Consider the following 108,169-nt stretch of genomic DNA (forward strand, 5'->3'; position numbering starts at 1 on the left):
ACTTGTCCGTTTTTATCCACCAGATACCCTTCGTTGATGGGAACGGCAGCATTCATAATCCTGCCATTTTCAGAAGATGACATCACTCCAGCATTAAACAACAAGTTAGACTCGGCATTTAAACTGCTTACCGTAATTTTTAGTAAATCTCCCTTCTGAATTTTTGGTTCAGGAAAGTCAATAATTTCAGTCGAAAAATCTGACTCCGACTCGATGTCACTGAAATAAACAAGATTCCTCTTCGCACAACCAGACAGGGCTGAAAGAAATATAACAAAAATCAGGCTGTTAACTAATGTATTGTTTTTCATAAAATCTAAAGACTGTTACGCCGTTTTTTTACTCACCGAATTAGTTGTTTTCGGTGAAAAAGTGAAACAATAATCTTCTAAAATATACTACTAATAAAGACCTCGCAAATTACTTAATTATCAGAAGAATAAGAACTGTGCAGGAATTTTTTCTAATCTACCGGCTAAATTTAATTCAAAACCTTTGCGGATTGTACTATTTCTTATTCCGTTTCCTTAGAATCAGCACTGCGAGCGCTATCGAATGCGACGAACGCCTGATTCAATACCTCTCGAGGAATCGCCAAATCAAAAATGACACAGACCAAACCAAGAGCGGTCTATCTGCCAGGGAATCGCCTAGGGCAAGTAATAAGTCTTCGACCAGTAAGTATATTTGAAAGACACTGTTATTTATTTTTGCTGTTTTTTTTTAAACTCAATGACTTGTGTTCCCAACTAATATGCCTTTTCATTTTTTGACATAAGTGAAAAAGCCGTATGGATCACGATTCTTATATCAAATAATAAACACCATTTTTTGACATAAAAACTATCTAATCGATAGCGGGAATACAACTCCTGGAAATTTAAAATTTCTCCCCGAAAGCCTTTGCACTGAGCCAGGCCTGTAATACCCGGCTTTACCCGGTGCCGCTGCATGAATCCTCCGATCTCTTTCGCGAATTCCAAATTCATGGGAACAGCATGAGGCCTGGGCCCTACAATGGACATGTCTCCTAGAAGTACATTGATGATTTGAGGCAATTCATCCAAACTTGATTTACGCAAAAACTTACCCACCCGGGTAATTCTCGAATCATTCTGCGTTGCCTGTCGGGTATCGGCCTCCTTGTTTTTAACCATTGTTCTGAACTTATAACAATTAAAAACCTTATTTCCCCTTCCATGGCGGAGCTGTTTGAAGAAAACAGGACCTTTGGAATCCAATTTGATCAAAACACCAATAATGGGAAATAACCAGGAAAGCACAAAAACAGTGGTGAACAATGCCAGCAATAAATCAAAGCTTCTCTTCATAAGTCGTTTATGGAAGCTGTCGTTTTGCCCATAAAGTACCCTGATTTTAGCTTGCTGTTGCTGTTTTACAAAATTTCCCTTTCTCAGGGATTGGCGAAATTTTCGCTCTACTAAAACATTTTCCATCTCTAACAATATTTACTTTCAACGCTAAACCTTACCTTTTGTTTAAAAAACATTTTTGTATATCTGAAATACATTTTTACAAATATATACTTCCTTTCTCAACCGTGCAAGCTTTTGAGAAGAAATTTAGAATTAAAATTCGTTTTTCTGTATTTCAAATTCGTTTTTGTAGTTTTAAAAATGACCAAAAGAAGGGTATTCCTGGTATATCGAATGATATTTGATTAGAGGCTGGGCAGAATCAGAAGGATACAAACCCGCTGAAATAGGCAGCACTGGTCCTAAAGCCAGTAAATAGAACAAATCCCAGAATAAAAAGAAGCGTTAATAGGCCTTCCTATTATTAAAAACGACGGCTGATATTGTCCAAAAAACAATTTTCAAATCCAAAAACAAGCACCAGTTTCTAATGTAAAAATGATCCAACTTGACCCTGCCGTAAATATCAAAGAAAGTCAACACTTCACCCCGATACCCCCTTACCTGTGCCAATCCAGATATACCCGGTTTTACGGAATGGCGAAACATGTAATTACTAATTTCATTCGAGAAAAAATGATTCATCGGCACCGCATGGGGCCTGGGGCCAACTACGGACATGTTTCCAATTAACACATTGATAAACTGGGGTGTCTCATCTAAACTGGTTTTTCTCAAAAACTTTCCCAGTCTGGTTACCCTTTGATCATTTCTGGTCGCCTGCCGGGTATCAGCATCCTGGCTTCGGACCATGGTCCGAAACTTATAACACCAAAACGGCTGGTTGCCTTTCCCATGTCTTAATTGTTTGAATAAAACAGGCCCTCTAGAATCCATTCTAATTAAAAGTGCAATCAATGGAAACAACCAGGATAAGACGAAAAGGAGGGATAATGAAGCAAAAACGACATCCAAAAATCTTTTAACCAAAAGCTTTTTCGGATCAGTGAGGTGTACGGTACCGTCTGGACTGATATAACCTGAAAGCCTTCTCGAGAAAAATTCCGGTTCTTTCTCCTTACGTAAAAACTTTTCCATTTTTGAAATCAGTCTACCTTGCTAAAAACCATACCCATTTTAATGTATTTGAAATACATTTTAACAAATATATTTAGACACGCCCATATAAACAAATAATCGAAAGGATATTGTTAGCACGGGCCGGCCGGAATGATGGTAGAAAAAATTCTGTGAAAAAATGAGATATGCACTTAAAAATGTGGTTTGTCGCTAAAAAACGACCTCGTTTAACAAAATAAACGAAATGAGAGAGACTTACTCCAATTTATTCTTCCGAGCTGAATTCTTTAACGGTTTGAATAAACAACCGAACCTTGTCCGGTGAGGTATCCGGATAGACACCATGCCCCAGGTTAGCAATGTGCCTGCTTCCTTTAAATTGGGTCAACATGTCCTGTGTTTTGGCTACCAACACTTCGTCCGGAGCATACAGGGCGGCTGGGTCCAGGTTGCCTTGCAGCGTTTTTTCTTTCTTAAAAATATCCCTTACCTCCCCTATTTCCATGTTCCAATCCAGTCCCACCGTCTCGCATCGGGTATGCAAAAAGTCTTTTAAGGAAAAGTACGCCCCTTTAGCAAAAACCGTAACAGGCACCTCAGTGACTGCTTCACAAATTTTATCAATGTAGGGTAATGAAAATTCCCTGTATTGGTCGGGAGGCAAAATACCGGCCCAACTATCAAAAACCTGAACCAGGTTTACCCCGGCTTCCACCTGAGCTTTTAAGTATTTAATGGTGGTTTTGGTAATCAAATCCAATAGCTGATGAGCAAGGCCTGGATTTTGGTACAACATGGCCCTGGCCCTGGAAAAGGTTTTAGACCCGGATCCCTCCACCATATAAGCGAATAGGGTCCAGGGGGCTCCCGCAAAACCAATTAAAGGAACCCTGCCATTAAGGCCCTTCTTGCTAATCTTTATGGCTTCCAGTACATAATGGAGATGCGTCTTCGGGTCGGCCACCCTGAGCTTTTTTAAATCAGCTGCACTGCCGATGGTTTGTGGAAACCAGGGACCCCTTTTTTCTACCATTTCATAAGGAAGCCCCATCGCCTCCGGCACCACCAGGATATCTGAAAATATAATGGCCGCATCTACTCCAAGTAGGTCCACGGGTTGAATAGTAACTTCCGCAGCCAGTTCCGGAGTCTGTGCGAGCTCCACGAATCCACTCACACTGGCTCTTACGGCCCTGTATTCTGGCAGGATCCTGCCCGCTTGCCTCATCAACCACACCGGAGTTCGTTCTACTGCTTCTCCTTTTATAACACGTAAAAGTAGGTCATTCTTAATTTGCATGCAGCAAATATAACCCAAGTTAAACCAAAAAAGAAAACCACCTAAAAATGAAAAAGCTTCCCGGATATATCGGGAAGCTTTTTCACTGGATCACTGGCATGCGGCACACCTACTTGAGATCCAATGGTAGGATATCATTTTCGTCTTTTCCTATCAACTCCATGACTGCATCAAAATCATTAAAATCCACCCGGGCATTTTCTTCCACAAAAAACCCGGGGAGCAGTACTACCCTAATCCGTTGGTTATTGGTATATTCCTCCGCTATTTCGGTTAAATCAAAGTTGGCTTGCATGAATACGTTGAAAATGGTATTGGTATATTGATAGTTATATGTCAATATAGCCCCTTCACCAAAGAAAATCGTTTGCGGCAACAATCGCCACAAGGAGTTTTCCTCTACCTGATTCCATTCCAGGTAAACCAACAGGTTGTCACCGGGAGATATTTCCAATTGGGAAACGATGGCAAAGTCATTTTCCTCTAGAAAATTGACTGTTCCCTCGAATACCAGGTTTAACACTTCAATCCCATCTTCTCCATCTTCCCCGTCCACACCGTCAAGACCCGGAGGGCCCTGGGGTCCTTCGGGCCCCTCACATGCGGGCAATGAAACAATCGCCACCATCATTACTACTAAGTATAAAATCTTTTTCATAAAACTTGATTTACCAGATACGTTTATATTGCTTTAAATGAAAGATAAAGGGTAATTTTTGTATATCCAATACCAGCTAAAAAAAAGGCAGCCTACATATCCGGCAGACTACCTTCTATTTAACTTGTTTAAAGGCAGAAAGTTTAATTCAAATCGATTCTTGGAATAGCTTCTTCATCCACTTTCAGCATCTCAAGAACGCCATAATGGTCCGAAAAATCCAGCCTCAGACCAATCCTGTCTGCCGGAACGATCAACACCCTGAATACCTGATCGTCAGTAAAAGCGGCTTCCAATGAATTTAAATCAAAATCACCTGACATATATATAGAGTAATCATAAAAGGTGAAATCATAATCATACGTAAAGATGCCATTTTCATGAAACACCACCTGAGGAATGAGCTTCCATATGTCGTTTCCGTCCTGATCCAAATCCGCCAGCCGATAAATCAAGACCTTGTCAGATTCTAAAATATCAAATCCGTATTCTCCTCTCAATCCAAAATTTCCATCCTGCGTGAAACTACCGGCGATTTCGAATACTTCCCCGACGATAGTAACTCCATCCAATCCGTCCTGGCCAGGAGGTCCCTCCGGGCCGATTGGTCCTTCGCAGCTCCAAAGTAGGACGGCCGTTGTTATCAAAAGTAATTTTCGGGTGATTGTTGAATGATTGCTTTTTTCCATAGTTTCTCCTGGTAAATGATTAAAACAAAAATACCTATCTCTAAAATCGTACCACAATACCCATTTTGCAGCATCCTGGCAATTTTAAAAACAACAGGCTTTAATTTTCAACTATTTATACGGCTGAATAGTAATCAATAGACACTTCATATAAATTTTAGTTACGGAGAGGTGCCCAGACTTCTACCCGATCCCTGTCAATAATGATATCGATAAAAACCCCCTCAAGGTGATGTCCGTTGGCACTGGCAAAATCGATTATTCGTCGCTTGGTTTTCTCTGGAGATGGCATTACCCATTGATGCATATCCAGGCTCGCCTTTACGGCTTCTTTGCATTCCACTCTTTTTTGAATCCATTCATCCGGCATTTCTTGCCTTGCTTCAATTCCCACGAAAACATGCAAGGTATCCCGCTTGCCAGCTGGCTCTACAAAATAGATGGTATGAAGGGGGGACTCTTCCCTAAACTGCTCCACTTCCTGAAATACCCGCCCCAGTTGCTCATCCCCGGGAACACCCCGGAATTCCAGACCTGTAAGAAGGATGGGTTCACAAGAAACGAATGCTAATTTTGTCGTATTCCCTCCGCCCAAATAAAGGTAACCACCCCCTGCCAGGAGCAAAAAAACCAGCATTAAGATAAGTAGTTTGCCTCCCTTACTCATATCCCGAATACATAGCGGACACCAATGGCTCCCTGGACTTTAAGGTGACCAAATCGATCCAGCAGTTCCATAAATAAACCCAGTTCAGCAAAAACCCCCAGGGGAAGGGTTTCAAAATAATAGGAAGATCCAATAAATCCTTCCGGACCAAAATCCACGTTGGACCTGGTTTCCCTGAAATCCGCCGCCCCGTCTCCCGCATTCGGAGTGTGATAAAAATAGGTAACCGAAACGCGCCTAAGCTGTACACCGGCCCCAAAGTACCCTATCAGGTTTCCTTCTGCAATATCAAACTCAGCATTTAACGATTTCTCTTGGGACATCCTCACCTGGGCTGAAAACGCTCCCGAAACTTGTTGACCATCATACAGCGCCGAACTAACCGGCCGGTTGTTTTCAAAGGACCTTCGGTAATACTGCATCGTATTTGAACTTCCCCTTCCGATAATCACTTCCGCCGAATAGTTTTGCCGGATTGGCGTTTTAAAAGTAATCCCATAAGGCTCACCCAACCTTAATCCTACTTCATATTCCTGAGCAAATACTCCGAAACCGAAAAGCATCAACAAAACAACAAACAAGTATTTCATAATTTAATAGCTAATTGTTATTACACTCCATCTGCCGTTCCAACGATCCAACTTTCCCAAAAGGTATACCTAAGTAGCAAACTATTATTTCGGATTTTCGATGCCTGGAATCAATCAGGTAATCACCATGGACTTAAGCTGCATCTGGTGAAGTTGTGAATAATACCCGTCCAACTTCAAAAGGGCTTCGTGGCTGCCTTCTTCCTTAATTTCCCCCTTATGCAAGACAATGATTTTATTTGCTTTCTGAATGGTGGAAAGTCGGTGAGCGATAATGATGGAAGTCCTCCCCTTCATCATTTTCTCGATAGCCTGTTGTATAAGTTCTTCTGTCTCGGTGTCAACGGACGAAGTTGCCTCGTCCAAAATGATGATCTCCGGGTCGTATACCATGGCCCGGACAAAGGATATTAACTGCCTTTGCCCCACCGATAAGGTGCCACCTCTCTCTTTTACGTCGTAATCAAGCCCACCAGGGAGCCGCTCAATAAATTTTCGGGCTCCTACCAATTCAGCGGCATGCATCACCTGTTCCCGTGAAATATCGGGATTACCAAGGGTAATGTTTTGCAAAATGGTATCCGAAAAAAGAAACACATCCTGCAAAACCACCCCCACGTGTCTCCTCAAGGTAGAAAGCTCATAAGATGATACCGGCTTCCCGTCAATTTTAATCTGCCCCCTGTTAATATCATAAAATCGACTAATCAGATTGATAATAGACGATTTTCCAGCACCAGTAGCGCCCACCAGTGCCACGGTTTCGCCATGCTTCACGTCAAAACTAATGTCTTTCAAAACCCAATCCTCACCATCATAGGCAAACCAGACTTTTTCAAACGCTATTTTTCCGTTGATCTTCTCCGGAGCATACCCGCCTTCGTTCGGGATTTGTTGGTCGTTTTCAAGAATGGAAAAAATACGGGAAGAACTGACTACTCCCATTTGAAGGGTATTAAACCGATCGGCAATCATTCTAATCGGGCGAAAAAACAGTTGCAGGTACATGATGAAGGAAATCAATACGCCAACCTGAATCTGCATATCGAAAACACCCGTAGCACCGTACCATACTACCAGCCCAATACCAATGGCCTGGATGATTTCTGCAACCGGGTAATATACGGAATAGTACAAAACGGACTTGAGGTGTGCCCGGCGGTGTTCTTTGTTGATGGTTTTAAATTTCTCATATTCCCTTTCCTCCCTGTTAAAGACCTGAATAATATTCATGCCCGTAATATGCTCCTGCAGGAAGGAATTCAAGTTTGATACTGCGTTTCGAACATCATTAAAGGAAACTTTCACTTTTTCCTTAAAAACGTAGGTAGAGATCGTTAAAAGGGGCAGGGTGCATAGACTGACTAATGTCAACTTCCAATCCACATAGAACATCACCGCCAGAATGGATACCAGCTGTAGCAAATCACCGATGATCTCTGCCAACCCCTGGCTAAAGACATCAGAAAGGGACTCCACGTCGGAAATATTCCGTGTTACCAGGCGACCGATTGGGGTCTGGTCAAAATATTTCAACCGCATTTTCAGTAAATGCCGGTAAAGCTTGGTGCGGATATCACGGATAATTACTTGTCCCAGCCAGCCCGACAAATAGGTGTGTCCAAACTGAACCAACGCATGTAACACCAGCAGGCCTACCAAATAATACATCATGGTCAACAGCCCTTCCGCATCCCCCAATGCCACGTAATCATCCACCGCTATCTGAATAAGCAAGGGCCGGGAAGGAGCCAACACTGCCAATAAGAGCGTCAAGAAGACCAAAAAATAAAACCGTTGCTTGTAAGGGGTGACAAATTGATAGAGCTTTTTCAACACCTTGGTGTCGATAATGTCCCCACTTTTTACATTTTCTTTTTCCAGTCCCAATTGGTCAACGATTTACTTAAAAATTTTTTCCGGATACCTGACTTCATTTAAATACAGGCCGCAGGCGGGTGCCGCAACACCAGCTTGATGCCTGTCCTTGCTTTCAATTATTCCCGAAAGATCTGAAACAGCCAGCTGGTTTCTTCCTATCTTTACCAAGGTTCCTACTATGGCCCTTACCATCCCCCTCAAAAACCGGTTCGCCTGTATATGAAATACCAATCCATGCCCGGTTTGTTCCCAACTGGCATTAATTATTTCACAGTTAAAATTTTTCACATTGGTCTTTATCCTACTAAAACACTGAAAATCTTTATATTCCAGCAATACCTTTGTGGCCTCCTGCATAGAATTCAGCTCCAAATCATAATAACAATGCCAGGCCCTGCCCAATAGGAATGGATCTTTCCGGAAGGCAATATGGTAGGCATAGCTTCTCCATTGGGCATCAAACCGGGCATGGGCCTTTTCCTGCACAGGCAGCAAGTCAAAAATGGCAATGTCCCGGGGCAACACTCCGTTTATTCTTTTCATAAAATCCATTTTCGATAGTTCAATGTCCAAATCAAAATGGGCAAATTGCTGGTAAGCATGTACTCCTGTATCGGTTCTACCGCTACCCATGATTGGTACGGGGATTTGAAACAAAGTAGCTAAAGCCTGCTGAATGCATTCCTGGACAGATGGGGCATTTTTTTGCATTTGCCATCCGTGATAGGCAGAACCATCGTAGGCAATTTCAATAAAATACCGATACCTGTTGCTCATTTCAAATGCAAAGATAAAAATATACCCCTATTTCAAAGCGGAATTGGGGTATTCCTTGCGAAAAATCAAATAACCCATTTTCTTTGTCAAAACATTAAAAAATGATCCAACGAATCCAAACCCTTTTCCTTCTGCTGGTAGCCATTGCCATGATCGGCGCAACCCTTACTCCCATTTGGCTACAAGTGAGTCCCATGCAAAACCAAACCATGGAAATGACCGCCTGGCAAACCTCCATTCTGGAATTGCCCCAGGAAAACATCAGTTCACAGGAAAGCAACATTTATATCGGTATTTTATGCCTTTTAGCGGCCGCATTGGCGATCTACAGCTTGCTCCAGTATAAGAATCGGAAAAAACAACTGATGCTGAACATGATCAATGCGTTGCTGATGGGACTAACACTGGGCCTGACCGTCTTCACCAGCTATAAAGCCAATGAAACCTTTAACCCCACTGTTAGCGGCGCCTTTGTCTTGGGATTTTACTGCATCATTTTCGCTTTAATTATGAATCTGATTGCCAATCGCTTTATCCGAAAAGACGAAATGCTGATCAGATCCGTGGACAGGATTCGCTAAGGGATTCCTCGGCAACGCCTGCCTTCGGCCTCACTAAAACCAAACCGTAACTACGAATGAAAACAGAAACCATTGCCATCCACGGTGGAAACGCAGTCACGGATTCCCTGAAGCCGGTCATCCAGCCCATCACACTTTCCTCCACTTTCGAACATCAAGAGGAATCCATGCTTTATGGAAGGCTGGAAAATCCCAACCGAAAATCTCTGGAACGGGTTATGGCGGCACTCGAAAAAGGCCTGGACGCCGCTGCTTTTGCTTCCGGTAATGCTGCTGCCAACGCTGTTTTTCAAGCCTTACCTGCCGGATTTCACATCATCGCCCCCGATGATATGTATCATGGTTTAAAATCCCTGCTAGAGACCGTTTATAAGGGCAAACTTAAAATTGACTTTATAAACCTTACCGATCCGGCACTGGTAGAAAAAGCCATTACTGCCGACACCCGCCTTCTATGGATCGAAAGCCCTTCAAATCCTTTGCTGAAAATTTCAGACATCAATCGCCTTTCCGGTATTGCTCATGCCAGGGGGCTTACTGTGCTAGTAGACAACACCTTTGCCAGCCCGATTTTCCAACAACCCTTGCTGGAAGGAGCCGATATGGTCATGCATAGCAACACGAAATACATCGGTGGCCATAGCGATATTATAGGAGGGATCTTAATTACGGGAGAAATAAATGACTTCTGGAAAGGGATCAAAACCGTTCAAAAACTTGCCGGAGCAGTACCTTCTCCGTTTGACACCTACTTTCTCACGCGTAGTATCAAAACCTTAGCCTATCGCATGCAGGCCCATGCGGCAAATGCCGGAACAATTGCCCGGTTTCTAGTCCAACATCCATCTGTCGAAACGGTTTATTACCCCGGGTTGGAAACACACAGCGGACATGCAGTAGCGCGGTCTCAGATGAAGGGGTTTGGGGGGATGTTATCGTTTGTAATCAAAGGCAATGCCAGGGCTGCAGATCGATTTATTGAAGAGCTACGCTATTTTACCAATGCTACTAGTCTTGGCGGCGTGGAAAGCCTTATCGAAAGGCGATCCAGGATTCAAGGAGTTAGCAAGGGAATTCCCGAGCAACTCATCCGGATGTCGGTAGGGTTGGAAAATGTGAATGATTTATTGGAAGACCTGGAAAAAGGACTGCAAATTTTACAATAGCGACTATTGATTCATTTTTATCAATTCCTGGGTTGATTTTGCCTCATCCCGGTCCTTTTTTGCCGTTCCATTCTCTTTTTGGGACGTGCTTTTTTTGAATTTTGAAAGCGTTACTTCCATATCCGCACCAGCCTCGATTTCTATTTTTTCGGAGTATACCACCCCTTTCATTTTTGCCTCTGCCGAGAACCGGGCCAGCCCCTGTATATGGAGATCTCCAAAAACCTCTCCCATGACACATATCTCCGAACCATGGATATCTCCCAGCACTCTTCCTGAAACACCTACGATCACTTTCTTTTTGGTAATTACATTTCCGGTAATATCCCCTTCAATCCGGATATCACTGGTTGCCTCAATATTCCCCTTTATATTCAAACCAGGGGCAAATACTGATGTTGAGCTAGCCATTTCCATTTCTTCCTGAATTTTTCGTTCCTTGGTCCACATAAAATCAACAACTATTATTTCCGCTATAATCTATTTTTAAGGAGGAGATCGTTAAGATGCAAAGGTTCAGATTACCAAACAAATATACGGAAATGACCTGCGAAATTCCTAACGGCCAGGTCGAAATCAAACGACAGGTAGCTTATCCAGCCCACCCATCCCGGTCCAGACTTCGGTACTGGATTGCTTCGGCCAGGTGCTCAACCTTGATGTCATCGGTACCCGCCAGGTCGGCTATGGTTCTCGAAACTTTCAGAATACGATCATACGCCCTTGCGGATAAGCCCAGCCGCTCCATAGCAGTCTTCAATAAGGTCTTTCCGGCTTGATTTATTTTACAAACCTCCTTTACCGTATGGGAAGGCATCATGGCATTGCAGAAAACCTCCGGACTGTCGGTAAATCGATTAAGTTGCCGTTCCCTGGCCAGCGAAACCCGCTGCCGGATCGACTTACTCGCCTCTGACTTCCCGTCAGAAGTCATTTCCTCAAAATTTACCGGCGTCACTTCCACGTGAAGGTCTATGCGGTCCAGCAACGGGCCACTCACCCGGTTGAGGTATTTCTGTACCACCCCTGGTCCACACACACACTCTTTGTCTGGATGGTTATAATACCCACAGGGGCAGGGATTCATACTGGCTACCAACATAAAATTAGCAGGGAAATCCACCGAAATTTTAGCCCGTGAAATGGTCACCCTTCGTTCCTCCAATGGCTGCCGCATTACTTCCAGTACCGTACGTTTAAATTCCGGCAATTCATCCAAAAACAAAACGCCGTTATGGGAAAGGGATATTTCTCCCGGTTGGGGGTTTCCCCCTCCTCCCACCAGGGCTACATCGCTTATCGTATGGTGAGGGGAGCGAAAAGGCCGCTGTGCCACCAGGGAAGCTTCCGCTCCCAACCTCCCTGCGACGGAATGGATTTTGGTTGTCTCCAGCGCCTCTTGTAAACTTAAGGGAGGCAAAATGGATGGCAATCGTTTCGCTAACATGGTTTTACCAGCACCAGGCGGTCCGATCATAATGACATTGTGCCCGCCCGCAGCGGCTATTTCCATGGCTCGCTTGATATTTTCCTGACCCTGAACGTCCGCAAAGTCAAAGGCATACTCCTCCAGGGAGTTAAAAAATATATTTCGGGTATCGGTTACCAGCGGTGGGATCTCCTGCTTGCCTTCCAAAAAATGAATCGCCTCCTGCAGGGTTTCCACCCCAATGATATCCAGCTTATTTACAATAGCCGCTTCTTTGGCATTCTCCTTCGGCAATATAAATCCCTTGAAGCCTCGTTTTCTTGCTTCAATGGCAATGGGCAACACCCCTTTTATCGTTCGCAATCTCCCATCCAACGAAAGCTCTCCCATGATCACATAGTCCTCCAATGCCGGAAACACTGCCTGTTCGGAGCCTTGCACGATCCCCATGGCAATGGGAAGGTCGTAAGAAGAACCTTCCTTCCGGATATCAGCAGGGGCCAGGTTGATGACCACTTTTTGTCGCGGCATGCGATACCCAAAATACTTCAGGGAGGATTCCACTCGCTGCTGGCTCTCTTTGACGGCACTATCAGGAAGCCCTACCATATAAAAACTGGTGCCCTGGCCTACGTTTACCTCTATGGTGATTAATTTTGCATCTACTCCCGATACTGCACTTCCAAAAGTTTTAGCTACCATATTTCCTATGTGAAATGAAAAAACACAAACTGCCTCATGGTAAAATAGGCCCCACTATTTAAAATTTTCCCTGGGCTTTATAGAAGAAGAATCCTTATCCTCAGGCTGTTCCTCAATTTTCTTATCCATTTGCCCCATTTTCACGCCTCTTTCCAGGTCAAAAACCATGGCTTTCAACTCTTTTTTCTCCTGATCCGTTTTTTTAATCTTGCTTTCCAGGCTACTTGAAAGTGCCCAACCTGCGCCCCAGGTAATCAAATAAAGAACCAAACCGGCAAGAAACCAGGAAACCACTTCTCCTGCCTCAGGACTTCCTCCCCACATCTTGTCATAGGTCAGAAAATAAACCAGTCCAAGCCCGAAAAACAAGGCGGTTAAAAGCTGAAAGATATTATTTACTTTTTTCATAGGAGTTCTTATAGGGTTTGTTAACACAATATACTAAACTGACTGCATTTGGGAAAGTTTCTTGTATAATCCATTCATTTCCATTAATTCCTCGTGGCTGCCACGCTCCACGATCTGCCCTCCATCTATCACCAAAATTTCATCTGCATGCTGGATGGTGCTCAACCGATGGGCAATGACAAGTGAAGTCCGATTGGCCATTAGTTTTGCCAGCGCTTCCTGGACCAATCGTTCCGATTCGGAATCCAGTGCTGAAGTGGCCTCATCCAGGATTAAAATAGCCGGGTTCTTTAAAACAGCTCTGGCAATGCTCAGGCGCTGTCGCTGTCCACCGGATAATTTAGCTCCCCTTTCCCCGATATTCGTTTGATAGCCCTCCTCCAACTTCATGATAAAATCATGTGCATTGGCAATGGTAGCGGCCTTTTCTACCTTCTCCATAGAAACCCCCTCCATCCCAAAAGCGATGTTTTGGTACACCGAATCATTAAAAAGAATGGATTCCTGGGTAACAATCCCCATGTGATGCCGCAGGTCTGAAATTTTCAGATATTTGATGTCTTGCCCGTCAATTTTTATCAATCCCTCTGTAGGATCATAAAACCGGGGCAGCAAATCCGCAAGCGTTGATTTTCCACCTCCTGAAGGACCGACCAGCGCGATGGTCTTTCCCTTTTTAAGTTCAAAATCTATTCCTTTCAATACTGGTGTTTCCTGATAGGCAAAACCCACATTTTGAAACACCACGCCCTCTCTAAACTGCGACAGGGATATGGCATCCGGAGCTTCCTGGATTTCTGGTTTTGCATCGACCACATCAAATATCCGTCTTGCCGAGGCTAAGCCCCGCTGAATACTGCTGAGTGCCCTCGATATTTCCTTCGCCGGATTCAGCACCTGCGTAAATAAAATGATGTAGGCAATGAACTCACTCGCGCTCAGGCTGGACGTGTTGGTTAAAACCAAATTACCTCCGTATAAGAGAATCCCCGCCACGACCGTTACGCCCAAAAATTGGCTGATCGGAGAGGCCAGTTCGTACTTTCGAGCCATGGATACGTTTACCCTGGCATAATAATCCGTCTCTGCCTCAAACTTCTGGTGAACAAATTTCCGGGCACCAAAGGCCTTTACCACCCGCATACCTCCAATGGTTTCGTCCAGAATATTGACGATTCTTCCCAGGGATTCCTGACTCTGCACGGCCGATTTTTTCAATCGTTTGGTTACATAACCAATGATTGCTCCGGAAACAGGAATCAGCAGGATGGTAAACAAGGTCAGTTGCACGGACATGAAAAATAATACGGCAAAATAGAGAATGACCGTTACGGGTTCCTTGAATACCACTCTCAGCGACTGCACAATGCTGTTTTCTACTTCCTGAATATCATTGGTCATCTTAGAAATGAGGTCTCCTTTCCTTTCCGTAGAAAAATACCCCAGGTGCATTCGGCTAACTGCAGTGAATATCCGAACGCGCATTCCCTGGATGATATCGGCTCTTACTTTGGCTAAAACCACGCCCGACAGGTAAGCAAAAAGGTTGCTCAGAAATACGGATACGACGATTATTACACATACGTATACCAGGGTGCCGAATTTGCCATAAGCGTTGGCTATCTCCAGGAAAAAATGGTTAAACAGGTGCATAAAATAATGAATGGAAAAGGAAAATTCCGGCTTTTCACTGTAGGCCTGCAACTCTTCCGGCCCCACTTGCTCAAAAATGACATCAAAAAGAGGCTTTAGCAGGGTGAAATTCAGCAGCCCAAATACAATCGCCAGAAACGCATATGCCACATATTGAGGGAAATACCGCCTGTAAGGTCGGGCATAGGCAAGTATACGCAGATAAGTTTCCATAAAAGCTTATTTCAATAAAGGGCGCAATTTACAATTTTTTACCGGGTATAGGACCTAGGGTATCTTCTACGCTTCCTAAAAATGTGGATCAAACCGGCTCCTATTCCATCGCAGAGCCAACTGGGAAAATACCGCATCTGAAGCAGGAAACACCCCCCCTGAATCCTGACGCAACGTTTGAGACAAATCCAGAAACAGATTGTGGCGAAGCATGTAGGAAGCCCTAAGGGTATACATGCGAGTATGCGTTTTCTCTCCTTGTCCAATGACATTTCCAAACAGGGAGGTACTATTGTCAAGTCTGCTTTTTAAAATATCTCCTCCGTAATTATCCGCAGGTGCCGGATCCTTTCCTTGCATCTGGAAGAGAAAAGTTCCGTTCACACTGAGTCTGGGCAAGGGCCGGTACCGGCCCAGTAGGATCAACTCCCGGAAATTGGCTCCCTGTGGATGAGTAAGGGGAATCCGGTAGTTGGTATATGACTGGTAATCAAACTTTTCCTGAAACGTATACGGTCGGGCCTGATTGTACTCCAGCTGCACATCCAGATTATCAATGCCCGCTACCGATACGTAGTTTAACCCAAGTTGGAATCCATGCTTGTTCCGGCTGGACCCCTTACCTGAAATACCGAAAAACTCATTAAAAACAAACTCGTCCAAAACAAATTGTCCATAGAGCTGCCATCCGTTAGCCGGATGCCATTTGAAATCCGTACCGACCATGACCTTATCCGGGGTGCCTAACTGATGCTCCACCCAGCGGTAAAAAATCAAGGGATTGAGGTAATTCCAATCCATCTGGTTGGCCATTACCGACTCGAATATACCCAGGTTAAATTTCTGGCTCAGATTAACTCCCAACCGGTGAAAGGAAAACCATTTTTGGGGGTACCGGCCATCTGTCGGGAAACCACCGGCGGTGAGGATATCTGCGGTAAGCTGCCCCCAGAGATTAGTGAAATTCACAGGGCCTATTTGGGTATTCAGTTTTAAAAAAACAAAGGGATTTGAAAAATCTGAAAGCACAAAAGAGCGGAACCCCTGTCCTATAAAATGGCTATCATGCCCAAAATGAACCTGAATATGCCGGGTGGCATTGAAATTAACCTGGCCCCGCGCCGAAAAAAAGCTATAGCCATTATCCCCGTACCGTTTCCAAAATCCCTGTTCGGGTATCGCCCCGTGTTGCTGAACGTATCGCTTGATCCAGGAAGGAAAAACCAAATCAGTGGTCGTAAGCAGGGTCTGAAATCCAATTTTTTTGTCAATGCTTCCTCTGACGGTGACCCCTCGGGTATTGCGGAATCGCAGATCATCCTCCCCTTGCTCTATTCCCCCCTGAAAATAAATCACCGGATTGATATGAACATCCCATGCATCATCTTTGTAGGAGTAAAAATCTGCAGGTCGCTGGTAAATTTTACGCCTTTCATTTTGTGGAGCGTAAGTAAGGGTATCTGAGGTATACTCCCAGCTATCCTGTAGCAGGTAAGAAATGGTAAAGGCATCAACTGAGCTTAGGGATCCGGCTGAATCCTGGTATTTTTGCAAAAAGTCCACTACCTCCTTTCTGTGGAAGGGCTTTACTCCGGTATGGAATTCTTTAGCAAAAAACCCCTGTTTGATTTCCAGGCGTTCGATAAGTTGATAATAATCCCGATCATAAGGCAGCAAGGGACTTTGGGCCTGAATTGCTGGCAATTGGAAAAATGCGAGGAAAAAACTAAAAAAAAGCACTCTCATAAAAGTAATCGTTTGGTTTACTACCTGGTTTCGACGGACAAAATCCTTCAAATCGAGCTCCCTCACAAGCAACTGATTAGCTGAATGGTTCGGTTTTGGCTTAAAATTAAGGAAGTATTTTATATTTGAAAGAGAATGTTTTGGAGAAAATTATAAAAAGGGGTAAATTTGTGCCTCAATTTGAAGAAGAAGAAAATAACAGGCTATACAATGAAAAAAGAAATTCATCCCAATTACAGAGAAGTAGTATTTCTTGATACTTCCAGCGATTATAAATTCATGACCAAATCCACCATCGAGACCGGTGAAACCATCACCTGGGAAGATGGCAACGATTATCCTCTGGTAAAAGTAGAGGTAAGTTCTGCTTCGCATCCTTTTTACACTGGTAAGAAAATGTTGCTGGATACTGCCGGACGGGTGGAGAAATTCAACAGAAGGTACAAGAAAAAATAATTATTTCAGGATATCGCCTGAGAATAAGTCTATCGGAAGCTTTATTCCGGTAGACTTTTTTATTTTTGTGGTATGGATCATATCATGTTGTTTGATGACCCCAGAAGCAGGGGCAATCTTTTGCCTTTTACTTTTACCCGACCGGTAGCGGACCTTCGGATTGGGATTTTAAAAATCAGCGAAAAGTGGCAACACCATTTGCAGGCAAAACAGGTAGGACACTTCACACAGGATTATTTGCAAACTAAATTTCCTGCCTTGACGGTTCCCTCCCTTTACCTAAACGGAGCCGTATGTCCCGATGAGGATTTGTTGGCCGCCGTGGTTGAGCTTAAAAACAACGAATCCCTCTGGCAACAGGACACCCTATTGGCGACCTATCTGGAAAAACCCGAGCAATTTCAGCCGGATCACCTGCCGAATAAGAAAAAAGTGCTTTTTGAGAAGGACGTTCGGGTGATCACCCGGAACTGGCATATTTTTCAATTCAATGGCAGTGAAATTCAGAAGGATTTTGACTTACTGACTAAAAGGCGGGTTTCCTGGGGAACAGACGACCCCCATACGCACCTCTATAACGAGCCCAATATCTTCATTGAAAAAGGAGCAAAGGTCAGGGCATCCGTTCTCAATGCCAGCAATGGCCCCATCTACATTGGAAAAAATGCTCAAATAATGGAAGGTTGTCTGATCCGGGGACCTTTCGCCCTAGGAGAGGGTGCTACGTTAAGCATGGGAGCCAAGATTCGGGAAAATACGACGGTAGGCCCTAAATGTAAAGTGGGTGGAGAGGTATCCAATGTAGTCTTCATGGGGCATAGCAACAAGGCCCACGATGGTTATATGGGCAATAGTGTGGTGGGAGAATGGTGTAATTTCGGTGCCAATACCGTCGTTTCAAACCTTAAAAACAATCACATGCCTGTCAAAGTATGGGATTATACCAAAGGTGGATTCGCCGACACAGGACTCCAGTTTTGTGGGTCCATGATAGCGGACCATGTTAAATTGGGTATTGGCACTACGCTGAACACCGGAACAATCATCGGGGTCGGAGCCAATTTATTTGGGGAGGGATTTCCCAGAAAGTTTGTTTCCTCCTTTGCCTGGGGAGGGTCCGCGGGCTTCAGCACATTCAAACTGATGCGGTTTGAGGAGACCGCGCAAAAAGCCATGGCATTTAAAGGAATGGAGTTTGATGAAAGCGAGCGATCCATCCTACAGCGGGTATTTGAACTTACCCGGCCTTACCGCATCTGGGACAAAGAATTTTAACTCAAAAAACCATGCTTTTTTCTTCGATTCCGGGACTTGGAGACACCAAGGAAAAACTCATCAATGCTATCAGAAATGATCACCTGGCCCATGCCTTATTATTTCACGGAAAAGAGGGCAGTGCCAATCTCTCCCTTGCATTGGCTCTTGCTACCTATATCAACTGCCAAGATCCGGGGGAATCCGATGCCTGCGGGAAGTGCCCCTCTTGCCTGAAAATGGAGAAATTGATTCATCCAGATGTCAATTTTGCGATCCCCCTTCCCGCTCCTCCCCAAAAAAAGGGCAAGGAAAAGGAAGAAAGCGAAGACAAGAAAGTCGACTATCTGGCTTCCTGGCGATCCTTTGTTCGTGAAAAAACCTATGGAAATTTCCAGGATTGGAATGCCCATTTGGGAATAAACAAGCCACTGAGTATTTCTAAGAGCACTGCTAAGGAAATTGTAAAAACCCTCTCTTTAAAATCATTCGAAGGGGGGTATAAAATGATGCTCATTTGGGCTCCGGAAACCATGAATTTATCTTCGGCAAATGCTTTGCTGAAAATTCTAGAGGAACCCCCAGCCAAAACCCTGTTTTTGATGATCAGTCAGCAACATGAAAACCTGCTGACAACCATCCTTTCCCGGACCCAGAAAATTCATGTAAGAAATTTCTCGGACGAGGAAATACAGCATTTCCTGGTAGAATCAGGCTTGTCAAACACCGTAGCTGCTCAACAAATTGCCCCGCTGGCAGATGGCAACATGCGCGAGGCGCTCTTGCTCTCCCAAAATGTGGAAGACAAGAACACCCTCCTATTCAGAGATTGGTTACGGGATTGCTATTCGGTGGATATTTCTTCGTTACTGCGGTTTTCAGAGCAAGTCAGTGCGTCCGGAAAAGAAGCCCAAAAATCGCTTATTTTGACGGGAGTAAATGTAATCAGAGAATCACTCCTAAACCGCGCCCAGTTACCGGACCTGATGCGAACCAATGATACGGACCGGGAGTTTATTGTGAAATTCAGCAGTACGGTTCTCAATGATGAAAAATTAACTAAAATCTACACCCTATTGAATGAGGCCCATTACCATTTGGAAAGAAATGCCAATTCAAAAATCCTGTTTTTAGACCTGGCATTTTCCCTCGCCAAAATAATCAAGTCTGCTTAAGGTAGAATCCACCGGGAAAAGTCTGGATTACCTGTGGAAAGGGTTATCTTTGAAGCAATGGAAAAATCAATAATTGGGAGAAAAGAAACGGTCCGGTTACCAGATTGGGAAATCGATAAAATCACTGCCAAGGTAGACACGGGAGCATACAATTGCACGATTCATGCCTCGGCAGTAAAGGAAATTCAGGAGCAGGGGCAAAACCTACTTGAGTTTATATTACTAGCCCCCGCTGCCCCAGGCTACACAGGAAAAACGATTCATGCCTCCAAATACAAAGTCAAGAAAGTAAAAAACTCCTTCGGTCAAATGGAAAAGCGCTATCTGGTCCTGACCACCCTTTCCTTGGGAGCCCGAACTTTTTCTGCTGCTTTTACCCTATCGGACCGCTCTAAAATGAAACATGCGGTATTACTCGGTAGAAAAATACTGAAGGGCAGGTTTTTGGTCGATGTGGAAAAAACATTTTTGGCCGGAGCACCCATTATTAAAGAAAAACAAACATGAAAATAGCAGTACTATCCCGAAACACCCAGTTGTACTCCACCAAACGGCTGGTCCAGGCCATTCGGGAAGCGGGGCATGAAGCCGCGGTAATCGATCACTCCGCCTGTGACCTGATCATTGAGCAAAACGGCCCATACATTCTGTACAAAGGTGAAAAGCTTACCGGGATCGATGCCATCATCCCCCGAATAGGAGCATCCGTCACTTTCTACGGAACAGCGGTGGTCCGGCAATTTGAATTAATGGGCGTTTTCTCAGCCGTAGAATCCCAGGCCATTGTACGGAGCAGGGATAAGTTAAGATCCCTGCAGATACTTTCCCGTGAAGGTTTGGGAATGCCCAAAACGGCCTTCACCAATTTTTCCAAAGGGGGCGAAAAACAACTGGTGGAAATGGTGGGCGGTGCACCCCTTATCATCAAGCTACTGGAAGGAACCCAGGGATTGGGAGTCGTTCTGGCCGAGACCAAAAAGGCGGGACAATCTGTCATTGAAGCTTTTCATGGACTCAAGGCCCGGATTATTGTGCAGGAATTCATCAAAGAAGCCAAAGGAGCGGATATACGTGCATTTATAGTGAATAACCGGGTCGTAGGTGCCATGAAGCGTCAGGGAGCGGAGGGGGAATTCCGATCCAATCTGCACCGGGGAGGAAAAGCAGAAGTAATTCGCCTCAGCAAAGCAGAAAGAACCGCCGCATTGAACGCCGCCAAAGCCCTGGGGCTATCCGTGGCCGGTGTGGACATGCTTCAATCAGACAGAGGCCCGCTAATATTGGAAGTCAATAGCTCGCCGGGTCTGGAAGGTATTGAAAAAGCAACCGGTATCGATATCGCAGGGAAAATTATTTCCTTCATCGAAACCTCCGTGGAGAAAAATTCCAGTAAACGAAAAACCGATCAATAATGAAACCCATTCGAATAGGAACGAGGGGTAGCAAGCTGGCCCTTTTTCAAGCGCACCATGTGGCTGATTTACTCCGTCAAAAGGGCCTTGCAACGGAAATTGTTATCATTGAAACCAAAGGAGATCAGGTCCTGGACGTGGCCATTTCCAAAATAGGCAGCAAAGGCGTCTTCACCGAAGAACTGGAAAATCAGCTGGCGGAAAACAAGATTGACATTGCAGTCCATAGTGCCAAAGACCTGCCCTCCCGCCTACCGGAAGGGTTTGACGTCATCGCTTTTACAGAAAGGGAAAAGGCAAACGACGTGATTCTCAGCCATAAAGAATTGCCCGATCTGGACAGCAAAGAACCGTTGCTGTTAGGCACCTCCTCTACGCGAAGAATCGCCACGCTCCGGTACTACTACCCTCATGTACGCACTACCGATATACGGGGAAATTTACAAACCCGTATAGCTAAAATGGAAAATGGTGTCTGTGACGGTCTGTTATTGGCCTACGCCGGTGTGCACCGCATGGGGTACGATGCCCTCATCCGGTCTGACCTGTCATTGGATCAATTTATTCCCGCAGTAGGACAAGGATGTATAGGAGTGGAGGCACACCAAAGCCTGACTCCTAAAATAAAAACGGCCATTTATGAAGCGGTGAATCATACTGCTACCGCCTTTTGCCTACAGGCCGAAAGGAGCTTTTTACGGGTATTGGAAGGAGGCTGCAGTATCCCTGCCTTTGCCCTGGCGGTCTGGGAAGGTTCCACCCTGCATATAAAAGGGGGACTATTACAGCTTGAAGGAAAAGAAAGGCTGTACGATTCGTTTCAAGGCAGCGAAAAGGATGCCGTTTCGATGGGGATTCAATTGGCCGAAAGCATTTTGGCAAAAGGTGGCGATAAATTGCTAAAAGAAATCAAACAGCAACTCCATGAATAAATCCCTACTCATTTTGGCTTTTAGCTTGCTTCTGGCTAGTTCCTGTGCGAGTGAAAAGGATTACCTGGTGACCATATCCACCGAATACGGAACCATGTATGCGATCCTCTACGATGAGACTCCTGCACATAAGGAAAATTTTCTTGATCTAGCTCGTTCGGGAAGGTACGATTCCACTCAATTTCATCGGGTAATCAATGATTTTATGATTCAGGGCGGAGACGTATTCACTCAGGAGGGATTGCCTCCGGATGATTGGTATACCTTACCAGCGGAACTCAACCCTTCACTCATCCATGAAAAAGGGAGTATTGCAGCTGCCCGGCAGGGAGACCGCATGAATCCGGAAAAAAGGTCCAGTGGTTGTCAGTTTTACCTGGTGGACGGAAAGGTTTACAGCGAAGAGGAACTGACCACTGACATTCCCAAACTTCAAAAGGCCTTTACTCAGTATTTGCAGCTAGATAGTAACGTGGAGTTGCGTGAGAACTACCGTCGATTATACCAAAATCAGGAAATTGACAGTTTAAATGCCCTAATGCTTTCAAAAAAAGTAGTGCTGGAACAATTTTTTAATGTAAATTTGGAGTTAGACAAACGAAAAAATCAGGTAGAAGCTTACACTACCGTTGGTGGCACTCCTCATCTGGATGACGGCTACACGGTCTTTGGGAAAGTAATCAAAGGGCTGGAAATAATGGAAAAAATTTCCGGGCTAGAAACAGCCCCTAATGACAAACCGATTACTCCTGTATATATGGATGTAAACGTTGAAATGGTTTCGAAGAAAAAAATTACCAGAGAATATGGATATAAATATCCTGAAGAGTGAAAAACCAAAGGTATTAATTACCGGAGCAAACGGATTGTTAGGGCAGAAAATTGTCAAAAAAATCCTGATTGACGGGAAATACGATGCTATCGCCACAGGTAGGGGTCCCTGCCGACTACCGAGTGAATGGGAAGGTTACGATTTTGAACAGATGGACATTACCAATAAAAAAGAGGTAATGGAGGTTTTTAAGATTTATGCTCCTCAGTATGTCATTCATGCCGCTTCCATGACGGACGTAGATCGCTGTGAGGTTAATCGCCACAGTTGTTTTGAACAAAACGTGACAGGTACCCAACATATTATTGAAGGAAGTAAGGCCTGTAAATCCCATTTAATATTCCTTTCTACGGACTTCATTTTTGATGGTAAAAACGGGCCTTATGACGAGGAAGACCAACCGAACCCTCTAAATTACTACGGAAAGACCAAGCTGGAAACCGAAAAACTGGTCCAAAACTATCCTTACAAATGGTCCATAGTCCGGACCAATCTGGTGTATGGTACGGCGCACGACATGAGCCGGTCCAATATTATTTTATGGGTAAAGAAAGGACTTGAACAACATAAAGTATTAGAATTAGTGGACGATCAATTCAGAACGCCTACGCTGGCGGAAGATCTCGCCGAAGGATGCCTACTAATGGCTGATAAAGGTGCCACAGGTATTTTTAACATATCCGGAGAAGAATTGCTCACCCCTTACGACATGGCGCTGATGACGGCGATGTTTTTTGGTTTGGATCTGGAGGGCATACAAAAAACAGACTCCTCCCATTTCGGCCAGGTGGCAGCCAGACCACTTCGTACCGGCCTGATCATTACCAAAGCAAAAGATATTCTGGGATTTCAGCCCAAAAGTTTTGAAGATGGAATTGGTATTCTGGCAAAACAAATTAAATTAGCCGATTACAAAACCTGATATTCTTTTTCTTTGAACACCTAACACACTTCCAATATTATGCAAAATTCTGGCAATAGCTCCTCCAGAGGACAATGGGGATCTACATTTGGTTTTATAATGGCTGCGGGAGGTTCGGCCGTGGGACTAGGAAACATTTGGCGATTCCCCTATATTACCGGGCAAAACGGAGGAGGGGCATTTGTCTTTGTCTACGTACTTTGTGTTTTATTGATCGGACTTCCGCTCTTGTTAAATGAAATAGCACTGGGCCGTAAGTCAGGAAAAAATCCGGTGGGTGCTATCAAGGGAACGGGAGGAAACCGTTTTTGGCAATCAGCTGGTGTGCTCTGCGTATTGGTCTGTTTTGCTGTACTAAGTTATTATTCCGTGATCGCTGGCTGGACCATCGGCTATATTTTTACGGAGCTCATTAATGTTCCAGTGGATTTTGAGGATTTTGTCCAAACCCCGCTGTACGTCATTCCCTTATGCATGGTTTTTATTTTGCTGACCATTTCTGTGGTTTTGGGAGGTATTTCAGGCGGTATCGAAAAAGCGGCTAAATTTTTAATGCCCGTTTTGTTTCTAATCATCGTATTGATAGCAGCTCGCGCCGTCACCCTTCCGGGAGCAGGGGCCGGGATCGAATACTACCTTTCACCAGACTTTACCAAAATCAACGGGAAAGTAATCCTTTCCGCCCTGGGCCAGGCATTTTTCAGCTTATCGGTAGGCTGGGGATTGATGATCACCTTCGGATCTTATTTGCCTAGAGACAGCAATGTCATTCAATCCTCCGGATGGATCGCCGGAATGGACAGCATGGTCGCACTCATGGGAGGGTTAATGATATTTCCGGCCCTATTTGCCCTTTTACCTGGGGTAAGCCCCGATGAAGGACCGGCATTGGTTTTCAATGTACTCCCACGGGTATTTGACCAGATTGAGCCGTTTGGCAATATCATCGGAGGCATGTTTTTCCTCTTATTACTCGTAGCAGCCTTGACCTCCAGCATTTCCATGCTGGAAGTGCCGGTGGCCTACTTTATTGATGAAAGGAACTGGTCACGGAAAAAAGCCACCTGGACCATTGGGATCGCCGCAATGGTATTAAGCATTCCGTCCTCTCTGGCGGCTGTAAAAGGAAATTTTTTCAACAAACTAGGCTTTAATTTTTTCGGGAGACAAATAGCCGGTTTCTTTGATCTGATGGACTTCTTTTTTGGGACGTTGGCTATTGTAGTGATTTGTCTGATGCTCAGCCTGTATACCGGATGGATCAAGAATGTAAAAGAATACGCCTCCGAAATCGCACAGGGATCTACCTTCTTTGTTGGCTTTCCCAGAAAAGCCTGGATTTTCTTTATCAGATGGATATGTCCCATTGTGATCCTTCTGGTCCTTTTGAACATGATTGGGATCTTTGGAGCACCTGGCGAAGGGGGATAAATCGGAACGATCGATATAAAAAATGGTAGCCACAAACATGGCTACCATTTTTTATTCCATAGATTATAAAAGGTATATACGCGTCAGAAACCTTACCAGGTTCTGGGATAATCGATGTTCGAAGAATCATCCGAAGATTCGGTAGAGGAGCTTTCCTTAAAAGATTCTCGCTCTGGTTTGGCTATTGGCTTAACTGGTACATCTTTTTTTCTGGCCGTTCTATCATCCAGCATGGAATATAATTCTTCCCGGCTTACCGAGTTAATTTTACTCGATTTTGAGGATTCTTCAACGGACTTGGCATCTACTACCTGAATACCGCTATTGATCTGAGCTCCTTTGTGGATAAAAATGGAACTGGTCGTAATGTTTCCAGAAACCTTGGCATCGGAATAGATGGTCGTTTCTCCTTTGATGTAAAGGTCCCCCATCACTTCTCCACTGATGCTGATCTCTTCCGCTATGATATCCCCGGTGATGGAAGCCTTTTCTCCGATCACTACTTTTTTATCCGTGCGGATACTTCCTACCAATATGCCATCTGCTCTGATGTCACTTTTGGAAATGATGTCCCCTGTAAGCTCAAACCCAAGTGACAATACCGTCACTTTTCCTGCATGAGGTTCTTCATTTTGTTGCTTATTGGATCCGAATTTCATAGGCTCAATAATCTTCTTTTTCTTGTTTAAATGTCGTGAGTATCGTTGAACTATTCCCCAGATCTAGTCCGACCGCTTTGTCTTTAGCACCTCCACCGATAGCGAGGCTATTATAACAATAGCCTATGGAAGCCATTTGTTCAGGTGCCTCCGGTACGTGTACATTTAACAAGCCATCAAATTCATCTCGGAATAAATTCACCAACTCAGCGTAATTGGCTCCGCCTCCTGCCAGGTAAAGATCGGCCGATTTTGAGAAATCGCTATCCGAAAAAGCCTTTCTTAATGAGGGGGAAATCACGTCATTGTAATATTGCGTAATTACCTGCTTGCGGAGCTCTCTTAAGTCCAAACGCTTCCTGTTCAGGATAATTGTTCCTTCACTAAAATATTGGTCAATTTGGTGTTCCGTTTTCAGATCCAGGTAATTATCTTTCTGCAGCTCCCGGGTGATGAGATTGATAGCGTAGCGAAGACCAAAGGTAGATACACTGGATCGCTGCACCAGCCCCCCTTCGGTGCTGAGTATGGCCTCCATGGTCCCGTAACCAAGACTGATCATAAAGAAGTTTTTCGGGGCATCCTGGAACTGTTGCCTTACGGCCATGCTACAACCTACGACCTCGGGGATCACCGCTACCCGGTCTACTTCTACGGCCATTTTCTTTCTACCTCCCCCTCCAAAAGTCTGCGTATCGTATTCTATAATGTGTTCATTTTCCAACAATCGATAGGCGTTTTCCTTAAAGACCTGAAAAGTCGAGAATGGAAATCCAGTAGTAACCGTAATGGGACTTCCAAGTTTTTGAGAGGCCAGCAAAAGACCTGCTTTTAAAAAGATCCGGTAGTCTATTTCATCCGGAGAACTATTGATATTTCGGTGTGGCGAAGTCCCCTCGGAAAGCGCCAGGTCTCCTACCAGGTATCCAATGTTATCGTGATAAATTTTTAGTCCGGACACCAAGTCCCTGGCCACATTTCTTAGCTCAAGGTTGCTACTTTCTAATACACTGGGGTACTTTAGTACTTCTATCATGGAAATTATTTTTATTCTTTTATCCTTTATAAAACAGTATTCCGTATTTGTTATCGTAAAATATTAAAAACTAGTGCCTAACAGGAATTATAGTTCCTGACTCATTCGCACAATCCAATCGGAAACAGGATGCCTCACAAACTTACTTATTTTTATCAATATTTAAAGAAAGCCAGGGACTAACCTTTTGTTTAAAGACAAATTAAAGGAACCTTGTGGAAATAACAAGCTACTTGTAAAAGTTTATGCCCATTATTTTGCATTTGGTAGAAAATGGCATCCTTTTTTGATTTCTGCTCCTTTTACCCAAAGGTATTTGGCAGAAATTAACCGTATCCTTTTGAATTTGTGTAGTTTTGTAGTCAGACTAATACACCCTTATTCATGAGACACTTCATGCAAACTTGTCTTACATGCTTCTTATTATCCCTTGTTTTGGTCAACGCGCAGGCACAGGAATTTTCCATCGGACCCAAATTGGGAATTTCCCAGGGAAACATTTCCGTTAGTGACAATAACTTCTCAAAGGGCAATGAAAAATTAGGTTACCACCTCGGTCTCTTTGCCAGACTCGGAGGAAACCGGATTTTTATCCAACCCGAAGTTCTCTACAGCAATACAGGAGGTGAATTTGAAGACATCCAAACGGGAAATACCGTAACATACTCTGCTAGTTTTGACCGAATAGACGTGCCATTAATGGGCGGGTTTAAGATCGCCCGATTCTTTCGCGTGCAGGCTGGCCCCGTGGTCACATTTATCCTTGATAGCGAATTGACTAGTGGAAATCCTTCGGTGCCGATTGATTCGGACCCAAACACGGCAACCTTAGGATACCAGGCAGGAATCGGCCTGGATATCGCCAACATGATCCTTGATTTTAAATACGAGGGAGCCCTGGCCAACCATGTGGATGCGATCGCCGGGCTTAATACCGACCAAAGGCAAAACCAACTAATCCTATCCCTGGGCATCCGCTTATTTTAAGTCGGCTCAGGGAAAGCTAGTTTTGCCCCACCTGATCCAGAAAATTACGAGGCTTCTGGTTCAAATTTCGAAATTGGCTCGGTGTCATCCCTGTGTGTTTTTTAAACTGCGCAGAAAAATGTTGCATACTGCTATAGCCCAGCTTCCAAGCCACCTCTGAAATATTATGGGCCTCATAACTGAGTAACTCCCTGGCCTTTTCTATTTTCAATTCAATGAAATAGTGTTCGATGGTAATTCCTTGCAGGCTACTGAAAAGCTGGCTTAACCGGGAATAACCCAGGCCCGTTTCCTGAGAAAGAATTTGGGAAAGTGGGGTATCCAATCCTTCATTTCCCTTTTCCAATAAGCGCAGTAAAGTTAATTTGACGGTTTCTACCCAGACGGTTTCCCTTGACTTTGCCAAAGCAAAACCCAAGGAGTTCAGCCGTTTCTCAAAGGCTTCAGCCAGTGGGTTTCCCAGGGGCGCTTTTAAAAGTACCAAGCCTAATTCCACCTTTTCAAAAACAAGGCCCATATCCCGGAGGATTTCTTCCACGGCCATGATGCAACGGGGACAGACCATGTTTTTAATTCGTATCTCTTGCATGCCTGATTAACAAGCACTGCTAAAAATAAATTTCAAAAAGGCCCTTTCCAAATACCGGGACACAACAAAAAAGGCTGTCTTGGGACAGCCTCTTTTTCTGTTAGTGGGTAATTCAATGCGCCTATCGGACTGAAAGAAAATTTCCAAATCCGCTGTTGTCTGAAATCTTGATAGAAATATCCTCTAATGAAGTGACGTTTTCAAATTTAAACTTCTTTCCAAAAGTCTCTCCGGTTATAGGTGCTTCGAAAACCAATCTTCCCTTATCAAATATCTCCAGCGTTTTTTCAACTCCGTTCAAATTTTTCAAAACCAAGGCCAGCGTCTTGCTATCCAATTCGGTTACCTTTGCGAAATAGGTTTTCTCCAGGCTTTTTGGTCCCAGGTTAACTTCAAAATCAGATAGTTTTCCTGATGAGGCATTGAAAACCTCGATTTGGTAGTTACCTAAATCCAATTTATTTAAGTCGTAATTTTTAAAGAAAACATTTTCAGACTCAATGACATCCCGGTAGATAATTCTGCTGGTTTCGTCTTTGATGGCTACTGTTACCTTCCCTTCCGGTATACCATTGTATTTTAATTGAAATCTTTTTTCCCCGATTTTCTCAAGGGTTACAATTGGATTCTCAACCGGTGCTGTAGCAAATACAGCGGTACTAAATGTGAAAGCGAGTAATGTTGCAATAATTAATCTCATGGTGTTAAATTTTTAAAGGTTTAGAAACTTTTAAAACCTCTTCCCGGGATCCTCCCGAAAAATTTTTGTTTGAGGCTAATTATTTTGGGTAGGCAATTGATTTACTTACGTAAGTATGACACAAATGTAAACAAGGGGATGTTACGTTGCAAATAATTCAATGATAATATTAAATAATTAACTATTACATAATATTATCTGTTAAATATTATGTAATCAAAAATCAGAAACAGGAATCGGTATCGTTTCCAAATTCGTTTTACCTTAAAATTTAAAGGTACAACTGATTAAAAAACAAAATAAAATTTTTTTTAGATTTGTTAACAAACGAATTTTAGAATAAAAAATAGGTAATGTCTGGAAATTGCAACGATTTCAAATTAATTACTTGAATTTCAATCGGTAAAAAATATTGTAATCCCTTTCTATAGCTGGCGCTAAATTATCATTGACATAAACCAACCCATTTTCATCCGCTAAATCCAAGGCTCCATGCACGGGTAGACCATCCAGCACCCCTGCCTGATTCCCTTCCACAACCCATAGATAATAGGGTTTACTAAACGTTTCCATGGCCTCCCTGTAGGCCGGGCTGTTATAATATTGCTCCGAGGAAGCACGGAGCTCGTTTACAATATCTTCGGGAATTCTTGTTTTGAATTCAACCAATAGGTTTTCCCCCACATACCGCAAATCGGTAAAGCCAGGGTAACTACTATACCCATTCACCCCGGATAGCTGCTCGGGTATTTTTTCGGGCCGGTAGCGATGCCTGAGCTGGGTTACATGCCTCAGTTCAGGTACCTCCCCGGAATAATCGTACACAAACAATTGGTTTCCGAAGACGGGAAGCAAGGCCAATTCCTGCTTACCGCGATGAAAGGCAACGATCGGCTGGCTTTGTCCCACCATTTTGTGTGATTTTTTGGGTTCCCATTCATCAGGATAGGTTTCCAGCAACTCCAACACCCCATTATCCACTCCATAAGCAAAAACTGTTTTTACGCGATCATAGTACTCGGCGGTTTGTCTCGCTTCTTCGCCAATAGAATCAGGATTAAACAAATTCTGCTCCTGCCCAATAAGCATCCTGGCTCCATCTTTGGTGAAACCTGTAAATAAGGTACGGTAACTGTACATGGACATGGCATAGATAGCTATGTGAATAGGGTCCAGTATTTTTAATTTGTTTCCGCTCATATCGTATACATGGTACCCATTAAAGAGGCCTTGTGCGACCCATTCCGCTTCATTCAAAAAGCCATAGCCGAAGGCACCATTTGCACCCAGACCATCCGGCCCTTCATTCAATATCTCAAACGTCTTCAAAATTTCCCCGTCCCCAGCTACCAAATACGGTTTTCTACTTTTATTCCCTCGCATGAGAAATTTGTCACCCTCTTCCAGGTAATCATCAATTACCAGAGGTTCCAGCTCATCTACGATAATGCTATCCACCACTTCAAGAAATAGCTTTTGCTGGGGACCACCAGTTTCTGAAGACGTGTTATCATTGCAGGAAAAAAGGCCCGGTATGAACAATAAAAGAATGCTAAGGTATTTCATTTGGCAGCAGGTTAAGAAATGCACCATCAAGTTTAGGATAATTATTTTGTTTTCCACAAGAAAACCGGCAGGGCAAGAAAAACCCCAACCATGCTAAAAACCAGGCCGCCAATGGTACCGATGGCCAGGGAAAACCAAAATATCTCATTCTGCCCTTCCATCACAAAGGGAATCAGCCCGAAACAAGTGGATAAAATCGTCAGCAATATAGGGGTAGCCTTCCCTGCCACGGCTTTCAATACATTACGATTATAGTGATTCCCCTCCCGGTTATTCAGGTCATTGACGATAAAAATGGCCGCATTGACCGCCAGACCACCCAGCATCACAAATGCCGCATATCCGCCTTGGTCAAAATAAAAATCAAATAGCGAAAAAATCAGAAATAACCCAATAAAGGAGACCGGAATAATAAAGATAATATACAGCGGCTGTTTGAAGTTTTCGAAGAGGATCGAACAGATGACAAAGATGCCAGCGATCAAAACCAACAGCAACCCATACTGCCTTTTGGCCTGATCGTAATTCCAGCTATAAGTCTGTCTGCTTGCCGAATACCCAATAGGCATACCGGCTTTCATTTCATCAAGTACTTCATCCAGGTATTCTCCCCCAAACTTCGCCGATCCCATATACTCAAAGGAAACCAGCCGAATGTATTGGCGGTCTTCTTTATGAAGGGCATTGGTAGTAAATTCTTTTTCTAAGGAACCCACGCCAGATACTTTGACGATTCGGTCTTCGCCGGTAATAAGGCTGCTGTTCTCCAGATCAAAACGGGAAAACCGGGAAGATTGCTTTTCCCTTACCACCATACCGTATCGGTCATCGTCAACTTCCAGGAACAGGGATGGTTGCTCGTGAAGCGACATGTCCTGAAGCGCATTGACAATCTCGTATTGGTTGGAACCGGATAGTGCCAGTTGCTGCTGATCAAATTCCAGCACGTACTCTTCGGTTTTCTGCTCACCCCAGCTAAGCCGTTCATTCGTATTCACTTCCTGGATCCGGCGGTGAGAAAGAAGCTTTGAAGCCAAAACTTCTGCCTGCTTTTCCAGTTCAGTGTAATTATAGCCCCTCAATTCCGCCCGGAAAGAGGGGATGCCCTCTCCACCCGGTCCAGTGTAAAACCCTTGTCCCACCCCATAAATATTCCATCGTACCCCACTCCAGTCGGTGGATTTCATGGCCAGTTTTCCTTTCAGCCTGTAGGGAAGGGCTGACGTTTCATACGCTTCCTTAAAGGTGATTTCTATGCGGGCATTTTGTCCGGAATTGACGGTGGTCACAAATTTATCAATCCCCTCCACGCCTTTCAGGTAGGCTTCAAATTCCCGGATGATAAAATCCATTTGTTCCAGGGTATTTCCAAAGGCCAAATGGGCATTTACATAAAGTCTGGTACGCTCCGCCTCCCGGTAAGATGACTTCTCAAAAACCCCGCGAACGAACATCCTCATGGATCCACCCAGTGCCTTGTCTACATAGGGCCGCATCGTCTCTTGATAGTACGTGCTCCCAATGCTGCTATTATACCATTCCTGACCTTCCCATTTTGCCGGCATGTAAAAAACAGGTAGCCCAAATAGAAGGACGAGTCCGACTACAAAGGCTTTTCGGTGCCTTGCCAAAAAAGTGACAGTTCGGGCATATACCAGCATTCCCCTACTCCTTCTTCTCAGTTGATATAGGGTCAGTTTCCGACCCTTCCCCGAACTTCCTTTAAAAAGAAGGCTGTACACTGCCGGTGTAAATAGCAGTGCGATAAGCAATGAAACGCCCAGCATGACGGCGACCACAATGGAGAAGTCACCCAGGTTTTTTCGATCGTCTTCCGGTAGCAGAAATACCATTAGCAAAGCAGCAATGGTGGTAAGTGACGCGGCCAGCAAAGCCAAAAACACCCTCCTGTTTTTGTGTTTGTGCAGATGGTCGATCATAATAATGGCATTGTCCACAATCAACCCAAAAGAAATGGTCAGTCCTGCCAGGGAATACAGGTGTATGTCCGTTCCCAGGGCATAGAGAATGATGGCGGTCAGGCTGACATTTACAATAATACCCAAAAACAGGGTGATTAAATACCGCAGGTTTCGGTTGATCAAAAATATGAATAAGATCAGGATCAGGATGGACAGTCCGGAACGCTTGTAAATTTTCTGAAGTTCTTTTTCTAAAAACGAGGTGTCATCAAACTCCAGCCGCACATCAAACCCTTCCGGCAATTGACTTTTTGTGGTAGCGATGGTTTCCCGAATCTTATCCGCCACCAATACTTTGTTTACCCCATCCCTGCTATTGATGGTCAAACTCACCGAATTGTTACCATTGATTCGATAATAGCGCTGAGGAGCGGCCTCTTCCAATGTCAGGATGGCAACGTCCTTTAAGTACAATTCCTTCCCGCCCAGTCTACCTATAAGTAAATTCTCCAAGTTTGCCAGGGATACCAGGGACCGGTCAATTTCCAAAAACAAGGATTCACCGGAAACATTCATCGCCAGTCCGGGGAAGTTTCTGCCGAAGGAACTGCGTAACTTGTTTTCCAGGGTTGACCTTGAAAGTTTCAGGCTCTGAAGTTTTTGGATGTCATAGATTACGTATAGGTACAGGTCATTCGCCCCCCTTACTTCCATTTCCTCCACTTCCTCAATTTTATTTAATGCCGAGACCAGGATATCCTCCGTAATCTTTCTTATTTCGAAGGATGCAAAGGGGCCATTGATACTATACGTCAAGATCGGCCGCTTTTCCTGTATGTCTCTTTGGGCAGACTGCGTAATAGTCGGATAGCTGACCTTACTATCCAGTGAGGGATATACCTGTCGTATCAATGCCGACACTTCAAATTTCTTGTATTCCATATCCGTGCGCTTGTCAAAACGCAACTGTATGGAGCCTTGATTGTAATTGGATACGGAAGTTGTTTTCTTTAATTCTGACAACTGAGAAAGCACCCCTTCCAATGGAGACGTAGCCAGCTTTTCCACCAATTCCGGAGCGGCACTGCGCACTGAAAACCCAATATTCAACACGGTTTCCTTTTCCCGGGGATTAAGATCCACCGACAACCGGGGAACCAGTGCAAATCCAATGATTGCCATCACGAAAAAAACAATTACTAAGCGGAAAGGTGTCATTGGTTTGGGGTTCTTAGTATCGGGATTTGACTGGCACTTTCCAAACAGGAAAAAACCAACCCTTTAGCCGGGGAACGCAAACACAGTCGATTTGAAAGCGAAATAGACATCTAGGGTTCTAATGGTTAATAAACAAAACCAATCAACACCTATAAAACTAAATAAATAATATAGAAAAACAAAAATGATCCGTTTTTTATGTAGTTCAGCAGATCTTTTTTCATAAGGCACTATTAAAGCGAACTAACTGGGACCGAAATTTAAAAAAAGGCAACTATCTTTTGACGAATAGTTGCCTTCTACTACGATATCGTTTAATCTACTTAGAATTATTTCGCATAATTTACCGATCGCATTTCCCGGATAACGGTAATCTTAATCTGTCCCGGGTACTGCATCTCTTTTTCGATTTTTTGAGAAATTTCGAAGGACAAGCGGCCTGCCGTGGTATCGTCTACATTGTCTGCATCCACGAGCACCCGCAATTCCCTGCCTGCCTGCATGGCAAAACATTTATTAACCCCTTCAAAGCTCAGGGCCAGGTCCTCCAGGTCTTTGAGTCGTTTGATGTAGCTGTCCATGATTTCCCTTCGTGCCCCTGGTCTGGAACCGGAGATCGCATCGCAGGCTTGTACGATGGGTGAAAGCATGGAGGTCATTTCGATCTCGTCATGATGCGCACCGATCGCATTGATCACTTCAGGATGCTCTTTGTGTTTTTTTGCCAACTCCATGCCCAAAATGGCATGGGGAAGCTCCGCTTCCTCCGGGTATACCTTTCCGATATCGTGAAGCAAACCGGCTCTCTTTGCGAGCTTGGCGTTGATTCCCATTTCTGCTGCCATGGTGGCGCAGAGTTTGGCCACTTCCCTCGAATGCTGCAGCAGGTTCTGCCCGTAAGAGGATCTGAAACGCATTCTTCCGACCATTTTGATCAATTCGGGATGCAACCCATGGATCCCCAGATCAATACAGGTGCGCTCGCCGATCTCGATAATTTCTTCATCGATATTTTTCTCCGTCTTAGCGACTACCTCTTCTATCCGGGCTGGGTGAATCCTTCCATCCTGTACCAGTCGGTGCAGGGACAATCGTGCCACTTCCCTTCTTACCGGATCAAAGCCGGAAATGATAATGGCCTCGGGGGTGTCGTCTACGACGATCTCTACTCCGGTAGCTGCTTCCAGGGCCCGGATATTTCTGCCTTCCCTACCAATAATTTTCCCTTTTACGTCGTCGCTCTCAATATTGAATACCGACACGCAATTTTCGATGGCGTGTTCGGTAGCCGTTCGCTGAATGGTATCGAGAACGATCTTCTTGGCCTGTTTGGTGGCGCTGAGTTTGGCCTGATCCAATATGTCCTTAATATGAGAAGACGCTTTCGTGGCGGCTTCATCCTTCAGCATCTCTATCAATTGTTCCCGGGCCTCTTCGCGCGTCAGGAGTGCCACTTTCTCCAGGTCAGTAATCCGCTGCTGGGTCACCTTGTCTAATTCATCTTTTCTAATCTGCACCGCATGTAATTGCGCACTTAGGTTTTCTTTTTTGCTATCCAGTTCGGCTTCCTTGCGCTTAAGCTGCTCCATTTCTTTGGAAAGAATCTGTTCCCGCTGCTTCAGCTTGTTTTCATTGGTAATAAGGATGTTTTTCTTTTTCCCTACTTCTTCTTCAAATTCAGACTTGAGCCGAAGGTATTTTTCTTTCGCCTCCAGAATCTTATCTTTCTTCAGCCCCTCTGCCGTAATTTCTGCCTCTCTTAAAACGCTTTTCGCTTTTTCTTTTGCTTCTGCCTCTATCTTCTTGCTATTATTTTTTATAAAAAATCCAGCAAGAAAGGCTCCCAGCAAAATGCCGACGGCTCCTGATAAAATGATGTATAACGAAAATCCCATAGATATAGTTGAGTTTATCTACCGAAAAAAAATACACTGCTGCTGTATTGGGACTTGACGGACTATAGGTTAGAGTAAAGCATCCAGACGTTGATTGACCTGTGATACCACGTTTTTGACCTGCTCGCTTTCATTACTTTGAGTTTCGTTTAGCTCCATGGATTCCACCATGCAATCAAACGACACCATCGCAAGCAGGTCCTGTCGGTCCTCCAGGCCAAACTCTTCCCTGTACTTTTTAATTTTATCGTTAATCAACTTCCCCACCCGCCTGATTCGGGCTTCTTCATCAGCCTTCACCTTCATTGGATATTCTCTATCTCCAATTTTTATTCTAATTGAAAGTGTATCCATATTATTCAGACAGGTAAGTGATAATCTTATCGATTTCTTTTATATAGCTATCAATTCTCCCCTTCAATTCAGCAGACGCTTTATTTTCTACCGGTATGTTTCTTACAATTTTACTAATTTTAATTTGATTTTTAAAATCTTCGAGTGCTTCTTCCTGATCCGACAGTTTCTTTTGATAGGACAAAAGTTGATTTTTGAGGGCAGAATTTTCCTGTTCGAGCAGCCTGACCTTCTGTTCGACCTGTTCTGTCAGCCTTTCCAGCTTCTGAAGCTCCTCAAAATCCTTCATTTTATTTTCTGATCAATGCCCCTGCATTTTTTTCAAAGGCAGCCATTAATTTATTCATGGTCTTATCAATCATTTTATCCGTCAGGGTCTGTTGATCGTCCTGAAGGTAAAAACTCAACGCATAGGCCTTTTGATTGGATTCCACTTTATCTCCTTTGTACACATCAAAAACGTCGATTCGCTTCAGCAGCTTTCCTCCCACCTTATTCGCTATCTGCCGAAGTTCCTCAAAACTAACCTGCTGATCAATCACCAATGAAAGATCCCTTCTTACTTCGGGATACCTCGATATCTCCTTGAATTTTTCCTGCGCCTTAGCCACTCGAACCAAGCTGTCCCAATCCAGCTCGGCATAAAACACGCCTTGTTTTACAGATGCCTGTCTTGCTACTGCTGGGCTCAAAAGTCCGATTTTCCCAATCTCCTGCTGCTTGTTCTTCAATACCAGCCCATAGGTAAAGGGTTCTTCTTCAACCATTTCCACCTCCGGAAGCGATATGTTTAGCTTGGTCAATAGTGCTTCTACCACCGCATACAGTTCCGGAAAGCCCACCTCGTTTACCGGATGGATCCAGTTTTCCTTGTTGGAATTTCCGGTTAGAAAAAGGGAAAGTCGCTTCCCTTCCGTATATCCGTTTGCCTTTTTGAAATAAACGGTCCCAAACTCAAATAATTTTAAATCCTTTTGACGCCGGTTGATATTGTGTGCCAATACTTCCAATCCTGTGTACAGGAGTGTTTGCCGTAGCACATCCAGATCTTCACTTAGTTTGTTCAGAATCACCACATCTTCTTCAGCGTTTAGGAAGCCGCTTGCCATTGAATAAGCAGCGCTAGTCAGAGAATTGGTAATGATTTCGTTGTATCCCATGCCCGCAAGGGCTTCCGAAACCCGGTACTGCAGCTTGTTCCGGTCTTTTTCCGGATGCTCCGCCAGGTATTCCGACTGGTAATTTTCTTCCAAAGGAATGGAGTCAAACCCGTAGATTCTTAAGATTTCCTCAATGACATCCGCCTCCCGGGTAACATCCACCCGATAAGGGGGCACCAATGCCTGAAACCCCTCCGCTGTCTCCTGCTCCACTCGGATATCCAGTGATTCAAGGATGGTTTTGATTTCGCTCCGGTCGATCACTGCTCCGATTAGCCGGTCTACATGGCGGTATTTTACCGGAATCCGGACATCTGCTACCGGCTCAGGATAGTAGTCCACTATGCCGGAACTGACTTCTCCTCCTGTCAACTCGCATATCAGCATGGCCGCTCTTTGTAATGCAAAAACCGGCATGTTCGGGTCGGTTCCTCGCTCGAATCGAAAGGAAGCGTCTGTCTTTATTCCATGATGCTGCGCACCTTTTCGGATCACATCTGCTCCAAAGCAGGCACTTTCCAAAAACAAAGTGGTGGTGCTATCTGAAACGCCGGAATGCTGCCCTCCGAGAATTCCCGCCATGCAAAGCCCCCCCTCGCTGTCGCAAATCATAAGCTCTTCTCCTGTCAGCATTCTTTCCTTACCGTCCAGGGTGGTGAAAGTCGTCCCTTTTGGCAATTTCCTGACCTGTATTTCGCTTCCATTTATTTTATCAGCATCAAAGCCATGAAGCGGTTGCCCCAGATCGTGCAAGATGAAGTTGGTAATGTCTACGATTACATTTATAGGTTCCAAATCGAGGGCTTTCAAGTAGTCTTGCAACCACTTCGGAGAAGGAGTTGCCTTCACCCCGCTGATCGTAAGTCCTGCATACCGGGGACAATCCTTTTGGTCTTCAACAGTCACCTTAAAAGCGCGGTCTTCACGAGCTACGGAAAATCCGGACAGGTCCGGCATAGTGAGCTCCTTGCGCAACAATGCTTTCAAGTCCCTGGCTACTCCCAAATGAGAGGCTGCATCTGCCCGGTTGGGCGTAAGTCCGATTTCCAGTACTTTCGATTCGCTAATTTCGAAAAGAGGAGCTACCGGACTCCCGTTAGGAAAATCCGTGTCCAACACCAGAATCCCCTCGTGACTGGCCCCTAATCCCAACTCATCCTCTGCACAAATCATCCCTTCGGAAACTTCCCCACGGATTTTAGCTTTCTTAATTTCAAAGGATCCACCCTCTTTGGGATAAAGCGTGGTCCCAACGGTAGCGACAGGAACTTTTTGCCCTTTGGCTACATTCGGTGCACCACATACAATGGGCAGCATTCGATCTCCTACATCCACCAGGGTAAGGCTAAGTTTGTCGGCATTCGGGTGTGGTTCACAACTGATTACTTCCCCGACCACAATTCCTTTCAAGCTTCCCTTAACGGATTCATAGCTTGCGATGCCCTCCACCTCCAGGCCAGAGGCTGTCAGTAGATCAGCAATTTCTTCCGGAGATTGGTCAAAAGGTATGTAATCTTTGAGTCTATTGATCGAAATTTTCATTTTTGTAGTTTTGACTAAATGACAAATTTACGATAATTGGCCTCTACTGAAAGGTTATTTATCGTAATTTTTCTCCCCGGCCCGGATCGGTATTTCGAGAATATTTTCCCGGGGAGGAATGGGACAGGCAAAATCAGGATTATAGGCGCAATAGGGGTTATAAGCCAGATTAAAGTCTATTGTAATAGAGGATTGCCCATCCTGCCGTAGGTTCAGATAGCGTCCGCCCCCATAGGTCTCATCGGCGGAAGTTTCGTCCGCAAAGGCCAGAAAAAAATTCCTTCGATCCATTTCATCTTCTGCCTGCAGCAATAGTAACCTGAGCGGCTCTCCCTTCAGGTCGAAAACGGCAAAGGAATGCCGAATGTACCGTTCCACGCTTCCGTCCGTCATGGGAACCTCCATTATGTTTCTATTGGCAACAGGCTCCATCCTTGCCCGCACCTTATAGTCCGGATCAATGGGATAAAAATCCAGTGAATCCAATTCGTCTTTTTGTTCATCCGTTAGGGGAGACTCCAAATTATACTTGAGATATTTAAATTGGCGTTCTCTTTCTGCCTCAATGGTATTTCGGTAAAGTTCCGGATCCTCCGTGCCGGTAAAGGTATACACCAGGGACGCGGTAATCACCAGGGCTACGATGGCCCAAAATAGGTTTTTCTTATTCATAGGGAATTAAATCATGCCTTCATCTGCAAAGCTAAAATAGCCAACATCTGTGAAAATAATATGATCCAGAACAGGAAGCTCCAGGTTTTTACCGACCAGGCAAAGCTTTTTAGTAAGGCCAATATCTGCCGCAGAGGGCTTAAGATTGCCTGAGGGATGATTATGAACCAAAATCAAGGCATTCGCCAACTGCTCAATTCCAAATTTAAAAATCAATTTTGGATCGGCAATGGTTGCTGAAGTCCCTCCCTGGCTAATTAGCTGTTTTTTAATGACAAAGTTGCTACGATTTAGAAAAAGAACATAAAAATATTCTACCGATTCATCCTGCATCTCCTGGCGCATCAGCCGGTAGACATCTGCGGATGAGGTAATCTTTGCTTTTTTCTGGGGTTCAGCATCTTTTCGGCGTCTCCCCAATTCCAGTGCACTGACGATACTGATAGCCTTAGCTTCCCCGATTCCCTTAAACTTCTTCAGGTCATTGACGGATAGTTTTGCCAATTGGGCAAGATCATGGTCGACACTTTTGAGAATATGCCTGGAAAGGTCTACCGCACTAAGGTGCTGGGTACCCGAACCAATCAAAATGGCAATCAATTCCGCATCCGATAGCTGTGCCTTTCCCCGTAGAAGTAACTTCTCACGAGGACGATCTTCTTCCGCAAGGGCGGAAATACGTATCGACTGGTACTCTTCCATGGTAAAAAATAAGTGGATAAGGGTTGCCCTGTCTGCCTCCTAAATTCATCGCCATTTCAATCTAAGGAATACTTTTAAAAAAATTAACAAAATAGCACAAAAAAACCCTCCCGAATTCTCAGGAGGGCATTACTTTCTTCAAAAAACGCGCTTTTTAAATAGCGTTTACAAGCTTTGTTAACTTCGACTTTTTGTTGGCCGCATTGTTTTTATGGATGACATTTTTCTTCGCCAGCTTATCGAGCATGGAAGTAACCTGCTTCAACAATTCCTGCGCCTCTGATTTGTCTTCGGTGTTTCTCAATTTTTTGATAAACGTCCGGGTGGTTTTGGCCTGATACCTATTCCTCAATCTTTTGGCTTCATTTGCACGAATTCTCTTTAAAGCCGATTTGTGATTTGCCATATGCTATATGATTAACTTTTAGTCCTAGTTCTTTATGGATCGCAAATTTAAGCGTTTAATTTTTAATTGCAAAACTTTTATCTAAATATGGACCTGAAATGGTTGTCTATTTTAGGCGATTTTTTGTAAATTCATTCAGCAATAATTAATCTGATGATGAGAATCGTGTTTCTACTCATGGTTTTGCTATTTTCCTCCACACCGCTTCAGGCATGGGGGTTTTATGCCCACAAACTGATCAACAGTCAAGCCATTTTTTCGCTACCACCTGAACTGATGGTGTTTTTCAAACCGCACCAGGGATACTTACGGGAAAAGGCGGTAAACCCGGACCGCAGACGGTATGCCGTCAAGGGGGAAGCTGAAAAACATTTCATAGACCTGGATGTGTACGGCGACAGCGCCCTTCAGATCTTACCCCAGTACTGGCCGGAGGCGGTAGCCCTTATAGGGGAAGACAGCCTTCGCCAATCCGGCATCGCTCCCTGGAGTACTTACCTGACATTCTTACAATTGGTCCGGGCTTTTGAGCAAAAAGATACGGAAGTCATTCTTCGCCTGGCAGCGGATTTAGGGCATTACCTGGGCGATATTCACGTTCCGCTGCATACCACCAAAAATTACAACGGACAATTCACGGGCCAATATGGAATTCATGGATTTTGGGAGTCAAGGCTACCGGAACTCTATGCCGAAAGCTACAATTTCTTTGTAGGAAAAGCCGAATATATCTCCGACCCTCAGCAAGTGATCTGGCGCACGATTGCCCAATCGCATGCCGCCCTGGACTCTGTACTGGGTTTTGAGGCGATGCTAAACGATCGATTTCCAGCCGATAAAAAATACAGCTTCGAAGAACGAGGCGGCATCAATACCCGAGTATATTCCCGGGCTTTCAGCGAGGCCTATCATCGGATGCTGGCTGGTCAGGTGGAGAGGCAAATGCGGCAAACCATCAAACTCATTGCTGATTTTTGGTATTCCGCCTGGATTCTAGCCGGCCAGCCTGACTTCGGAAAGGATGCTCCTTTTATAGAGCAGGACCCTGAGGAAAGCGATAGCATCTTTATTCCGAAGGGACCATCTCTAAAAGTCTGGCAACATGAAACCAGCCTTACGAGTCCACCAAAACGTTTTTGGAAGAATTCAGGTAGGTATGTATACTGCGGGCCAGCCTTTCGAAAGTATTTCGAAAGACGTCCTCGTTTTCTTCCAGCAGCGTGACTCTGAATCCCCTCAAGTCCGAACAAAAGGAACTGACCGGAACCACGCAAATTCTTTCCGCCGCCAGCAAATTGTACACAAATCGTTTGTCATGAGGCATCTCCTTTTCCTGAAGCCACAGGTCCAGGTACTTTTTAACGCGCTCATCCTGAATGGGTAAATACTGTTGGTGATCCAATACGCCTTCCTCAAAGATGACCGTATTGTAAAAAGCCCCTTTGGTTTTATTAAACTTAATCCCGCTGACTGCTCCCAATACTTCCTCCAAAATACGGCTTCGGGTACCGATGGCGGCGTTGGCCGTTTTCCGGTACTCCTGATAGGCCGGATGGCTCATGATTTTGGGAATGGCAAGCTGAGGAAGGGTAGTAGAACAAACCTCGATCATTTTTGCATTCTCCAAAGTAGTACAAAGCTTGGAAAATTCTTCTGAAGTATGCTGATTATAAAACTCCATCCACCCACAGCGGGACCCGGGCCAGGGAAACTCCTTGGAAATACCTTTCAGGGAAATCCCGGGAAGGTCATCGCCCAGAATCTCGGCCAGGCTGATGGCTTTATATCCGTTATAGGTGATGTTTTGGTAAATTTCATCTGCGATCAGCAACAAATTGAATTCCCGTGCTAATTCCACAAACCGATCCAACACTTCTCTTGGATAGACCATCCCGGTTGGATTGTCGGGGTTTATGATCAGAATACCTACTATCGAAGAGTTGTACTTTACCTTATTATACAAATCCTCCATATCTGGGTACCAATTATTATCCGGGTCCAGGTTATAGGTGAGTGGACGGGTATTGGCATGCGCTGCCTCTGCGGAGCTGTGTGTAGAATAGGCAGGGGATGGACCAATAATTCGGGCCGTTGGAATCAGAAATTGATAGAGCTTTGCGATCCCATCTCCGAGGCCATTAAAAAACAAGATGTCTTCAGGGCCAATCTTAACGCCTCCTTTTTGATTGTTCAGACCCGCCAAAAATGTTCGCGTGGCCATCATTCCTTTGCTATCTGCGTAGCCGTACGAATGATCGTCCTGAACCAAATCCGCGACAATTTCTTTCATCCATTCCGGAATGGTATTGTGTTTCTGAATGGGGTCCCCAATATTCTCCCAAGTGATGGAATACCCCAGATCTTCGATCATCCGTGCTTTTTTAACGATGCCCCTGATCTCGTAATTCAGTTCTCCAGCGCCCGGACGCAATAGCAATTGTCTCATCATAATTTCCCGCAATGGTGCTAAACAGACACAAAGAAACAAAAAAGCAAAACAACCTGTACGGGAAAATAAAAAAAAGAGGGGAAACCGAATGGTTTCTCCCCCTATTTACCTTCCTGAGAATCTTTTCTCGAAGTTTCGTATCAGAATCGAAATTTTGCAAACCTGATAGGCTTTCAAAGCTTGACCTCCCGTTCCCCGGGCAACGGGGAATTTACTTCAGTTTTTTGTATTTGATCCGCTTCGGCATCACATCGCCCAATCGCTTCTTTTTATTTTCTTCATATTCAGAGAAGTTCCCTTCAAACCAATACACGGAACTATCTCCCTCAAATGACAGAATATGGGTACAAATTCTGTCCAAAAACCAACGGTCGTGGGAAATGATGACGGCACAGCCTCCAAAATTTTCCAGGGCTTCTTCCAGGGATCGCAGGGTATTCACGTCCAGGTCATTGGTAGGCTCATCCAAAAGCAGGAGGTTGCCTCCTTTTTTTAGCGTCATGGCGAGGTGCACCCGGTTTCTTTCGCCTCCGGATAGTACCCCTACTTTCTTTTCCTGATCGGCCCCGCCAAAATTAAACCGACTGACGTATGCCCGTCCATTGATTTCCTTATTACCCAGGGGGATAAATTCATTACCATCCGTGATGGTCTCATAAACGGACTTCTTCGGATCCAGATCATCGTGTTCTTGATCCACATAGGCGATCTCTACGGTTTCTCCTATTTCAAAATGACCGGCATCGGGTTTTTCTTTACCGGTAATCATATTGAATAAGGTGGACTTTCCGGCTCCATTGGGGCCAATTACGCCCACGATGCCCCCCTGAGGGAGGGAAAAGGTCAGGTCATCAAACAGGAGTTTCTCGCCAAATGCTTTGGACACCCCTTTTACCTCTATGACCTTGCTGCCTAGCCGCGGACCTGGGGGAATGTAGAGTTCCAGTTTGGATTCTTTCTCCTTGGCATCTTCACCTACCAGTTTATCGTAGGCATTTAGCCTGGCTTTCCCCTTGGACTGTTTGGCCTTGGGTGACATGCGGATCCATTCCAGTTCCCGCTCCAGCGTTTTTTGTCTTTTGGATTCTGTTTTTTCTTCTTTTTTCAGTCTATCCTGCTTTTGTTCCAGCCAACTGGAATAGTTTCCTTTCCAGGGGATCCCTTCTCCCCTGTCCAGTTCCAGTATCCATCCGGCCACATTGTCCAGGAAATACCGGTCGTGGGTTACGGCAATGACGGTACCTTTGTACAGCTTGAGATGCTGCTCCAGCCATAGCACCGATTCCGCATCCAGGTGGTTTGTGGGCTCGTCCAGTAACAGTACATCCGGCTCTTGAAGCAACAAGCGACACAAGGCAACCCTTCGTTTTTCCCCTCCGGAAAGGTTTTCAACTTTTGCATCTGCGGGAGGAAGCCTTAAGGCATCCATGGCTTTATCCAACATGGTCTCCAGTTCCCATGCGTTGGCTGCATCGATCTTTTCCTGTACTTCGCCTTGCTGTTGGATTAATTTATCCATGGCATCGGGGTCGTCCATGACGGCCGGGTCCATGAATTTTTCGTTTATCGTTTCAAAATCCTTGAGCAGCTGAATCGTATCGGCAACGGCTTCTTCTACAATTTCTTTTACTGTTTTGGTAGGATCCAGTTCAGGCTCCTGCTCCAGCATGCCCACCGAATAGCCGGGTGACCAGACGACTTCCCCCTGAAACTCTGTATCCTCCCCGGCAATAATCCGAAGCAGGGAGCTTTTTCCGGAGCCGTTTAGGCCAAGTACGCCAATTTTGGCCCCATAAAAAAACGAGAGGTAGATCTCTTTCAGTACTTTCTTCTGTGGAGGATATATTTTAGACACCCCTGCCATAGAAAAAATTATTTTTTCGTTACTCATGGTTCTTTTGCGTTTAATTCAATCAACAAAGATGGTAAAAAATCCGCTTTCTTAGGATAAATGAAGCATTATTAATTAATTTGCAGAAATTGGAAAAACCACTTCAGAATTACAACCAACCTTGCTGATCATGACGGAGCATCCCTATGGATATATAAAAGAGGACAAAATTTACTTGAAAGGATTTTTGGGACAAGAAGACCGTGTCATCGGAGAGGTGAAGGAGGATGAGGCTTCCACCATTCGCTATTTCGAAGACCGGTACGAAACCATCAAGCAAAAGGTAGAAAACCTAAAAAAGGACATTGAGGAAAACCAAAATAAAGGGTCGTTCCTAATGAAACTGATCCACCTCAAAAACGCTCTTATGAGCTACGATGGTTTGGGAGATTTTCCAGCCCTAATCCGGGAACTTGAGGAACAAGAAGCTTACTTGGAAGAGATTATTCAATCCAACCGGCAAAAAAATCTGGAAATAAAAAAAGCACTGATCGAAGAAGCCGACGCCATTAAAAATAGCACGGATTGGAAAGAAGCTTCCGAAGCTTTTAAAGAGTTAAAATTAAAATGGCTCAAAACCGGTCCGGTAGAGAAAGAAGTACAGGATGAAATAGAGAAAAAATTTCAGGATATACTAGACATTTTTTACGGCAACCGTAAGAACTATTTTGATGGACTCGCGTTACAGGCAGAGCAGAACATTAAGGTTTACGAAAGCTTGCTTGAACAAGCGAGAGAGGCCCATGATCTACCTGACGCGAAAACGGCCTTTGAAATCAGCAAGAAAATTCAGAAACAATGGAAGGCCTCCGGAAGAGTTCCGGCGGCTAAGAGACAGCCCATTTGGGATGAATTTTCCAAGTTAAATAACCGCATCTTTAGCCGCTTTAAGCGTGTGAGTCAGAATACTCCCAGCCTCAGTCCGGGGTTGGTGATAAAGAAAATTGAGAAGTTGGCCACAGAAATGAAAGGACTTTCCAAAGGAAAGATTGATGACACGAAGCTGGCACAAGCAAAACGGCTACAGGCGGAGTGGAAGAAACTCCCACCAAAAAAACCAAGAAACGCACAACAAAGTATTGGCTCCTTCGTATTCTTTTCAGAAATCGTATTCGAGAAGTCTTTTCTGGATAAATTGTGTCATTCCAAGTACCCGGATTTTGATTCGAAAGACCCAGACGAACAAGTCACCATAAAATCCGGGTTACTAAAAGATCTAATTGCAAGGGACCAGCGGGAATTGAACACCGTCAAAGAAAATACGGAAAATTTCAGGACCCAAGAGAGCGATTTTGACCAAATGATGCGCCGGAAAATCGCTGCTCATAAACGAAAAGTGGACGTTAAAAACCACATATTAAAAGAACTTACAAACAATTGAATCGTAATTGTTTGTGTTTTAAAAAGAATTTCTATTTTTGCACCCCGTTCAAGGGGACGTTTAAATTTGTGTAGACTATGTATTGGACTTTAGAACTTGCCTCCTATTTGGAAGACGCTCCGTGGCCTGCCACTAAAGATGAGTTAATTGACTTTGCTATCCGGTCAGGAGCCCCCTTAGAGGTGGTAGAAAACCTTCAGGAGCTGGAAGACGATGGCGAACCTTATGAAAACATAGAAGAAATCTGGCCGGACTATCCGACCAAAGATGATTTCTTCTTTAACGAAGACGAATACTAACCTAAAAGCCTTCCTCGGGAAGGCTTTTTCACTTTTTTTGATTCTATTTCTACTTCCCTGCGCCTTTTTCTGCCCTTAAATCCGTAACGTTTTTCTCAACCTGCCCATACCCGTTTTGCTAACCGGCAGTTGGGTGCCGTCTTTTAGGAAGACCAGGAAATTTTCTTTCTGAAAAGGTTCGATTTTACTGATCATGGAAACATTTACTATATGAGATCGGTGAATGCGCGTAAATTCATTTGGATGAAGTACTTTTTCAAAATAGCCCATTGTCCCCAGTTTAAGATATCCTTTTCCTTCGGAAACAACTTTCACATAATCACCCTCCGCTGAAAAAAAATGGATCGTATCCACCGGTAAAATATGTATTCGATTTCCCGTTTTAACTACAACCCTCCTCAAATAATCCCGAACAGGAAGGCCCTCGCTGGCAGCTCGGACTTTGGACGGAAACTCGGTCGGGTCCTGAACTTCTCTGGTGACTTTTTCCAGAGCCTGCCTCAATCGTTCTTTTGAAAACGGCTTTAATAAATAATCAATCGCCTGCTGGTCAAATGCCTGAATGGCGTAAGTATCGTATGCGGTAGTGAAAATCACCTTCGGCGGCTCCTCCAGTAGTTCGAGCAACTCAAACCCATTGATTTTCGGCATTTCTATGTCCAGAAACAATAGGTCCGGTTTTAGTTCTGCGATCCCCTTAAACCCTTCAAAGCCATCCTGAAAAGCACCCACTACTTCAAAATCCGAAAATGAAGCCAGGTAATCCGCTAAAAGCTCCCGGGCCAGTGGTTCGTCATCAATAATCACACATCGTATCATATCAGTTAGTCTGAGGAATTTTAATGATCGCACTGAAAATCCCAGCTGAATTCCGAAGCGTCAGCAAATCCTTCCTTCCAAAAATAAGAAATAACCTTCTTTCCAAACTATCTAAACCGAACCCGGTTCCGGAAGCCTTACCTGACTGATTATCAGTTGGGTTCTGCACCGTTACTTCCAGGTATTGCTGTTCTTTCCTTGCCTCAATACGAATCAGGATATCACCCGTCACACCATACAATCCATGCTTCACTGCATTTTCTACCAAGGTCTGGATCAGAAGTGAAGGTAGTTTCAATTCGTCTGCTTCGGCTGGAACTACCAATTCGTAGGTTAGCCGATGGCCAAACCTGATCTTCTCAAGCTCCAGGTATTGGCCGATCACTTTCATTTCCCTGGTTAAGGTTTCCCATTTCTTTGGGTCCTTATTCAGATTTTCCCGGTAAAAATCAGCAAGTCCCTGTACCATTTCCCTGGCTTTTTCGGGCTGCCTGGCCAGCAGCGCATTGATCGAATTCAGGCTGTTAAATAAAAAGTGAGGTTGCATTTGTTGCCGAAGGTAGTGCAACTCTGCATCCGTTGAAAGTTTCTGGCGCAACTCTCCCTGCTGCATCATTTGAAACTCTTTGAGGGAGGTTTTGCCGGATAAGATGATCAATCCCGCCAGATGAAACAACAATAACCCGACGATGACCCTAAAAGGAAGCGATTCTTCAAATAGCCGTAAAAATTCCGGATCTCCCAAAAACTCCCCTTTCCAAAGTAAGCGACAGGCGAACACAAGTGCTATGGTGATTACCAAAGAAAACATCAATGCCGGCCAGGTTCTGAATTTACCGATGGGGTAGTAATAGAGGATCATATTCAAGATAAAAACTCCCAATCCAAAAGCCAGCGTGCTCATAATAGCATCCTGGATCGCCCATTCCCACTGCTGATGCCAGAAAAAGGAACAAGCGAGTATGCTGGCAAAAACCATCAAGAGGAAAGCGATATGATCCAGCGGCTCACCTGTCAGTTTACGGATTTTTAGTTGGTTTTCCATTGCCTGTCAGCCGATCAGTAGGAAGAAATCTCAATCCCTCCGAAAATGACCGACCCTGTAATCACCAACTTCTTTTGAGGATCTGGGCTGGCCTGGTGAAAGTGGCGCTTGTCTTCGACACCCGCGGCCAGGTTACTTACGCCCAGTTGTACGTCCCAATGCGGCGGTACAATGAGCTTAACTCCCCCAAATACAACAGAAACCTTTAAGACGGCCTGATTCTGAATATCTGCATGCATCAAATCAATGTCAGAGCCCCCAAAAACCGTCGTGATCTCCCCCCCTTTAAAATCTTTGGACATAACTTTGCGCTTTAGGCCGCAAAATAAGGCCTCCACATTGAGGTAATCCGAGCTTTCCTTATTAAGCCCATCCGGATCATTTCCTGTCCGGAGCTTTTTCTCCCACTTATCGTAATTTCCCTCCCAGTCTTTCCAATTGATTGCCGGGTTTTTGTTCTTTTTGAAAATAATAAAAAGCCCCAGAAAGATTAGTGCCAGCGGAAACAAGTAAGGACCCAGTTCGTAAGGCAAGTAAAGTTTATCTCTTAGTAGGAAAAACCCTCCAATGATCAATAGCACCACCGATCCGGTATTTTGAAAACCATTTTTATATCCGGAATACAATCCTATCGCAATGAGGATCATCGGCCAGGAAAATACCCAACCGGGAATAAACACGCCAACCTGCTTTAAAAGGAGTAATGCGCCTATGACTAAAATCAGCACTCCCAGTGCATGATTTCCATTTCGTATGTTTTTCATGGTTTGACTCGTTTAATTTTGAAAGCAATTTAACGGACAGATCTAGATACTAACATACCTTTTCTGTCAGCGCTGCCTGAAAATCGATAAACGACCTGAATTTTGGGTTAAATACTCCCTTCCCCTTTGCTTAGCAGGTAATTCGCAAAATCAAGATCCTCAGGACTGGTTAGTTTGATGTTTTCCGGATTTCCCGGTATCAGGCAAACCTCCCAGCCCATGTGCTCATAAACCGTTGCGTCATCGGTAAAAATTTCCTTCTCTCCTCCTGCAAATGCCTCTTTTATTTTGGCCAGCTGAAACGTCTGAGGGGTTTGAACCAATCGAAATTGTCTCCGATCCCGAAATACGGATTGATCAGGGCCCTTTACTTCCCGAATCGAATCCTTTAGCGGAACCACAGCTATTGCACTTCCACTAGTCGCCGCAGTTACAAAACTTTCCCGGATCACCCGCCCATTTACAAACGGCCTTACCCCATCGTGTATGGCTACCAAGCCGGAATCGCCGGGAATACAATCCAACCCGTTTCGAACACTGCCGAACCTACTCTTGCCCCCTTTCACTAATTGATGAGGAATGGCAAAGCCATGCTCCCGGCACAGGTTCTTCCAGTAGGGAAAATCTGCTTCTGGCAAAACCAATAAAAGCCGAATAGCCGGATCATATCCAAAAAATTGATTCAAGGTATGCATCAATACGGGCTTACCGCCAATTACCAGGTACTGTTTGGCAATTTCAGTTCCCATTCGGGTGCCGGATCCTCCGGCTACAATGATGGCATACCTGGTTGTAACACTTTCCATAAATAGGTCTAACTTACCAATAATTTGGAACAAACCAAGGAAGATAATACTTCCCGGTGCCCGTCATAAACGACCGTCATATTCCTGTCATACATTTCTAGAGCGATTACTTCTACTTCCACTCCCAATGCCAGATTTTTGCTGTTCAGGTATTTTAAAAAGGCATCTGAGGTATGGCCCAACGCCTTCAGCACTACTTTTTCACCCGGCTGACAATCGGCCAGCATGCGGTATTCCAGCGTAGCTATATGCCCCTTTTTATTGGGTATGGGAGAACCATGAGGATCCCGCTTCGGATATCCCAACAATTCATCCATCCGGTCAAAAAACAGGGGCGATTGCACGTGTTCCAGTTGCTCTGCAATGTCGTGAACTTCCTCCCAGCCAAAACCCATTTTTTCTACCAGGTACATTTCCGTAAGCCGGTGTTTTCGAATAATCATGGCAGCCATCTGCCGGCCTTTTTCTGTGATCTTCAGTGGTCGGTACTTTTCATATTCCAAAAAGCCCATACCAGCCAATTTTTTCACCATGCTATTGACAGAAGGAAGGCTTACTTCCAATGCCTGCGCAATGCCCGTGGTGTTTACTTCATCGGTGCTGATGGCCTGATTGAAAATTACTTTGAGGTAGTTTTCGATGGATTGGCTATTCATTCGCTAAACTTTACGAACAAAGATAAAAAATAATTGAAATATATTTGTTAGTCTATTCTAACTATTTAAATTTGCCTTAACTAATTACCAATAAACATCGAATACCATTTACTGGATCCGTCCCGGACCTGGTATTGGAGCATACTAACTACCTGATTTGGCAAAGCAGGAACTCCTTGCCGGTCTTACCCAATCACAACGCTGTATGTTTGATACAATCATTAGTTATTTAGAAAGTATTTCAGCGGTACAGGCCGCCTTGCTGGCGACGCTATTCACCTGGTTTTTGACAGCCGTAGGTGCCGGGTTCGTCTTTTTTTTCAAACAGATGAACCGTCCGCTACTGGATGCCATGCTTGGCTTCACAGGCGGTGTCATGGTGGCTGCCAGTTTTTGGAGTTTACTGGCTCCAGCTATTAGTATGAGCGAAGGAGAAGGTTTCGCCAGGGTCATGCCCGCTGCGCTGGGATTTGTAGGTGGCTCTCTTTTTATCTTTTTTCTGGACAAGATTTTACCTCACCTCCATGTTAATTTTAAGAAAGCGGAAGGCATCAAAACTCCCTGGCAGAAAACCACCCTACTGGTATTGGCCATCACCTTACACAATATACCTGAGGGCCTGGCGGTAGGGGTGTTGTTTGGCGGAGCTGCATTAGCCGTGCCTGAAGCTACCATCGCAGGCGCCGTGGTATTGGCGCTGGGAATTGGTATTCAAAACCTACCGGAAGGCATTGCAGTGGCCGTACCACTAAGACGTATGGGCATGAGCCGCCGAAAAAGCTTTTTCTACGGCCAGTCTTCCGCGTTGGTAGAACCCATTGCCGGTGTACTGGGAGCGGCGGCAATATCCACGTTCACTCCGATACTTCCCTATGCGCTCGCTTTTGCCGCCGGAGCCATGATATTCGTGGTCATTGAAGAAGTGATCCCTGAAACCCAGCAAGATGGAAACACCGATTTGGCCACCCTTGGATTTATTGGAGGCTTTACGATTATGATGATACTGGATGTTGCATTGGGATAATAAGCCAACGGAAAATCACTTCTTTTGATAGACTTCCGGATTTACCGGATAGGGCAATTTTTTTCCTTTCAATCCTGCCAGGGTATTTTCCACTGCACAGCGTGTCATTGCTTCCCGGGTTTCCTGTGTCGCTGAACCTATGTGAGGAAACACAACCGCATTGTCCATATCCAGCAGTGGATTGTCCGGATCCATGGGTTCGGGATTGGTGACATCCAATCCTGCTCCCCACAAAATTCCCTTTTGAAGAGCGGCAGTCAATTCCTCTTCATTGTGTACCGCTCCCCGGGAGGTATTGACAAAGAGGGCGTTGGGTTTCATTTTCTTAAACTGCTCCATTCCAAACATCCCTCTGGTCTCGTCGGTAAGTGCCGTATGCACGGAGACGACATCGCTCTGGGCTAGCAACTCGTCCAGGCTTACCTTTCGGGCACCAAATGCCTGCTCGGCTTCCGGATTGGTGCTCCGGTTGTGATACAGGATTTTCATATTCCAGGATTGGGTACACATCGCTGCCAGCTCGGCTCCGATCCTTCCCAGCCCGACTATTCCGAGTGTTTTGCCGGCCAGATCCATCCCCAGCCCCTCTGTAGGCTGTGATATACCCCATTGGCCCTTTTTAATTTTTTTATGATGATAGAGCGCCCTGCGTGCCACCGTAAGCATGAGCAAAAGGGCCGTTTCTGCTGTGGCTTTGTTTAATACGTTTGGGGTGTTCCCTATAGGTATCCCCTGCCTGGTGGCCGCTGCGATGTCTACGCCATCAAACCCTACCGAATGCAGCGCGACCACTTTCAGGTGGCGACACTGATGAAAAAAATCAGCATCCAGGCCTGCCTGTCCGGCACTGATAAAAGCATCGTGACCTTTGCAAAACTGGATGGCCTGTGCTCGGTCTAAAATGGGCCTTTCCTTCCACACGGTGTACTCCACCCCAGCGGCTTCCAACATTTGGAATCCGACGGATGGAATAATTTTATTGATAAATACTTTCATATAATAAAGAATACGACACCCGAAGCCCTACCCGTTGGAATCAAATCGCCAGAGCCTTTCGCTACGGGTGTCGGTTGACTACTTATTTTACGTACCGAAAATCAAATTTCTGGTCAAAATCCTGTAGAAAGCCCATCATCAGGGAAATGACATGCTCGATATCCTTTTTACTTGCTGTCTCCACAGTAGTATGCATGTATTTCAACGGAAGAGAAATCAATGCAGATGGAACCCCTCCATTGGAATAGGCAAAGGCATCCGTGTCGGTACCGGTACTCCGGGAGGAGGCAGAACGTTGAAAGGGAATCTCCCTTCGTCTTGCGCTTTCAATAATCAGATCCAGGAGTTTTTTATGGACGGCAGCCCCGCAAGTCAGTACCGGTCCATTGCCAGCGGTATAATCCCCACTGGTAATTTTATTATACATCGGGGCCGTGGTATCGTGGCAAACATCGGTAATGATGGCCACGTTGGGTTGGATGCGATCAGCAATCATCTCAGCCCCTCGCAATCCGATTTCTTCCTGCACCGCATTGACCACATAAAGTCCGAACGGTAATGTCACCTTTTCCTCACGAAGCACCCGTGCTACTTCAGCAATCATGTAGCCTCCGATCCGGTTATCCAGTGCCCTTCCCGAATAAAATTTATTATTCAAGTCCGTCAATTCATCTTTGAAGGTTACCACACATCCTACATGGATTCCCATTTCCAGAACCTCTTCTTTCGTACGAGCTCCCACGTCTATAAATATATTATCCATTTTAGGCGTTTCTTCCTTGGCCTTGTCCCTTACATGGATGGCTGGCCAACCAAAAACCCCTGGCACCACCTTATCGTCCGTGTGAATATTTACCCGCATGGAGGGAGCGATCATGTGGTCGGACCCTCCGTTTCGGATGACGTAAATGTACCCTTCGGGCGTAATGTAATTCACAAACCAACTAATTTCATCTGCATGTGCTTCAATGACCACTTTAAATTCAGCCTTTGGATTGATCACCCCCACAACAGTGCCGTAGGCATCTGTGAAATAATCGTCTACAAAAGGCCGGATATAATCCAACCAAATTTGTTGGCCAGGTGCCTCAAAACCAGTTGGAGATGCATTATTGAGGTATTCATAAAGAAATTTTTCGTTTGTCTTCATAGTATATTTTTTCAACAGCAATTGAATGATTGCACTTGCAAGATCCGGAGTTCCGGATAGCAAAGGGATAAAATTACGTATAAGATGGGGTTGAAAAAAACCAGTACCTGAATAATCTGGTTTTAGGAATGAAATATTATTCAGAACGGGCAATCAAATCGGGGACTCAGGGGTTTTGTCGTCACCTGCCCGGCATTCATCGATCCATTCCTCCTCCGGTATTTTTGCATTTGTTTTCTTGATCGGTTGGCAGGAAGGATCGTCATTTACAAGTGGTATCATTATCCCTTATCCGTGGGGAAAGGCTGCCTTGTCCGTTGCTTATCTATTACAGGGGTTAGGCTCTAAAACAAAAAACAGGCTTTCTTTACCATTTTTTTGAATATAAAACACTGGGAGGGAAGGTTTTTAGATAAACTTTATATATTCGCAGAAACTTTTGAAAATCAGGTTCATGAAAAAGAAGGCCGCCGTCATTGACATGGGTACCAATACCTTCCATTTGCTAATGGTGGCGTTGGATGAAAAGGGATTTGAAACCCTTTACAAGGAAAAGGTTCCTGTAAAAATAGGACAGGGAGGAATCAATCAAAACCTCATTCTTCCCGATGCCCAAAAGCGAGCACTTCATACCCTGGATCATTTTAAGCATTTGATCCATGGGGAGCATATTGACCATGTATTTGCCTTTGCTACCAGCGCCGTTCGGAATGCAGAAAATGGCGAAGACTTTGTACAGCAAATCCAACAGCAAACCGGTTTCCACATTCAGGTAATTGACGGTGCCAGGGAAGCCGAATTGATTTACAAAGGGATAAGAATGAGCGGATGCCTGGACGATGCCAATGCCCTGATGATGGACATTGGAGGCGGATCGGTAGAATTTATCATTGGAAACAGGCATAAAATCCACTGGAAAGGGAGTTTTGAGATTGGTGGGCAGCGCATGCTGGACCGCTTTCACCACCAGGACCCCATGTCTCAGGAGGATCGAACCCACCTGGTCGAATACCTTTCAGAACACCTGAAGCCACTCATTGCCGCCCTTAGGCAATTTCAGCCAAAGCAATTGGTGGGTGCCTCTGGTACCTTTGATACCCTTACCGATATATTTCTTGCCTCCAAAGAGGTCGCTAAAGACAGGGCCACCCATAAGCACCTGCTGCCCTTGGAAGCTTTTTATGAGATCTCAGACCGACTGGTCCATCTCAACAAAGAAGAACGCTTACAGATTCCCGGAATGATTCCCATGCGAGTGGACATGATCGTAGTAGCCTCCTGCCTGATTCGCTATATTATTCGTCAACTCGATAGTGGTGACTTGCTTTGCTCCACCTACTCCTTAAAAGAAGGTGCCCTGGCTGAAATAATGGAACGAGTTGATCGCAACCTGGGAGTAACGGTAAACAGCCTGGAATAAAACGAATCAATATTTCTCAGATCCTATTACTTTTTGCATTTTTGCACCCGAAAAGTAACCCCTATTCCTAGCAGGTATGAATTTTAGTTTTGATCATTTAGAAAATTTCACCCAAAGAATCCTACGAAAAATCGGCTGCCCAGAAAAAGATGCGGCTACAGCTGCCCGCGTGCTTTTGGCCGCAGACCTAAGAGGCGTGGATTCTCACGGGGTAGCCCGACTGTCGGGATACGTGCGACTATGGGAAGCCAACCGGATCAATGCCGTTCCTGAGATACGCATCGTCCACGAAACCCCCAGCACGGCGGTAGTAGATGGGGATGGCGGACTGGGATTGGTAGTCGCCCCCTTTGCGATGCAGGTAGCTATTGATAAGGCTAAAACAGCCGGAACCGGCTGGGTCTCCGTCAAGAATTCCAACCATTATGGCATCGCTGGTATTCATGCCATGGAAGCTTTAAAGCACGATATGATTGGTATTTCCCTTACCAACGCCAGCCCACTGGTGAGCCCTACTTTTTCCAGGGAACGGATGCTTGGTACCAACCCCATATCAGTGGCTATCCCGGCAAATGATCAACCTCCTTTCGTTTTGGATATGGCCACGACCACCGCTGCCAACGGGAAACTTGAAATTTTGCAGCGCAAAAAACAGGATGCTCCGCTGGGCTGGATTCAGGATCGGGATGGGAATCCTACCACAAGCCCACTTGGGGTCAAAGATGGGGGTGCTTTATTGCCATTGGGTGGCGATCGGGAACATGGCTCCCATAAGGGATATGGGCTGGGATCGGTGGTAGATATTTTCTCCGCTGTGCTCTCCGGGGCCAATTATGGCCCCTGGGTTCCTCCCTTTGTCGCTTTTCTGGAACCACATCCCAATCCCGTAGGAGAAGGATTGGGGCATTTCTTCGGTGCCATGTGCGTCGATGCATTCCGACCTGCAGATGAATTTAAAAAACACATGGATCAATGGATCGGACGCTTTAGGGAAGCGGAACCGGTGAAAGGACAGCAAAGGGTATTGATTCCCGGAGATCCGGAGAGGGAGTTAGAGGCAGAACGCAGGCAACATGGAATTCCACTACTAGATCCTGTCATTGAAGATCTCAAAGCCCTGGGTGACAAACTAGGGGTATCCTGGAAACCAAACGACTAGGCATTTGAAAAGAGGCGCCTTTTTCAAAACCCTGGGACCGGGGATTCTATTTGCGAGCACCGCTATTGGGGTATCGCATTTGGTGCAGAGTACCCGGGCCGGGGCCGAATATGGTTTTGGACTGCTGGTGTTCATACTTGCCGCTAACCTATTTAAATGGCCTTTTTTTGAATTTGGCTCCCGCTACGCCTCCGCTACCGGCCGTTCGTTGATCGATGGGTATCAGTTGCTCCATTCAGCGTACCTTAAGTTGTATTTGGGCATTAATTTGCTTTCCATGTTCTTTGTAAACGCTGCCGTCACTTTTGTGGCCGCAGGCTTTTTACAATTTCTCTTTGGGATTGAATTGCCCGCCGCTTACTATTACCTCCCGTCCCTGGCTTTATTTGCGTTTACCTTTTCCTTTCTGGCGCTGGGTAGATATGCCGTGTTGGATGCAGGGATCAAAGTCATCGGGACCTTTATGTTGCTCAGCACCCTGCTGGCATTTTTTATAGCCCTGTTCAGGGGGCCGGAAGCGCCCTTGGTTTGGCAGCCGTTGCAAACACTGGTCCGTCCGGCAACCCTCCCATTTATAATCGGTCTGATGGGTTGGATGCCTTCTGCCATCGACTCCTCCACCTGGAACAGCCTGTGGACCACCGAAAGAATAAAGCAAAGTGGCTACCAGCCAAGCGTAAACGAAACGGTTTTTGAATTTAACCTGGGCTACTGGATCTCTGCTGGGCTCTCCCTGTGCTTCGTTGTTTTGGGAGCTTTCCTACTCTACGGAACCGATCAAACATTGCCCAACAATAACGTTGGCTTTGCATCGGGAGTGGTACGTCTGTACGCCAGCAATTTAGGGGACTGGACTTTTCCTATCATCGCAGCAGCCGGATTTACCATCATGCTTGGAACCTGTATCGGCGTGATGGACGGCTACGCCCGGTCCACGGTAAGAGCGGTAGCGGTATTGCGAAACAAACCCGAAAACAGGCAACAATACCTTTTTTGGATCAGTCTGATCGGCTTGGGTGGATTTGGCACCATCCGCTTTTTTATGACCTCCTTTACCGAGCTGATTAACCTGGCCACCACCATCTCCTTTTTGATAGCACCCCTCATTGCCTTTCTTAATTACCGGCTGGTTTTCAGTGAGCAACTGTTAGCAAGTCAACGGCCAGGCCGGGCCATGCAGGTTTTAGCTGTCGTCGGCATTGGCTTCCTTACCTTGTTTTCATTGGGGATGGGGTTTTATTTTTTGTTCTTCTAAGGCATGGGCTAAATTGGGTACCGTAAATTTATCCTGGTTATCCTCAGTGCTGGCAGATCCTCTCCACATTTACTAATGAGCGACAAATACCATTTTCAAGCTACGGTTTGGCTAAGTGAGTTGTGCTGCCCATAAAAAGCGCTGCCGCCTCCATGATGGTTTCCGACTTTACAGATTTTATAGATTTAATTTACTTCAATTGCCGCTTCAATTTGATCCTCCCGTCATGGGCACAAACTGTACAGGGATACGCTCTTCTTCCCGAAACTGGTCCTGACCGGTTTTTTCCAGTAGGATAAGTCGCTGGGAGATTTTTCCCACCGGTGCAATCAACCTGCCGCCAGGTTTTAATTGCGCTTTTAGTGTTTTTGGAATTTCATCCGCTGCTGCTGTCAGCATGACCGCATCAAACGGTCCTTTATCAGCCCAACCTTCCTTGCCATCCCCGCAACGGATGGAAACATTATTGATTCCCGCCCGGCTTAAATTTTTCTCGGCAAAGGGGACCAGCCCCTCAATGATTTCCAGGCTATAAACATGAGTGACTAGTTGAGATAAAATGGCTGCATTGTACCCACATCCCGTACCAATTTCCAATAGGACATCATCTTCCTGAAGACCCAGGGCCTGGGCCATATAGGCTACCATGTAGGGTTGGCTGATGGTTTGGTTATTGCCAATCGGTAACGGCCGGTCTTCATAGGCCATACGTTGGTATTTTATAGGAACAAAATCTTTCCGATCCACCTCCGACATGGCTTTGATTACCAGCGGATCATTGATACCTCTTTTCTTCAGTTGGTCATCTACCATTTGCCTCCATGTAGTATTCATACCTATCTATTTTACGGTTACCTCCGATTTAAGTAGGAAAAAGGGCTCTTATTGCTCATGCATGGCTTTCTTTCCTTTCGCCCAATCGTTAAGATTTTGAATGGTCGTCTCCATGTTTTCTTTTATTGCCTCATGGGTAAGAAATGCCTGATGAGCGGTAATCAATACATTTTTGAATCCCAAAAGGCGTATAAACAAATCATCCTGAACGACATCATTACTATGGTCCTCAAAAAACAGGCCTTTTTCATGTTCATAGACATCCATTCCCAAATACCCGATCTTCCCTTCCTTGAGCCCATCTATCAAGGCTTCTGTTTCACAAATGGCTCCCCTCGCCGTATTGATCAGCATCACTCCTTTCTTCATCCAGTTAATTTTTTCCTTATCGATAAGGTGTTTCGTTTCCTTGGTGAGCGGTGCATGGATGGAAATGATGTCCGATCTTTTACAAACCTCTTCAATACTTTCATATTTTACCTGGTATTTATCTATCAATTCCTTATTCTCTTCCAGGTCATAAATCAGAATTTTGCAGCCAAATCCAGATAAAATTTTAACGCTTACTTCTCCGATTTCACCTGCCCCCAGCAAGCCGACCGTTTTGCCATGCATGTCAAAGCCTACGAGGCCATCCAGTTCAAAATCATGATTCCTGACTTTTTGGTTGGCCTGGTTCAGCCTGCGATTGAGTGCCAGCATCAGTGCAACGCTATGTTCGGCCACACTATGTGGAGAATAATGTGGCACATTGGCAACCTTAATACCCAGTGCTTTGGCTTTTTCCAAATCAATATGGTCCATACCCATGGACCGGGTAGCTATAAATTTGACGCCTGACTCATGTAGTTTATCCAAAACCCCGGCTGTGACCTGGTCATTGGCAAAAACAACAATGGCATCACTGCCTTCGGCCAGGGAGACGGACCCTTCCGTGAGTGGTTCCTTATGGAGAAAAAATGAAATACCTCCCTTTTCTCCTTTGGTGTCAAAGTAGGGTTTTTCATAAGGAGATATGCTGTATACGGTAGCTTTCATGTTATTCTAATTTTTCCTGAATCTTATATATTTATACAATTCCCCGGCCACAACGATGGCAGCGGAAGCAATGGTAATCAACAATAGGTCTGCCCAAGGTAAATTTTCAAATCCCATCAGCTCCCTTAAGAAGGGAACTTTTATCACCAACAACTGGAGCAATACCGCTCCCAAGAATGCAAAATTCACCCATCGATTGGTAAATAACCCTATTTCAAAAACGGATAACCGGAGAGACCGCAAGTTGAATACATTGAAAATCTGTGTCATTGAAACGGCTACAAAAGCAGCCGTTCTGGCCATTTGCTCTCCCTCAGAAAGGTAAAATTGAAAAGAGAGGAGGGTCAGCGCCACAATTACCGCCGAAACCAAAAAGAGGAAAGGAACAATATCCCCTTTTAGAATTTTTTCGCTCTTCTTCACCGGGGCTTGTTTCATGATATCCCCATGCCCGGGTTCAGTGGCCAAGGCCACATCTACAATCCCTGCTGTGACCAGATTAACGTACAGCACCTGAACAGCCGTTAACAACAAAGGAAAACCCAAGGCCATGCTGATGATAAAAGCCAAACCAAAAGCAAAGTTGGTGGTCAAAAGAAAATAACTTGTGATCCGAACATTGTTAAAGACAATCCTCCCTTCCCGGATGGCGCTGACAATGCTTTTAAAATTGTCATCCTGCAAAACAATCTCCGAAGCATCTCTGGCCACATCGGTACCCCTGATTCCCATGGAGATTCCCACATCTGCACGCTTAAGTGCTGGAGCATCATTGACGCCGTCCCCGGTCATGGCGATCAGCGTATCCTTTGCCTGAAGTCTTTCCGCAATCCTGAGTTTGGTATCGGGATTCATCCTGGCAAAGACATTTACGTTTTGCAGGTATTCATCAAATTGATCATCCTCCACATCCAATTCCTGGGTCTTCAAAGCAGTATCCTCGGTTTCTTCATCTAAAATCCCCACCTCCCTGGCGATGGCAGCAGCTGTTATTTTATGGTCTCCGGTTACCATAATTACCCGTATCCCTGCTGTCCTGCATTCTTGAATAGACTCCCGAACGCCGTCTCTGGGAGGATCAATGATGCCTGTTATCCCTACCCAGGTCAAATTTTCCACATCGTCTGCCACTATTTCGTTTTTACCTTTGGCTTTTTTATATCCCAAGGCAAGTACCCGCATGGCATCCTTGGCGTATTCATCCATTTTATCCTGGATTTCCTTTCTCTTTTCATCATCCAGTTGTTTGCTGCCATCTGAAGTAAGGTACTCCGCGCTCAATTCCAATAACCGTTCGGGAGCACCTATTACAAATATTTCCGGGCCATCCTCCGTATCCACCAGGGATGCCCTGAATTTCTTTTCTGAATTAAATGCCAGGTCATCCCGTTTTTTGTATTGATCAAAAGGGGACATGGATTTGATTTTTGCTTTGGCACCTACTACCAACATGGCCACTTCATTGGGATCTCCTTCTGCCTGCTCAGCTTCATTACATTCCGATCCCTCCTCACTTTCTTTTTCACCTTGACCATCCTGTCGCTGCCTATCCTCCTCTTTTAGTCTGGCATCATTACAATATGCTGCTATGGCAAAGAGTTTTTTTTCAATCGGGCTGTTTTCGAGATCCAAATCTTCGTCATTGACCTTAAAATCTCCCTTTGATTCATAACCCGTACCGGAAACACCTACTTCTTTGCCACTACCGGAAAATAATTGCTTGACGACTAGGATACTTTGGGTCAAGGTTCCGGTCTTGTCGGTAAGGATGGTGGATACGGATCCCATCATTTCTGTAGCTGTAAATTCACGGATGATGACATTTTGTTTGGCCATCCGGTTTGCCCCAATGGCCAGGACAATGGAAATTACGGCTGGCAATCCTTCTGGAATTATGGACACCAGAACCGCTATGGTTACCAGTAAGGTTTCCTGAAATTCATAGTCCCTAAACCAATATCCCAGGGAGAAGACAACAGCGGACGTAATAATGGCAATACCTGCCATTTGTTTGCCCAATAAACTCGTTTTCTTCCGAAAGTTGGAATCCTGCATTTCCATTTGATCCATGGATTGAGCAATTTTACCGATTTCGGTATGGGTTCCGGTGGCGGTGACCACAGCCTTTCCTCTTCCCTTCACTACGTTGGTGCTTTTCCACACCATATTGACCCTATCGCCTATAGGTGCGCCCTCTTCCGCAGGCACTGTTTCTTTATCTATCGGCATGGATTCTCCAGTCAGTGAAGCTTCCGCTGTCCTCAGCTCTTTCACTTCCAGCAACCGGCCATCGGCAGCAACGGTATTCCCCTCCTTTAAAACCATCAGGTCTCCAGGCACCACTTTTTCGGCGGGAATTTTTTCTTCCTGTCCATCCCGGATGACAAAGGCGGATTTTTGTTCGAGGCTTTTTATGGCCTGGACGGCCTTCTCCGCTTTATATTCCTGGGTAAAACCCATGATGGCATTAAACAGGATGACTGCTAAAATAATATACACATCAGCCATTTGATCGGCCCAAAATGCAATCCCCGCTGCTATAAAAAGTATGAGGATAAGGAAATCCTTGAATTGTTTGATAAATAAGAGAAACGGATTTATGCCCCCTTTGTCCGGTAATTTATTTTCACCGAATTGGTCCAGGCGCTGCCTTGCTTCTTCGGAAGAAAGTCCCTTCTCCTCCGACTTCAACTTTTTGATAACTTCTTCTTTTTCTAAGCTGTGGTAAGGATAATGTTGGTCAATATCCATTAGTCTGATCTATAAATTTATCTCTCTTTGCAAATCACTTATTCTCAGCATCTAAAATATTTTTTATTCCTTTGGCCACCGCATCCGGATTGAAGGAAATACTATCAATTCCTTTTTCGACCAGAAATTGAGCGAATTCGGGAAAATCACTGGGAGCCTGACCACAAAGTCCAATTTTCTTTCCTTTCTTTTTGGCCTTGTCAATCGCCATACTGATCATTTGTTTTGAGGCATCGTTTTGTTCATCAAACAAATGGCTCACAAGGGAAGAATCCCTGTCAAGTCCCAGGGTAAGCTGAGTAAGATCATTTGAACCGATTGAAAAGCCGTCAAAAATGGCTGCATATTCTTCGGCCTGCAATACATTTGCGGGTATTTCACACATCACATAGATTTCCAGACCATTCCATCCTTGCTTTAAACCAAAATCCCCCATAAGATTGATGACTTTCTCTCCTTCTTCCAAGGTTCTGCAAAAGGGGACCATTAACTTCACATTCGTCAAGCCCATATCATCCCTAACCACTTTCATGGCTTCGCACTCCATACCGAATGCCTCTCTGTACGCATCACTGTAGTACCTGGAGGCACCCCTAAACCCCAGCATTGGATTTTCTTCATCCGGCTCGAATTCTTCCCCGCCGATCAGGTTGGCATATTCATTGGATTTAAAATCACTCATTCTAACAATTACCTCCCTGGGATAAAATGCCGCGGCTATGGTAGCCACTCCTTCCGCCAGTTTATCCACAAAAAATAAGCGTTTTTCGGAATAGGTGCTCGTCAACGCTTCAATTTTCTTTTTTGCTTGCTTGTTTTTGAGTTCGCTAAAATGTAAAAGTGCCAGGGGATGGATTTGTATGCTATTATTTATTACAAATTCCAATCGCATCAGTCCTACCCCCTTTACCGGGTAATTACTATAACTGAAAGCAAGCCCCGGGTCTGCAAGAATCAACATCACCTCCGTACTTGGTTCCGCATATTCTTGAAAATCAATCTCCTCCTCCTCCCATTCAATAAACCCATCATAGACTTTACCGGTATTCCCTTCTGCACTTGAGACCGTTATTTCCTGGCCGTCTTGAATAGTATCCGTGGCATTTTCAGTTCCCACCACTGCCACGGCACCCAGTTCTCTGGCCACAATGGCGGCATGGCTGGTACGGCCCCCACTGTTGGTAACGATGGCAGAAGCTTTTTTCATCACATTGTCCCAATCCGGATTGGTGATGTTGGTTACCAACACATCTCCTTTCTGAAGTTTATTCGATTCATCGGGGGAATCGAGGATCCGGCTCACCCCTTTGGTGACTTTTTCTCCTATAGCGGTTCCGGTGCTAAGTACCTTACCCTCACCTTTTAGCCTGTATTCTTTGATTTTTGCCTTTTCCTTCCCGGAATGGACGGTTTCGGGTCTGGCCTGAACGATAAACAACTCCCCACTTTCGCCATCTTTCGCCCATTCAATGTCCATGGCTCTTCCGTAGTGATTTTCGATCTCAAGTGACCAGACAGCCAATTTTGTAACTTCTTCATCCGTAAGGACAAATTTATTCCGGTCTTTTAATGGAGTTTTACGGTTAACCGTCGTACCCTTTTTGCCATCTTTGGCGTAAACCATGGTTTGTTCTTTGCTACCTAATTTCTTGGAAATGATAGCGCGCATTCCTTTTTTCAATGCCGGTTTAAACACCAGGAATTCATCCGCGTTAACCGCTCCCTGCACCACATTGTCACCCAGGCCCCAACTACCCGTAAGAAAGATCACTTTTTCATACCCTGTGTCGGGCAAAATGGTGAAACCAACACCGGCAGCAGCCTTATCTGCACGAACCATCTTTTGAACTCCTGCAGATAAAGCGACACTAAGATGGTCAAAACCATTATGTTCCCGGTAACGAATGGCCCTTTCTGTGAATAAAGAAGCATAACATTTCTTGCAGGCATCAAGGGTATTTTCCGCTCCCTGAATATTCAGAAATGAATCATGCTGTCCGGCAAAGGATGCATCCGGAAGATCTTCCGCAGTGGCACTACTTCTCACCGCAACACTGGTCAGGCTTTCTTCCTGTTCTTCGAGTTGATGATATGCTTCCTTGATGCTATTTTTCAAATCTTCTGGAAACTTGGCAGCTAAAATGAAACCCCTAAGTTTTTCTCCTATTGATTTAAGGTTTTTAAAATCTTTTTTATCCAATTTTTCTAATGTGCCAGCTACCTTTTCCCTGAGCCCATTATGGTCCATAAAATGCCAATAGGCATCGGAGGTAGTTGCAAAACCTGATGGAATGCGGATGCCTTTCGGACCCAATTGACTGATCATCTCGCCGAGTGATGCATTTTTACCCCCCACTTCTGCCGTATCCCTGTTCGTCAAATCTTTAAAAAATCGAGTGTAGTTTCCCTTATCATTCATCGTCCTACCTTTAAGATGCCATCATACATTTTATCATAAATAGAAAAGACCCGATGCAGGCTAAATACCTGCATCGGGTCTTTGCCTTATAACTAATCATTCTTTAAACTTTAATTATTTATCAACACATCCGCACTGAGGTTATTATTATTCCCCGCCGGCGGCGTGTTATAACCTCTGGCTACGATGGTATATACCCCACCAGATCGTAAATTTAGATCTGGAATGGATAGGACTTCGGCGCCACCATCCGTTAAATTAACCTGAAAGGACTGTACGCCGCTATCAACCGTAACGAATTCGGTCGCCTCCAGGTACGCATTTCCTTCGACCAGTGTAGTCATTTCATCTTCCATATTCCTGGTCACATTTACTTCAGGAGAATCAGGAGAAAGATGAACAAAACGCACCGAAGCCTCGCCCGAAGAAATGGACACTTCTTCATCTTCTACCAACATTGCCTGCATGTCATCGTACTCATTCACATAAAATAACGAATAAGCCGCTCCCGTTTCAAATGTAAACGTGGTATCCACCACCACATTGGATGCATTTACCGGACTTACACGCATGGTTCGTTCTCCAGCGTAGAAATTGAGATAATTCGTATAATCTGCATATCTCAAAGGATAATAATTGATACGCCCGTTTTCCATTAGTATATCAAGTGAGGGCGCATCTGGAGAAGCGTGGTACAATCCCACGTAGGAAATCTCCGGAAGCGGTACCACATCGTCATCGTCCACCTCACAACCGGAAATCAAACCAACGAATAGTCCTAGAAAAGCAATCGGTATCAATCTGATTTTTTTCAGCTTTATCACTTTTTTTACTTCCTTAAAGAACATACTACTAACTTAATTTACTGTTTAAATTTATTCAATATATGGTATAAATAAAACAATCCCCATGCCAATCCAGCCTATTGGGTTATCAAAGTCGTCAACTTGTAATTTAGATGATTCGGAAACGAACCTGTTGGGTTTTGAGTCTAAAAGCCAGATCAGCCTGTTGAAATCAGAACTATTTTTTTCCTAACTCAGTTATACTTATTGATTAACCAAAATAAAAAACGAAATAATTATGGATATTACGAAGAAGGCAACAGGAGAAATAGAAGATCGTCTTAAAAAAATTGAAGATTTTATTGCTACAAAAGGCATTGGCTCTACTTACCTTAAAAAAGCACAGAAAACGCAGCGAGATGTTAATGTTGCGCTCGTTTTATTTGGAATCATCACGATCTCCGGACTTGCCTTTTGGATGAATGCCAAAAATAAATAACCTATAAGAAATTGAATCGTTGCGCATTTTTCGATAATCAAATCCTGGACTCTACCCGAATTTTTTGATAAAGGATTTGATTATTGATGCGTAGTGGTTAATAAGGCTTACTTTTTGAATTGTTTGATTACCTGTATGATAATCAACGGCATAATGCTGGTCAGGGCAATAAGTCCCCATAGCCTCCCTTCCATTTCCTGAAAGGAAAGAATTTCGCTAACCTGAGGAATGAAAAAGGCCAATGCCAATAAACTTACGCACAATCCAAGTGCCATCCAGATGTACTTATTCCGAGTAACTTGATTGTTAAAGACACTTTCATCTCCTTCTCTCATATTAAAAACGTGTAATAATTGAGCGAAAGCAAGGCTGAAAAAGGCCACGTTATTCGTGATTTCTTCGGGCTGCTCCCATACAAAATGGGCAAAGAAATAAGCTCCCGAGATGCAAAGCGTCAGTATCAAGCCGTACAAGGCAATTTGCAACCAGTTTGCACGGGTCAATAGCGGTTCCTGAGGATCTTTTGGGGGAAGTTTCATCACTCCCGCATTACCTTCACCCACGCCTAATGCCAAAGCCGGAAATACATCCGACAACAGATTGAGAAAAAGCAACTGCAAGGGCAAGAGCGGTAAGGTAAAAAGGCTGAAACTGACCAGGGCGATGATCAGAATTTCACTAAGGTGATAAGACAATTGGTACATGATAAATTTCCGGATATTGCCAAAAATAACGCGCCCCTGCTCTATCGCCTTTACGATGGATCCGAAAGCATCGTCTTTTAGCACCATATCCGAAACCTCCTGGGCCACCTGGGTGCCTCTTTTGCCCATGGCGATGCCAATATTAGCCTTTTTCAATGCAGGAGCGTCATTGATTCCGTCCCCGGTCATGCCTACTATCTCCCCCTGATTCTGAAAGTATTTTATTAAATGTAGTTTTTGAGAAGGATCCACTCGCGAAAAAATACGGATCGCTGCAAGCTCATTACGTTCAGCTTCTTCCAATTTCATATTAAGATCTTTCCCGGACATGGTCACCGATTCCTTCTTGTCTTTATCATCAATTAGATGCACCTGCTCCCCCACGTTCCGGGCCGTTCCGGGATGGTCGCCCGTTACCATTACCACCCGGATACCTGCTTCTTTACAGGTGTCCATGGCCTTTGCTACCTCAATTCGGGGCGGATCGATAAATCCGACCAAGCCAATAAAAATCATTTCCTGTAAAAAATCTTCTGCAGCTTTTCCTTCAGGTAACTGGTCTAACTTCTTGTAGCCAAAGGCCAACACCCTCAATCCCTCATCGGCAAGCTCATCGTTTTTTTGATACCAAAAATCTTTATCTTCCTCGGACAAGGATTTCACTTCTCCCCCCATTAAAATCTTTTGGGATCGTTCTATAAGGGCTTGTGCAGCCCCTTTCCCGGCCACATAGTGCGAATCGTCCTCTTTGTAAACCGCTCCCATCACCATGGATTCGGAATCAAACGGATCGTGTAATTCCCTTTCCAACTTCCGCAGTTCTTCAAACCGAGTTGAATCAAATTTTTTGGAAAAATGGAGTAGCGCTATTTCCAGAGGATCACCCTCACCGGCTCCGCTATCCATCTTATCTGACGCTTCCCCATGCCCGTTGTCAGTAATGGTGCCGTCCCCACTACCTTGGGAGGATTCGTTCGAATCATCACTGGATTCAGTATTCTCCGCCAATAAATTGGCATCGTTGGCCAATACGGCCACTTTAAATGCCTGTTGAAAATTCTCATCTTCGTCGGATTCCTCCGAACCACTTAGGTTAACTTGACCACCTTCTGACCAGTCAAAATCCAATCGCTTCTCTTGTGGAAAAACAAAGGTGTTGACAGTAAGTTGGTTTTTTGTAAGCGTGCCGGTTTTGTCTGTAAAAATAAGCGTCGTTTCACCCAACGTTTCTACTGCCTCCAGTTTTTTTACGATCACGTTCTTTTTTGCCAATTTCAGCATTCCCCGAGCCAGGGCTATACTTGCCACGATGGGAAGCCCCTCCGGAATGGCGGCAATGGTCCAGGCAATGGAGGTCTGAACCAGCTCGTAAATTTCCTTTCCAGTTAACCAGCCGACAATCAGAAAAGCCACTGCCAGGCCAATGGTTACGTAGATCAGATTTTTCGTCAACCGGTTCAATTTTTGGTTAAGCGGGGTGCTGTCCTTTTCTTGCTCCCCGACAAGAGCGGAGATATTTCCCAATTCGGTATGCATTCCGGTACCATAAATAACGACTTTACCGGTTCCGGTGGTGACGGCGGTTCCTTTATACAAAATATTACTTCGGTCTGCTACCGGTTTCTCTTCTTTAGCCTTTTCCGGGGTCTTGCTTACAGGTACGGACTCACCCGTAAGAGGTGATTCATCCAGCCCCAGTTCATTGGCCGAAACTAGCCTCCCATCGGCTGGTACAAGATCTCCTGATTCCACCAAAACGATATCTCCGGGGACAATACTTTCTGCATTGATCGATGTTTTTCGTCCGTTTCTCAGTACCTGGGCGGTGGTCTTGTCCATATCCTTCAAGGCTTCCATGGACTTTTGCGCCTTAAACTCCATCCAAAAACCAATGAATGTATTGACTAGCAGCACTACCAGAATAGCAATTCCCTCTGCCAAATCACCAAAAATAAAGGCAAGTAATGCCGCGGCTGAGAGTAGGTAAATGACAGGATTATTAATTTGAGAAATGAAAATTTGCCAAATGCTTTCTTTTTCCTGTTCTTCCAAGATGTTTGGCCCAAACTTTTTCCTTCTTGCTTCTACTTCTGTATCCGAAAGCCCGTTTTCAGGGTCTACCTCAAACGCATCCAGTACTTCCTCGACCGTTTGAAGATAGAAATCCTTTTCTTTACTGTCAGATGCTGTAGACTTTGCCATATCCTGTAACTCTTGTTATTTGTTGGTAATCGGTAGATTGAAATTATTCATCAAGGTAAAACTCCCTTACTTCGCCAAGTTTAAACGTATAGCTTTTGCCTTGAACACCTATTTTTACTTCGTTTTTCCATCCGGTTTCGAAGGTTATGGTTAATTTTTTATCGTCCAGTGAAAACGCAATCCAATGACGCCTGTATTGAACCCGCAAAGAAATCTTCTTAAGATGATCCAACATCGGAGGGTCAATCCACAAAGCTTCTTCTCCTACTTCCAGCCCAAGAAAAGCCCTTTGGACCAGGTCCAGGGATCCCGCCATGGCTCCCAGATGAATGCCCTCCGGAGTAGTACCGCCTTGGATATCCTCAAAATCACTGATTAGCACCGTCTCAAAATTATCCCAGGACTGTTGCTGATCGTATTTTAATAAAATCCAGGAAAACACCACCCGACTCAAAGTGGACCCATGGGAGGTCCGCTCTCTGTAATAAGCGATGTTTTTCGAAACCATCTCTTCCGAGTATTCGATTCCAAGCTGGTTAAAAATACGCTGAATTTCTGTTTTCGTAAACAAGTAAAAAAGCATCAACACATCGGCCTGCTTGCTGGCCTTATACCGATTCGGGCTATCTCCTTCATTTTCTAACACTCGATCCAACCGGTGAATATCTTCGTATTTGTTTCGATATTCTTCCCAGGGAAATTCGTCCAGCTTTTCGTACCCCTCGAACTGGGCAATGATACCCTCTTCGATGAAGGGAACGTACATTTTTGTGCTGATATCCTTCCACAATTCCAGGTCTGTCTCCTTGATGTGGAGCTCCTTCATCAGCTCTCTACGCCTGCTTTTCTCAATAATTTCTACGATATGAAGTGCCTTTTGCATGACCCATGCCGCCATTACATTGGTATAGGCATTGTTATTTAGCCCAACCTGATCGGAGTCTGGATAGGAAGTGTGGTATTCGTCCGGGCCCACGACCCCGTGAATTTCATACCGGTCTTCTTCCTTGTTGTAGCTGGTCATACTTTCCCAAAACTGGGCGATGCTTAAAAACATTTCCGCTCCGAAATAGGAGAGAAATTGTTGATCTTCCGTCGTTAGGTAATAGTTCCAAATATTGTATGCAATGGCCGAATTGATATGTCGCTGCAGGTGGGTATTATCAGGTATCCAGTTTCCTGACTGGGGGTTCAAATGTACCACCTGTGTTTCCTCCCTGCCGTTGCTACCACTTTGCCAGGGATACATGGTTCCTTTTTTTCCATCTTCCTTAGCGGCAAACCTGGCTTCCTCAATGCGGTAATACCGGTACATGAGCAAACTCCTGGTTAGGTCCGGAAACCGCAGATTTAAAAAGGGGAAGATATACAGCTCATCCCAAAAGATATGTCCCCGGTACCCCTCTCCGTGAAGTCCTCTGGATGGCACGCCCACATCCATTCCGATGATATTGGTGGATACCGTCTGGAGCAAATGGAAAATATGCAGACGGAGCAGCTGTTGGTTTCTATCTCCATTGATGATTCCTATATCTGCTCTATTCCATAGGGTCTTTAGCGCCTCCTCATGACGAAAACTAATTTCTTCAAAACGCCCAGCTCGCTTTATGGCCTTTTTTGCCTCTACCCCGGGTTCACTGATTGCCCTATCCCTGCTGGTATAAATACCCACCACCTTTTCCAAGGTATAGGTTTTTCCCTCTTCCAACTCTACCCGCAATACTTGTTCAATATATCCTTCCCGCTGGTTGGTGGTAATCACAGGGCTCATTTCCCTTTCGTCCTGATAAAGGGAGGTTCTGGCTGCCTGGGCCATGAATATTCTGGATTGCCGGGTGCTCACTAATAGAAAAATGGCATTATCATCAATTTTTTCTGTCTCCTGAGGCTTTAAATGCCTGTTCTCCAATTCGCGATACCGAGCTACATTGTCATTGCTCACATTTCCATCCAACCCGGAACGGAACTCTATTTTGCCGCTCCAGTTTTCTGGGGTTAATGACCAATGAATGCCTGCTATATGTTTGTCCCGCATGCTCACAATCCGCTTGCAGGTAATGGCTGTTATTCTTCCATCTTCATCCTCTATGCGAAATTCACGCATCAAAACCCCGCATTTCATATCGAGCGTCTGCCGATAGTCCAGTATCTTTTGGCTGTGAAGGTTGAGCCATGCGCCTCCTTCCGCTCTGAAATTGAGGCATAGCCAGTTAGAGAAGTTGACAAAATCTTCGTTTACAATCATTTTCCCAGATACCTCGGTCCTGGCCCTGTTGAAACCTCCCGCAAGATAGGTGCCCGGGTAATTAAAATCATCGCTGCGGCTTTCCTCAGCCGCCCCCCGGGTAGCAATGTACCCATTGCCTAAGGTACATAAAGCTTCTCTTAGTTTTTGCTTTTCGGGCTTCCATCCCTCGTAAACGATGCTAAAATTATCCTTCATATGCGCTTTTAAGCTGGTTTTTGATTTGATTTTACATTTCTGGCTCTACCGGCATTTTTACTTTCCAATTAGGAGTTACCTTTATCCCATTTTCCCAACTCCTCTAAAAACCCATATACCTCCCCGGTATCCTTTAACCGGTAATCGGCATAGGTTTTTTGCCCGTGGGAGCCCACCAAAATGCCGGTACCGTTTAAGGCTTTTAGCGCATCTTCGTCCGTAATATCGTCACCAATGAAAATAGGATGGTATTGGGCTCCTGCTAAATCCAATTCATCAAGCAGCCAATTTAATGCGTGTCCTTTATGCCAATCCAGGTCCGGCTTGAGCTCCAGAATCTTTTTACCCTTCCCGATTTTAAGTCGCGGCTGCCCATCCAGAACTTCTTCCACTGCATTTTCAACCTCCGCTACCTTTCCTGCTTCTACCCGCCGGTAATGGACCGCGATGGCATATTTCTTCCTTTCCACCTCGCAGCCATCGATCGCTTCAATCCGCTTTTTCAACTTCTTTTCAACCTTGTCCAAAATGGGAAGGATCTCTTTACCTGGCTCGTATTGCATCTCCAGCCCATTAGGACCAGAAATCTCAAAACCGTGGCTACCTGCATAAATCAATCCCTGAAGCTTGACTTTTGATTTTAAATCGGCCAAGCCCCGCCCACTGATGATCGCAATGGTAAATTGATCTGACAATCGCTGAATAATTTTCTTACTGTCAGGGGCTAATTCAGCCGCATTGGGGTCTTCCACGATGGGAGTCAGTGTGCCGTCGTAATCAAAAAATAACACCGGTCGCTTCCCCTCGATGTCAGTAATAATATCCTGGAAGCTTTCCAGCGCATGGGGAAGTGTCGCCGTTTCCCAGGGTTTCTTTAGTGTTTCCATAATATTTTCCAATTCGGTAAGTTCATGTACCACAATGTCAGCCCCCGCATTACGAAGCGCTTCATCCTCTCCATTTCTAGCTACCCCAACTACCGCCGAAAAACCACCTTTTTTACCTGCTTTGATCCCAGCAATGGCATCTTCTATAATTAGGGTACGATCCAAATCAGCATTTAGATTCTCCATGGCCTTAATAAACACATCAGGTGCCGGTTTGCCTGGAATCTCCTGCTCCCTGGCTATTTCACCATCTATCCTAACATCAAACCAGTACAGCATATCAGCAGCTTCCAAAATCCGCCGACAATTTCGACTCGCCGAAATGACCGCCAATTTTATCCCTTCCTTTTTCCACTTCTTTACCATTTCCAATGTATCCGGAAAAACGTCCACTCCCTCCTTCTCCATCAAATCTAAAAAAATATTATTTTTCCTCTTACCCAGACCAACTATTGAATCCACCTCCGGGTCGTCTTCGGGGTTGCCTTCGGTCAGGGCTAATTGGCGGGATTCAAGAAAGGCGCGGACCCCGTCATGCCTGGAGACCCCGTCAATAAAGCGTTTATAATCCTTCCCAATATCCAAAGGATCAAAATTCTTACCCTGCACCTTTTCCAAGTATTCGTCAAACATCTGCTTCCAGGCGTTGGCATGTAGTCTGGCACTGTCTGTGATCACACCGTCCATATCCAATATGATCGCCTGTATAGTGGGTGGTACCTTTTTTGACATCATTTTTTCGGATTAGGTATAAGGTAAGGTTTCGGGCAAAATAAAATTATTTTAAAATACCAGTAAGGACAATCTTTATGAAGATATTCTTCACACCACATCAAAAATTGTTGGAATAAAATCAGGCAACGTCTATTTCTTTGCTTAAATACACATCCTGAATGGTGTTAAGCAATTCCACACCTTTATCCATGGGGCGCTGGAAAGCCTTTCTACCCATAATCAGGCCCATGCCGCCGGCACGCTTGTTAACGACTGCTGTTTTAACAGCCTCCTGCAGGTCATCTTCCCCAGATGAAGCGCCGCCAGAATTAATAAGACCAATTCTACCCATGTAACAATTGGCTACCTGATAGCGGCACAAATCAATGGGATGGCTACTGCTCAGCTTATCATACATATCGGGGTGAGATTTTCCAAAATTAATACTGGTAAATCCCCCGTTGTGGGTAGGGAGTTTTTGCTTGATGATATCTGCCTGCAAGGTGACCCCCAAGTGGTTGGCCTGTCCGGTCAGGTCTGCTGCGGTTTCGTAATTTTTACCGTCCTTTTCAAAACCACTGTTCCGGGTATAGCACCACAATATGGTAGCCATACCGAGTTCATGGGCTCTTTCAAAGGCCTCCGATACTTCAATGATTTGCCGGTTAGAGCCCTCAGATCCGAAATAAATGGTTGCTCCGACGGCTGCTGCCCCCAGATTCCAGGCATCCTCAACCGAGCCAAACATGATTTGCTCGTGTTTATTAGGGTATGTCAGCAGTTCATTATGGTTTATTTTAGCAACAAAAGGAATTTTATGGGCGTATTTTCTTGCGATCACCCCTAGTGTGCCCATGGTCGTGGCTACGCCATTGCAACCGGCCTCCATGGAAAGCCGGATGATGTTTTCGGGATCAAAATACACCGGGTTTGGAGCGAACGCACTGCCTGCGGAATGTTCGATGCCCTGGTCGACGGGAAGAATGGAAAGGTAACCACTTCCTGCCAATCTTCCATGGTTAAACAGGCCAGCCAAATTGCGCAGCACCTGTGGGCTCCGGTTACTGTTTACAAAAATTTCATCTACAAAATCAGTCGAAGGAAGGTGCAACAATTTTTTATCAAAGGTCTTACTCTGGTGACCTAAATAATATTCCTCATCCTTACCTAGCAATTCTTTTATCCGTTCAAATCCAGTGTTCATTTTTTTATGGGTATCGTTGTAAAATGGGAGAAGATTACTGACAGATCAAATTAGTAACCTGATTTCGTTCTAGTTAACGCACATTTATTATACCAAAATCAATGAAAGTAAGCCTTTTCGGGTCAAAAATGAAAAATTATTCGAAAAATCAGGCAAAAGGACCGGAAGATATCACGCCTCCCCAGAAATAATTACCACTAATCCCAAACACACAGGGCTTGATTGAATGTAAATAGGTGGAAAAACTAGCAATTACTATTGCTTAAATCGTTATCTTTTATTTAGGACAAACCGTTGCAAACCCAGCCACGAAGTGGCGAAACACCAAAGCACAGGGTCAAGTGACCACAGACAGCAACAAAAACGTAAAACCAAACCCTGAAAGGTGACCTTTATTCGCCATCCAATCCCTACTCGCCAGCACGCATTGCCGAAAGATTCTACCGGTTCCAACAAGACCCTTTTTTTTTGAATAGTCTTTAGGAATCGGTATACCGGCTAGTGCAACACCTTATCAAATTCCACTTCCTGAGCTGCCAAAACAAAAACCTTGGTAGGTAAGGCCTGGGTTTTTTCCTTTAATGCGGTGTAATATACCTCAAATTCACCTTCCAGCTCAGGGACAGCCAGACCTATCAGCACCAAATCACTTTTGGCAGATTCTTCACTCAAGATGTCCCAGAAATCCCTTCCCTGCGACTCTAAAATCTGGTACCCAAAACCGGTACGCATGCCTGAAAAAATGGCATCTAAATTTTTTCGGGCACCTGCTGAGGCTTCGGAGTTGGGGACCACCATCTTTACATTCACCTGGGCCTGTTGCCATTCCCTGCTGTTTTTTAACAAGTAGGCCAAAATGATCATCAGGCTTCCGTTTTTTTTCAGCCCTCCCCACCAGATATCGATTACCTGCTTTTCCCTGAACCCTTTATTATTCTCATCCTGGACGATAATGACGTTTTTCCGGGATTTATAAAAATGCCTAATCATTTCGGAATAAGGCTTTAAATGTGCATTTTCCTTTGTATCGCCCAATAGAACCGTATTGGGAACCAGTTGCCCCAAGCCATACGCATTTACCAATTGGGTGGCGCCTGTGAAGGGATCCGGGGCTCGCAGCACGCGAACTAAAGCATGTACATTTTTATTGGCCAGAAAGTCCATGATCTGGCTTTCGTAGTCTTTGACCTTTTCCTGAGGCACATTCGATTCCGAAAGAATGGTACTGACCGTAAACAGGGAGTTACCGTTGGTAATATCATTGGTCAATTCGATTAGTCGCCAACGTTTGGTGGGTGATCCGGACAAAACCAGAATATTGGGCCGCCAACTCTTGGCATCTACCTCCTTTTCTAACCTGAGCAAAGCATAGCGGATGATGGAAGACAGAATGCCGCTACCCAGACCTCCCCAGGTTCTTCTTATTTTCCTTCGTTTCAGCCATATAAAAATAATGCCGATCACCAGAAATGCCGCGATGGTAGCTAGAGAATTGATTAGAAACATCACGGCTGCACAACCCAGGGCTCCCAATAAAGAAAAAATCCAGTGCACCTTGAACTTGGGTCGAAAGGAAGGGCTTTTCAAAAAGGTTTCTACCCCGGCAGTTACATTCAATACCGCATAGGTAGTCAGGAAAAACATGGTCAAAATCGGAGCGATCAGATTCAGATTGCCAAAATACACGGTCACCAAGGTTATGCCTATCGTAAAGAGGGTAGCTGCCTGTGGTATTTTCTCTTTTCCTACAACCTTAGTAAAGAAACCTGCCCAAGAGGGTAGAATCTTGTCATTTGCCAGTGCCTGCAATACCCGGGGAGCACCCAGTAGGCTTCCGGTAGCGCTGGACAAGGTAGCTCCCCACACCCCCAGAAGAATGGCCCCGCCCCAAACAGCGATCTGCTGCATGATCAGGGGCTCAGCTACCAGGGTAGCGGCATCAACTCTGGAAGCCAGGATAATTGGCAGGATCATGTAAATCACAAAGCCAACACCCACTGCCAGGAAAGTGCCTTTAGGGATGGATTTAGCCGGATCTTTTAGGTCTCCGGACATGTTTACTCCCGTCATTATCCCGGTAACCGCCGGGAAAAATATGGCAAAAACCTGCCAGAAACTCACCGACTGGGAAGCGGGCACACCCCATAATTCGATATGGGAATCTTCCAACGGCCTGCCTAAGGCAAGAGAAAGCAATGAAAGCGCTATCAGCGCTAAAATGATGTATTGAACTTTGATCGTAGCTTTAGTGGAAAACAACGCCAGGAACCCTAAAAGAAGCGTGGTCACCAGGCTGATCCATCGGGGTTCCAGCACTGGAAATACCGCCGTCAAACTTTCCGAAAATCCAATGATGTAAAGAGAAACCGAAAAGGCTTGTGCCAAATATAGGGGGATTCCCACGGCCCCACCAATTTCTGCTCCCAAGGATCTGCTGATCAGAAAATAAGCCCCTCCGCCTTTTACAGGAGCATTGGTGGCCACCGCGGCTATGGACAGCGAGGTAAGAAAGGTAATGGAGGTAGATAGTGTTACAATCAGCAGGGTGCCGATTAGCCCCACATTTCCCACCACCCATCCAAACCGGAGGTACATGATGACCCCTAATATAGTAAGCAAAGAAGGGGTAAAAACCCCTCCAAAAGTACCTAATTTCGAATATTTATTCTTCTTCGTTCCCTTTCCCGCCATTAGTCTCTGCTTATCCAAACAACCCAGTCGTTTTCTGCATCATGGGGAGCCTGCCCAAGACTTACCTTTTCTTTTTCTGCCACTTCTATTGGCTCTCCGGTAGTATACATCTCTCCCATCCTCGGATCATACCAATGAATACGATAGGTTCCCGAAGGCAAAATCACCTGTCCTTTCCCGCCCTCCGGCAAATAAATAACCAACTCCTCTGAATCCAGTGCCAGGCCCCAGCCGGTCGTTTCGGACGGATTCATTGGTTTCAGTTTCTCAAAGGGAAGGTTGTTATTGAGGAAAAAGGATTTGGCCCGATCCATGGTCTTCCAGTACTTTTCATATAGCCGGTAATCTTGAATCGTGAGGTCTTTTCCGCTGCCAAAATAGATTTCAACCCCCGCACCTCCAGCAATCAGGGCGGCCCAAAGCGCATTTTTTCTCCAGGTATCCAGATCCGGAAACTCGGGATTCGTATAAGGCTCGTCGTAGGTGACTACCCAAGGTTGTCCATGGAGAGCAGATTGCTCCCGCCAGTGCCGGATTCGCTCGTAGCCATAAAAGGAATCTTCAAAATTACCCTGGTAGCTAATGCCGGTATAGGGAGAATCTCCCAACAACCCATCAAAAATAGCGTCGGTATTGGAAGGCCCATTATGAACGACAATTAATTCATTAGCAGGTAAAAGATCCTCTAAATAGGCAGCAAAGTCCTTTCGTTGCTCCGTACTATTCGCCTTCCCCTCTTCGGTGGACTCTTTGCCCCAGCCACTTTCCTCTCCTATATTCCAGGTAACAGCATTAAGGTAACCAAACCTGGCTGCCATCTCCCGGTAATATACTTTCCGGCTGTCAGCAAAAACGCCCCCTTCCTTGGCCTCAAAATAAGATTGGTTTTCCTGTTCGGAGAGGACGAATTGAGGCATTAGCCCTGATGCCATCATGTGATCGAAGACCTGTTGCCATTGATCCAGTTTGGAAAGGTCATATTCGTAATACGCATCCGGCCCTTTCCAGGGATAGGCCTTTTTCCCATCCCCATAGGCATTCATTAAAAGGAAATAATGGGCGTTAATCCCTTGATCTTGAAGGTAATTTACGACACCCAGAATACCTTTCCCCTTTCCTCCCTGCCAGACCGGATCGGTTTCTTCCCAGTCCTTCAGGTGTGCGGGATAGTCTCTATCTGAATCGGTACCATCAAATCCGGAATATTCCAAAAATACCTCCGGCGAATTGGCTCCCATTTTCAAAAAATAATCGCCATTAGTAAACTGTAAAAAATGGCCTCCGGTATACGCAAGTTTCCCTTTGGATAAAAATCCGGGTGCCTTACCATCTGGAGGAGCTACCTGAAATTCCCCGGCATCGCCGTGAAAGGAAGTCTCCCATTCTTCGTGAATAGTGGAAGCAATGGCTGCGCGATCGGCCTGATAAAATCGAGCCTGGTACTGCCAATCTCCGGGAATAAGGGGTAATAAATGTGCTCTCCAGATATTTCCCTCCGTAGCACTGCTTTCCCCTGCCATGCCGTCACCGGCAAAATACCCAGGTACTACAGTGGATTTTCCTGTAGGATCGGTAAATTCCACCTCCATGCGAAAGTTTAAGAACGTTTGGGCTGCTTCGTTTCCTTGGGGACCTTCCCAGGACAAAGTCAGTTTCTGGTAGGCTACTTGGTCCCCCTCGATAGTAGCTTTCTGAGCATATCCAGGTGATACCAGGGTACTTAAGGCAAATAAAAAAAATAGCTTTCTCATTATGGGCTTGGTTTTGACCTAAAGTTAGTCATTTGGAGGAAAAAAACACAAAAATGTGGCGGATGAACGATTATCGGAACCAGATTTGATTATAATAAACATGACTTTTCTTTATTGCCAGGAAATACCTATTTTAAAATTGGTTTTTGCAGGTTATTTATTAAATTGTTTCATTCATCAACAAAATAAACAATATAACCTATGGAAAAGTATCTTGGAAAATTTGCTCCCCAACTGTATGCTATTTTAAGAATCGTGGCAGGATTTAGTTTTGCCATGCATGGATCCCAAAAACTAATCGGTTGGCCGGGAGGGGATGAACCCAAAGAATTATTCTCCATGATGGGATTTGCCGGTGTGGTGGAATTGGTGGGGGGAATTCTCATCATGATTGGGCTGATTGGTAGTATTGCCGCGTTTATCTCCAGTGGACAGATGGCAGTCGCCTTTTTTATGGCGCATGCCCCCCAGGGATGGAATCCTTTACTTAACGGAGGCGAAAAAGCGGTATTGTATTGCTTCATTTTCCTTTACATCGCCGCTGTGGGATCCGGAATATGGAGTGTAGATGGAGAGAAAAACAAATCGTCCACATAAACCCAAATTGACATGTGTAAAAATCACGGAGTAGCTTATGTAAAACCCGGAGAAGTAGAGGTCCGGGAAATCGACTATCCAAAACTGGCCCTTGGCGACCGCAAATGTCACCATGGGGTCATCCTCAAAATTGTTTCCACCAATATTTGCGGCAGTGACCAGCACATGGTCCGGGGAAGGACCACCGCACCAGAAGGACTGATTCTCGGCCATGAAATCACCGGACTCGTCATCGAAGCAGGTAGAGATGTGGAATTCATCAAAGAAGGTGACCTGGTATCGGTGCCCTTCAACATTGCCTGCGGCCGTTGCCGCAATTGCAAAGAAGGAAAAACGGGTATCTGCCTGAACGTTAATCCCGCCCGACCGGGTGCCGCTTATGGCTATGTGGATATGGGAGGCTGGGTAGGCGGCCAATCGGAGTATGTCATGGTGCCTTACGCTGATTTTAACCTGTTGAAGTTTCCTGACAAGGACCAGGCTATGGAAAAGATACGCGATCTCACCCTGCTCTCCGATATTTTCCCGACGGGCTATCACGGGGCAGTGACCGCGGGCGTTGGCCCCGGATCCATTGTCTACGTAGCAGGTGCAGGCCCGGTAGGACTGGCCTGTGCGGCTTCCTGCCATTTGCTTGGAGCTGCTGTGGTAATTGTGGGCGACATGATTCCCGAACGCCTGGCTCAGGCCAAAAGCTTTGGCTGCGAAACCATCGACCTGAGGAACAAAACCCCGCTGGCCGATGCCATTGCTGATATCGTGGGCGTGCCCGAAGTGGACTGTGCCGTGGATTGCGTGGGGTTTGAAGCAAAAGGCCATGGAGCCGATGCAGATAAGGAAGCACCTGCTACGGTCCTCAATTCGGTGATGGATGTGACCCGGGCGGGAGGTGGTATTGGTATTCCAGGCTTATATGTTACAGGGGATCCCGGAGCGGTCGATGAGGCGGCCAAAAAAGGAAGCCTGAGCATCCGCTTGGGATTGGGCTGGGCAAAGTCCCATAGCTTTCATACCGGACAGTGCCCCGTGATGAAATACCACCGGCAACTGATGCAGGCCATTTTGTACGACAAGGTGCAAATTGCCAAAGCAGTGAATGTACAAATTATATCGCTGAAGGAATCTGTCCAGGGATATAAGGATTTTGACGGAGGTGCGGCCAAAAAATTTGTGATCGATCCCCATGGGCTGATCCCAAATTGATCAAATCGCCTACCGGGCACCGTTGCGCCTGGTAGGTTTTTTTTATCCTTTTACAAAAAGGATACCCCGGCTCAAGCTATTTTTTTGCGATCCGGGATTTCGAACCCAGTAAGCGGCCAGTAATATCCAGGTGCTTTGCTTCCTATTATATTGTAACCAAATTGCGTTACTTTAGCACGAAAACCGACTGAGAGGAAGTTATGAACACCCGATTACTCCTAACCAGCCTGACCTTAGGCACCCTTGTTTTTTTCGCCTGTGAAAATCGGGAGGCAAAAAAGGAAAAACTCAATGTGCTGTTTATTGCCGTAGACGATTTACGTCCGGAATTGGGTTGCTATGGCGTTGACTACGTGCACACCCCAGATATAGACAAGCTGGCATCGGAAGGACGAATGTTTGCCAACCACTTTGTCCATGCGGCGGCATGCGGGCCATCCCGTTCCACCTTGCTTTCCGGAACACGGACCACCAATTGGGACATTTTCAAAACCATCCGGGAATCCGGATCGAAACCGGCCAACATTTTTTCCCTGCCCCAGCTCTTTAAAGAAAACGGGTACCAAACCGTTGGTATCGGTAAGATTTCCCACCAGCCCGGTGGCGTGATGGATTCACTGCAAACCATACACGAGGTGCCCTACAGCTGGGATGAATCCTATGCTCCCGTTGGAGAATGGAGAGAACCCTGGAGTGCCTTTTTCTCCTATGCCGGAGGAAAGGCCCGGACAAGCTATTACGGCCGGCCAACCAACCGCAGCCTGCCCCCCTTCGAGGCTGCGGAGGTCGACGACGAGGGCTATGCGGATGGGCACAATGCTGCAGCAGCCATCCGGCAATTGCGGAATCTCAAAGACTCCACGTTTTTTCTGGCTGTGGGATTCTACAAACCCCACCTACCCTTTAATGCACCCAAACACTATTGGGACTTGTACGATCCCGAAAACATCCCCGCTTCCGACTACCAGGAAATGCCGGAAAATGTTACCTCCGACCTAAGCCTTCACTACGGCCGCGACAGCTACGAACCACGGGGAACCTACACCTGGCCAGGCGATACCCTGGGCTGGAAGATCACACCAGAACGGGAAAAAATCCTCAAACACGGCTACCTGGCAGCGGTTAGCTACGTTGATGCACAGATAGGAAAAGTCCTCGATGAATTGACCCGACTGGGGCTCGATGAAAACACCCTTGTGGTTTTGTGGGGAGACCATGGCTGGCATCTGGGCGATTACGGCATCTGGGGCAAGCATACCAATTTTGATATCGCCCTTAACAGCCCACTCATTGTCAGGCAGCCCGGCATGACACAACCCGGTGTAGCAGCTCATGGGCTGGTGGAGACCGTGGACATATTCCCTACACTTGCCGATTTGTGCGGGATTACTTCCCCCGGCCACCTGGAGGGGACAAGTTTCACCTCGGCTTTGGATAACCCGGAAGCCCCGCTCAAGGAGTACGTGGTTGGAGAGCGAGATGCCTGGGGAGTACTAGGAAAAACGGTGCGCACCCGGGATCACCGATTGATGGTATGGATCGACAAAGCGAGCGGAGACACCCTGGAAATCAATCTGTTTGACAATCAGGAGAAACCGATACCCCATCAAAATATCCGGGAAAGCCACCCTCAAATTGTCCGCGACCTGGAAAAAAAACTAACGACCATCGACCAGGAAAAAACGGACTTATTCTCCGGGCTTTAAACGGGTCGGGATTCAATCCAATAGGGAAGGGTCACCCAATTTTCCCATAAAAAGGATGGCACCACTATGGTTTTCCTGAATAAAAAATACGAACGGTTTGTCCAGCTTATACTCTGAAAAAGAGGGTCCTCCTCCGGCACTTGTTTCTATGATTTCCACAATGGTAGCGGCTGCCGCTTCGCTTCCTTTTTCGTCCACTTCAATCAGGGCCTCGTGGATCACCCGACTGATTTTCAACGGACCGGTAGGGTTGGCAAACAAACGAGTAAAATTACCTGGATGGCTTTGAAAAGGAAGTGTAAGCCCCATGCTTATCAGGTCTTCTTTCAGATTATCCACTTTGTAGCGCATTTTGAATTTCGGCATGTGCAGCAGAAAATTCATTTCCCTGGCCTCTTCCCTGAACCGCGCCAACATTTCCAGGTCCAGCCCTTCCAGCTTTTCTTGCAATCCTTCATCCGATGTCAAAATCCCCAGGCTATACTGCCCGGTACTGTAGGGAATTTCCAGGTAATCCATTCCATTTCCCCTCCGAAATTTCAGGGCAGTGGCCTCCGCTAACTGCATCATATCGACCTGCACCTCGGACCCATCGGAGGTGGTGAAAGGAGCTTTTTTCGTTTGCTTCTCATCGAATCGGTACTTCCAGTCTGCCTTAAAGTAGATGGCATTGACCAGGTACATGACCGCACTGGCCGGAACCTGATCCAACATATCCTTGATCAGTCCTTCCGTATTCGTTTCAATCCACTGATTGATGATGTCGGCTGCCTGAGAATTGGACATGTCCAGGGAAGCCAATTCGGCCTCATAGGCTTCTCGTAGCCTACCGGCAAAGCCTTCATCAAGGGCATACCCTTGCTTGTACCAAATGGCATTGGCGATAGCTAAACGGACCTTTGGGTCCAATTCCATCAAAAACCGGGTAAGGGTACCGGCCGCCTCGTTTGCCTCCTCCATGTCTAAACCTTCAAAATGGAGTACTTGCCTGAATTGTTCCAAGGTCTCCCCCTCATTTCCGTTCATGGCCATGGCAAGTGCCAGGTGAATGCTGTACGGACTGAAAAATTGGTTGGGCCCCTCCCTGCTTTGTAGCTGCTGAAAGAGGTCCATTGCAAAAGCAGAACTACTGTTAACCAGAGAATTCTCTGCCAGTTGAAGGGTCCGAATCCTGGGTTTCAGTGGTTCATCTTCCCCAGTTATCCCATTACAGGACCAAAACAACCCGCAAAGCGAAGCGAAAAGAAAGCAGTAATTTTTCATGGTAATATCGGGTTTCGGTTATTCCCCAGACGCAAAACGAACCCCATGTGCTACAATGCTTACCGGAAAAAGTAACGTTCATGGTAATTTTTTCCCTGGAAGGTATAAATGGGCTGCAGGTATCACGAAGACATAATTTATTTGAAAGGCCTAATGCTCCTCAGACTCCGAAGGCTTAACGGTTAATTCGATGGATTTATTCATCAGTTTTTCAGCCATCCACCTTAAAAATAACCAGACCAAGAAAAATCCTACTGCATCAGCAAACCCGTTGAGCATGATAAAGTCAAGCTGCTCATGCCAATCCAGGTGCCGTTGGTGGAAGAACCAATCGTAAATTCCCGTACCCAAAGAAAAGAGGACCAAAACCCAAAGGATAGTACTGATAGCTGGCCAATAAGGTAATTTTCCGGTATTAAATTTAAAATGCATCATTTTGTCATCCACTTAGTTCGATACAAAATAAAGCATGCCCATTGATACCTGCATTGACCTATGTTAAGTTTGGTAGATAACCCTTTACCACCAACCCTGAATGATTTGGCCCAGCTTTAAAAATAATATCAGGCCAACTCTATGATCTCAGCATTTAAGTTAATCCCTGATTTAATTCAGCAGAGAAGGATCGCCCAGTTTTCCCATAAAAAGAATGGCGCCGCTGTGCTTATCCTGGATTAAGAAAACAAAGGACACAAGTCAGATGGAGTTGTCTGTTCATCATCAGCCAGATTTGGTTTCACTGACCATACGTAGAAAAGCAGGAAAATGCGACAAGTCCAACCCTATTTTTTACGATTTAATTACAGCAATGAGGCCAATCGGGTTTTACCGATCAATCAAGAATTTGATCCGCTATTATTTTTTTAAAAAAAACCAAGCGTCTAATCTATTCGTATAGTTTATGAAATAAAACCGCTCCCCTAAACCATTGGAAACCATGAAACCTCGGCTATTCTTATTCGTCCTCCTCTCCATCTCCTTTACCATTCAGAAAGGGAATGCGCAGCAATTATTGGGTGGCATTCATCTTAAATCAGGTATTCCCACCGGAACATTCGACAGGGAGTCAGGGATAAATGTCGTCCCGGAATGGAGTGCCAGCGGCTTGCATCGCATAAAAAGCAGCCCCCTTGTCATTGGAGCGGAACTAGGGTATGGACGCTATGGAACGTCGGTGATCAAGAGAAGGGATATTTTCCCTGGCGTAAACCAACGGTTCCGCATCCGAAGAAACAACAATTATGTTAACCTTATGGGAGTAGTCCGGTTGATGCCTGATTTGAATCCCCGTTTCAAGCCCTTTCTGGAAGGGCAAATGGGCGGGATCCATACGTTTACCCGCTCACGCATCCGGGAAAACAGGTTGGCCGACCCCATTGCCTCGGGCACCGAATACCATGATTGGGGCTTGATGGTTCAGGCAGGGGCAGGGATCATGGTAGCATTGAATAAAAGTAAGGATACTTTTCTGGAGGTGAAGGTCAACTATGTTAATACCAGCCAAATGGATTTCCTGAGCAGGGACAGTGCTACCTATAGTGAGCAGGGAGATTTGATATTGACACCAATAAGGTCAGCGTTTAACATGATACAACCTTCGTTTGCATTGAAATATACTTTTAACTAATAAGCAACAAGAAGGAATAGTGAGGCCGTTACTAATGGTATTTCAATATCCTGAATTAAGAAAACCCATCGCCGGTACATCCAAATTTGCAACCCGCACTTTGAGTCGTAAGGGTATAAAAAATGTGCAACAAACCGGGTCTGTTGCACATAAATGGATATCATTCTAGCCTTTTTTCGATCCAATTAAGAGTTCTGATTATCGCTTTTCTCCTTACTGTCTTCGGCTAGTTTTAGGTGATTCCTAAGTGTTGGGAGTTGTTCGGATGCCCAGGCTTTGATTTCAGGATCTTCAGAATCATTCGCTGCGTTTTCAAATAAATCGATCGCATCTTCATGCTGATCAACCATTCTATCGCTATAGCTCCTGCCAAAATCATTTCCTGTTTCTTCATTAAGGTCATTGTAGGCCTCCATGGAATCGTCTGTCGCTGATCCTGGCAAGGACATCGATTTTGACTGGGCCAGCGCATTGATTTCAGTCTGGGATTTGGTGTTTTCCGCTTCCATTACCCTACCAAATTCTTTTACCTCAGCTGAATTGCCTTTTTCCTGAGCCAATTTTCCGAAGTTGATCATTTCCATTTGCATTTCTGCTGCTTTCCTTAAAAATGTCGTGTCATTATCATTTTCGATTACCACGATGGTATGATCACTTGCAGCCATTGTATTGACTTTTTCCTGGTTTGTCACTTCGTTTGAATCTACGGTTTTATTATCCGAACAAGCAGATACTACGACTATTAACCCCGCCATCCAAAAGGAATGGACAAGGATTGATTTAAAATTTATGAGATTTTTCATTGTAAATTATGGTATTAATTGGTTAGGATTAGTTGATTGTAATTATTGTATTGCTTATTAGCTACATTGGCCTAAAAGAAAGTAGATGAGTAAAAAGACAACGATTGTCCCAAAACAGCCACCTCCTAATTTTGCTGCACCGTAGCCTGCTAGAAGCCCTTTAAAAATATTGTTCATCTTATATTGATTTAATTTGATTCTTCAACAGCTTCTATGTGGATAGTAGCCAACTAAAAGGGATTTTCATCGGTTGGAAACGTTATAAGTTTTTCGATTCTCTAGTTGACCTGTTAGAAGTATTTCCCGGGAATAAGACTATTTTTTGTCCTGATAAACCGACCAACTCATGACGCCATTCTTAGGAGCAGTTGCTTTGTCCACCTTTTCTTTCTTGCTGGTGCTCAATTTCTTATTGGCAGCTTGAACTGATTTCTCCGTTCGGTCGGTCCCAGCAGTTTTAGTTCTCCGTTTGGCCCGCCAAATTACTCTAGCAATAGCTTCGCGAACCGTACATCCGGCTTGGAAACCCTTGCATTAAATTGTAATTCTTTTACGTGGTGGAACATATCGTTTAGGATTGGTTATAATGATTGAACTGACAATTTTTAGGAATTCAGGAGCCTAGTTGTTTCTACTATTTCGCCTAGATAGTCAGCATTGGAAACATTCGTAATGAAAGTTAGAGAAGAAAGGGTTATCACTTCTTTTTATCAGGATTACCATTCATCTTAGAAAGGATTCCCTTTTTCTTTTTGGATGTAGCTCCTTTTTCGTTTTCGTCGGGATTGTTATTTAACTGTGACAACTTACCTTTCAAATGCTCTTGTCCTTTTTTAGGTTTATCTTTCATGATTTTATCCTCATGGAATTATGAAATTTATACAGTGCAAAATTAGGAATTTTATAACCAAAATAATTATGTATTATTTTGAAATAATTATAAATTTAACAGTATTACCCACTCTTCCCGACGGGAAGGGCTATGAATTATATCCCTTTAGAACCCGAATTGAATTGCTATCATGGGTTTTGGGAATTTAGTAGTGCCATGTGCCAGCAGAATAAATCTTCCTTGCGCAAACGAACAGCCCCATTTGCAATATTGAATTTGCATTTTTCAGTATTTATTAGAAGATTATAAAAAATTTTACCTCTGATTACCAATATAACCCATGCAACGAAGACAATTTATAAAATTGGGAGCATTAGGTTCCATGGCGGCTTTTTCAGGATTTCCCATAATATCCCATGCCCGCTCTGATTTTAAAATCAAAAAAATCCGCTACCACGCCGCTCCCGGCTACAACAAACCATTATTTAATCAGGCTAGAGGCATCGTAGAAGTAGAAACTGACTCGGGCTTGATCGGTATAGGGGAAGGTGGTACTCCGGATATGGTAAGGCAATGTGCAGAAATGCTGATCGGCGAAGATCCCTTCCGCATCGAACACCTTTGGCAATACCTGTACCGGGGCATGTTTTATCCGCCCGGAAAAGAAAAACTTCATGGGCTTGGAGCCATTGAAATGGCCCTTTGGGATTTGAAAGGTAAGGCCCTGGATGTTCCCGTCTACGAACTACTGGGCGGAAAAACCCGAAACTACGTAGAATGCTACGCTACCGGTTTTCAAAGATCCAATGCCCCTACCATGGAAGGAAGAGCGCAGGACTGCCTGGAGGCTGGCTTGAGGTGCTACCGCATCGGGCCTACCGGAGGCAATGGAGAGCTGCCCTTTGATTTTTACGAACACAGCAAAAAAACCATCGCGCTCTGTGAGCAACTGGACAAGGCAGTGGGAGGCAACGGCAATTGGGCGGTGGACTTGCATACCCGTTTTGATACCCCGGAAGCCATCAAAATTTGCGATGCCCTGGAAGAATTGGAACCCTATTTCGTAGAAGACATCATCCGATCGGAGAACCCGGAAGTGTACCGGACCATCCGTAACATGACCAAGGTGCCCATTGCAGTAGGCGAACAATTTGGTGACCGCTGGGATACCAATGTACTGATGGAAAACCACCTGATCGATTATAGCCGTGTGACCCTACCCAATACCGGGGGCATTTCGGAGCTGAAAAAAATCATTGCCATAGCCGAAACGCATTACGTGGGCATCATTCCCCACTTTACCGGCCCCCTTTCCACGGCGGCGCTGGTGCATGTGCTGGGCTCCTCCAGCCCAACGCGCTGCATGATTGAGCTGGCTGGCGGAGAACCGGAAAAACCCGCTTATTTTAATGAAGATTTCATTGATTTTAGAGAAGGAAAAGTGCACCTCAATGACCGGCCCGGATTAGGGGTCACTTTTGATCCCGACAAGGCAGACTTCCTATTTGAGGTAATCAAAAATACGGAATTTACACATCCCTATTTAAAGAGTCCGGACGGAGCCATTCACAACTGGTAAAAATAGCATACACTTAACCCAAAATCTCCCAACCCTATGAAACCCCCACTAAAGAAAACCAGTAGCAAAAATTCCAATTCCGTGTCCCGCCGGACAGCCATACAATCGGTGCTGGGGATGGCAGGTGCCGGCCTGATGCTACCCCTATCCTCCTATGCGCGGCAGCCCGATCCACAGAGCCTGCGAAAAAATGAGGTAAGGATCACCAAACTGGAAACCTTTCTGGTCAAACCCCGGTGGATATTTCTAAAAATCCATACCGATGCTGGAGTTGTCGGCCTGGGAGAGCCCTTACTGGAAGGGCGGGCGCTGACCATTCAGACGGCCATCCAGGAAATTGAACCCTATCTGATCGGGAAAGACCCCCGCCGGGTGGTACATCATTGGCAGGCCATCTACCGCCACGCTTTTTACAGAGGTGGTCCGATCCTGACCTCTGCTTTGAGCGGCATCGATCAGGCCCTTTGGGATATTAAGGGCAAACTGCTGGGAATTCCTGTCTACGAACTATTCGGTGGTCCTACCCGTGACCGGGTGCGGATTTACGGTAGGGCTAGCAATGCCGAAGACATGAAGAAACGCAAGGCCGAAGGCTTCACGGTCATCAAAACCGGGGTAGCCAAAAAACAGCCCGCCCGGATGGTGGAAAACCCAGCGTTTATCGACCATGCGGTGGAGAACTTTGCCGCGCTGAGGGAAGCCGGCGGCCCGGAAATGGACATTGGCATTGATTTTCACGGGGCCATTTCTCCGCAGACCTCAAAGGTGCTGATCAAAGCACTGGAACCGTACCAGCCCATGTTTATCGAAGAGCCCTGCCAGGCCCAAAATGTGGACGTTTTGGTAGACATTGCCCGAAGCACACACCTGCCCATCGCCACCGGCGAACGAATCTTTACCAAATGGGGCTTTCGGGAATTGTTGGAAAAAGGGGCTGCCAGCATCTTACAGCCAGATCTTTGTCATGCAGGGGGGCTTACGGAAGGCAGGTTAATTGCGGGAATGGCAGAAGCCTATTATGCAGCTATCGCCCCGCACAATCCCATGGGCCCCATTTCCCTGGCCTGCGGCCTGCACCTGGCAGCCAGCATACCCAACTTTCTGGTTCAGGAGCAGGTTTCCCTGGGCGAAGGATATCTGAAAGAACCGTTTCAACTTGAATCTGACGGCACGGTATTGCTTCCCCAGGGACCGGGACTGGGCATAGCGTTGGACGAAGATGCACTGGCGGATAAAATCGGACACCACTGGACCAATCCCGAAACCTACGATCCGAGAGACGGATCCGTAGTGGACTGGTGAAATTAATCGCTGCAACCATAGCATATTATTTTATTGGAATAAACCCATCAACAACATGTTTCAGACAAACACTACCCGAAGAAAACTACTCAAAGGACTGGGCCTGGGTGCCGCCGCTGGATTACTAGGTATGGCTCCGAAAGCTAATGCCCGGACAGACAGCGAAAAGCCAGCTTCTCTAAATGGTCTTCCGCCCTTAAAAATCACCAATGTACGCGCCATAGGCACTGCCCCCAGTGGCTCCAATCTCATTGTGGTAAAGGTAGAAACCTCCGAACCCGGGCTATACGGACTGGGCTGTGCCACCTTTACGCAGCGGGCCTTTGCTGTTATTACAGCTATTGAAAAATACTTGCAGGATTTCTGCGTGGGCAAGGATGTAGACAATATTGAAGACATGTGGCAATCCGCCTTTGTCAGTTCCTATTGGCGCAACGGCCCCGTCCTGAACAACGCCATCAGCGGGCTGGATCAGGCACTCTGGGACATCAAAGGCAAGCGGGCCAATATGCCTGTTTACCAACTATTAGGTGGGAAATCTCGTTTCGCTGTTCCTTGCTATACCCATGCCAGCGGCAACACCCCGGAAGCTGCTGCCGACCAGGTGTCCGGTTACATGGAGGAGGGATACCGCTATGTACGCATTCAGCAAGGAGGCTATGGTGGAACCGGCCTTACCGGAGAGCCGGATTTCAAAAAACAAAATTATGGCCGGGAAAGCGATCAATACATGGATCAGGGCAAATACATTCGGGATGTACCGAGGCTTTTTGAGACTGTTCGCCGGCAATGTGGTGAAGAAGTGGAATTGCTGCACGATATCCACGAGCGACTGGAACCCATGGATGCCATTCGGGTGGTTAAAAGCACGGAACCTTACCATCCCTTTTTTATAGAGGACCCCTTTTCTCCGGAGCAGATGGAGTGGTTTCAGGCCCTGCGGGAAGCCACCACCGTACCGCTGGCCATGGGCGAGCTCTTTAACAACATCAATGAATTTAAGGAACCGATCACCAATCGGATGTTTGATTATATCCGCATCCACATCTCCCAAATCGGAGGCATCAGTCCGGCCATGAAAGTAGCGCGGCTGGGGGAATTTTACGGGATCAAAACTGCCTGGCATGGCCCTGGGGATGTGTCACCGGTAGGGCATGCTGCCAATGCGCATATTGATCTGGCGGTATGGAATTTTGGCATTCAGGAAGCCGCACGCATTTCCGACCTGTCCCGGGAAATTTTTCCTGGTTCACCGACCATGAAAGACGGCTACATGTGGGTCAACGAAGCTCCGGGCCTGGGTGTGGACATCAACGAGGACCTGGCCAAAAAATACCCCATGCATACCCGCTCCAACTGGACGGTAAGGAAGTTTGACGGAACGATTATACGGCCTTAGATTGAGGGGAGATTGGCCTTCGACAGGCTCGGGCGTCAGATTGAGGGGAGATTGAAGGAGATTGAAAGGGAGATTGGGCCTTGTTCGGTGCCGGGTTGAGGGGATTTCCTTCGACAGGCTCAGGTGTCAGATTGATGGGAGATTGAGAGAGATTGAAAGGGAGATTGGCCTATTTTTCAATCTTGTTCAATCTATTTTCTCCAATCTTTTTCAATCTCTTTTCTCCAATCTTCATCAACCTCTTTTCTTCAATCTTAAATCCGACTAGGATGGAAAACAGCAATTGGGTCAACTACAAAATCGATATCAGGGAGCGGCTTAAGCGATTTGCACTTGAGGTATTGGCCTTGTCCGAAAAATTTCCAAAAACAACCCACCCATATGACACACCTTTTCAATTTTTTTTCGACATTTCGAATTGCCGGCTCACTTGCGGAGGGCTTCGGTTCAGTAACGGTATAAATCTATGTCTTCCTCAAACATTCAATTAAACCCCGTCAAACTGGGTGTTCAGCTTGAAAACATGCCTCATGGGGTGTACAGAAAACTATTGGTCCCCGACTATATCAATATGATGCAACTGCACGCTGTTCTCCAAATTGCAATGGGCTGGACGTTCAGTCACTTGTTCCAATTTATGGATACCCGGCAGCGACCGAAACTGATTGCCAGCTTTGGCGCATTTGAATCGTACGAGGAACCACTACCCTATGAATACGAAGCTCACAGGCTTCTACTGAAACGAGACTACATGGAACGGATTGGCAGGAAAAACCTGTGGTACTGGTACGATTTCGGGGACGACTTGTGGCATAAGATCAGCTTCTTAAAGCCGACAAAGCAGGATCTAATTGAATTCAAGGGGATTCCCATTTGCATGGACGCCTATGGAAAGTGTCCTCCAGAAGATGTAGGCGGTGCCTGGGGGTACCAGGATTTTTGTGATGCAATCGATAACAAAAAACATCCGGAATACCGCTCCTATCGAGAGTGGCTGGGACTGGATATGAAAACGCCCTATGAACTGGAAAAGGTGTCCATCACTCCAATAAACGAAACGCTAAGGGCCTATTTTCATTCGAGGGAGTGGAGCCGGGACACCCAGCAGTCCTTTCAGGAAGGCTGGGTAGAATTCTTCGAGAACAGAGAATAAGTTGATTTCTTCCGGCGCAGTTGGTTCATTTCCAGAACACAATGCATCGTCTCCATGATCACCCATGCCTCAAGAAAACATTACAACAAAAATTCGGAAAAAATACCCCGATCCCGGTATTTTATTTCTTTTCCATTTTCCCGATATTGATTTCGATCGAGGACGACCATTTTCCCCAACTACCTATTTCTTATTTCGTTCTTTTAATGGTTTCACTGCTGTGAATCACGGGCCGAAGGTGTGGGCCTTCCGGTAGCAACGGGCATTCCTATAAACGAGACATGCGGTTATTAATTACACTTCAAAAAGAGGCGGGATCGCTTCTCCCAATCAATTACCAATACGAACTTTCCTCCCTGATCTACAAAACCATAGACCGGGCAGACAGCTGCTTAGGTGACTTTTTACACCAGCAAGGCTACCTGCCATTTGGCCGTTCCTTCCGCCTATTTACTTTTTCCAGAATTTCATTTGAAGGCTACCATGTGGTCATGGATTCGGGTAGGATGAATCACCATGGACAAATGCCGGATTCGGGCATTTGGGGAGTCAGGGATTTGGTTGTGTGGGGGTAAGAGAAAGATAGAAAATAAAAGAAGGAAAAATGAAAAGTTATTTGTTGTTTTCCAACTGTAGTCGAATGGCTTCCTTCATTAACCGCTCACCTTCTTTCTTTGAAACAGGTCTCGCCACGGCTTTTAGTGATTTCCACACCTGCTCCCTTTCTTCATTGGTACTAGCCTGTGCAAAGGGGTTAAGGTTTTTTGCTTTTTTGTCCATACCTCAAATATACTGTAATTCTATTACCCGGCACAATAGAAATGTTCTATTTCCTCTTCATCAGCGACTTTCACCTGAAGAATTTTGCGTTTTAGATTTTCAATATTTGAAGCAATCAGTAAGATCCTTTTTTTGGAACTATATCCGCAAGCAATGGTATAAAAATCTTTCAGAGGATAGTCTTCCAGCGTGGAAAGCCTGTGCCTGGGATTGTCCAATACAGAAAGTATTTCAGATTGAGTTATCCTGTCCGGATAGTCACCATTCCTTTCACTTAACCCTGAAAAATCTATATCCATATTTGCCTGGCTTTTACATAAATAAAGGACCGGAGGAATTGTTTTTCCTCCGGGAAATCCAAGATGGTGCGATTAAGCTCTTTCTAAAGAGTAAAGCGTTATTTTTCAATACCTTGAATGGATTTCACTCAAAGGTAGTAAAAAATTATTTAAAGATTAAAGAGTTATAGGAATTTTTAGCTATATTTACTTTCTCACCAAAAAAGCAGGTTTCGGCTGTCATTATAAAATTCAGTAAAATGAGATTAATCTTAAAGACATCACCCGCCAAGACCCTGGTCCCTTTCAACTACCAAAAATTTTTGGTGGGCAGGTTTCACAAGTGGCTGGGAAATAATAAAGAGCATGATGAACTATCCCTTTATTCCTTATCCTGGCTACAGGGTGGCGAGATGGTAAAAGAAGGGCTGAAGTTTTCCCTCGGAGCCGAATGGAGCATCAGTGCTTTTGACGCATCGCTGCTCAAAACCTTAGTCAGCAATATCCAGGAGGATCCGGAAATCAACTTTGGGATGCATGTAACGGACCTGGTTATTGTGAAGGAACCTCCGTTTGATACCAGGCAGAAATTTTTTCTGAACAGCCCCGTGTTCATAAAGCGGAATCAAGGACACAGGGTTCACTATTACCTGTTCAAGGATCCAGAAAGTTCGGGGCTATTGACCCAAACCCTCCAAACAAAGCTGGAAAAAGCCGGATTGAGCTCCGAAGGAGTAAGGGTATCTTTTGACCACAATTATCACAATCCCAAAACAAAAATAATTGATTACAATGGCATTGGCTGTAAAGCCAGTATGTGCCCAGTCATTGTCGAAGGAACTCCGGAGCAGGTTGCTTTCGCATGGAACGTGGGAATAGGTAACTCCACCGGTATTGGATTTGGCGCATTAAAATAATGAGAAAATGACATACTATGTTGTAAAATATTCCGGCCCATTTGGTTTTATTAAGCCCTGGACGGCTGTTAGAGACAGTGAGACGTTTAGCCAGCAGTTTTTGACCCCTTCCATAATAGAGGGCATTGAAAAAAAGCTATTCCCTGAGCTTTTATCCATTTCAGGCATACAGAAAATAGCAGGTCACAGACTGTCATACGATCAAGTGTCAGGGCAACAGGAGGTGATTCAAACCAGAGGATGGAATGCAACCAGAAAAGGCAAAGAGTTCCTCTTCGAACGACCCAAGGCGATATTGATACGGGGCATTTTGCAAAATCCGATCCTCCATTTGGCTTTTACATCCAAAGGCGATGCGGCAAACGCAAAAAAACAACATGTATGTCTTTGCAGGAATGAAGATATGTTGTATCCCGATAATTTAATTGAGGCCAGTAAAAAGTCATTTCAACAGGATGAAGAGAGGTTCCCAGGCTTCGAATTAGTCTTCGAAAAAACTGAAAAATCATTTCTGGTAGGCTATCACCGAATAACAAATGAGCCTATGTATGGATGGATAAAAGTCGTTGGCAAACCGGTTTCATCCTTCTAATGGAAAAACTACTCGCAAAGTCCGCTCCTGAATTCACTCCGCTAAGAGACCATCTTTTGCATGTCTCCTTTGCGGCACAGTCCTTTGCCAACTATTTGCGAATGGAAGAATCCGTGGCATTCAATGGTGCAATTCTTCACGATATAGGGAAAGCACATCCTGAATTTCAAAAAAGGGTAAAAGACAAAGGGAGGTACACCAAAGTTTTTAGGCATGAAATATGTTCATTATTCTTCCTATCTATATTCCCTAAAGAAGAATACCCAGCTTTATTGGATATGGTCATTGCTCACCACAAATCAGCCAAAAATGATTCTGGCGACAAGGGGTTGTTGGATTTGGAAAACGGATATGACTATATCGACTACCATCTGGGCAATTGGGATCAATGGTCACCAAATGCCTTTAAACTACTAACTGATCTCGAAATTCCCTGTAGCCCGTTTGGTGAAGAAGTAGCGAGACAAAATCTTTCCTACGCAATATCCTATTGTAAGAAACAAACGAAAATTAGGGGATATGCGGAGTGGAGAGGGTTGCTCATGGGGGCGGATCACTTTGCATCAGCTCTAATCAATAGGACCGAGGAAAACCTTAAAAAAGCTTTTCGTGTACCCAATCTTACTTTTTTTAACCGTACACATCCCCTTTACCCTCTTTCACAGAAAGAAACCGATTCTCCAAAGAAACATACCCTTGTTGTGGCCAGTACGGGTGCGGGGAAAACGGACTATCTTTTCAAGAGGACAAAAGGCCGTGTGTTTTATACGCTCCCGTTTCAAGCGTCTATCAATGCCATGTTTAAGCGGGTGTCCAAGGATTTGCAAGCGGACAACCCGGATCTTGACATAAGGGTTTTGCATGCCGCCTCCATGGTGGTCCGGCAGAATCGCAGGGAAGAGGAGAGCGTTTTGCAGCCACTGTTCGGTTCGGCGATTAAAATAATGACACCGCATCAATTGGCTGCAATTGCTTTCGGAATGAAAGGTTACGAAGCCATGTTGCTTGACTTAAAAGGGTGTGATATCATCTTGGACGAAATCCATACCTATACAGGCGTTTCTCAGGCAATAGTACTAAAACTAGTTCAGATTCTCAGGCAATTGGGCTGTTCCATTCACATAGGAACGGCTACTATGCCAACAAAGCTATATCAGAAAATAGTCGAAGAATTGGGCGATGATATCTTAGAGGAAAAACTAACTCCTGAGGAGCTGGATAAATTTGACCGGCACACTCTATACAAAATCAATTCGTTTGAAGAAAGTTTGCCCTTTATCCATCAGGCGATTGAAGAGGAAAAGAAAGTATTGGTAGTCTATAATCGGGTTGCCAGAGCGCAAAAAGCCTATCTCTATTTAAAAGAATTGTATCCGGATACTCCGATTCTTTTGCTCCATAGCCGCTTTAAAAGAGCTGATAGAAATTTTAAAGAAAAACAATTACTTGGCTTGGATGAGGAAGGAAATCAGAACGGAGAATTTAACACCTCTTCCGAAGCTTGCATAGTGGTATCCACGCAGATCGTAGAAGTAAGCCTGGATATCAGTTTTGACCTAATGGTGACAGAGACTGCCCCAATAGATGCATTGATTCAGCGTTTTGGGCGGATTAATCGAAGAAGAACCGAGGACACCATAGGGAAAACCAAGCCAGTCTTTGTAATTGCTCCTTGGGAAAATAAAAACGACTCCCTGCCCTATGATGTGGAAGTACTCCAAAGGTCCTATGATGTTTTGGAGGACAACCAAGTTTTAAAAGAGCGGGATTTGCAGGGGAAAATTGACTATGTGTTTCCCGCAATTGATTTTATGAATATAGAAGAACATGCTGTATTTAAATCAGATGGTAAAATTTCCATTGACAAGCTTACACATCGGAGCAAATCGATTTTGTTTGAATTGCTAGATATTGACGGAGTATCCTGTATTTGTGAAGCAGATTTGGAAGCATATGAAAATGCGAGTTTCGAAAGAAGGTTGGAAATGGAAATACCGGTAAGGTATTTTGCAGTGAAGGGAATGAACCAAGCACAAAATGGCAACAAGCCCTTTATCATCCCAGATAAAGCGTATGATTTTGAAATTGGCTTGGATGTAAAGCAAATAAGGGAAAGCAACTTTGACGTAAATAACCAAATATTATGATCACAGCAGTAATAGGTAGGACTTTTCTCAATGCATATAATGAAAAAAATGGCCAAGAGCTGTCCCCTAGAGCATTTTTTGAAAAGGAGTATTGGGAATTGTTTTACAACCATCCAAAATACATGCAATGGGTAACCAATTCGCCTTTTGTACAAATGAAAAGCGGACAAAAGCCTCATTTACTTTCAATCGACCAACGAATAGAAAAGCTCGAAAACCTTTTCGAAAAAGCCAAAAATGAAATCCCTGATGCGAGTTTTGCTTTGGGGTATCCGGCTTCCGAGTCTAAGGAGTATGCGAGCACTTCCGGATTAGTCAGTAATGTGGTTATACCGGCGAATGAAGATGAAGTTTACCTATCCTGGATTGGAAGCGGCTTGGGGATTACCGTTGCTGGTGGCTTTTCCATTCTTTTTGATAACCCCAGTATTACTCTTCAAACCTTCAAGGGTTGGAAAATTTATCGAAAGTATTTGAACGATCCTACTTTGGAAAAACTTCGGGGAAATCAAATCAACACGTGGAACGGGCGGTGGTTGACCTATTCGCTAAATCCTGAGGAATACCGGGAAGATTTTGATTTTTCAGAACTGACCAACCAGAAAATATTCAAAGTGGATACAACCATGGCAGAAGTATCCACAGTAAGCTGGAGCCAGTTGTTTTTTAGTCTTTCAACACAATTTCCCAAAGCTGAGATGATGGGATATGTTTATGGTTTTGGCCAGACAAATAAAACCATTGGCTTTATTCCTTTTCAACTAAAGTCTGGAGAAAATATCAAAGAGGTTTATCAAAAACTCTTTGGAAACTTTAAAACTAACAAAAAAGAGTTTGAAAGCCTGTTCGGGATGCATATCAAACGGGCCTGTGAATTGGGAAGTATAGGATTACAAGCACTTCGCCCTGAAAGCATGAAAAAATACATGACAGATGGCAAAAATCTATCCTTCAAAAAAGAAGAAGACACAATTAATTATCAAGCATACAAAACCTGGTTAGTCGCTATGTTAACACGAAACAAAGAAGAAATTACAGACTATACCCCTAAAATGGCTGAGGTCATATTGCGGTATAGAAATACCGGAAAAGGAATGTCAAGGGTCACACTGGTAGAAAAGGAGCTGTTCACATCCAAATCCAAACGGGGATTTATCGAGTCTTTGACCCTAATGATTCCGGATTTGGATGGGGAAGATTTGGAGTCCCTCAAAACACTAAAGGATGAAATACACCTGATGACGAACGAAGAGTTTGGCTACTTCCTAACGCTTCTTAAGTTCGATTACGCATATCAACAAAAGAAATCATAATCCAAAAATAGTTAAAACATGAATACCATTTACATAAGAACTTTAAAGAGAGCCGAACACACTGTTTTCAATGTAGCCAGTGGCCAAAAGTATTATTATGACGTTCAGTTCAACAAAAGAATCCCTTTTTCTAGCGGGCAGCAGGTAAAGCGGTCCTTGATTGACGCGCTTTGCGAAGCAATTGACCAAACCCCATCCCCCACTACTTTTTTGTTTGAAGTGGATAAGCAAAAAAAGCTCAAAGAAGGTGAGGTTTATGGAACTTGTGATCCAACCTACGCTGACCAGTTATTTGGCGGTTGGATGAAAGCCTCAAAAGGTGGGGGAGAAAGAACCCTTAAAAGAAGAAGCCCGCTATCCATTTCTGCCATGCGTGCATTACATCCATTATTGGCCGGTATGGATTCAAGTGGTGGAGAAGCAGGATCCTTCGACAGAAGTGAGCGGCCCAACAATGCCGTAATTATTCGCGACGAAAAAGGAAATATACTTACTGAAGAAGAAATCGATGTTGTATTGAAAACTGAGGGTAATACTGATAGAAGTTTGGGAAGGAAATGGTTGAATCCTGCAGAGCGGGCAACAGGACTGTTTGTCTTTGACATTGCCATAGATTTACGGAGGCTCTTTTCTGTCAGTACCAATCAGCTTGAGCCGGAAATGGCTGATTCTACGATCGGAAAACTGAAGGAAGAGGGTTGGATTGAGTCGAAAAATGTATTCGGTCCCTGCCTGGTAGCACCAATGGCATTGCGGGCGAAATGGATTCCCGGCCTTGCCAAAGCCATCCTCAACTGGCGCATCACTTCAAACCAATCACGAACATTCAGTTTGATGGATACCTTGGCTGTTTCCATCAGTGATAATGCCAACCTGATTGCTGGTAGCATCAGAGCCAAACTATCCGAGGAAGATTCCAAAAAGGCAGATCCCATTATAGACGAAGGATTGACGGGAGTAGACACGTTTATTTCGCTTCAAGCAGGGGGCTTTATTCATACCAAAGGGGAAACAGCAGATGCCCTCGAACGCGCAGAGAAAGCTTTAATCGAGAAAATGATGGCCTTTGATTACGAAAACCAATAGTCCTGGGGATTTAAATTAATTCCTTCCCAAGCTCAAAAGCGGCTAGTGGAAGCTTATGCAAGTAACATAAATAGGGTAAATTCCCATGTTCGACCAATTCTACCAACAATCCAGTGAGCAGCTAAAGCTGGCTTTCCTTGAGGAAGTGTTCCGAAAATACCCGGAGCTCAAAGAGGAATTCCTGGGTTTTTACTTGAAACCCTCGGGTAAAACCTTGAAAATGACCGTCCGCGACCCGGATGATTTTATTATGGCCAGTGCTGATCTCATCAGGGCGGACCTTGAATCTATGAATATCAATGAGCCTGATTGGCAGGAGTATACCCCCCCTCATAACGGGTATATCCCAGAGTATGAGGCCATGGAACACATGGCCGAAGGCGAGATCAGCAGGATCATTGGCATTCATGTAGCGGAGGTAGAAAGGTACTGTACCGAAAAACAGGTCGATCTGGCCTTCTTATACATGTTCAGCCTCCACCAGGCCTGCACAAAAGCCGAGCTCGACGATGAATACGAAACTTTGCCCGATCCGGTGAGCTCCATGCTCAATCAACTCGATCAGCACCTGCAGGATTGTGTCCCCCTGTTCAGTGTCCTACATGCTGCCGACGATCAACTGTTCACCATTGCTTCCGTGCTAATTGATCAGCATCAGAAATCCCCTTCGGATGATCATGAACTACTGCCCTTTTTCGAATCGTATCTTTATTTCCTCATTCACTCAGGGGCAGAGGCCAACATCCTACTTGACGTGCTAGAGCAAAAAGAGGCTATCGATGCCCTCCCCTGGCTGGTTTCTGAATTGCACCGAAAAGCTGGTGGCCTGAAAGCCTGGGAAAAAACCGCCCTGATTTTCTTTAAAAAAAACAGACAGGTAGCAAGCGCACTCTTGGACCATTACAAAACGGCTAACAAACAGGAGTTTGTACGCATAGCAAAAACGCTCTGGTCGGAAGGGCTTTTTCAGGAAGAATTTGCCAGCCGGTATTTCGACGTATTAGAGCCTTCTGACGATCCCAACTTGTACAAGCAGGTGACGATACGCTTGAACGAAAGAAAATTTTCGGAAAATTACTACCGGGTACTTCAGGAACTGATGGGAATGGAAGAACGGATGCGGTATATTGAAAAATTCCATTGGGATCGGCCGGCCTATGTTCTGGCACTTTGTATGGACGGGAAATACACCCAGGCAATAAATTATGCCCGGCAGCATGCCGACCGGTGGAATATTGTGGCAATAATGACTCCTTGCATTCAAAGCGACCCAAAGGCTGCTTTGAGCCTGTTGGATCAGAAAATACAGGAACTACTCATCGATGAACGCGGGAGGAATTTTTATGAAAGGATTGCCCAATTACTGAAAATAGCTGCGAGTACCCCCGGTATTCAGCAGGAGGCCGCGGACCTGGCAACAAAGATTTATTCCATTTACTCCAGATTAACCGCGCTTAGGGCTGAACTGAGGTCTGCGGGTTTGATCAACATGTAGGAAATCTTCGGCCCGCACAACGCTCCATTACCTTTGTAATAGGGCAGAAACCTGATTTAAGGTAAAAAAGTCGTAACCGATTAATTTGACAGCGACTTGAAAATAGAATAACCTATCGTATAGTATTTTCGTATTTTTCAATACTATATTGATGACGGATAAATAATTAAAATTCCAACGAATTGATTACTATGAAAGTGACTGCAATATTACCTGATGATATGATAGCGGATGTGAAAGCATTTACCGGAGGTAAAAACATCACCGACAGCCTGATAAAAGCACTGAATGACTGGCTGTACTTGAAAAGGATCGAAAAATTAAATGCTACCTTGTCCAAAAGCCCGGTCACTTTTCAGGAGGGCTACTCTGCAGAGAAGGTGAGAAATCGTAGCAACAGACATGATCGTTCCTGATACCAGTATCTGGATAGAATTCCTGAAGCAAAATGATCCGGTGACTGCCCGTTTTTTGACGTTACTGAAAGCCGGGAAGATAGCCGTTATTGAACCCATCTTTGCAGAGCTCCTCTACGGGGTCAAAAAACCAAAAGACAAAGAACTGGTACTTTCCTATTGGCAGATTTTGCCAAAACTGGATTTTGAGCGTGGTTCCATGTTACGGGCTTCTCATTTTGCCAACGACAATAATTTTCACAATCTAGGGATGGGCCTGATGGACGCTTCAATCATGCAACCAGTAATTAATAACGGTTATCAGTTGTGGACCTTGGACAAGAAGGTACTGAGTATCCTGGATGCCGCTCATAGGTTTGATTAGAAAGACTCCCCTTGATGATCACCGGTACCCATATCGCCTACCTTCACACCTGCCACCGCAAACTTTGGCTCTTTGCCCATGGCATACGGATGGAGCATACTTCGGATATCGTAGCCGAGGGTAAACTCATTGGTGAGACCAGCTATCCCGACCGGTCCAAAAAATACACCGAATTGGAACTCGATGGCATCAAAATCGACTTTTACGATGCAAAAAACAAAGTCATTCACGAAGTCAAGAAAACCGATAAAGTAGAACGGGCGCATATCGCCCAGGTAAAGTATTACCTGTATATGCTGTCAAAAAATGGAATCGAAGGGGCCAGTGCCTTACTTGAATACCCCAAAATGCGGCAAACTCAAATCGTGGAATGGGAAGAAGGAGATGAAGCTTTGGTAAGTACCTATATTCAAAAGGCTACCGCCATTATCAATCAGCCCCACTGTCCCGCGTTGGTTAGACTCCCCATTTGCGAAAAATGTAGCTACTATGATTTTTGCTATTCGGGAGAGGAGTGATGGTTGTTAACGGGGTGATCACAAATGGGATAAACTGCTAGTAACGGGATGTTTGCCAACAACCAATTTTCAATTAAGAACAATAGGGAAGAAGAAATAAAAAACCAATAAAAAAAATCATCAAAAAACCTATTGTTGTTTAAACTAAAAAAACATGTCAAAGGAATTTCCAAACCTCTTGTATGGCGCAGACTCTTTTTTCCAAATCATTATACATTCAGTCGCTTTCATGTAGTAATCCCAGCTGCATTTGGATGGGAGGATTATCGTTTATACCAATTTTCACCCATTCCAAACCCCAAATCAGTGTTGCGGACAAGGAATGAGAAGAGGAAGAAATGAAAAAATCCGAAAAATTCACTATTTCGCTATTGATTTTTTCATAACTTGCGTAACGTATATTACGTAACGTACATTACGAAATATGAGAAAGCCTGCCAATCCATTTGTCCTTAGCGGTTACCACAGTCCCGCCTATTTCTGCAACCGGAAAAGGGAGTTGGCCTGGTTGGAGGAACAATTTAGCAACGAACGTAACGCAGTGATTTATGCCTACCGCAGGATGGGCAAAACTGCCCTTATAAAGCAGTTTTTCTATTACCTGGAAAAAGAAAAAAGGGCCAAAACGGTGTTTGTGGACTTACTGGGCACGAGCAGCATGCAAGAAGCCAACAAAAAACTGGCAAATGCCATTCTTCAGCAGTTTGAAAACCTACATACCGGACTAGGCAAAAAAATGCTGGCCATGCTCAGTTCATTGGGCGCAACCATTAGTATGGATCCCATTAGTGGTGCACCTCAGATTTCCCTTGGATTGGTTCAGGCCTCCGAGGCAGAACGCTCCATGGAAGCCATTGGCATCTTTCTTAAAGAGCTAAAACAGCCCGTGGTTGTCGCTATTGACGAATTTCAACAAATCACTTCTTATACCAGGCAAAATGCCGAAGCGATTTTCCGGTCCTGGACGCAAGAATTTCCCATGATACGTTTTATTTTCAGTGGCAGTCATCGGCATATGATGCAAACCATGTTTACCGACCATGGACGCCCTTTTTATAATAGTGCGCAGGTCTGGTCCTTGGAGTCCATAGACAAGACGGACTATGCTGTATTTATCCGGGCATTTTTCAAAAAAGTAAACCTCGAAATCAGTAAACCGCTGCTGGATGACATCTTTGCCTGGTGTCGCATGCAAACCTATTATGTACAGCTTATCTGCAACAAACTCTATGGCAGAAAGCAGGTCATTGGCGAGAAACTACTTTCGGAGGTGAAGCAGGAAATTATACAACAGGAAGCACCGCTTTTTGGCACCTACCAGCAATTGTTAACTGATTTACAGTGGAGGACCCTGAAAGCCATCGCCTTACAAGAAATCGTACCTTCCCCCACGGCTCAGGAATTCATTGCCAAAAATAACCTTGGTGCTGCCAGTTCAGTAAGTACAGCCCTTCAGTTACTGGTAAAAAAAGAGTTTGTTGTTTATCAAAACGATCATTACCGCCTTCACGACACCTTATTAATGAGGTGGCTACAGCAACTTTAATATGCCTGATTCAGCGCAATAATTGAATACCACCGGCACTCATATCGCCTACCTCCACACCTTGCTACCGCAAACTTTGGCTCTTTGCCCATGGCATACGGATGGCGCATACCTTGGATATCGTGGCCGAGGGTAGCCTTATTGGAGAGACCAGCTATCCCGACCGGTCCAAGAAATACACCGAATTGGAACTGGAGGACATCAAAATCGACTTTTACGATGCTAAAAACAAAGTCATTCACGAGGTCAAGAAAACCGATAAAGAAGAACAGGCGCATATCGCCCAGGTAAAGTATTACCTGTATATGCTGTCAAAAAATGGAATCGAAGGGGCCAGCGCACTACTCGAATACCCCAAAATGCGGCAGACTCAAATTGTGGAATGGGAAGAAGGAGATCAATCGCTGGTGCAAGGTTGGGTACAGGAAGTGAAAGAGCTTATTTCCCAAGAAAACTGTCCCTCTTTGGAGAAAAAAAGCATCTGCCGCTCCTGCAGCTATTTTGACTTCTGTTATGCAACCGAAAGTACCGATAATGATTTAATTTAGTATATTGAGACAAAAAAAGAATGGAAACGAAGATCACTATCAGCACGACAGATCAAAACCTCGTACACCAAATATTGGATTTGATCAAAGGTGAACAGGCGACCTATCAATTGGAAACGACTGAACAAAAAAGCAATGAAAAATTGGTTGATGTCATGGATCAAATAGCAGCAAACTCCCCGATTACAAGCATCACAGATCCACGCTCGTGGCAAAAAGAAGTACGAAAAGATAAAAATCTATTGGGCAGGGATTGATGTACTTATTGGATAGTAACATATTGATCTATTCCCTGCTTCCAGAACAACAAAAACTACGGAATTTTCTGAGGCAAAAGCAACCTGTTTGTTCTATTGTGAGTAAAATTGAAGTCTTGGGCTATCATAAATTAACCGATGGGGAAAAAGCAGCACTTATAAAATTATTTGCCAACATCCAGGTATTGCCATTAACTTCTGAAATTGGGGACACTGCGATTATATTAAGGCAAACAAAAAAAATGAGCCTAGGTGATTCCATTATAGCAGCAACTGCCCTGATCCATCAGGCTAAGCTCCTCACCGTAAACACCAAAGATTTTGAATGGATCGAAAATCTGATTTTTAGCAATCCGATAAATTGAAAAAAACCTACTACCTCTTCAACCCAGGGCGGCTCAGTCGAAAGGACTTTACATTGAAATTCACTCCGATAGATGAGTCGGGAAAAGAAGGCACACCCAAGTACATCCCTGTGGAGGGTGTCTCGGACCTGTATTGCTTTGGCAGCCTGGATGCCAATTCGGCCTTGTATAATTTTCTGGGAAAAGCGGGCATCAGCGTGCATTTTTTTGATTATTACGAGCATTACACGGGCAGTTTTCAGCCAAAAGAATACCTGCTGGCCGGAAAAATGCAGATCCAACAAACCATGCACTATTCCCAATTGGAGAGTAGATTGAAAATCGCCAAAAAATTTGTGGAGGGAGCCGCCTTTAACATAAGCAAAAACCTGAAGTACTACCTAAACCGGGGCAAAGACCTGGAAGACTCCCTGAACAAAATTTCCCAGTTCGGTATGCTTATAGATGCCTCCGGGGATATTCCAGCTTTGATGGGGGTAGAGGGCAATATCCGGCAGGAATATTACCGGGCCTTTGACCTGATCCTGAAAGACCATGCCATGGAAGGCCGAAGCAAGCAGCCGCCCATGAATGAGGTAAACGCTCTGATTTCCTTTGGTAATATGATGTGTTATACGCTTTGCCTGGATCAAATTTACCATACCCAGTTGAATCCCACGATCAGTTTTCTACACGAACCCGGGTACAGAAGGTACTCGCTGGCCCTGGACCTGGCAGAGATATTCAAGCCCATATTGGTGGATCGCACCATTTTCAGGGTATTAAACAAAAGGGAAGTCAAGTCCAAGGACTTTGATTTTCATGTCAATAAGGTCATTTTGAAGGAAAGCGGCAAAAAAGCCTTTATCCGGGCGTTTGAAGAACGGCTGAACGAAACCATCAAACACAGAACCTTGAAAAAACAAGTTAGTTACAAACATTTGGTGAAGCTGGAGTGCTACAAACTGAGCAAGCATTTGCTGGGAATGGAAACGTATCAGCCATTTAAAGTTTGGTGGTGAGCAATCTTGTTGAGAAGTAGCCAAATAGGGGGATGGGATTGCATTCCATCTTGGATGAACGAATCACACATTAACTAATTAGCATGTACATCATTTTGGTTTACGACATCGGCGAAAAGCGTGTTGGAAAGATGCTTAAGCTCTGCCGGCAATACTTGAATTGGATCCAGAACTCCGTGTTTGAAGGCGAAATCACAGAGGTAAAGTTGAAAGAACTTATCAGTCGGGCCAGGTTGTTTATGAAGGAAGAAGACGACAGTTTAATTATCTTTAAGAGCCGGGAGCAGAAGTGGTTGGAAAAGGAAATCATCGGCCAGGACAAAAACGACCTGGACACGTTTATTTAGGGTTTTGGTTGTCGATCGATGGATCAACGTGAATTTTTTACGGCATACCCCGCTACCAGGGCCATCAAAATCCGGGATGCAAGCTTTGAGGCGGGTTGTCGAAGGCAGGGAGAAATCCGGTTATTGGATACCGACAATCTCCGTGCAAAAAACCAAAGACAAAAGCCTTTATTTTACAGGAATTTGGCCTATTTTTGTTTTCAGGCCGACGGCCCTTAATCGCACCATACAGGAATTGAAATTGGAAGGGGATAATAAAAATGTAGCTGATTACCGGGCCCTTAATCGCACCATACAGGAATTGAAATACGTTATGCGCTTAAATGACATGGTAAAATATTACACCCTTAATCGCACCATACAGGAATTGAAATAGACGAGGGGATATAATAGAGGGACATTTTTACCTGCCCTTAATCGCACCATACAGGAATTGAAATTAAAAACGCATGTACTGAAAATGGTGAATGGTCTTTCCCTTAATCGCACCATACAGGAATTGAAATGAGAAGCAGCGGTATTTAAGGGAAATATCTACATGCCCTTAATCGCACCATACAGGAATTGAAATATCTTCGTAAATAGCTGTAAGCGGAAAAGAATCGGTCCCTTAATCGCACCATACAGGAATTGAAATATCTATATTCCAGATAACAACGGCAATTAACCAGGTCCCTTAATCGCACCATACAGGAATTGAAATTCTCTTCCGCTTTCTTTTGCATTTCTGCGGAAAGATCCCTTAATCGCACCATACAGGAATTGAAATTTTCGGATTGGCAGTATTTAGCAGATATTGTGATGCCCTTAATCGCACCATACAGGAATTGAAATTCTTGATAGAAGCGATTACCACGTTTTCAACAACATTCCCTTAATCGCACCATACAGGAATTGAAATGGAAATGGTAAGTTCTGGATTGAACGCCCGGCACCTGCCCTTAATCGCACCATACAGGAATTGAAATCCGCTATCTATTGCAGTTGACTGACTTCTGTTTATCCCTTAATCGCACCATACAGGAATTGAAATACCGGGATAGTTAGGAGCCTGCTTTAGTTGATCGTACCCTTAATCGCACCATACAGGAATTGAAATTTTCGGGCCAACTATCGCCGCCCATTTTTCAAACCCCTTAATCGCACCATACAGGAATTGAAATTATTTTAGATTTACAGTTCAGGAATGGCAAAATGGACCCTTAATCGCACCATACAGGAATTGAAATGCAGGGTCTCCTGGCTTGTCCATGCCGCCCCCAATACCCTTAATCGCACCATACAGGAATTGAAATACTACTAAAATGGGTTTGTTATTAATCAAACCTCCTTCCCTTAATCGCACCATACAGGAATTGAAATAAAAACGAAACTACAGGAGTTTATCTTGACACAGAACCCTTAATCGCACCATACAGGAATTGAAATTGTTCTTGGAGCCGTGCCTAATGCTGCGGTTTTGTCCCCTTAATCGCACCATACAGGAATTGAAATGTTCAATAGATCCAGATTCCCTTAGATCGGAAAGGACCCTTAATCGCACCATACAGGAATTGAAATAACAAATCAATCACCGAATTATCAGCATGGGATTTACCCTTAATCGCACCATACAGGAATTGAAATAAGCCTTTTAGCTTTTTGCGTTACATCGTTTGTGATTCCCTTAATCGCACCATACAGGAATTGAAATACCTTAGAGGGGCCGACCTTTACGGGGCCGACCTTACCCTTAATCGCACCATACAGGAATTGAAATAAATCAAGCAGTCTTTTACGTCCTGGGTAATATGGTCCCCTTAATCGCACCATACAGGAATTGAAATATTACTCGTTTAATAACAGCTAATTTTGACCTAACCCTTAATCGCACCATACAGGAATTGAAATAGTCTAGCAATGCTAAAGCAATGCTAAAGCAAAACTCCCTTAATCGCACCATACAGGAATTGAAATTACAC

Annotated in this window: 99 protein-coding genes and 1 CRISPR repeat array (1 of these 100 cut by a window edge); of the genes, 45 read left to right on the forward strand and 54 right to left on the reverse strand. The window is 44.9% G+C overall.

Annotation, left to right across the window (positions count from 1 at the left end; translation table 11 throughout):
* From GJQ68_RS09610 to truA, 10 genes are all read right to left on the reverse strand, one after another.
* Positions 1-311: the beginning of a polysaccharide biosynthesis/export family protein gene (locus GJQ68_RS09610; protein ID WP_162417085.1), read on the reverse strand. Its footprint begins 487 nt before the window's first position; the window shows 311 of its 798 coding nt (coding positions 1-311); its start codon is at positions 309-311; the stop codon falls past the left edge of the window.
* Positions 312-749: 438 nt separating this feature from the next.
* Complete coding sequence (locus GJQ68_RS09615; protein WP_162417086.1) at positions 750-1,457, reverse strand: sugar transferase; 708 nt, start codon at positions 1,455-1,457, stop codon at positions 750-752.
* A gap of 324 nt (positions 1,458-1,781) precedes the next feature.
* Positions 1,782-2,474 carry a sugar transferase gene (locus GJQ68_RS09620; protein WP_162417087.1) on the reverse strand — a complete coding sequence of 231 codons (693 nt, stop codon included), beginning with the start codon at positions 2,472-2,474 and terminating at the stop codon, positions 1,782-1,784.
* 247 nt (positions 2,475-2,721) lie between these two features.
* A complete protein-coding gene (gene hemE, locus GJQ68_RS09625) occupies positions 2,722-3,756 on the reverse strand; it encodes a uroporphyrinogen decarboxylase (protein WP_162417088.1) in 1,035 nt (344 codons plus the stop codon).
* 109 nt (positions 3,757-3,865) lie between these two features.
* Positions 3,866-4,414 (reverse strand): hypothetical protein, encoded by a 549-nt coding sequence (locus tag GJQ68_RS09630; RefSeq protein ID WP_162417089.1) that lies wholly within the window; start codon positions 4,412-4,414, stop codon positions 3,866-3,868.
* A gap of 143 nt (positions 4,415-4,557) precedes the next feature.
* The gene (locus GJQ68_RS09635) at positions 4,558-5,103 is read right to left on the reverse strand and encodes a hypothetical protein (protein ID WP_162417090.1); all 546 of its coding nucleotides are present in this window, start codon (positions 5,101-5,103) and stop codon (positions 4,558-4,560) included.
* A 157-nt stretch (positions 5,104-5,260) separates the two neighbouring features.
* Positions 5,261-5,740 (reverse strand): hypothetical protein, encoded by a 480-nt coding sequence (locus GJQ68_RS09640; RefSeq protein WP_162417091.1) that lies wholly within the window; start codon positions 5,738-5,740, stop codon positions 5,261-5,263.
* A gap of 26 nt (positions 5,741-5,766) precedes the next feature.
* Positions 5,767-6,360 (reverse strand): hypothetical protein, encoded by a 594-nt coding sequence (locus GJQ68_RS09645; protein WP_162417092.1) that lies wholly within the window; start codon positions 6,358-6,360, stop codon positions 5,767-5,769.
* A gap of 114 nt (positions 6,361-6,474) precedes the next feature.
* Positions 6,475-8,250 (reverse strand): ABC transporter ATP-binding protein, encoded by a 1,776-nt coding sequence (locus GJQ68_RS09650; protein WP_162417093.1) that lies wholly within the window; start codon positions 8,248-8,250, stop codon positions 6,475-6,477.
* 12 nt (positions 8,251-8,262) lie between these two features.
* On the reverse strand, positions 8,263-9,018 hold the full coding sequence (truA, locus tag GJQ68_RS09655) for a tRNA pseudouridine(38-40) synthase TruA (protein ID WP_162417094.1): 756 nt from the start codon (positions 9,016-9,018) through the stop codon (positions 8,263-8,265).
* A gap of 101 nt (positions 9,019-9,119) precedes the next feature.
* Between truA and GJQ68_RS09660 the strand changes: the two genes are divergently transcribed.
* Both GJQ68_RS09660 and GJQ68_RS09665 read left to right on the forward strand, forming a co-directional pair.
* The gene (locus GJQ68_RS09660) at positions 9,120-9,599 is read left to right on the forward strand and encodes a DUF4293 domain-containing protein (RefSeq protein WP_162417095.1); all 480 of its coding nucleotides are present in this window, start codon (positions 9,120-9,122) and stop codon (positions 9,597-9,599) included.
* A 56-nt stretch (positions 9,600-9,655) separates the two neighbouring features.
* Positions 9,656-10,765: a trans-sulfuration enzyme family protein gene (locus tag GJQ68_RS09665; RefSeq protein ID WP_162417096.1), complete on the forward strand. Its 1,110-nt coding sequence runs from the start codon at positions 9,656-9,658 to the stop codon at positions 10,763-10,765.
* Between the two features lie 3 nt (positions 10,766-10,768).
* Here the strand turns inward: GJQ68_RS09665 and GJQ68_RS09670 are convergent, their stop codons facing one another.
* The 5 genes from GJQ68_RS09670 to GJQ68_RS09690 form a co-directional block, all read right to left on the reverse strand.
* A complete protein-coding gene (locus tag GJQ68_RS09670; RefSeq protein ID WP_162417097.1) occupies positions 10,769-11,215 on the reverse strand; it encodes a bactofilin family protein in 447 nt (148 codons plus the stop codon).
* Between the two features lie 142 nt (positions 11,216-11,357).
* Positions 11,358-12,896 carry a YifB family Mg chelatase-like AAA ATPase gene (locus tag GJQ68_RS09675; RefSeq protein WP_162417098.1) on the reverse strand — a complete coding sequence of 513 codons (1,539 nt, stop codon included), beginning with the start codon at positions 12,894-12,896 and terminating at the stop codon, positions 11,358-11,360.
* 54 nt (positions 12,897-12,950) lie between these two features.
* Entirely contained in the window at positions 12,951-13,304 is a 354-nt protein-coding gene (locus GJQ68_RS09680; protein ID WP_162417099.1) for a hypothetical protein, read from the reverse strand.
* A 33-nt stretch (positions 13,305-13,337) separates the two neighbouring features.
* Entirely contained in the window at positions 13,338-15,170 is a 1,833-nt protein-coding gene (locus GJQ68_RS09685) for an ABC transporter ATP-binding protein (RefSeq protein WP_162417100.1), read from the reverse strand.
* 75 nt (positions 15,171-15,245) lie between these two features.
* Positions 15,246-16,916, reverse strand: coding sequence for a hypothetical protein (locus tag GJQ68_RS09690; RefSeq protein WP_162417101.1), 1,671 nt, complete (start codon positions 16,914-16,916; stop codon positions 15,246-15,248).
* A gap of 210 nt (positions 16,917-17,126) precedes the next feature.
* Here GJQ68_RS09690 and GJQ68_RS09695 point away from each other — a divergent pair, with 210 nt between their 5' ends.
* The 9 genes from GJQ68_RS09695 to GJQ68_RS09735 all read left to right on the forward strand — a co-directional run bounded on the left by GJQ68_RS09695 (position 17,127) and on the right by GJQ68_RS09735 (position 25,330).
* A complete protein-coding gene (locus GJQ68_RS09695; RefSeq protein WP_162417102.1) occupies positions 17,127-17,372 on the forward strand; it encodes a type B 50S ribosomal protein L31 in 246 nt (81 codons plus the stop codon).
* Positions 17,373-17,444: 72 nt separating this feature from the next.
* Positions 17,445-18,647 carry a putative sugar nucleotidyl transferase gene (locus tag GJQ68_RS09700; protein WP_162417103.1) on the forward strand — a complete coding sequence of 401 codons (1,203 nt, stop codon included), beginning with the start codon at positions 17,445-17,447 and terminating at the stop codon, positions 18,645-18,647.
* 11 nt (positions 18,648-18,658) lie between these two features.
* Positions 18,659-19,801 (forward strand): DNA polymerase III subunit, encoded by a 1,143-nt coding sequence (locus tag GJQ68_RS09705; RefSeq protein ID WP_162417104.1) that lies wholly within the window; start codon positions 18,659-18,661, stop codon positions 19,799-19,801.
* Between the two features lie 57 nt (positions 19,802-19,858).
* On the forward strand, positions 19,859-20,308 hold the full coding sequence (locus tag GJQ68_RS09710; protein WP_162417105.1) for an ATP-dependent zinc protease family protein: 450 nt from the start codon (positions 19,859-19,861) through the stop codon (positions 20,306-20,308).
* Positions 20,305-21,213 (forward strand): 30S ribosomal protein S6--L-glutamate ligase, encoded by a 909-nt coding sequence (gene rimK, locus GJQ68_RS09715; protein WP_162417106.1) that lies wholly within the window; start codon positions 20,305-20,307, stop codon positions 21,211-21,213. Before GJQ68_RS09710 ends, rimK begins: the two co-directional genes overlap by 4 nt.
* On the forward strand, positions 21,213-22,145 hold the full coding sequence (hemC, locus tag GJQ68_RS09720) for a hydroxymethylbilane synthase (protein ID WP_202927909.1): 933 nt from the start codon (positions 21,213-21,215) through the stop codon (positions 22,143-22,145). The genes rimK and hemC overlap by 1 nt, the downstream gene beginning before the upstream one ends.
* Entirely contained in the window at positions 22,138-22,977 is an 840-nt protein-coding gene (locus tag GJQ68_RS09725) for a peptidylprolyl isomerase (RefSeq protein ID WP_162417107.1), read from the forward strand. Before hemC ends, GJQ68_RS09725 begins: the two co-directional genes overlap by 8 nt.
* Positions 22,952-23,899, forward strand: a complete 948-nt coding sequence (locus GJQ68_RS09730; protein WP_162417108.1) for an SDR family oxidoreductase — start codon at positions 22,952-22,954, stop codon at positions 23,897-23,899. Before GJQ68_RS09725 ends, GJQ68_RS09730 begins: the two co-directional genes overlap by 26 nt.
* Before the next feature lie 39 nt (positions 23,900-23,938).
* The gene (locus tag GJQ68_RS09735) at positions 23,939-25,330 is read left to right on the forward strand and encodes a sodium-dependent transporter (RefSeq protein WP_162417109.1); all 1,392 of its coding nucleotides are present in this window, start codon (positions 23,939-23,941) and stop codon (positions 25,328-25,330) included.
* 92 nt (positions 25,331-25,422) lie between these two features.
* On the opposite strand, the gene GJQ68_RS09740 is transcribed toward GJQ68_RS09735, so the two are convergent.
* The gene (locus GJQ68_RS09740) at positions 25,423-25,989 is read right to left on the reverse strand and encodes a bactofilin family protein (RefSeq protein WP_162417110.1); all 567 of its coding nucleotides are present in this window, start codon (positions 25,987-25,989) and stop codon (positions 25,423-25,425) included.
* A gap of 4 nt (positions 25,990-25,993) precedes the next feature.
* Positions 25,994-27,079 carry a ParM/StbA family protein gene (locus GJQ68_RS09745; protein ID WP_317174426.1) on the reverse strand — a complete coding sequence of 362 codons (1,086 nt, stop codon included), beginning with the start codon at positions 27,077-27,079 and terminating at the stop codon, positions 25,994-25,996.
* A 342-nt stretch (positions 27,080-27,421) separates the two neighbouring features.
* Between GJQ68_RS09745 and GJQ68_RS09750 the strand changes: the two genes are divergently transcribed.
* Positions 27,422-28,012 (forward strand): porin family protein, encoded by a 591-nt coding sequence (locus tag GJQ68_RS09750; RefSeq protein ID WP_162417173.1) that lies wholly within the window; start codon positions 27,422-27,424, stop codon positions 28,010-28,012.
* A gap of 16 nt (positions 28,013-28,028) precedes the next feature.
* Here the strand turns inward: GJQ68_RS09750 and GJQ68_RS09755 are convergent, their stop codons facing one another.
* From GJQ68_RS09755 to rpsT, 11 genes are all read right to left on the reverse strand, one after another.
* Positions 28,029-28,601: a helix-turn-helix domain-containing protein gene (locus GJQ68_RS09755; protein ID WP_162417111.1), complete on the reverse strand. Its 573-nt coding sequence runs from the start codon at positions 28,599-28,601 to the stop codon at positions 28,029-28,031.
* 121 nt (positions 28,602-28,722) lie between these two features.
* Entirely contained in the window at positions 28,723-29,301 is a 579-nt protein-coding gene (locus tag GJQ68_RS09760) for a hypothetical protein (RefSeq protein ID WP_162417112.1), read from the reverse strand.
* A gap of 384 nt (positions 29,302-29,685) precedes the next feature.
* Positions 29,686-30,867 carry a hypothetical protein gene (locus tag GJQ68_RS09765; protein WP_162417113.1) on the reverse strand — a complete coding sequence of 394 codons (1,182 nt, stop codon included), beginning with the start codon at positions 30,865-30,867 and terminating at the stop codon, positions 29,686-29,688.
* A 41-nt stretch (positions 30,868-30,908) separates the two neighbouring features.
* Positions 30,909-34,007, reverse strand: a complete 3,099-nt coding sequence (locus GJQ68_RS09770; RefSeq protein ID WP_162417114.1) for an efflux RND transporter permease subunit — start codon at positions 34,005-34,007, stop codon at positions 30,909-30,911.
* A gap of 329 nt (positions 34,008-34,336) precedes the next feature.
* Entirely contained in the window at positions 34,337-35,902 is a 1,566-nt protein-coding gene (gene rny / locus GJQ68_RS09775) for a ribonuclease Y (RefSeq protein WP_162342085.1), read from the reverse strand.
* Between the two features lie 69 nt (positions 35,903-35,971).
* Positions 35,972-36,256, reverse strand: a complete 285-nt coding sequence (locus GJQ68_RS09780; RefSeq protein ID WP_162342084.1) for a cell division protein ZapA — start codon at positions 36,254-36,256, stop codon at positions 35,972-35,974.
* 1 nt (position 36,257) lies between these two features.
* Complete coding sequence (locus GJQ68_RS09785; protein WP_162342083.1) at positions 36,258-36,545, reverse strand: hypothetical protein; 288 nt, start codon at positions 36,543-36,545, stop codon at positions 36,258-36,260.
* 1 nt (position 36,546) lies between these two features.
* Entirely contained in the window at positions 36,547-38,958 is a 2,412-nt protein-coding gene (gene pheT / locus GJQ68_RS09790; protein WP_162417115.1) for a phenylalanine--tRNA ligase subunit beta, read from the reverse strand.
* Between the two features lie 54 nt (positions 38,959-39,012).
* Complete coding sequence (locus GJQ68_RS09795) at positions 39,013-39,630, reverse strand: DUF1684 domain-containing protein (RefSeq protein ID WP_162342081.1); 618 nt, start codon at positions 39,628-39,630, stop codon at positions 39,013-39,015.
* Positions 39,631-39,636: 6 nt separating this feature from the next.
* Entirely contained in the window at positions 39,637-40,332 is a 696-nt protein-coding gene (gene radC / locus GJQ68_RS09800) for a RadC family protein (RefSeq protein WP_162417116.1), read from the reverse strand.
* Positions 40,333-40,486: 154 nt separating this feature from the next.
* Complete coding sequence (gene rpsT / locus GJQ68_RS09805; protein ID WP_162417117.1) at positions 40,487-40,738, reverse strand: 30S ribosomal protein S20; 252 nt, start codon at positions 40,736-40,738, stop codon at positions 40,487-40,489.
* A gap of 153 nt (positions 40,739-40,891) precedes the next feature.
* Between rpsT and GJQ68_RS09810 the strand changes: the two genes are divergently transcribed.
* Positions 40,892-41,962, forward strand: a complete 1,071-nt coding sequence (locus GJQ68_RS09810) for a zinc dependent phospholipase C family protein (protein WP_162417118.1) — start codon at positions 40,892-40,894, stop codon at positions 41,960-41,962.
* Here GJQ68_RS09810 and GJQ68_RS09815 read toward each other — a convergent pair.
* Both GJQ68_RS09815 and ettA read right to left on the reverse strand, forming a co-directional pair.
* Positions 41,853-43,184 (reverse strand): pyridoxal phosphate-dependent aminotransferase, encoded by a 1,332-nt coding sequence (locus GJQ68_RS09815; protein ID WP_162342308.1) that lies wholly within the window; start codon positions 43,182-43,184, stop codon positions 41,853-41,855. The genes GJQ68_RS09810 and GJQ68_RS09815 overlap by 110 nt on opposite strands.
* A 214-nt stretch (positions 43,185-43,398) precedes the next feature.
* Entirely contained in the window at positions 43,399-45,078 is a 1,680-nt protein-coding gene (gene ettA / locus GJQ68_RS09820; RefSeq protein ID WP_162342077.1) for an energy-dependent translational throttle protein EttA, read from the reverse strand.
* 130 nt (positions 45,079-45,208) lie between these two features.
* Here ettA and GJQ68_RS09825 point away from each other — a divergent pair, with 130 nt between their 5' ends.
* On the forward strand, positions 45,209-46,459 hold the full coding sequence (locus GJQ68_RS09825) for a DUF349 domain-containing protein (RefSeq protein ID WP_162417119.1): 1,251 nt from the start codon (positions 45,209-45,211) through the stop codon (positions 46,457-46,459).
* A gap of 77 nt (positions 46,460-46,536) precedes the next feature.
* Complete coding sequence (locus GJQ68_RS09830) at positions 46,537-46,758, forward strand: DUF2795 domain-containing protein (protein ID WP_010855875.1); 222 nt, start codon at positions 46,537-46,539, stop codon at positions 46,756-46,758.
* A 75-nt stretch (positions 46,759-46,833) separates the two neighbouring features.
* Here GJQ68_RS09830 and GJQ68_RS09835 read toward each other — a convergent pair whose 3' ends face one another.
* From GJQ68_RS09835 to GJQ68_RS09855, 5 genes are all read right to left on the reverse strand, one after another.
* The gene (locus GJQ68_RS09835) at positions 46,834-47,577 is read right to left on the reverse strand and encodes a LytR/AlgR family response regulator transcription factor (RefSeq protein ID WP_162417120.1); all 744 of its coding nucleotides are present in this window, start codon (positions 47,575-47,577) and stop codon (positions 46,834-46,836) included.
* A 1-nt stretch (position 47,578) separates the two neighbouring features.
* Positions 47,579-48,622, reverse strand: coding sequence for a sensor histidine kinase (locus GJQ68_RS09840; RefSeq protein WP_162417121.1), 1,044 nt, complete (start codon positions 48,620-48,622; stop codon positions 47,579-47,581).
* 14 nt (positions 48,623-48,636) lie between these two features.
* Complete coding sequence (locus GJQ68_RS09845) at positions 48,637-49,386, reverse strand: LiaF transmembrane domain-containing protein (RefSeq protein ID WP_162342073.1); 750 nt, start codon at positions 49,384-49,386, stop codon at positions 48,637-48,639.
* A gap of 107 nt (positions 49,387-49,493) precedes the next feature.
* On the reverse strand, positions 49,494-50,192 hold the full coding sequence (locus tag GJQ68_RS09850; protein ID WP_162417122.1) for a 2-C-methyl-D-erythritol 4-phosphate cytidylyltransferase: 699 nt from the start codon (positions 50,190-50,192) through the stop codon (positions 49,494-49,496).
* 8 nt (positions 50,193-50,200) lie between these two features.
* Entirely contained in the window at positions 50,201-50,848 is a 648-nt protein-coding gene (locus GJQ68_RS09855; protein ID WP_162342071.1) for a metal-dependent transcriptional regulator, read from the reverse strand.
* A gap of 205 nt (positions 50,849-51,053) precedes the next feature.
* Here GJQ68_RS09855 and GJQ68_RS09860 point away from each other — a divergent pair, with 205 nt between their 5' ends.
* Positions 51,054-51,872 carry a ZIP family metal transporter gene (locus tag GJQ68_RS09860; protein ID WP_162417123.1) on the forward strand — a complete coding sequence of 273 codons (819 nt, stop codon included), beginning with the start codon at positions 51,054-51,056 and terminating at the stop codon, positions 51,870-51,872.
* Between the two features lie 15 nt (positions 51,873-51,887).
* Here the strand turns inward: GJQ68_RS09860 and GJQ68_RS09865 are convergent, their stop codons facing one another.
* Together GJQ68_RS09865 and GJQ68_RS09870 are read right to left on the reverse strand one after the other, a co-directional pair.
* On the reverse strand, positions 51,888-52,868 hold the full coding sequence (locus GJQ68_RS09865) for a 2-hydroxyacid dehydrogenase (RefSeq protein WP_162342069.1): 981 nt from the start codon (positions 52,866-52,868) through the stop codon (positions 51,888-51,890).
* 82 nt (positions 52,869-52,950) lie between these two features.
* The gene (locus tag GJQ68_RS09870; protein ID WP_162342068.1) at positions 52,951-54,018 is read right to left on the reverse strand and encodes a M42 family metallopeptidase; all 1,068 of its coding nucleotides are present in this window, start codon (positions 54,016-54,018) and stop codon (positions 52,951-52,953) included.
* A 454-nt stretch (positions 54,019-54,472) separates the two neighbouring features.
* On the opposite strand from GJQ68_RS09870, the gene GJQ68_RS09875 reads away from it, so the two are divergent.
* The 3 genes from GJQ68_RS09875 (at position 54,473) to GJQ68_RS09885 (ending at position 57,852) form a co-directional block, all read left to right on the forward strand.
* Positions 54,473-55,438 carry a Ppx/GppA phosphatase family protein gene (locus GJQ68_RS09875; protein ID WP_162342067.1) on the forward strand — a complete coding sequence of 322 codons (966 nt, stop codon included), beginning with the start codon at positions 54,473-54,475 and terminating at the stop codon, positions 55,436-55,438.
* Between the two features lie 76 nt (positions 55,439-55,514).
* Positions 55,515-56,597 carry an Ldh family oxidoreductase gene (locus GJQ68_RS09880; protein WP_162417124.1) on the forward strand — a complete coding sequence of 361 codons (1,083 nt, stop codon included), beginning with the start codon at positions 55,515-55,517 and terminating at the stop codon, positions 56,595-56,597.
* Positions 56,598-56,601: 4 nt separating this feature from the next.
* A complete protein-coding gene (locus GJQ68_RS09885; protein ID WP_162417125.1) occupies positions 56,602-57,852 on the forward strand; it encodes an NRAMP family divalent metal transporter in 1,251 nt (416 codons plus the stop codon).
* Between the two features lie 207 nt (positions 57,853-58,059).
* Here the strand turns inward: GJQ68_RS09885 and GJQ68_RS09890 are convergent, their stop codons facing one another.
* The 5 genes from GJQ68_RS09890 to GJQ68_RS09910 all read right to left on the reverse strand — a co-directional run bounded on the left by GJQ68_RS09890 (position 58,060) and on the right by GJQ68_RS09910 (position 65,742).
* Complete coding sequence (locus tag GJQ68_RS09890; RefSeq protein ID WP_162417126.1) at positions 58,060-58,686, reverse strand: protein-L-isoaspartate(D-aspartate) O-methyltransferase; 627 nt, start codon at positions 58,684-58,686, stop codon at positions 58,060-58,062.
* 48 nt (positions 58,687-58,734) lie between these two features.
* Positions 58,735-59,724 carry a 2-hydroxyacid dehydrogenase gene (locus GJQ68_RS09895; protein WP_162417127.1) on the reverse strand — a complete coding sequence of 330 codons (990 nt, stop codon included), beginning with the start codon at positions 59,722-59,724 and terminating at the stop codon, positions 58,735-58,737.
* 6 nt (positions 59,725-59,730) lie between these two features.
* Positions 59,731-62,475, reverse strand: coding sequence for a cation-translocating P-type ATPase (locus GJQ68_RS09900; RefSeq protein ID WP_162417128.1), 2,745 nt, complete (start codon positions 62,473-62,475; stop codon positions 59,731-59,733).
* A 34-nt stretch (positions 62,476-62,509) separates the two neighbouring features.
* On the reverse strand, positions 62,510-64,894 hold the full coding sequence (ppsA, locus tag GJQ68_RS09905) for a phosphoenolpyruvate synthase (RefSeq protein ID WP_162417129.1): 2,385 nt from the start codon (positions 64,892-64,894) through the stop codon (positions 62,510-62,512).
* 110 nt (positions 64,895-65,004) lie between these two features.
* Positions 65,005-65,742, reverse strand: coding sequence for a DUF4397 domain-containing protein (locus GJQ68_RS09910; protein ID WP_162417130.1), 738 nt, complete (start codon positions 65,740-65,742; stop codon positions 65,005-65,007).
* 235 nt (positions 65,743-65,977) lie between these two features.
* Between GJQ68_RS09910 and GJQ68_RS09915 the strand changes: the two genes are divergently transcribed.
* Positions 65,978-66,178, forward strand: coding sequence for a hypothetical protein (locus GJQ68_RS09915; protein WP_162342059.1), 201 nt, complete (start codon positions 65,978-65,980; stop codon positions 66,176-66,178).
* Between the two features lie 107 nt (positions 66,179-66,285).
* On the opposite strand, the gene GJQ68_RS09920 is transcribed toward GJQ68_RS09915, so the two are convergent.
* The 6 genes from GJQ68_RS09920 to GJQ68_RS09945 form a co-directional block, all read right to left on the reverse strand.
* Positions 66,286-69,084 (reverse strand): cation-translocating P-type ATPase, encoded by a 2,799-nt coding sequence (locus GJQ68_RS09920; RefSeq protein WP_162417131.1) that lies wholly within the window; start codon positions 69,082-69,084, stop codon positions 66,286-66,288.
* Positions 69,085-69,127: 43 nt separating this feature from the next.
* Positions 69,128-71,527: a glycoside hydrolase family 65 protein gene (locus GJQ68_RS09925; RefSeq protein WP_162417132.1), complete on the reverse strand. Its 2,400-nt coding sequence runs from the start codon at positions 71,525-71,527 to the stop codon at positions 69,128-69,130.
* A gap of 68 nt (positions 71,528-71,595) precedes the next feature.
* Positions 71,596-73,149: a trehalose-phosphatase gene (otsB, locus tag GJQ68_RS09930; RefSeq protein ID WP_162417133.1), complete on the reverse strand. Its 1,554-nt coding sequence runs from the start codon at positions 73,147-73,149 to the stop codon at positions 71,596-71,598.
* Positions 73,150-73,267: 118 nt separating this feature from the next.
* Positions 73,268-74,332, reverse strand: coding sequence for a class I fructose-bisphosphate aldolase (locus GJQ68_RS09935; RefSeq protein WP_162417134.1), 1,065 nt, complete (start codon positions 74,330-74,332; stop codon positions 73,268-73,270).
* A 498-nt stretch (positions 74,333-74,830) separates the two neighbouring features.
* Positions 74,831-77,041, reverse strand: a complete 2,211-nt coding sequence (locus GJQ68_RS09940; protein WP_235941264.1) for an APC family permease — start codon at positions 77,039-77,041, stop codon at positions 74,831-74,833.
* Entirely contained in the window at positions 77,023-78,774 is a 1,752-nt protein-coding gene (locus tag GJQ68_RS09945; RefSeq protein ID WP_162417135.1) for a DUF5060 domain-containing protein, read from the reverse strand. The genes GJQ68_RS09940 and GJQ68_RS09945 overlap by 19 nt, the downstream gene beginning before the upstream one ends.
* Positions 78,775-78,975: 201 nt before the next feature.
* Here GJQ68_RS09945 and GJQ68_RS09950 point away from each other — a divergent pair, with 201 nt between their 5' ends.
* From GJQ68_RS09950 to GJQ68_RS09960, 3 genes are all read left to right on the forward strand, one after another.
* Positions 78,976-79,371 carry a DoxX family protein gene (locus GJQ68_RS09950; RefSeq protein WP_162342052.1) on the forward strand — a complete coding sequence of 132 codons (396 nt, stop codon included), beginning with the start codon at positions 78,976-78,978 and terminating at the stop codon, positions 79,369-79,371.
* Between the two features lie 12 nt (positions 79,372-79,383).
* On the forward strand, positions 79,384-80,574 hold the full coding sequence (gene fdhA, locus GJQ68_RS09955; protein WP_162417136.1) for a formaldehyde dehydrogenase, glutathione-independent: 1,191 nt from the start codon (positions 79,384-79,386) through the stop codon (positions 80,572-80,574).
* A 200-nt stretch (positions 80,575-80,774) separates the two neighbouring features.
* Positions 80,775-82,280, forward strand: a complete 1,506-nt coding sequence (locus GJQ68_RS09960) for a sulfatase (RefSeq protein WP_162417137.1) — start codon at positions 80,775-80,777, stop codon at positions 82,278-82,280.
* 12 nt (positions 82,281-82,292) lie between these two features.
* On the opposite strand, the gene GJQ68_RS09965 is transcribed toward GJQ68_RS09960, so the two are convergent.
* Positions 82,293-83,543 (reverse strand): serpin family protein, encoded by a 1,251-nt coding sequence (locus GJQ68_RS09965; RefSeq protein WP_162417138.1) that lies wholly within the window; start codon positions 83,541-83,543, stop codon positions 82,293-82,295.
* A gap of 150 nt (positions 83,544-83,693) precedes the next feature.
* A complete protein-coding gene (locus GJQ68_RS09970) occupies positions 83,694-83,978 on the reverse strand; it encodes a hypothetical protein (RefSeq protein WP_162417139.1) in 285 nt (94 codons plus the stop codon).
* A 502-nt stretch (positions 83,979-84,480) separates the two neighbouring features.
* On the opposite strand from GJQ68_RS09970, the gene GJQ68_RS09975 reads away from it, so the two are divergent.
* Positions 84,481-85,170, forward strand: a complete 690-nt coding sequence (locus tag GJQ68_RS09975) for a hypothetical protein (protein ID WP_235941267.1) — start codon at positions 84,481-84,483, stop codon at positions 85,168-85,170.
* Between the two features lie 185 nt (positions 85,171-85,355).
* On the opposite strand, the gene GJQ68_RS09980 is transcribed toward GJQ68_RS09975, so the two are convergent.
* Complete coding sequence (locus GJQ68_RS09980) at positions 85,356-85,973, reverse strand: DUF4142 domain-containing protein (protein WP_162417140.1); 618 nt, start codon at positions 85,971-85,973, stop codon at positions 85,356-85,358.
* Between the two features lie 697 nt (positions 85,974-86,670).
* Positions 86,671-86,823: a hypothetical protein gene (locus GJQ68_RS09990; RefSeq protein ID WP_162417141.1), complete on the reverse strand. Its 153-nt coding sequence runs from the start codon at positions 86,821-86,823 to the stop codon at positions 86,671-86,673.
* Positions 86,824-87,145: 322 nt separating this feature from the next.
* Between GJQ68_RS09990 and GJQ68_RS09995 the strand changes: the two genes are divergently transcribed.
* The 5 genes from GJQ68_RS09995 to GJQ68_RS10015 all read left to right on the forward strand — a co-directional run bounded on the left by GJQ68_RS09995 (position 87,146) and on the right by GJQ68_RS10015 (position 92,813).
* Entirely contained in the window at positions 87,146-88,384 is a 1,239-nt protein-coding gene (locus GJQ68_RS09995) for a mandelate racemase/muconate lactonizing enzyme family protein (protein ID WP_162417142.1), read from the forward strand.
* A 36-nt stretch (positions 88,385-88,420) separates the two neighbouring features.
* Complete coding sequence (gene dgoD, locus GJQ68_RS10000) at positions 88,421-89,686, forward strand: galactonate dehydratase (protein ID WP_162417143.1); 1,266 nt, start codon at positions 88,421-88,423, stop codon at positions 89,684-89,686.
* A gap of 55 nt (positions 89,687-89,741) precedes the next feature.
* Positions 89,742-91,085 (forward strand): enolase C-terminal domain-like protein, encoded by a 1,344-nt coding sequence (locus GJQ68_RS10005; protein ID WP_162417144.1) that lies wholly within the window; start codon positions 89,742-89,744, stop codon positions 91,083-91,085.
* Positions 91,086-91,551: 466 nt separating this feature from the next.
* Entirely contained in the window at positions 91,552-92,238 is a 687-nt protein-coding gene (locus GJQ68_RS10010) for a plasmid pRiA4b ORF-3 family protein (RefSeq protein ID WP_162417145.1), read from the forward strand.
* 281 nt (positions 92,239-92,519) lie between these two features.
* The gene (locus GJQ68_RS10015) at positions 92,520-92,813 is read left to right on the forward strand and encodes a hypothetical protein (RefSeq protein WP_162417146.1); all 294 of its coding nucleotides are present in this window, start codon (positions 92,520-92,522) and stop codon (positions 92,811-92,813) included.
* Positions 92,814-92,850: 37 nt separating this feature from the next.
* Here the strand turns inward: GJQ68_RS10015 and GJQ68_RS10020 are convergent, their stop codons facing one another.
* Both GJQ68_RS10020 and GJQ68_RS10025 read right to left on the reverse strand, forming a co-directional pair.
* A complete protein-coding gene (locus tag GJQ68_RS10020) occupies positions 92,851-93,018 on the reverse strand; it encodes a hypothetical protein (RefSeq protein WP_162417147.1) in 168 nt (55 codons plus the stop codon).
* A gap of 23 nt (positions 93,019-93,041) precedes the next feature.
* Positions 93,042-93,317: a hypothetical protein gene (locus GJQ68_RS10025; protein WP_162417148.1), complete on the reverse strand. Its 276-nt coding sequence runs from the start codon at positions 93,315-93,317 to the stop codon at positions 93,042-93,044.
* Between the two features lie 239 nt (positions 93,318-93,556).
* Between GJQ68_RS10025 and cas6 the strand changes: the two genes are divergently transcribed.
* The 16 genes from cas6 (at position 93,557) to cas2 (ending at position 106,208) form a co-directional block, all read left to right on the forward strand.
* Positions 93,557-94,213, forward strand: coding sequence for a CRISPR-associated endoribonuclease Cas6 (gene cas6, locus GJQ68_RS10030; RefSeq protein ID WP_162417149.1), 657 nt, complete (start codon positions 93,557-93,559; stop codon positions 94,211-94,213).
* Between the two features lie 7 nt (positions 94,214-94,220).
* Complete coding sequence (locus GJQ68_RS10035) at positions 94,221-94,805, forward strand: hypothetical protein (RefSeq protein WP_154858654.1); 585 nt, start codon at positions 94,221-94,223, stop codon at positions 94,803-94,805.
* The gene (gene cas3 / locus GJQ68_RS10040) at positions 94,766-96,952 is read left to right on the forward strand and encodes a CRISPR-associated helicase Cas3' (RefSeq protein ID WP_235941269.1); all 2,187 of its coding nucleotides are present in this window, start codon (positions 94,766-94,768) and stop codon (positions 96,950-96,952) included. Before GJQ68_RS10035 ends, cas3 begins: the two co-directional genes overlap by 40 nt.
* Positions 96,949-98,265: a hypothetical protein gene (locus GJQ68_RS10045; protein WP_162417151.1), complete on the forward strand. Its 1,317-nt coding sequence runs from the start codon at positions 96,949-96,951 to the stop codon at positions 98,263-98,265. Before cas3 ends, GJQ68_RS10045 begins: the two co-directional genes overlap by 4 nt.
* An 18-nt stretch (positions 98,266-98,283) precedes the next feature.
* Entirely contained in the window at positions 98,284-99,351 is a 1,068-nt protein-coding gene (locus GJQ68_RS10050; protein ID WP_162417152.1) for a CRISPR-associated protein Cas7, read from the forward strand.
* Positions 99,352-99,436: 85 nt separating this feature from the next.
* Positions 99,437-100,846, forward strand: coding sequence for a hypothetical protein (locus GJQ68_RS10055; protein ID WP_162417153.1), 1,410 nt, complete (start codon positions 99,437-99,439; stop codon positions 100,844-100,846).
* A gap of 191 nt (positions 100,847-101,037) precedes the next feature.
* Positions 101,038-101,262: a DUF2191 domain-containing protein gene (locus GJQ68_RS10060; RefSeq protein ID WP_162417154.1), complete on the forward strand. Its 225-nt coding sequence runs from the start codon at positions 101,038-101,040 to the stop codon at positions 101,260-101,262.
* Positions 101,249-101,626: a PIN domain-containing protein gene (locus GJQ68_RS10065; protein ID WP_162417155.1), complete on the forward strand. Its 378-nt coding sequence runs from the start codon at positions 101,249-101,251 to the stop codon at positions 101,624-101,626. The genes GJQ68_RS10060 and GJQ68_RS10065 overlap by 14 nt, the downstream gene beginning before the upstream one ends.
* 14 nt (positions 101,627-101,640) lie before the next feature.
* Positions 101,641-102,144 carry a CRISPR-associated protein Cas4 gene (locus GJQ68_RS10070; protein ID WP_162417156.1) on the forward strand — a complete coding sequence of 168 codons (504 nt, stop codon included), beginning with the start codon at positions 101,641-101,643 and terminating at the stop codon, positions 102,142-102,144.
* A 135-nt stretch (positions 102,145-102,279) separates the two neighbouring features.
* A complete protein-coding gene (locus GJQ68_RS23665) occupies positions 102,280-102,486 on the forward strand; it encodes an IS1096 element passenger TnpR family protein (protein WP_162417157.1) in 207 nt (68 codons plus the stop codon).
* A gap of 82 nt (positions 102,487-102,568) precedes the next feature.
* Positions 102,569-103,690 carry an AAA family ATPase gene (locus tag GJQ68_RS10080; protein WP_162417158.1) on the forward strand — a complete coding sequence of 374 codons (1,122 nt, stop codon included), beginning with the start codon at positions 102,569-102,571 and terminating at the stop codon, positions 103,688-103,690.
* A gap of 101 nt (positions 103,691-103,791) precedes the next feature.
* Positions 103,792-104,238 (forward strand): Dna2/Cas4 domain-containing protein, encoded by a 447-nt coding sequence (locus GJQ68_RS10085; protein ID WP_202927910.1) that lies wholly within the window; start codon positions 103,792-103,794, stop codon positions 104,236-104,238.
* A gap of 20 nt (positions 104,239-104,258) precedes the next feature.
* Positions 104,259-104,495 carry a hypothetical protein gene (locus GJQ68_RS10090; protein WP_162417159.1) on the forward strand — a complete coding sequence of 79 codons (237 nt, stop codon included), beginning with the start codon at positions 104,259-104,261 and terminating at the stop codon, positions 104,493-104,495.
* Positions 104,495-104,860, forward strand: a complete 366-nt coding sequence (locus GJQ68_RS10095) for a type II toxin-antitoxin system VapC family toxin (RefSeq protein WP_162417176.1) — start codon at positions 104,495-104,497, stop codon at positions 104,858-104,860. Before GJQ68_RS10090 ends, GJQ68_RS10095 begins: the two co-directional genes overlap by 1 nt.
* Positions 104,857-105,861: a type I-B CRISPR-associated endonuclease Cas1b gene (cas1b, locus tag GJQ68_RS10100; protein ID WP_162417160.1), complete on the forward strand. Its 1,005-nt coding sequence runs from the start codon at positions 104,857-104,859 to the stop codon at positions 105,859-105,861. Before GJQ68_RS10095 ends, cas1b begins: the two co-directional genes overlap by 4 nt.
* An 83-nt stretch (positions 105,862-105,944) precedes the next feature.
* Positions 105,945-106,208 (forward strand): CRISPR-associated endonuclease Cas2, encoded by a 264-nt coding sequence (gene cas2, locus GJQ68_RS10105; protein ID WP_162417161.1) that lies wholly within the window; start codon positions 105,945-105,947, stop codon positions 106,206-106,208.
* Positions 106,209-106,420: 212 nt separating this feature from the next.
* Positions 106,421-108,164: a CRISPR direct-repeat array (repeat unit 30 nt; unit sequence CCCTTAATCGCACCATACAGGAATTGAAAT).
* The last annotated feature ends 5 nt before the right edge of the window (positions 108,165-108,169 follow it).

The organism is Cyclobacterium roseum (assembly GCF_010119225.1).
Taxonomy (GTDB): domain Bacteria; phylum Bacteroidota; class Bacteroidia; order Cytophagales; family Cyclobacteriaceae; genus Cyclobacterium; species Cyclobacterium roseum.

Coding starts and splice junctions, on each gene's coding strand:
- GJQ68_RS09615 (WP_162417086.1), bottom strand. CDS start 1,457: ATGGAAAATGTTTTAGTAGAGCGAAAATTTCGCCAATCCCTGAGAAAG.
- GJQ68_RS09620 (WP_162417087.1), bottom strand. CDS start 2,474: ATGGAAAAGTTTTTACGTAAGGAGAAAGAACCGGAATTTTTCTCGAGA.
- hemE (WP_162417088.1), bottom strand. CDS start 3,756: ATGCAAATTAAGAATGACCTACTTTTACGTGTTATAAAAGGAGAAGCA.
- GJQ68_RS09630 (WP_162417089.1), bottom strand. CDS start 4,414: ATGAAAAAGATTTTATACTTAGTAGTAATGATGGTGGCGATTGTTTCA.
- GJQ68_RS09635 (WP_162417090.1), bottom strand. CDS start 5,103: ATGGAAAAAAGCAATCATTCAACAATCACCCGAAAATTACTTTTGATA.
- GJQ68_RS09640 (WP_162417091.1), bottom strand. CDS start 5,740: ATGCTGGTTTTTTTGCTCCTGGCAGGGGGTGGTTACCTTTATTTGGGC.
- GJQ68_RS09645 (WP_162417092.1), bottom strand. CDS start 6,360: ATGAAATACTTGTTTGTTGTTTTGTTGATGCTTTTCGGTTTCGGAGTA.
- truA (WP_162417094.1), bottom strand. CDS start 9,018: ATGAGCAACAGGTATCGGTATTTTATTGAAATTGCCTACGATGGTTCT.
- GJQ68_RS09660 (WP_162417095.1), top strand. CDS start 9,120: ATGATCCAACGAATCCAAACCCTTTTCCTTCTGCTGGTAGCCATTGCC.
- GJQ68_RS09665 (WP_162417096.1), top strand. CDS start 9,656: ATGAAAACAGAAACCATTGCCATCCACGGTGGAAACGCAGTCACGGAT.
- GJQ68_RS09670 (WP_162417097.1), bottom strand. CDS start 11,215: ATGTGGACCAAGGAACGAAAAATTCAGGAAGAAATGGAAATGGCTAGC.
- GJQ68_RS09675 (WP_162417098.1), bottom strand. CDS start 12,896: ATGGTAGCTAAAACTTTTGGAAGTGCAGTATCGGGAGTAGATGCAAAA.
- GJQ68_RS09680 (WP_162417099.1), bottom strand. CDS start 13,304: ATGAAAAAAGTAAATAATATCTTTCAGCTTTTAACCGCCTTGTTTTTC.
- GJQ68_RS09685 (WP_162417100.1), bottom strand. CDS start 15,170: ATGGAAACTTATCTGCGTATACTTGCCTATGCCCGACCTTACAGGCGG.
- GJQ68_RS09690 (WP_162417101.1), bottom strand. CDS start 16,916: ATGAGAGTGCTTTTTTTTAGTTTTTTCCTCGCATTTTTCCAATTGCCA.
- GJQ68_RS09695 (WP_162417102.1), top strand. CDS start 17,127: ATGAAAAAAGAAATTCATCCCAATTACAGAGAAGTAGTATTTCTTGAT.
- GJQ68_RS09700 (WP_162417103.1), top strand. CDS start 17,445: ATGGATCATATCATGTTGTTTGATGACCCCAGAAGCAGGGGCAATCTT.
- GJQ68_RS09705 (WP_162417104.1), top strand. CDS start 18,659: ATGCTTTTTTCTTCGATTCCGGGACTTGGAGACACCAAGGAAAAACTC.
- GJQ68_RS09710 (WP_162417105.1), top strand. CDS start 19,859: ATGGAAAAATCAATAATTGGGAGAAAAGAAACGGTCCGGTTACCAGAT.
- rimK (WP_162417106.1), top strand. CDS start 20,305: ATGAAAATAGCAGTACTATCCCGAAACACCCAGTTGTACTCCACCAAA.
- hemC (WP_202927909.1), top strand. CDS start 21,213: ATGAAACCCATTCGAATAGGAACGAGGGGTAGCAAGCTGGCCCTTTTT.
- GJQ68_RS09725 (WP_162417107.1), top strand. CDS start 22,138: ATGAATAAATCCCTACTCATTTTGGCTTTTAGCTTGCTTCTGGCTAGT.
- GJQ68_RS09730 (WP_162417108.1), top strand. CDS start 22,952: ATGGATATAAATATCCTGAAGAGTGAAAAACCAAAGGTATTAATTACC.
- GJQ68_RS09735 (WP_162417109.1), top strand. CDS start 23,939: ATGCAAAATTCTGGCAATAGCTCCTCCAGAGGACAATGGGGATCTACA.
- GJQ68_RS09740 (WP_162417110.1), bottom strand. CDS start 25,989: ATGAAATTCGGATCCAATAAGCAACAAAATGAAGAACCTCATGCAGGA.
- GJQ68_RS09750 (WP_162417173.1), top strand. CDS start 27,422: ATGCAAACTTGTCTTACATGCTTCTTATTATCCCTTGTTTTGGTCAAC.
- GJQ68_RS09755 (WP_162417111.1), bottom strand. CDS start 28,601: ATGCAAGAGATACGAATTAAAAACATGGTCTGTCCCCGTTGCATCATG.
- GJQ68_RS09760 (WP_162417112.1), bottom strand. CDS start 29,301: ATGAGATTAATTATTGCAACATTACTCGCTTTCACATTTAGTACCGCT.
- GJQ68_RS09765 (WP_162417113.1), bottom strand. CDS start 30,867: ATGAAATACCTTAGCATTCTTTTATTGTTCATACCGGGCCTTTTTTCC.
- GJQ68_RS09770 (WP_162417114.1), bottom strand. CDS start 34,007: ATGACACCTTTCCGCTTAGTAATTGTTTTTTTCGTGATGGCAATCATT.
- rny (WP_162342085.1), bottom strand. CDS start 35,902: ATGGGATTTTCGTTATACATCATTTTATCAGGAGCCGTCGGCATTTTG.
- GJQ68_RS09780 (WP_162342084.1), bottom strand. CDS start 36,256: ATGGATACACTTTCAATTAGAATAAAAATTGGAGATAGAGAATATCCA.
- GJQ68_RS09785 (WP_162342083.1), bottom strand. CDS start 36,545: ATGAAGGATTTTGAGGAGCTTCAGAAGCTGGAAAGGCTGACAGAACAG.
- pheT (WP_162417115.1), bottom strand. CDS start 38,958: ATGAAAATTTCGATCAATAGACTCAAAGATTACATACCTTTTGACCAA.
- GJQ68_RS09795 (WP_162342081.1), bottom strand. CDS start 39,630: ATGAATAAGAAAAACCTATTTTGGGCCATCGTAGCCCTGGTGATTACC.
- radC (WP_162417116.1), bottom strand. CDS start 40,332: ATGGAAGAGTACCAGTCGATACGTATTTCCGCCCTTGCGGAAGAAGAT.
- rpsT (WP_162417117.1), bottom strand. CDS start 40,738: ATGGCAAATCACAAATCGGCTTTAAAGAGAATTCGTGCAAATGAAGCC.
- GJQ68_RS09810 (WP_162417118.1), top strand. CDS start 40,892: ATGATGAGAATCGTGTTTCTACTCATGGTTTTGCTATTTTCCTCCACA.
- GJQ68_RS09815 (WP_162342308.1), bottom strand. CDS start 43,184: ATGAGACAATTGCTATTGCGTCCGGGCGCTGGAGAACTGAATTACGAG.
- ettA (WP_162342077.1), bottom strand. CDS start 45,078: ATGAGTAACGAAAAAATAATTTTTTCTATGGCAGGGGTGTCTAAAATA.
- GJQ68_RS09825 (WP_162417119.1), top strand. CDS start 45,209: ATGACGGAGCATCCCTATGGATATATAAAAGAGGACAAAATTTACTTG.
- GJQ68_RS09830 (WP_010855875.1), top strand. CDS start 46,537: ATGTATTGGACTTTAGAACTTGCCTCCTATTTGGAAGACGCTCCGTGG.
- GJQ68_RS09835 (WP_162417120.1), bottom strand. CDS start 47,577: ATGATACGATGTGTGATTATTGATGACGAACCACTGGCCCGGGAGCTT.
- GJQ68_RS09840 (WP_162417121.1), bottom strand. CDS start 48,622: ATGGAAAACCAACTAAAAATCCGTAAACTGACAGGTGAGCCGCTGGAT.
- GJQ68_RS09845 (WP_162342073.1), bottom strand. CDS start 49,386: ATGAAAAACATACGAAATGGAAATCATGCACTGGGAGTGCTGATTTTA.
- GJQ68_RS09850 (WP_162417122.1), bottom strand. CDS start 50,192: ATGGAAAGTGTTACAACCAGGTATGCCATCATTGTAGCCGGAGGATCC.
- GJQ68_RS09855 (WP_162342071.1), bottom strand. CDS start 50,848: ATGAATAGCCAATCCATCGAAAACTACCTCAAAGTAATTTTCAATCAG.
- GJQ68_RS09860 (WP_162417123.1), top strand. CDS start 51,054: ATGTTTGATACAATCATTAGTTATTTAGAAAGTATTTCAGCGGTACAG.
- GJQ68_RS09865 (WP_162342069.1), bottom strand. CDS start 52,868: ATGAAAGTATTTATCAATAAAATTATTCCATCCGTCGGATTCCAAATG.
- GJQ68_RS09870 (WP_162342068.1), bottom strand. CDS start 54,018: ATGAAGACAAACGAAAAATTTCTTTATGAATACCTCAATAATGCATCT.
- GJQ68_RS09875 (WP_162342067.1), top strand. CDS start 54,473: ATGAAAAAGAAGGCCGCCGTCATTGACATGGGTACCAATACCTTCCAT.
- GJQ68_RS09880 (WP_162417124.1), top strand. CDS start 55,515: ATGAATTTTAGTTTTGATCATTTAGAAAATTTCACCCAAAGAATCCTA.
- GJQ68_RS09890 (WP_162417126.1), bottom strand. CDS start 58,686: ATGAATACTACATGGAGGCAAATGGTAGATGACCAACTGAAGAAAAGA.
- GJQ68_RS09895 (WP_162417127.1), bottom strand. CDS start 59,724: ATGAAAGCTACCGTATACAGCATATCTCCTTATGAAAAACCCTACTTT.
- GJQ68_RS09900 (WP_162417128.1), bottom strand. CDS start 62,475: ATGGATATTGACCAACATTATCCTTACCACAGCTTAGAAAAAGAAGAA.
- ppsA (WP_162417129.1), bottom strand. CDS start 64,894: ATGAATGATAAGGGAAACTACACTCGATTTTTTAAAGATTTGACGAAC.
- GJQ68_RS09910 (WP_162417130.1), bottom strand. CDS start 65,742: ATGTTCTTTAAGGAAGTAAAAAAAGTGATAAAGCTGAAAAAAATCAGA.
- GJQ68_RS09915 (WP_162342059.1), top strand. CDS start 65,978: ATGGATATTACGAAGAAGGCAACAGGAGAAATAGAAGATCGTCTTAAA.
- GJQ68_RS09920 (WP_162417131.1), bottom strand. CDS start 69,084: ATGGCAAAGTCTACAGCATCTGACAGTAAAGAAAAGGATTTCTATCTT.
- GJQ68_RS09925 (WP_162417132.1), bottom strand. CDS start 71,527: ATGAAGGATAATTTTAGCATCGTTTACGAGGGATGGAAGCCCGAAAAG.
- otsB (WP_162417133.1), bottom strand. CDS start 73,149: ATGATGTCAAAAAAGGTACCACCCACTATACAGGCGATCATATTGGAT.
- GJQ68_RS09935 (WP_162417134.1), bottom strand. CDS start 74,332: ATGAACACTGGATTTGAACGGATAAAAGAATTGCTAGGTAAGGATGAG.
- GJQ68_RS09945 (WP_162417135.1), bottom strand. CDS start 78,774: ATGAGAAAGCTATTTTTTTTATTTGCCTTAAGTACCCTGGTATCACCT.
- GJQ68_RS09950 (WP_162342052.1), top strand. CDS start 78,976: ATGGAAAAGTATCTTGGAAAATTTGCTCCCCAACTGTATGCTATTTTA.
- fdhA (WP_162417136.1), top strand. CDS start 79,384: ATGTGTAAAAATCACGGAGTAGCTTATGTAAAACCCGGAGAAGTAGAG.
- GJQ68_RS09960 (WP_162417137.1), top strand. CDS start 80,775: ATGAACACCCGATTACTCCTAACCAGCCTGACCTTAGGCACCCTTGTT.
- GJQ68_RS09965 (WP_162417138.1), bottom strand. CDS start 83,543: ATGAAAAATTACTGCTTTCTTTTCGCTTCGCTTTGCGGGTTGTTTTGG.
- GJQ68_RS09970 (WP_162417139.1), bottom strand. CDS start 83,978: ATGATGCATTTTAAATTTAATACCGGAAAATTACCTTATTGGCCAGCT.
- GJQ68_RS09975 (WP_235941267.1), top strand. CDS start 84,481: ATGAAACCTCGGCTATTCTTATTCGTCCTCCTCTCCATCTCCTTTACC.
- GJQ68_RS09980 (WP_162417140.1), bottom strand. CDS start 85,973: ATGAAAAATCTCATAAATTTTAAATCAATCCTTGTCCATTCCTTTTGG.
- GJQ68_RS09990 (WP_162417141.1), bottom strand. CDS start 86,823: ATGAAAGATAAACCTAAAAAAGGACAAGAGCATTTGAAAGGTAAGTTG.
- GJQ68_RS09995 (WP_162417142.1), top strand. CDS start 87,146: ATGCAACGAAGACAATTTATAAAATTGGGAGCATTAGGTTCCATGGCG.
- dgoD (WP_162417143.1), top strand. CDS start 88,421: ATGAAACCCCCACTAAAGAAAACCAGTAGCAAAAATTCCAATTCCGTG.
- GJQ68_RS10005 (WP_162417144.1), top strand. CDS start 89,742: ATGTTTCAGACAAACACTACCCGAAGAAAACTACTCAAAGGACTGGGC.
- GJQ68_RS10010 (WP_162417145.1), top strand. CDS start 91,552: ATGTCTTCCTCAAACATTCAATTAAACCCCGTCAAACTGGGTGTTCAG.
- GJQ68_RS10015 (WP_162417146.1), top strand. CDS start 92,520: ATGCGGTTATTAATTACACTTCAAAAAGAGGCGGGATCGCTTCTCCCA.
- GJQ68_RS10020 (WP_162417147.1), bottom strand. CDS start 93,018: ATGGACAAAAAAGCAAAAAACCTTAACCCCTTTGCACAGGCTAGTACC.
- GJQ68_RS10025 (WP_162417148.1), bottom strand. CDS start 93,317: ATGGATATAGATTTTTCAGGGTTAAGTGAAAGGAATGGTGACTATCCG.
- cas6 (WP_162417149.1), top strand. CDS start 93,557: ATGAGATTAATCTTAAAGACATCACCCGCCAAGACCCTGGTCCCTTTC.
- GJQ68_RS10035 (WP_154858654.1), top strand. CDS start 94,221: ATGACATACTATGTTGTAAAATATTCCGGCCCATTTGGTTTTATTAAG.
- cas3 (WP_235941269.1), top strand. CDS start 94,766: ATGGATAAAAGTCGTTGGCAAACCGGTTTCATCCTTCTAATGGAAAAA.
- GJQ68_RS10045 (WP_162417151.1), top strand. CDS start 96,949: ATGATCACAGCAGTAATAGGTAGGACTTTTCTCAATGCATATAATGAA.
- GJQ68_RS10050 (WP_162417152.1), top strand. CDS start 98,284: ATGAATACCATTTACATAAGAACTTTAAAGAGAGCCGAACACACTGTT.
- GJQ68_RS10055 (WP_162417153.1), top strand. CDS start 99,437: ATGTTCGACCAATTCTACCAACAATCCAGTGAGCAGCTAAAGCTGGCT.
- GJQ68_RS10060 (WP_162417154.1), top strand. CDS start 101,038: ATGAAAGTGACTGCAATATTACCTGATGATATGATAGCGGATGTGAAA.
- GJQ68_RS10065 (WP_162417155.1), top strand. CDS start 101,249: ATGATCGTTCCTGATACCAGTATCTGGATAGAATTCCTGAAGCAAAAT.
- GJQ68_RS10070 (WP_162417156.1), top strand. CDS start 101,641: ATGATCACCGGTACCCATATCGCCTACCTTCACACCTGCCACCGCAAA.
- GJQ68_RS10080 (WP_162417158.1), top strand. CDS start 102,569: ATGAGAAAGCCTGCCAATCCATTTGTCCTTAGCGGTTACCACAGTCCC.
- GJQ68_RS10085 (WP_202927910.1), top strand. CDS start 103,792: ATGGCGCATACCTTGGATATCGTGGCCGAGGGTAGCCTTATTGGAGAG.
- GJQ68_RS10090 (WP_162417159.1), top strand. CDS start 104,259: ATGGAAACGAAGATCACTATCAGCACGACAGATCAAAACCTCGTACAC.
- GJQ68_RS10095 (WP_162417176.1), top strand. CDS start 104,495: ATGTACTTATTGGATAGTAACATATTGATCTATTCCCTGCTTCCAGAA.
- cas2 (WP_162417161.1), top strand. CDS start 105,945: ATGTACATCATTTTGGTTTACGACATCGGCGAAAAGCGTGTTGGAAAG.